Origin of the sequence: Sphingomonas sp. A2-49 (assembly GCF_025548555.1) — a bacterium.
In the GTDB taxonomy this organism is placed as follows: domain Bacteria; phylum Pseudomonadota; class Alphaproteobacteria; order Sphingomonadales; family Sphingomonadaceae; genus Sphingomonas.
This window is the reverse complement of sequence record NZ_JAJLPA010000005.1, coordinates 57304-167880: the sequence shown is the minus strand read 5'-3', so window position 1 is coordinate 167880 and position 110577 is coordinate 57304. Positions and strand designations below refer to the sequence as shown.

114 protein-coding genes, 1 tRNA gene, 1 other RNA gene, 1 pseudogene and 1 other annotated feature (2 of these 118 cut by a window edge) are annotated in these 110577 nt (G+C 68.0%); of the genes and pseudogenes, 46 read left to right on the top strand and 71 right to left on the bottom strand.

Annotated elements, in window-relative coordinates:
* The 5 genes from LPN01_RS07585 to LPN01_RS07565 form a co-directional block, all read left to right on the top strand.
* Positions 1-678: the final stretch of an AAA family ATPase gene (locus tag LPN01_RS07585; RefSeq protein ID WP_262827760.1), read on the top strand. Its footprint begins 810 nt before the window's first position; only the last 678 of its 1488 coding nucleotides appear in the window; its start codon lies beyond the left edge, outside the window; it ends in the stop codon at positions 676-678.
* A gap of 236 nt (positions 679-914) precedes the next feature.
* Positions 915-2069, top strand: a complete 1155-nt coding sequence (locus tag LPN01_RS07580) for a site-specific integrase (protein WP_262827759.1) — start codon at positions 915-917, stop codon at positions 2067-2069.
* A gap of 104 nt (positions 2070-2173) precedes the next feature.
* Positions 2174-2479, top strand: coding sequence for a hypothetical protein (locus tag LPN01_RS07575; protein ID WP_262827758.1), 306 nt, complete (start codon positions 2174-2176; stop codon positions 2477-2479).
* Positions 2480-2677: 198 nt separating this feature from the next.
* Positions 2678-2845, top strand: coding sequence for a hypothetical protein (locus LPN01_RS07570; RefSeq protein ID WP_262827777.1), 168 nt, complete (start codon positions 2678-2680; stop codon positions 2843-2845).
* Positions 2787-3152, top strand: a complete 366-nt coding sequence (locus LPN01_RS07565; RefSeq protein ID WP_316747117.1) for an excalibur calcium-binding domain-containing protein — start codon at positions 2787-2789, stop codon at positions 3150-3152. The genes LPN01_RS07570 and LPN01_RS07565 overlap by 59 nt, the downstream gene beginning before the upstream one ends.
* A 294-nt stretch (positions 3153-3446) precedes the next feature.
* Here the strand turns inward: LPN01_RS07565 and LPN01_RS07560 are convergent, their stop codons facing one another.
* Positions 3447-4121: a PEPxxWA-CTERM sorting domain-containing protein gene (locus tag LPN01_RS07560; protein ID WP_262827757.1), complete on the bottom strand. Its 675-nt coding sequence runs from the start codon at positions 4119-4121 to the stop codon at positions 3447-3449.
* Positions 4122-4612: 491 nt separating this feature from the next.
* Here LPN01_RS07560 and LPN01_RS07555 point away from each other — a divergent pair, with 491 nt between their 5' ends.
* Positions 4613-5008 (top strand): hypothetical protein, encoded by a 396-nt coding sequence (locus tag LPN01_RS07555; protein WP_262827756.1) that lies wholly within the window; start codon positions 4613-4615, stop codon positions 5006-5008.
* 35 nt (positions 5009-5043) lie between these two features.
* On the opposite strand, the gene LPN01_RS07550 is transcribed toward LPN01_RS07555, so the two are convergent.
* The 5 genes from LPN01_RS07550 to LPN01_RS07530 form a co-directional block, all read right to left on the bottom strand.
* Entirely contained in the window at positions 5044-5670 is a 627-nt protein-coding gene (locus LPN01_RS07550) for an SOS response-associated peptidase family protein (protein ID WP_262827755.1), read from the bottom strand.
* Positions 5670-5855, bottom strand: a complete 186-nt coding sequence (locus tag LPN01_RS07545; RefSeq protein WP_262827754.1) for a hypothetical protein — start codon at positions 5853-5855, stop codon at positions 5670-5672. Before LPN01_RS07545 ends, LPN01_RS07550 begins: the two co-directional genes overlap by 1 nt.
* On the bottom strand, positions 5842-6057 hold the full coding sequence (locus LPN01_RS07540; protein WP_262827753.1) for a hypothetical protein: 216 nt from the start codon (positions 6055-6057) through the stop codon (positions 5842-5844). Before LPN01_RS07540 ends, LPN01_RS07545 begins: the two co-directional genes overlap by 14 nt.
* A gap of 412 nt (positions 6058-6469) precedes the next feature.
* Positions 6470-7738, bottom strand: a complete 1269-nt coding sequence (locus LPN01_RS07535; RefSeq protein ID WP_262827752.1) for a Y-family DNA polymerase — start codon at positions 7736-7738, stop codon at positions 6470-6472.
* Complete coding sequence (locus LPN01_RS07530; protein ID WP_262827751.1) at positions 7735-8160, bottom strand: LexA family protein; 426 nt, start codon at positions 8158-8160, stop codon at positions 7735-7737. The genes LPN01_RS07535 and LPN01_RS07530 overlap by 4 nt, the downstream gene beginning before the upstream one ends.
* A 294-nt stretch (positions 8161-8454) precedes the next feature.
* Between LPN01_RS07530 and LPN01_RS07525 the strand changes: the two genes are divergently transcribed.
* Positions 8455-8649 (top strand): hypothetical protein, encoded by a 195-nt coding sequence (locus LPN01_RS07525; protein ID WP_262827750.1) that lies wholly within the window; start codon positions 8455-8457, stop codon positions 8647-8649.
* A gap of 645 nt (positions 8650-9294) precedes the next feature.
* Here LPN01_RS07525 and LPN01_RS07520 read toward each other — a convergent pair.
* The 3 genes from LPN01_RS07520 to LPN01_RS07510 all read right to left on the bottom strand — a co-directional run bounded on the left by LPN01_RS07520 (position 9295) and on the right by LPN01_RS07510 (position 12931).
* Complete coding sequence (locus LPN01_RS07520; protein ID WP_262827749.1) at positions 9295-10014, bottom strand: hypothetical protein; 720 nt, start codon at positions 10012-10014, stop codon at positions 9295-9297.
* Between the two features lie 428 nt (positions 10015-10442).
* The gene (locus LPN01_RS07515; RefSeq protein ID WP_262827748.1) at positions 10443-11270 is read right to left on the bottom strand and encodes a hypothetical protein; all 828 of its coding nucleotides are present in this window, start codon (positions 11268-11270) and stop codon (positions 10443-10445) included.
* Positions 11271-12481: 1211 nt separating this feature from the next.
* The gene (locus LPN01_RS07510; protein ID WP_262827747.1) at positions 12482-12931 is read right to left on the bottom strand and encodes a hypothetical protein; all 450 of its coding nucleotides are present in this window, start codon (positions 12929-12931) and stop codon (positions 12482-12484) included.
* Between the two features lie 475 nt (positions 12932-13406).
* Between LPN01_RS07510 and LPN01_RS07505 the strand changes: the two genes are divergently transcribed.
* Complete coding sequence (locus LPN01_RS07505; protein WP_262827746.1) at positions 13407-13883, top strand: lyase; 477 nt, start codon at positions 13407-13409, stop codon at positions 13881-13883.
* Between the two features lie 694 nt (positions 13884-14577).
* On the opposite strand, the gene LPN01_RS07500 is transcribed toward LPN01_RS07505, so the two are convergent.
* Entirely contained in the window at positions 14578-15477 is a 900-nt protein-coding gene (locus LPN01_RS07500) for a LysR family transcriptional regulator (RefSeq protein WP_262827745.1), read from the bottom strand.
* Positions 15478-15624: 147 nt separating this feature from the next.
* On the opposite strand from LPN01_RS07500, the gene LPN01_RS07495 reads away from it, so the two are divergent.
* On the top strand, positions 15625-16608 hold the full coding sequence (locus LPN01_RS07495; protein WP_262827744.1) for an aldo/keto reductase: 984 nt from the start codon (positions 15625-15627) through the stop codon (positions 16606-16608).
* Positions 16609-16954: 346 nt separating this feature from the next.
* On the top strand, positions 16955-17146 hold the full coding sequence (locus LPN01_RS07490; RefSeq protein WP_262827743.1) for a hypothetical protein: 192 nt from the start codon (positions 16955-16957) through the stop codon (positions 17144-17146).
* Between the two features lie 275 nt (positions 17147-17421).
* On the opposite strand, the pseudogene LPN01_RS19140 reads toward LPN01_RS07490, so the two are convergent.
* From LPN01_RS19140 to LPN01_RS07470, 5 genes and pseudogenes are all read right to left on the bottom strand, one after another.
* Positions 17422-17934: pseudogene (locus tag LPN01_RS19140) on the bottom strand (MFS transporter); the annotation flags it as partial.
* Positions 17935-18131: 197 nt separating this feature from the next.
* Complete coding sequence (locus LPN01_RS07485) at positions 18132-18548, bottom strand: nuclear transport factor 2 family protein (RefSeq protein WP_262827742.1); 417 nt, start codon at positions 18546-18548, stop codon at positions 18132-18134.
* Positions 18549-18607: 59 nt separating this feature from the next.
* On the bottom strand, positions 18608-18997 hold the full coding sequence (locus LPN01_RS07480; protein WP_262827741.1) for a hypothetical protein: 390 nt from the start codon (positions 18995-18997) through the stop codon (positions 18608-18610).
* Positions 18994-19878 (bottom strand): MBL fold metallo-hydrolase, encoded by an 885-nt coding sequence (locus tag LPN01_RS07475; RefSeq protein WP_262827740.1) that lies wholly within the window; start codon positions 19876-19878, stop codon positions 18994-18996. The genes LPN01_RS07480 and LPN01_RS07475 overlap by 4 nt, the downstream gene beginning before the upstream one ends.
* A complete protein-coding gene (locus tag LPN01_RS07470; RefSeq protein ID WP_262827739.1) occupies positions 19875-20417 on the bottom strand; it encodes a DUF2867 domain-containing protein in 543 nt (180 codons plus the stop codon). Before LPN01_RS07470 ends, LPN01_RS07475 begins: the two co-directional genes overlap by 4 nt.
* A gap of 77 nt (positions 20418-20494) precedes the next feature.
* Here LPN01_RS07470 and LPN01_RS07465 point away from each other — a divergent pair, with 77 nt between their 5' ends.
* Positions 20495-21154 carry a TetR/AcrR family transcriptional regulator gene (locus tag LPN01_RS07465; protein WP_262827738.1) on the top strand — a complete coding sequence of 220 codons (660 nt, stop codon included), beginning with the start codon at positions 20495-20497 and terminating at the stop codon, positions 21152-21154.
* On the opposite strand, the gene LPN01_RS07460 is transcribed toward LPN01_RS07465, so the two are convergent.
* From LPN01_RS07460 to LPN01_RS07445, 4 genes are all read right to left on the bottom strand, one after another.
* Positions 21138-23072 carry a TonB-dependent receptor domain-containing protein gene (locus LPN01_RS07460; RefSeq protein WP_262827737.1) on the bottom strand — a complete coding sequence of 645 codons (1935 nt, stop codon included), beginning with the start codon at positions 23070-23072 and terminating at the stop codon, positions 21138-21140. The genes LPN01_RS07465 and LPN01_RS07460 overlap by 17 nt on opposite strands.
* Positions 23073-23266: 194 nt before the next feature.
* On the bottom strand, positions 23267-24757 hold the full coding sequence (locus LPN01_RS07455; RefSeq protein ID WP_262827736.1) for a M56 family metallopeptidase: 1491 nt from the start codon (positions 24755-24757) through the stop codon (positions 23267-23269).
* On the bottom strand, positions 24754-25128 hold the full coding sequence (locus LPN01_RS07450; RefSeq protein ID WP_262827735.1) for a BlaI/MecI/CopY family transcriptional regulator: 375 nt from the start codon (positions 25126-25128) through the stop codon (positions 24754-24756). Before LPN01_RS07450 ends, LPN01_RS07455 begins: the two co-directional genes overlap by 4 nt.
* Before the next feature lie 167 nt (positions 25129-25295).
* The gene (locus tag LPN01_RS07445) at positions 25296-26801 is read right to left on the bottom strand and encodes a tetratricopeptide repeat-containing sulfotransferase family protein (protein ID WP_262827733.1); all 1506 of its coding nucleotides are present in this window, start codon (positions 26799-26801) and stop codon (positions 25296-25298) included.
* Between the two features lie 187 nt (positions 26802-26988).
* On the opposite strand from LPN01_RS07445, the gene LPN01_RS07440 reads away from it, so the two are divergent.
* Positions 26989-30036 (top strand): TonB-dependent receptor domain-containing protein, encoded by a 3048-nt coding sequence (locus LPN01_RS07440; RefSeq protein ID WP_262827732.1) that lies wholly within the window; start codon positions 26989-26991, stop codon positions 30034-30036.
* Between the two features lie 77 nt (positions 30037-30113).
* Positions 30114-30899: an alpha-L-fucosidase gene (locus tag LPN01_RS19135; RefSeq protein WP_410482810.1), complete on the top strand. Its 786-nt coding sequence runs from the start codon at positions 30114-30116 to the stop codon at positions 30897-30899.
* Positions 30900-31669: 770 nt separating this feature from the next.
* Here the strand turns inward: LPN01_RS19135 and LPN01_RS07435 are convergent.
* From LPN01_RS07435 to LPN01_RS07395, 9 genes are all read right to left on the bottom strand, one after another.
* A complete protein-coding gene (locus LPN01_RS07435) occupies positions 31670-33034 on the bottom strand; it encodes an HlyD family type I secretion periplasmic adaptor subunit (protein WP_262827731.1) in 1365 nt (454 codons plus the stop codon).
* Positions 33031-34761 (bottom strand): type I secretion system permease/ATPase, encoded by a 1731-nt coding sequence (locus LPN01_RS07430; protein ID WP_262827730.1) that lies wholly within the window; start codon positions 34759-34761, stop codon positions 33031-33033. The genes LPN01_RS07435 and LPN01_RS07430 overlap by 4 nt, the downstream gene beginning before the upstream one ends.
* A gap of 73 nt (positions 34762-34834) precedes the next feature.
* Positions 34835-35347, bottom strand: a complete 513-nt coding sequence (locus tag LPN01_RS07425) for a PEPxxWA-CTERM sorting domain-containing protein (RefSeq protein WP_262827729.1) — start codon at positions 35345-35347, stop codon at positions 34835-34837.
* Positions 35344-36900, bottom strand: coding sequence for a TolC family outer membrane protein (locus LPN01_RS07420; RefSeq protein ID WP_262827728.1), 1557 nt, complete (start codon positions 36898-36900; stop codon positions 35344-35346). Before LPN01_RS07420 ends, LPN01_RS07425 begins: the two co-directional genes overlap by 4 nt.
* 132 nt (positions 36901-37032) lie before the next feature.
* Positions 37033-37830, bottom strand: a complete 798-nt coding sequence (locus LPN01_RS07415) for a calcium-binding protein (RefSeq protein WP_262827775.1) — start codon at positions 37828-37830, stop codon at positions 37033-37035.
* A 94-nt stretch (positions 37831-37924) separates the two neighbouring features.
* Entirely contained in the window at positions 37925-39709 is a 1785-nt protein-coding gene (locus LPN01_RS07410; RefSeq protein ID WP_262827727.1) for a S8 family serine peptidase, read from the bottom strand.
* Between the two features lie 214 nt (positions 39710-39923).
* Positions 39924-42239, bottom strand: coding sequence for a TonB-dependent receptor (locus tag LPN01_RS07405; RefSeq protein WP_262827725.1), 2316 nt, complete (start codon positions 42237-42239; stop codon positions 39924-39926).
* Positions 42236-43198: a FecR family protein gene (locus LPN01_RS07400; protein ID WP_262827724.1), complete on the bottom strand. Its 963-nt coding sequence runs from the start codon at positions 43196-43198 to the stop codon at positions 42236-42238. Before LPN01_RS07400 ends, LPN01_RS07405 begins: the two co-directional genes overlap by 4 nt.
* 31 nt (positions 43199-43229) lie before the next feature.
* A complete protein-coding gene (locus tag LPN01_RS07395; protein WP_262827723.1) occupies positions 43230-43751 on the bottom strand; it encodes an RNA polymerase sigma factor in 522 nt (173 codons plus the stop codon).
* Between the two features lie 921 nt (positions 43752-44672).
* Here LPN01_RS07395 and LPN01_RS07390 point away from each other — a divergent pair.
* From LPN01_RS07390 to LPN01_RS07380, 3 genes are all read left to right on the top strand, one after another.
* Positions 44673-45341 (top strand): PEPxxWA-CTERM sorting domain-containing protein, encoded by a 669-nt coding sequence (locus tag LPN01_RS07390; RefSeq protein WP_262827722.1) that lies wholly within the window; start codon positions 44673-44675, stop codon positions 45339-45341.
* 50 nt (positions 45342-45391) lie between these two features.
* Positions 45392-46606 (top strand): NF038122 family metalloprotease, encoded by a 1215-nt coding sequence (locus LPN01_RS07385; protein WP_262827721.1) that lies wholly within the window; start codon positions 45392-45394, stop codon positions 46604-46606.
* Positions 46607-46858: 252 nt separating this feature from the next.
* The gene (locus LPN01_RS07380) at positions 46859-47143 is read left to right on the top strand and encodes a hypothetical protein (RefSeq protein ID WP_262827720.1); all 285 of its coding nucleotides are present in this window, start codon (positions 46859-46861) and stop codon (positions 47141-47143) included.
* 76 nt (positions 47144-47219) lie between these two features.
* Here the strand turns inward: LPN01_RS07380 and LPN01_RS07375 are convergent.
* The 3 genes from LPN01_RS07375 to LPN01_RS07365 all read right to left on the bottom strand — a co-directional run bounded on the left by LPN01_RS07375 (position 47220) and on the right by LPN01_RS07365 (position 49526).
* A tRNA-Glu gene (locus LPN01_RS07375) sits at positions 47220-47294 on the bottom strand.
* 50 nt (positions 47295-47344) lie between these two features.
* On the bottom strand, positions 47345-49102 hold the full coding sequence (gene recJ, locus LPN01_RS07370; protein WP_262827719.1) for a single-stranded-DNA-specific exonuclease RecJ: 1758 nt from the start codon (positions 49100-49102) through the stop codon (positions 47345-47347).
* Positions 49103-49199: 97 nt separating this feature from the next.
* The gene (locus tag LPN01_RS07365) at positions 49200-49526 is read right to left on the bottom strand and encodes a hypothetical protein (RefSeq protein WP_262827718.1); all 327 of its coding nucleotides are present in this window, start codon (positions 49524-49526) and stop codon (positions 49200-49202) included.
* 30 nt (positions 49527-49556) lie between these two features.
* Here LPN01_RS07365 and LPN01_RS07360 point away from each other — a divergent pair, with 30 nt between their 5' ends.
* Together LPN01_RS07360 and LPN01_RS07355 are read left to right on the top strand one after the other, a co-directional pair.
* Complete coding sequence (locus LPN01_RS07360) at positions 49557-51212, top strand: DNA polymerase III subunit gamma/tau (protein WP_262827717.1); 1656 nt, start codon at positions 49557-49559, stop codon at positions 51210-51212.
* The gene (locus tag LPN01_RS07355) at positions 51209-51532 is read left to right on the top strand and encodes a YbaB/EbfC family nucleoid-associated protein (protein WP_262827716.1); all 324 of its coding nucleotides are present in this window, start codon (positions 51209-51211) and stop codon (positions 51530-51532) included. Before LPN01_RS07360 ends, LPN01_RS07355 begins: the two co-directional genes overlap by 4 nt.
* Positions 51533-51573: 41 nt before the next feature.
* Here LPN01_RS07355 and mtgA read toward each other — a convergent pair whose 3' ends face one another.
* The 4 genes from mtgA to LPN01_RS07335 form a co-directional block, all read right to left on the bottom strand.
* Positions 51574-52248, bottom strand: a complete 675-nt coding sequence (gene mtgA, locus LPN01_RS07350) for a monofunctional biosynthetic peptidoglycan transglycosylase (RefSeq protein WP_262827715.1) — start codon at positions 52246-52248, stop codon at positions 51574-51576.
* A gap of 9 nt (positions 52249-52257) precedes the next feature.
* Entirely contained in the window at positions 52258-53610 is a 1353-nt protein-coding gene (locus tag LPN01_RS07345) for a flavin monoamine oxidase family protein (protein ID WP_262827714.1), read from the bottom strand.
* Between the two features lies 1 nt (position 53611).
* Positions 53612-54514, bottom strand: a complete 903-nt coding sequence (gene rpoH, locus LPN01_RS07340) for an RNA polymerase sigma factor RpoH (protein WP_262827713.1) — start codon at positions 54512-54514, stop codon at positions 53612-53614.
* Positions 54515-54591: 77 nt separating this feature from the next.
* The gene (locus LPN01_RS07335; protein WP_262827712.1) at positions 54592-55539 is read right to left on the bottom strand and encodes an RluA family pseudouridine synthase; all 948 of its coding nucleotides are present in this window, start codon (positions 55537-55539) and stop codon (positions 54592-54594) included.
* Positions 55540-55559: 20 nt separating this feature from the next.
* Between LPN01_RS07335 and LPN01_RS07330 the strand changes: the two genes are divergently transcribed.
* From LPN01_RS07330 to LPN01_RS07280, 11 genes are all read left to right on the top strand, one after another.
* The gene (locus LPN01_RS07330; protein ID WP_410482809.1) at positions 55560-55964 is read left to right on the top strand and encodes a M67 family metallopeptidase; all 405 of its coding nucleotides are present in this window, start codon (positions 55560-55562) and stop codon (positions 55962-55964) included.
* A 91-nt stretch (positions 55965-56055) separates the two neighbouring features.
* Entirely contained in the window at positions 56056-56700 is a 645-nt protein-coding gene (locus tag LPN01_RS07325; protein WP_262827711.1) for a histidine phosphotransferase family protein, read from the top strand.
* Between the two features lie 89 nt (positions 56701-56789).
* On the top strand, positions 56790-59093 hold the full coding sequence (locus LPN01_RS07320; protein ID WP_262827710.1) for a chemotaxis protein CheA: 2304 nt from the start codon (positions 56790-56792) through the stop codon (positions 59091-59093).
* A complete protein-coding gene (locus tag LPN01_RS07315) occupies positions 59093-59518 on the top strand; it encodes a chemotaxis protein CheW (protein ID WP_262827709.1) in 426 nt (141 codons plus the stop codon). Before LPN01_RS07320 ends, LPN01_RS07315 begins: the two co-directional genes overlap by 1 nt.
* A 63-nt stretch (positions 59519-59581) precedes the next feature.
* Positions 59582-59947, top strand: coding sequence for a response regulator (locus LPN01_RS07310; protein WP_262827708.1), 366 nt, complete (start codon positions 59582-59584; stop codon positions 59945-59947).
* A 16-nt stretch (positions 59948-59963) separates the two neighbouring features.
* Complete coding sequence (locus tag LPN01_RS07305) at positions 59964-61079, top strand: chemotaxis protein CheB (protein WP_410482808.1); 1116 nt, start codon at positions 59964-59966, stop codon at positions 61077-61079.
* Positions 61076-61924 carry a CheR family methyltransferase gene (locus tag LPN01_RS07300; protein ID WP_262827707.1) on the top strand — a complete coding sequence of 283 codons (849 nt, stop codon included), beginning with the start codon at positions 61076-61078 and terminating at the stop codon, positions 61922-61924. The genes LPN01_RS07305 and LPN01_RS07300 overlap by 4 nt, the downstream gene beginning before the upstream one ends.
* 57 nt (positions 61925-61981) lie before the next feature.
* Complete coding sequence (locus LPN01_RS07295) at positions 61982-62671, top strand: N-acetylmuramoyl-L-alanine amidase (protein WP_262827706.1); 690 nt, start codon at positions 61982-61984, stop codon at positions 62669-62671.
* Between the two features lie 70 nt (positions 62672-62741).
* Positions 62742-63130: RNase P RNA component class A (rnpB, locus tag LPN01_RS07290), an RNA gene on the top strand.
* Positions 63131-63313: 183 nt separating this feature from the next.
* The gene (locus tag LPN01_RS07285) at positions 63314-63853 is read left to right on the top strand and encodes a J domain-containing protein (RefSeq protein ID WP_262827705.1); all 540 of its coding nucleotides are present in this window, start codon (positions 63314-63316) and stop codon (positions 63851-63853) included.
* A complete protein-coding gene (locus tag LPN01_RS07280; protein ID WP_262827704.1) occupies positions 63838-64173 on the top strand; it encodes a (2Fe-2S) ferredoxin domain-containing protein in 336 nt (111 codons plus the stop codon). Before LPN01_RS07285 ends, LPN01_RS07280 begins: the two co-directional genes overlap by 16 nt.
* A 52-nt stretch (positions 64174-64225) precedes the next feature.
* On the opposite strand, the gene LPN01_RS07275 is transcribed toward LPN01_RS07280, so the two are convergent.
* From LPN01_RS07275 to LPN01_RS07230, 10 genes are all read right to left on the bottom strand, one after another.
* Positions 64226-64630, bottom strand: coding sequence for a SufE family protein (locus LPN01_RS07275; protein WP_262827703.1), 405 nt, complete (start codon positions 64628-64630; stop codon positions 64226-64228).
* A gap of 79 nt (positions 64631-64709) precedes the next feature.
* On the bottom strand, positions 64710-64946 hold the full coding sequence (locus LPN01_RS07270; RefSeq protein WP_262827702.1) for a hypothetical protein: 237 nt from the start codon (positions 64944-64946) through the stop codon (positions 64710-64712).
* A 13-nt stretch (positions 64947-64959) separates the two neighbouring features.
* The gene (locus LPN01_RS07265; RefSeq protein WP_262827701.1) at positions 64960-65202 is read right to left on the bottom strand and encodes a hypothetical protein; all 243 of its coding nucleotides are present in this window, start codon (positions 65200-65202) and stop codon (positions 64960-64962) included.
* Between the two features lie 25 nt (positions 65203-65227).
* Positions 65228-65521, bottom strand: coding sequence for a phage shock protein B (locus LPN01_RS07260; RefSeq protein ID WP_262827700.1), 294 nt, complete (start codon positions 65519-65521; stop codon positions 65228-65230).
* A gap of 11 nt (positions 65522-65532) precedes the next feature.
* Complete coding sequence (locus LPN01_RS07255) at positions 65533-65796, bottom strand: hypothetical protein (RefSeq protein ID WP_262827698.1); 264 nt, start codon at positions 65794-65796, stop codon at positions 65533-65535.
* A gap of 14 nt (positions 65797-65810) precedes the next feature.
* Positions 65811-66122, bottom strand: a complete 312-nt coding sequence (locus LPN01_RS07250) for a hypothetical protein (protein WP_262827697.1) — start codon at positions 66120-66122, stop codon at positions 65811-65813.
* A gap of 28 nt (positions 66123-66150) precedes the next feature.
* A complete protein-coding gene (pspC, locus tag LPN01_RS07245) occupies positions 66151-66534 on the bottom strand; it encodes an envelope stress response membrane protein PspC (RefSeq protein ID WP_262827696.1) in 384 nt (127 codons plus the stop codon).
* A 1-nt stretch (position 66535) separates the two neighbouring features.
* Positions 66536-66808: an envelope stress response membrane protein PspB gene (gene pspB / locus LPN01_RS07240; RefSeq protein WP_262827695.1), complete on the bottom strand. Its 273-nt coding sequence runs from the start codon at positions 66806-66808 to the stop codon at positions 66536-66538.
* 1 nt (position 66809) lies between these two features.
* Positions 66810-67487, bottom strand: a complete 678-nt coding sequence (gene pspA / locus LPN01_RS07235; protein ID WP_262827694.1) for a phage shock protein PspA — start codon at positions 67485-67487, stop codon at positions 66810-66812.
* A gap of 69 nt (positions 67488-67556) precedes the next feature.
* Positions 67557-67700, bottom strand: coding sequence for a hypothetical protein (locus tag LPN01_RS07230; RefSeq protein WP_262827693.1), 144 nt, complete (start codon positions 67698-67700; stop codon positions 67557-67559).
* Positions 67701-67874: 174 nt separating this feature from the next.
* Between LPN01_RS07230 and pspF the strand changes: the two genes are divergently transcribed.
* The 4 genes from pspF to LPN01_RS07210 all read left to right on the top strand — a co-directional run bounded on the left by pspF (position 67875) and on the right by LPN01_RS07210 (position 74479).
* Complete coding sequence (pspF, locus tag LPN01_RS07225) at positions 67875-68957, top strand: phage shock protein operon transcriptional activator (protein WP_262827772.1); 1083 nt, start codon at positions 67875-67877, stop codon at positions 68955-68957.
* 85 nt (positions 68958-69042) lie between these two features.
* Positions 69043-69648 (top strand): superoxide dismutase, encoded by a 606-nt coding sequence (locus LPN01_RS07220; protein WP_262827692.1) that lies wholly within the window; start codon positions 69043-69045, stop codon positions 69646-69648.
* Between the two features lie 238 nt (positions 69649-69886).
* A complete protein-coding gene (locus tag LPN01_RS07215) occupies positions 69887-71527 on the top strand; it encodes a hypothetical protein (protein ID WP_262827691.1) in 1641 nt (546 codons plus the stop codon).
* Between the two features lie 105 nt (positions 71528-71632).
* Positions 71633-74479, top strand: a complete 2847-nt coding sequence (locus LPN01_RS07210; RefSeq protein ID WP_262827690.1) for a TonB-dependent receptor domain-containing protein — start codon at positions 71633-71635, stop codon at positions 74477-74479.
* A 37-nt stretch (positions 74480-74516) separates the two neighbouring features.
* Here LPN01_RS07210 and LPN01_RS07205 read toward each other — a convergent pair whose 3' ends face one another.
* The gene (locus tag LPN01_RS07205; protein WP_262827689.1) at positions 74517-75875 is read right to left on the bottom strand and encodes a protein adenylyltransferase SelO family protein; all 1359 of its coding nucleotides are present in this window, start codon (positions 75873-75875) and stop codon (positions 74517-74519) included.
* A 53-nt stretch (positions 75876-75928) separates the two neighbouring features.
* On the opposite strand from LPN01_RS07205, the gene LPN01_RS07200 reads away from it, so the two are divergent.
* Positions 75929-76786, top strand: coding sequence for an alpha/beta fold hydrolase (locus tag LPN01_RS07200; protein WP_262827688.1), 858 nt, complete (start codon positions 75929-75931; stop codon positions 76784-76786).
* Positions 76783-78087 (top strand): DUF418 domain-containing protein, encoded by a 1305-nt coding sequence (locus tag LPN01_RS07195; protein ID WP_262827687.1) that lies wholly within the window; start codon positions 76783-76785, stop codon positions 78085-78087. The genes LPN01_RS07200 and LPN01_RS07195 overlap by 4 nt, the downstream gene beginning before the upstream one ends.
* A gap of 36 nt (positions 78088-78123) precedes the next feature.
* Here the strand turns inward: LPN01_RS07195 and LPN01_RS07190 are convergent, their stop codons facing one another.
* The 6 genes from LPN01_RS07190 to LPN01_RS07165 form a co-directional block, all read right to left on the bottom strand.
* Positions 78124-78732, bottom strand: a complete 609-nt coding sequence (locus tag LPN01_RS07190) for a nucleotidyltransferase family protein (protein ID WP_262827686.1) — start codon at positions 78730-78732, stop codon at positions 78124-78126.
* The gene (locus tag LPN01_RS07185; RefSeq protein ID WP_262827685.1) at positions 78719-79642 is read right to left on the bottom strand and encodes an XdhC family protein; all 924 of its coding nucleotides are present in this window, start codon (positions 79640-79642) and stop codon (positions 78719-78721) included. The genes LPN01_RS07190 and LPN01_RS07185 overlap by 14 nt, the downstream gene beginning before the upstream one ends.
* 42 nt (positions 79643-79684) lie before the next feature.
* Positions 79685-81889, bottom strand: a complete 2205-nt coding sequence (locus tag LPN01_RS07180; protein ID WP_262827684.1) for a xanthine dehydrogenase family protein molybdopterin-binding subunit — start codon at positions 81887-81889, stop codon at positions 79685-79687.
* Between the two features lie 75 nt (positions 81890-81964).
* On the bottom strand, positions 81965-84199 hold the full coding sequence (locus tag LPN01_RS07175; RefSeq protein ID WP_262827683.1) for a xanthine dehydrogenase family protein molybdopterin-binding subunit: 2235 nt from the start codon (positions 84197-84199) through the stop codon (positions 81965-81967).
* 3 nt (positions 84200-84202) lie between these two features.
* Positions 84203-85198, bottom strand: coding sequence for an FAD binding domain-containing protein (locus LPN01_RS07170; protein ID WP_262827682.1), 996 nt, complete (start codon positions 85196-85198; stop codon positions 84203-84205).
* Positions 85195-85734, bottom strand: a complete 540-nt coding sequence (locus LPN01_RS07165; protein WP_262827681.1) for a 2Fe-2S iron-sulfur cluster-binding protein — start codon at positions 85732-85734, stop codon at positions 85195-85197. The genes LPN01_RS07170 and LPN01_RS07165 overlap by 4 nt, the downstream gene beginning before the upstream one ends.
* A 141-nt stretch (positions 85735-85875) precedes the next feature.
* Here LPN01_RS07165 and LPN01_RS07160 point away from each other — a divergent pair, with 141 nt between their 5' ends.
* Positions 85876-86853, top strand: coding sequence for a glycerophosphodiester phosphodiesterase (locus LPN01_RS07160; protein WP_262827680.1), 978 nt, complete (start codon positions 85876-85878; stop codon positions 86851-86853).
* Positions 86854-87132 (top strand): hypothetical protein, encoded by a 279-nt coding sequence (locus LPN01_RS07155; RefSeq protein ID WP_262827679.1) that lies wholly within the window; start codon positions 86854-86856, stop codon positions 87130-87132. It abuts the gene before it with no gap.
* A 145-nt stretch (positions 87133-87277) separates the two neighbouring features.
* Here the strand turns inward: LPN01_RS07155 and LPN01_RS07150 are convergent, their stop codons facing one another.
* Positions 87278-88066 carry an alpha/beta hydrolase gene (locus tag LPN01_RS07150; protein WP_262827678.1) on the bottom strand — a complete coding sequence of 263 codons (789 nt, stop codon included), beginning with the start codon at positions 88064-88066 and terminating at the stop codon, positions 87278-87280.
* Positions 88057-88734 (bottom strand): TIGR02117 family protein, encoded by a 678-nt coding sequence (locus tag LPN01_RS07145; protein WP_262827677.1) that lies wholly within the window; start codon positions 88732-88734, stop codon positions 88057-88059. Before LPN01_RS07145 ends, LPN01_RS07150 begins: the two co-directional genes overlap by 10 nt.
* A gap of 26 nt (positions 88735-88760) precedes the next feature.
* Between LPN01_RS07145 and phhA the strand changes: the two genes are divergently transcribed.
* Complete coding sequence (gene phhA / locus LPN01_RS07140) at positions 88761-89633, top strand: phenylalanine 4-monooxygenase (protein WP_262827676.1); 873 nt, start codon at positions 88761-88763, stop codon at positions 89631-89633.
* A gap of 136 nt (positions 89634-89769) precedes the next feature.
* On the opposite strand, the gene sdhA is transcribed toward phhA, so the two are convergent.
* Genes sdhA through sdhC form a run of 3 tightly spaced genes read right to left on the bottom strand, consistent with a single transcriptional unit; the run spans position 89770 to position 92383 of the window.
* On the bottom strand, positions 89770-91572 hold the full coding sequence (gene sdhA / locus LPN01_RS07135) for a succinate dehydrogenase flavoprotein subunit (protein ID WP_262827675.1): 1803 nt from the start codon (positions 91570-91572) through the stop codon (positions 89770-89772).
* Entirely contained in the window at positions 91572-91955 is a 384-nt protein-coding gene (sdhD, locus tag LPN01_RS07130) for a succinate dehydrogenase, hydrophobic membrane anchor protein (RefSeq protein ID WP_262827674.1), read from the bottom strand. Before sdhD ends, sdhA begins: the two co-directional genes overlap by 1 nt.
* A complete protein-coding gene (gene sdhC, locus LPN01_RS07125) occupies positions 91955-92383 on the bottom strand; it encodes a succinate dehydrogenase, cytochrome b556 subunit (RefSeq protein ID WP_262827673.1) in 429 nt (142 codons plus the stop codon). Before sdhC ends, sdhD begins: the two co-directional genes overlap by 1 nt.
* A 156-nt stretch (positions 92384-92539) precedes the next feature.
* On the opposite strand from sdhC, the gene LPN01_RS07120 reads away from it, so the two are divergent.
* The 4 genes from LPN01_RS07120 to LPN01_RS07105 all read left to right on the top strand — a co-directional run bounded on the left by LPN01_RS07120 (position 92540) and on the right by LPN01_RS07105 (position 96975).
* Positions 92540-93886: a methyl-accepting chemotaxis protein gene (locus LPN01_RS07120; RefSeq protein WP_262827771.1), complete on the top strand. Its 1347-nt coding sequence runs from the start codon at positions 92540-92542 to the stop codon at positions 93884-93886.
* Positions 93887-93917: 31 nt separating this feature from the next.
* Positions 93918-95282 (top strand): methyl-accepting chemotaxis protein, encoded by a 1365-nt coding sequence (locus LPN01_RS07115; RefSeq protein ID WP_262827672.1) that lies wholly within the window; start codon positions 93918-93920, stop codon positions 95280-95282.
* A gap of 63 nt (positions 95283-95345) precedes the next feature.
* Positions 95346-96041 carry an SDR family NAD(P)-dependent oxidoreductase gene (locus LPN01_RS07110; RefSeq protein ID WP_262827671.1) on the top strand — a complete coding sequence of 232 codons (696 nt, stop codon included), beginning with the start codon at positions 95346-95348 and terminating at the stop codon, positions 96039-96041.
* A complete protein-coding gene (locus LPN01_RS07105) occupies positions 96031-96975 on the top strand; it encodes a 50S ribosomal protein L11 methyltransferase (protein WP_262827670.1) in 945 nt (314 codons plus the stop codon). The genes LPN01_RS07110 and LPN01_RS07105 overlap by 11 nt, the downstream gene beginning before the upstream one ends.
* 4 nt (positions 96976-96979) lie before the next feature.
* Here LPN01_RS07105 and LPN01_RS07100 read toward each other — a convergent pair whose 3' ends face one another.
* The gene (locus tag LPN01_RS07100) at positions 96980-98458 is read right to left on the bottom strand and encodes a SulP family inorganic anion transporter (RefSeq protein WP_262827669.1); all 1479 of its coding nucleotides are present in this window, start codon (positions 98456-98458) and stop codon (positions 96980-96982) included.
* A gap of 72 nt (positions 98459-98530) precedes the next feature.
* Positions 98531-98586 (bottom strand) — a sequence feature (sul1 is cis-regulatory element that is thought to sense ions involved in sulfur or methionine metabolism; They are found in Alphaproteobacteria).
* Positions 98587-99278: 692 nt separating this feature from the next.
* Here LPN01_RS07100 and LPN01_RS07095 point away from each other — a divergent pair.
* From LPN01_RS07095 to hslU, 4 genes are all read left to right on the top strand, one after another.
* A complete protein-coding gene (locus LPN01_RS07095) occupies positions 99279-99818 on the top strand; it encodes a glycoside hydrolase family 108 protein (RefSeq protein WP_262827668.1) in 540 nt (179 codons plus the stop codon).
* Positions 99815-100099: a holin family protein gene (locus LPN01_RS07090; RefSeq protein ID WP_262827667.1), complete on the top strand. Its 285-nt coding sequence runs from the start codon at positions 99815-99817 to the stop codon at positions 100097-100099. Before LPN01_RS07095 ends, LPN01_RS07090 begins: the two co-directional genes overlap by 4 nt.
* Positions 100100-100362: 263 nt before the next feature.
* Complete coding sequence (gene hslV / locus LPN01_RS07085; RefSeq protein ID WP_262827770.1) at positions 100363-100908, top strand: ATP-dependent protease subunit HslV; 546 nt, start codon at positions 100363-100365, stop codon at positions 100906-100908.
* A 68-nt stretch (positions 100909-100976) separates the two neighbouring features.
* Positions 100977-102269 (top strand): ATP-dependent protease ATPase subunit HslU, encoded by a 1293-nt coding sequence (gene hslU, locus LPN01_RS07080; protein WP_262827666.1) that lies wholly within the window; start codon positions 100977-100979, stop codon positions 102267-102269.
* A gap of 209 nt (positions 102270-102478) precedes the next feature.
* On the opposite strand, the gene LPN01_RS07075 is transcribed toward hslU, so the two are convergent.
* From LPN01_RS07075 to LPN01_RS07015, 13 genes are all read right to left on the bottom strand, one after another.
* Complete coding sequence (locus LPN01_RS07075) at positions 102479-102841, bottom strand: hypothetical protein (RefSeq protein WP_262827665.1); 363 nt, start codon at positions 102839-102841, stop codon at positions 102479-102481.
* A complete protein-coding gene (locus LPN01_RS07070; protein WP_262827664.1) occupies positions 102838-103260 on the bottom strand; it encodes a hypothetical protein in 423 nt (140 codons plus the stop codon). Before LPN01_RS07070 ends, LPN01_RS07075 begins: the two co-directional genes overlap by 4 nt.
* A gap of 46 nt (positions 103261-103306) precedes the next feature.
* Positions 103307-104035 carry a hydroxyacylglutathione hydrolase gene (gene gloB / locus LPN01_RS07065; RefSeq protein WP_262827663.1) on the bottom strand — a complete coding sequence of 243 codons (729 nt, stop codon included), beginning with the start codon at positions 104033-104035 and terminating at the stop codon, positions 103307-103309.
* A 4-nt stretch (positions 104036-104039) separates the two neighbouring features.
* Positions 104040-104477, bottom strand: a complete 438-nt coding sequence (locus LPN01_RS07060) for a VOC family protein (protein WP_262827661.1) — start codon at positions 104475-104477, stop codon at positions 104040-104042.
* An 88-nt stretch (positions 104478-104565) separates the two neighbouring features.
* Positions 104566-105336: a tetratricopeptide repeat protein gene (locus tag LPN01_RS07055; RefSeq protein WP_262827660.1), complete on the bottom strand. Its 771-nt coding sequence runs from the start codon at positions 105334-105336 to the stop codon at positions 104566-104568.
* Positions 105333-106052 carry an alpha/beta fold hydrolase gene (locus tag LPN01_RS07050; RefSeq protein ID WP_262827659.1) on the bottom strand — a complete coding sequence of 240 codons (720 nt, stop codon included), beginning with the start codon at positions 106050-106052 and terminating at the stop codon, positions 105333-105335. The genes LPN01_RS07055 and LPN01_RS07050 overlap by 4 nt, the downstream gene beginning before the upstream one ends.
* 58 nt (positions 106053-106110) lie before the next feature.
* Positions 106111-107178: a M48 family metallopeptidase gene (locus LPN01_RS07045; RefSeq protein ID WP_262827658.1), complete on the bottom strand. Its 1068-nt coding sequence runs from the start codon at positions 107176-107178 to the stop codon at positions 106111-106113.
* Complete coding sequence (locus LPN01_RS07040; protein WP_262827657.1) at positions 107162-108265, bottom strand: YjgN family protein; 1104 nt, start codon at positions 108263-108265, stop codon at positions 107162-107164. Before LPN01_RS07040 ends, LPN01_RS07045 begins: the two co-directional genes overlap by 17 nt.
* A 284-nt stretch (positions 108266-108549) precedes the next feature.
* The gene (locus LPN01_RS07035) at positions 108550-109467 is read right to left on the bottom strand and encodes an alpha/beta fold hydrolase (protein ID WP_262827656.1); all 918 of its coding nucleotides are present in this window, start codon (positions 109465-109467) and stop codon (positions 108550-108552) included.
* Between the two features lies 1 nt (position 109468).
* Positions 109469-109672 carry a helix-turn-helix transcriptional regulator gene (locus LPN01_RS07030; RefSeq protein WP_262827655.1) on the bottom strand — a complete coding sequence of 68 codons (204 nt, stop codon included), beginning with the start codon at positions 109670-109672 and terminating at the stop codon, positions 109469-109471.
* A complete protein-coding gene (locus LPN01_RS07025) occupies positions 109669-110073 on the bottom strand; it encodes a hypothetical protein (RefSeq protein WP_262827654.1) in 405 nt (134 codons plus the stop codon). The genes LPN01_RS07030 and LPN01_RS07025 overlap by 4 nt, the downstream gene beginning before the upstream one ends.
* A 71-nt stretch (positions 110074-110144) precedes the next feature.
* Complete coding sequence (locus tag LPN01_RS07020; RefSeq protein WP_262827653.1) at positions 110145-110381, bottom strand: DUF6356 family protein; 237 nt, start codon at positions 110379-110381, stop codon at positions 110145-110147.
* Between the two features lie 22 nt (positions 110382-110403).
* Positions 110404-110577, bottom strand: the 3' portion of a protein-coding gene (locus LPN01_RS07015; RefSeq protein ID WP_262827652.1) for a glutamate ligase domain-containing protein. Its footprint extends 1254 nt past the window's final position; only the last 174 of its 1428 coding nucleotides appear in the window; the start codon falls outside the window, past its right edge; its stop codon occupies positions 110404-110406.

Genomic DNA, 110577 nt, shown 5'->3' with positions numbered 1-110577 from the left:
AAGCTTGTCGCGTTGATGCGGCAGATGGTTGTGACCGACACCTGCCGCGGCGTCGTGATCGTGGTCGACACGCTCAAGAAGGTGGTCGACACCATGGACAAGAAGGACAGCACAGCCTTCGGTCAGGTCGTTCGGGAGTGCGTGGCCAAGGGTGCGACATTCATCGGCCTGGGTCACACCCGCAAGAACCCCAGCGCCAAGGGCAAGCTCGTGCACGCCGGCACCACCGACTTGCTGGAAGACGCCGACGCGGCGTGCATCCTCACACCGCTGGATGCGCGGCCGGGCTCCGGCGAAAAAGTCGTTCAATTCCAATTTATCAAACGGCGGGGCGGCAACGTCGACGAGGCCTTCGCGTACGCCGACGGCAACACCGCGTCGTACGACGAGCTCGTCGCTTCGGTTCGGCGGGTCGACCCCGAGAACGTGGAGCGCCTTGTCGGGGAGGCGGACGAGCGCACTGACGAGCCAATCATCGATGCGATCGTCGCCAGCATCGCGGACGGCGCGGTGCAGAAGATGCAGCTGGCGCAGGCCGCGGCGAAGCGGGCGAGGGTCAGCGCCAGGGCCGCGATTAAAGTCATAGAGCGCTATCAAGGCGACGACCCTGAGCGGCATCGTTGGTCGTATTCCGTGCGTGACCGTGGCGCCAAGGTCTACCGGCTGCTGACGACCTAAGCCCGGCGGACAGGGCGCAGGTTTTCAGTTTCGCAGATCGTCGCCGCGTCGAGGCGGTGGCAAACTGAAATCCTGGCCCGCCCCCCGCCGTGCGCCGCGGCGGCGTGCGCGCTGCCTCCGAGCAGCCATTCTCGCGAACCGCACAGCGCCGCCCGGCGCGCCCGTGAACCTCACCCAATCCGGCCAGCGGCGCGCCTCTGCGCTTCTCAGCCATCACCTCTTCGAAAGGATCCTCCATGCCAAGAGCCAAACTCTCCGCCTCATTCGTGCTCAGCGCGCAATGTATTGAGGGGAGAAAAAAGACTGACTATTACGACACTGAGACGAAAGGATTTGTCCTAGAAGTCCGCTCGACCGGCGGGCGAAGCTATTACCTTCGCTACCCAAACGCCGCCGGACAACAGAAGCAAAAGTGGATCGGTCGTGCAGAAGACATCACTTTCGCTGCCGCTCGAAAAAGGGCGCAGCGCCTGCGATCCGAGGTCACATTGGGCGGCGACCCCGTGGCCGAAAAGGCGCAGGCCAAAGCCGTGCCGAAGTACGCGGAGCTGGCCGCCATGCACCTCGCAGACGCCCAGCTTCATCAACGCTCGTACGACACCTTGGAGATGTACGTTCGCCGTCATATCTTGCCTCGCTGGGGCAAGGTACGCCTGACCGACATCGACGGCCGCGCGGTCGCGCAATGGCTGGCCGACAAGCGGGCCGAGGGCCTGGCGCCCGCGACGGTCGTGAAGATCAAGGCGATTTTCGGACGATCGTTCGAACTCGGCCTGCGTTGGGGGATCGCCGGATGTGAGCGCAACCCGGTCCGCGGCATCCAGATGAAGGCGGTCGACAACGCGCGGCAAAGGTACGTCACGGCGGAAGAAGCCGAACGTCTGATTGCGGCGGCTGATACGTCTCGCAATCCGCAACTTTCGGCGATCGTCAGCCTGCTACTGCTCACAGGTATGCGCGTGTCCGAACTGCTGTCGGCGCGTTGGGCGAACGTCGACCTCGAACGTCGCACGCTGTTCGTGCCAATGTCCAAAACAGGTCGGTCACGTTTCGTGCCGCTGGCGCAGGCGGCGGTGGATGAGATTCGGCAGATGCCGCGAGGCGAGTTTCTATTTCCCAACCCGCGCCATCCGGCGAAGCACCTCACGACGATCAAGCACGGGTGGCAGACAGCCCGGGACGCAGCGGGCTTGCCGGGGTTGCGGATTCACGACCTGCGGCATTCTGCGGCCTCGTTCATGGTCAACTCCGGGGTCGACCTATTCGCGGTCGGCAAGGTCCTGGGTCACGCCAATGTGGCCAGTTCAGCGCGCTATAGCCATCTGGCGCAGGACACGCTTCTCGCCGCCGTGGAGGCTGGCGCAGCCAAACAACAGGCTCGACCCGCCTGATCAACTTACCCCGCACGCGCGCTGGCTTCGGTCGGTGTGCGTGCGGGGCTCTTTCAGATTCCATTATTTTTTGCCGCTCGACGGCAACACAAGGAAAGCACGTCATGACACCTCACAAATCTATATCCGCCGCATCAATCGTCATTCGGCGCCCCACGGTCGCTCCGCGCGAAGGGTTGCGTCGGCTGATCGAAAACTGCGGCTCGAGCAAGCACGATTGCGCCATCGTCTTCATCACGGCGGCCATAGAGTCGGGCGTCAATACCGGGCCGGCGATCATCGCGCTGGGCGGCGAGCTTGGCCTCAACCGGAAGCATGTCGCCATCATTCTGCATGGGGAGGCCGGCGAGAACGCCGAACTACATCGCTGGCGTAGGGGGAATGACGGCACCTACGCGCTCTGGAGTTGAAGTCATGCGCCGCTCCCGCCTCGATCAATTGGAGGGGCAGCGGCGCTGACGATTGGCAGGACGGCGTTTCGCCCAAGCCCAGAGCGCCGACCCGCCCGGCAGTGGCCCTGGCCCCCACGCCCCCGCTCGCGGCGCTCTGAGCTTGCTCCCCGATCCGCCACAACGCACACTCCGAGTGCGAATGACAGGAGAATGCCGATGGCGACAGCGGCGGCGGTGAAAGCGATCTCCGCAACATGCAGCATCGATCCCCGCCTCTGGCATCACATTTACGACGAGTTCATCGTAAGGTTTTACGTTCCACGTCATGAGCTTCAAGAAGCCATTTCGTGCGGTCCCGATGAAGCAGGCGCGACGCTATCGTGAGGCTCAGAAACAGCGGTCCCGGCGGGCGGGCAACCGACAAATCGTTGCCGTGCTAAGCGGCGCCTTTGCGATCGGCATCTTGGCCGCGATCGTAAGCGTCGGCCTTGAACGGCCGTTCGTATCAACGTGGCGAGCCATCACGGAGGATAGGTCGGTACGCGAGTCGAGGGAACGCAGCGCCTACTATAGCGGCTGCAACGACGCGGAAGCCGCAGGGGCGGCACCAATTTATGCCGGTGAGCCAGGATACCGCTCAGCTATGGATGGTGATGGCGATGGCATCGCTTGCGAGCCATATCCGCGCTAGGCGCCCTCATTTGACTGGAAGCGCTAGTCGGCCGTTTCAGGGTTGCGGTAGGTACGACACCGGTATCGTTTCTTTGCGCCCCCGACGCCATGCTGAGCTGCTGCCGGTTCCGCGGGCGCGGAGTTGCCTTCCCAGACTGATGGGGACGTAAGTCCGTCATAATTTCGCCCGGAGAGCCGTAGGTTTGCCCGCCCGATCAACCGCGTAGTACCCCGTAGGCGCAGGAAAGCCGCCGCCCCGGGTCTGGGACGGCGGCTCCCTTCAAGCCCGCCAAGAGGAAGCGGACGAAGTCTGTCAGGCTGCGTAGGCAACCGTCGTGGTGACGTTCTTCTGCCGGCGACGCATCGCAAACCCGACCGCGCCCATGCCGAGGATCATCATCGCCCATGTGGCGGGTTCAGGTACGGGTGCGACGTCTGCCACCAAGTAGGTGATTGTTCCCGCAGCATAAGAATACGTTTCACGTCCCTGAAGGAGCACGCCACCATTTACCGCCACGTTGCCAGTAATGCCAAATAGCGCATAAATCTGGATGTAGCTCGTACCGGCAAATGCTGCGAGATCTCCCTGCGGAATTACATAGTCACCGCTTATGCTATTGGAGCCGCTGCAGATCCCTCGCACGCAAGGATTTGACCCGGAAAAAGCGACAGAGACAGAGGCAGGTACAGGCAAAATCGGCTGGAAGCTCTCAATTACAAATCCTGAGCTGCCGGAGAAATTGAAAGTACCTGCATCGTTCGGGTTCTGCGAAAAAATGCTCTGAGATATGCTCTGGCCAGCTTGGTAAGAAACGACGGCAGAGGTGATGACCTGATTGACTAGATTTAGGCCGCCGATCTGAATGGGGCCACGGCTACCATATCGGGTGAATGTAGAGTTAAAGCTCTGTGTGATGACTGTTGCCGCTTCTGCGGGTGCGCTGGCCAACAAGATCGCCGTCGCCGCGGTCATGATTCCGAATCGCATATCAAATCTCCCTGTTGTCGCGCCGTCAGATCCTCGATATTCCGTTAATTGTCTATTCATCAAATCAGTCCCCGTTTGGCACCGGTTCGCGAAAATCCGCCGTTGCGCTAGGGCGGTAAACAGCAAAGCGCTGCAGGCGACATTGCACCGGTGTTACGTTCCGGCTTCGGCATCTGAAACGCACCACTCGGCGGTCTTACAGTCATTCGGTAAGGTGCTGGATCCCGGCGTCGCCATAGTTGCTGGTGCAGAGTCGGCAGCGTTCAACCATCGCGTCGCACCTTGGTCGCTTTAGCTGTTCTCGCTTGAGTGGTGGTCTCTCGTGGCGTGCTAAGCTCTCAGCGCAGAATCGTAATGCCGTTCCAACTCAGCGGGGGGGGGGGGGCATCGGCTTCGACGACGCCTAATTGTACCGATCGCGGGAACTGCGCCAAGTCTTGTCTGCTTGAGCCTTTCCAGTGCGATCATGCGCGCCGGCAGGGAGCCAGGATATGTCACTGAAGGATCTCGTAGACGGTGCCGCCGGCGCCATCGGCTCGGCCGCCTCAGGCGCTGCTACCCCGGTTGAACCGAACGCCGAGCGATCGGCGTTGCTGGACAAACTCCGCGCCGCTCGGGCCGCTTTTGAAGGGGATCGGCCTACTGAGGCTGGCGGGCAGTGGCTGGCTGCTGACGACACCGGGTACGTGGCATTTACCCCGACCCGCCCCGACGGCCAGCAGATGGTCATCGGCGGGCAGGCGGTCACGTTCTGGCAGGCGGAAGATCTACCGGCCATGCTCGATGCGTTCGAAGCGGCGATCAGCGCTGGAGAGCTGGACCCGCAGCTGACAGGCTCAACCCCCGCGGGGCATTCGCTACCCCTGGAGCGTCTGGCGAAGCGATAAGCGGCGGCACTGTCCGGCGCTGATCACGCCTGGTGTCAGCTTGGCGATCGGGTTGGAAACACCGGACCCCGCACGGTCATCCGATCGGCGGGGTAAGGCCGCTGTAACGCCACCACGTCGTCGTAGTCGCCACGCAGCCAGCGATCCCAGTTCGCCTCGTGCAGGATGGTGATCATCGCCTTCGGATGGATGGGAGCAACGAGCTCGTTGGGATCGCAGGTCACCATCGTGAAACCTGCGCCTTTTGCCGTCTGCTGCCAGAACCCCGCGACCGCAAACACGGGCTGGTCCGGTAATGCGAACCACATCTCGCCTTTGATAGGCTTGCCCTCGCCGACCTGGTGCAGGTCCGGCGTCCATTCGCAGAACTCGGTGAGCGGGACGAGGCAGCGGTTCGCAGGCTCGGCCGCGAGCTTTCGCCATTGCGGCAGGCCAAGGTTGCGGACGTTCGTCATCGGCCACTTCGCGCCGCCCCCGAGGACGTCCCACAGCATCACATCGACCGCGCGCCGCTCCCGCTCCTCGCGCACGACGAACGCCTTCGCCTTTGGAAACAGCTCTTGCGAATCCTTGTTCGGCCGGACGACGTCCTGCGCCCAGGTGGCGCCGAAGCGTTCGAACAGGGTTTCGGGCTCGCCGGAGAATCGCGCGCGGTTGCACATCAGAGCTTCGGCGCAGCCTTCGCGATCGCATGGACCTTCTCGAGCGTGTCGAGGATGACGAACAGGTCCTCCGCGGTCAGCGCACTTTCCTCGTCGACGTAGTCCGCCGCGTCGAATGTCGCCGCGAAGGCGTGGAGGTGGTTGAGCGCTTCGCCTAGCCGATGTGTCGCATCATCCTCGGTCATGGGGAAAATCCTCCGACGTGGCGTGCCCATCCATCACCTTGTTGATGAAGGATTCAGTGCCGGCAGATTCGAGCTTTCGGCCGATAGCGATCGCAACTTCTGGCGACATGCGTACTGTCAGGCCATCTGGGCGGGCCACGAAGACGTGCCCATCTTCGACCCAGACTTCCGTAGCATCCCCATATTCGATTACCCGCGACATACCGTTCTCCTGGAAGCAACGCTTACCGAGGAGCGAAAGCCGGCCACCGGCATGTCACCTTGTCTTCGGTCATGGGCGGCAGGCTGCGCTCCGCGATCGATTCGCGCAAGCGATCGCCTATCGCCGCTCGGGCAGTTGGACGAAGAAGATACCGGCCACGAGGGCGATGAGCGACGTGTAGGTCATGATGGAGACAATCGGCATGCGGCCCAGCTATGTCAGAACCCCTTAACGATCACCGTCCACCACCTCTTGAGGCGCTGCCATAGGGAGCGGCGGCGTTGGGGTCGTCCCTGACGTTCCTGCGGAAGTGGGTGCCGCCCGCGGCGATTGGCGGGTCTTCGAGCCATGCCGGGTCGTAGCCTGTCGGCGTTGCACCCGCGGTGAACACCGCAAACGGGCTCCGTTCAGGCTATGCCTTCACTGTCGGCACCTCGGCGATGCTGGTGGTCCAGGCCGGTGATCGCATTTCGGACCGCAGCTTCCATTCGCGCTTGAAACCCTGCGACGCAGTGACAACGCTCCAGCGTCCGAACCGGCCGTTGATCTCATCGAGCGCGCTCATCAGACGGTCACGCTTGCCGGTGTCGTCCTCGAACAGTGTCCTCGGGCGCATGTCGGCAGCGACCAGATCGTCGAGCATGATGCCCGCTTTGGTGTAGGCGTATCCATCCCGCCATGCCCGTTCAGCGCCGCGACGTGCCGCGGCGATCAGCTCCAGGCTGTCGCTCGTCATCGGGTGCAGGGTCACGGTCCGCGAGCCGGCATATTGGGGACGATCGGGCTTGTGGCGATTGGTGTGGAAGAAAACCGTCAACCGGGCGGCGACCAGACCGTGCTGCCGCAGCTTCTCACCGGCACGCAGGGCGTATTGGCTGAGCGCCCCCATCAGCCCGTCGAAGGTAGTCACCGGTGTTCCGAAGGACCGGGTCACCGCCATGCCCTTGCGCTGTGGTTCAACCATCTCGACGGCCGACGACGGCACGCCACGTAGCTCTGCTACCAGGCGCTCCAGGACAACAGTGCCGACGGCGCGCGCCTGCTTCATCGGCATGTCTCGCAGCGTGCCAGCGGTCGTGATGCCGAGATCCGCGAGTTTGCGCGCGGTTGCCCCGCCGACCCCCCACACGTCTTCAACCGGGAAGGCATGCATGACGGCCTGTCGCACGTCTTCTTCCCTGAGGTCTGCGACACCGTTGAAGGCGGGCTGCTTCTTGGCGGCGGCATTGGCCAGCTTCGCCAGTGTCTTCGTTCCGGCGATCCCCACGCAGGTTGGTATCGTCGTCCAACGTCGTACCTGATCCCGCATCTGGTGGGCGTGAGCAACCAGATCACGATCCTCAAAGCCGGCGAGGTCAAGAAATGTCTCGTCGATCGAATAGATCTCGAAGTCGCGCGCGAAGGGCTCGCAGGCCGCAATCACGCGCCGCTGCATGTCGCCATAGAGGGTGTAGTTCGACGATAGCACCCGGATACGATGCGCCCGCACCGTGTCACGCAGGTGATGGATCGGATCGCCCATCTTGATGCCCAGCGCCTTCGCCTCGGCCGACCGAGCGATAGCGCAGCCGTCGTTGTTGGACAGGACGATCACCGGCACGCCAACGAGGCTGGCGTCGAACGCCCGCTCGCAGGACACGTAATAGTTGTTGCAGTCGATCAGCGCGATCGGTGTCGTCATGCCATCTTGCGGGCGACGCCGACCACGACGCCCCAAATCTCGACATGCTCGTCGACCAGGATGTGCGAATAGCCTTCCGCCTCGGGGACCAGCCAATGCCGGCCATCCATTTGGCGCAGGCGCTTCAATGTGCGGTCACCGTGCACCAGCGCAACGACAATAGCGCCCGACCGCGGCGTCTTTGCGCGGTTGACCACGATCAGGTCGCCGTCGTTGATGCCGACGCCGGACATGGACTGGCCATCGACCCGCATGATGTAGCTCGCGGCGGGATGCTCGACGAGCCAGGCGCCAAGGTCGATCGGATCTTCCATGTCGTCTTGGGCGGGCGACGGGAAGCCGGCAGGCGTCCGGCACAGGAAGAACGGCACCTCGCGCGGCACCAACTCGTAAGGTATTTCGTGCAGCCGCAACGCATTCATCTCGATTCCTTCGCCGCCGGCATTGTAGCGCTCGAGAGAACGAAAGCGGAACACGGAATCGCATGCGGTTCGTCGCAGAGGCCGCTGGCAGCGTGTGCCGAGGCACAACCGCCCCACAGCATGTGGTCAAGAGCATGCTGCGGGGCGCGGGTCACGGATGTGGCCGCGAAGTCGAATGCATCGCGTATCCAGGCCGCACAAGGCCAAGGTGCAGGATGCCGCGAATGTCATTTGACGCCGTGATCGGTCGGACGCAGCATTGCCCGGCCCGATCAACGGGCGGGAGAGTTTGGAATGCGCAAGCTTCTGTTCGCCGCGGCCAGCATGGGCCTGCTGGTCACCGCCAGTCCCTCGATCGCCGCGCCCTGCAAGGACGCAAAGGGCAGGTTCACGAAGTGCCCGTCGACGGCGCCGGTAAAGGCGACGCGCTGCAAGGCCGCCAACGGTAAGTTCGCCAAGTGCGGGACACCGGGCGCAAAGCCGATTTAGCCCGGATGCCAAAGCGGCGGCCTGAGAGCCGCCGCTACGGCTTCAAAGGCCTAGCCTGAGGCCTAGCGCATAGTAATGGGGACCAGCATTCCCCTTCAGGCTGATTTTTGGCAGCAAGGGAAGTGCAACTGTTCCATACGGCCGAACGTCGCTCCCGATGCGAACGCCGCCGCCGATCGTTGCGATCAGCGGGATAGTGTACGTTGCCTCTAGCCGACCATAGGGTCTCACGGCTGTATTATCGCATTTGGAACTCGAAGCGTACTGGCCATTGCTGCTGTCACGGCAGCGTGGATTGCCGCCGTTAGAATCTTCATAATAGCGGTCGTTTTCGCCTCTGTAGATGAGTAAGCCGACCGCGGGCGTCAAGCGGAAGCCGGCAGCCCCAACGCCATAACCAATCCCGAGTTCACCACCCCATCGAGCGTCTGCGCGCGCTCCATTCGCTTCGACAGATATTTGCGCATGCGCCGGCGCGCTAAATGAAAGCAAGACCGCTACCGTGCAGCCAATAAAATTCAACTTTTTCATGAGTCCTCAGGTAATAAACAATTTTAAAAAATTTGTTCGGCTCTCGGAATGCGAAAACAGGTGTCTGCTAAAAACGGAAAACTAATTAATAAATAAAAGTTTACTACGGTGGGATCAGACATCCTCTACACGGAATTTAAAAATATGCTGCTCGCCATTGACATCGATCGCGAGAGCAACAAGGCCGCCAATTTTCGCTTTTTTCAGCTTTGAACAAATTACACGCCCACCATATCCACTTTCCGGATCTAGGGTAGTGGTTTGAATGTATTCATCATTTAGCATTTCAAGGGTCTTGTTTAGCCCGATCTGGCTTAGCGCAACTGCACCGCCCCCGGCCGCTACAGCCGCGATTTGACCGTCACTCAGGCCCGGGCGCTCGATTACCGTTCGGTAAATTCTTCCGCTGGGCGCATAGGTCGTGACAGTTGTATTATTGTTCTGTGCCGCGGCCGCTGCGCCTGCTAACATAGCATATCCTATTTGCGACCACATCGCCCGCTTTTTTGCTTTAGATTCCACTTGCTCTTTTGTAAAAACCGCAAGCCTATCCGCGCCATAACTGAACGTCATATTTTCGACGCCGACGTTCATAGTCTTAAGCGACTTATTATAAACAGCGACTTTGAATGATAAACTGCCATGATCCAAGCCTGGCAACGGGATGACGCGGACGGCAGCTTGTTGGCCAACGAGGTCCTCCTCAATCTCGGGAATGCCTCGGTTAAAGCGAATAACTTGATTTGCGTCAGCAATTGGCTTGACGACCAATTTGGCGCTTACAGGTGAGGCCGATACGAACATAATGCCGGCTGTGATGATTAACCTTTTCATTATTCCCCCTGTAAGGTGATTCCCCAATCACGTGCTTGCGATGCCAAAGCGCGATCAGTGTCGCAACCCGTTTTTGCCTTTGACATGAAAAATCTTTCATGTTGGTTAGTGGTTTTACGCAAGGAGCGGGCGGCATGCTCTATCACGTTAGCCGAAACGTCTTGCCTAACTGCCGGCGGGGCGCGCCGAGAAACGGTCTATCGCTACTGTTCGGCGGCTCATTGGGCCCCTGGCCGTTCAGATGACGAAACGCACGCGAAGCAACCCGCTGGTTGAATCGATGCCTAGCCTCCTCAATGTCCGCTCTCCTCCCAGTAGCGGGCACCGGCACGGCCGAGATGCCCTCCGCCCGCCCCTCGGGCAGCATCGAGCAGATCGTGTTGAACACCGCTAGCCATACCCGAGCGATATCCCGAACCAGTACCTGCTCAGCGATCGCGGCGCCGCGCCTTATTACCTGTTGGATCTGTTTGTGAACGCGTCTGCTGATCCAATTGACGGATCAGTTTATCGCGCAGATCGTCCGGCAATTGACCTTGGAGGTGAGGGTCGCCCCGCTTCACCACGCCTTGCGAATCGGTGAGTAGGCTCCCTGCCGCGTCGAACGCGATCGAGATCGTGTTAGCGTCCGTTCTGCTTTCGCCAGCGTTGGCGCCGACTGAAAAGATGAGGAAAGATACGCCAAACTTAGTGGTGCCAGAGTTAACGACCTCAAATGCCGACTCGACTTGGTTCTTTTGCTCCTTCGGAAACGTGAAGCACGGTTTATCGCCGCTTGCCCGGAGCAACCCCTCGCGAAGCCCCCGTAGGGCTGCGTAAAACGTGCCCGGGCGCGGCACAGGGGTGGGCCCCGTCGACGGCGCCTGATCCGGACTTGGTTCAAGCATGAACGTTATCTTCTGCGAGGTTTTGCTTGCGCGTGACGTGCCGAGTGATGGTCCCAGCTCGAATGGGCCAAGCGGAACTTTCGCCGACACCTCGCCGCCGATCGAGACTTCGGTGACCACGTTCAAAGTGATAGTGACCGATCGAATGCTAAACGTAAGTGCGCCTTTGCAGGCATTTGGAAGCGGTTGGCTTTTCGCGCTGAACGCCTCGTAAGCGTTATATTCCGCCAAGTCCGCCTTTATTTGCAGGAGCACGGCCTCTGCAGAGGCGTAAGCTTCGGGTGGTCGAGGAATTGGCTTAACCGGGGTAAGGTTGCAGCCGGACACACTCAGGGCGAGTAGCGAATACAGCGGTAGGTTATAGCGCATGATTACCTCAATCGAAGAGAGGTACGCGCACAGGCCGAGCAAAGGGTCCGGCGTTCGAGAGAATGCGGGACGAGTGGTCGTTCCACAAGTACTTTGTTGACTGTCTCTGCAATTTACAGGGTCGAACGCTGGCCTTTCAACGACAGGCAAATGCATAAACGCCGTCAGGAACAGTCAGCGTTTAGCGCCATCGTCCGGCTAGAGCGATCGGCAACCGGCCCTTTTCGTTTTGCATGGTGGAGGAGCCCTCTGTCGGCCAATCGTGCCTTAGCCAGCAGGTCGCGTTGGAACCCGCCCCCTCATACCCGCACGATACTTACTCGGAATGTCGGCTATTGGGAGGTTAGCGGTCCGGCAGCTTTCGAGCAGTTGCGGCCAGTGGGTGAGGATGACATGATCCCCGTATGTCGAGGCAGTTCCGCTCACTAGTTGAGGAGACGCTCCCCTCGATTGTCCGCACCAAGCCTCGACGCCGATCCATATCGTCGAAGCAACCAAGGGCCAGGAGCTAGATATGAACCGCTATGCTTTGATGTTGGCGCTCATCGTGAACGCCATGTCTTCCCCGGGTTTGGCGCAAGTCCAACGCCAGAACATGCCATCATCATCGCAGGCAGTTCGACAAGCGGGTGACGCGTATCAGCTTCAAGCCCGTACGTATGATAATGGTCGAAGCACCCCATATGGGACGTCCCGCTACTGCCTGCAGCACCGAAAGACTGGGCGTGTGGTTTGTCTATCCCGCTCCGAATGGGAGGAGGTTGCGACCGGGCAGCGTGATTGGACGGGAAAACGACCGCCGGGCTAGGCCCGCTCGTTACCGCGGCGGAGATGCTCTCCGTCGCGCGGCCGTTCCCTAGGCACCGCTGTCGTCGACCTACTCAGAGGACCCGCCGAGTGCCCGGTTTGTGTCCGCTATTGGGCGTGAGCGGACTACGCCTTCCCAAGCCTCGTAGCTGCCGATCGCGATTAGGAAAATGCCGAAGCAGCACAACAACCAAAATCGAGCTGGCTCGTTGGCGCGGCGGATTGGGCGACCCAACCACTTATTTGGCCGCTTGTTCACGAGGGGGAGCAGCACAACAGTCCCCCAAATTAGGTGCAGCCAGGGGCGAAATGCGTCGAGCATAAGCCGACTTAACGACACTGTTGAACGTCTACAATTGGGCGAATACGGAATGGCCGCTCTCTGAGGAAAAGCGGACTTAGTCCTAAGCAAATCCGTCCCGCTTCTGCTTCGGTCGTAACCGCCGCACTTCGCCGGCGTCAGCGTGCCAGAGCCGCGTTTCGAACTGTCTGCGTTCCTGTCTTGCTTCACCGTCACCAGCTTTGGCACCCTGACCGAGCCAATGCCGATAACCAGCCATGTTGTTTTGATTGAAGCAGCTTAACGCCATGTGTTGAGCAGCGCGCATGTCGCCTCGTTTGTATGCGCGTCGATACAGCCCGGCCGCGCTGAAAGCGTTCGCAGGCGTGCCAAACGGATCGGCGCTTCCATCGTTCGAGAACCAATCGGCAAGCTCGATCATCGCACCTGGATGTCCGCGTAGAGCAAGGTGCCGCATGATCGGCAGCCACTTACCAATGTGCCGCTCGTATCGGATTGCCAAGCCCTTGAGGTAAAGCCGGTTCGCAGGCGTGTCGTCGTTTATGCGTTCCACGGCGCACCTTCGCACATGCTTTGAACGTCCGCTATTGGGCGTGAGCGGAATGTCCGGTTCCGAAGGGTTAGCGGACGTTCGTTTGGTTGAGTAGCCAACGTCGAAGAGCAATGCCGGCGCAAACAAAGAACAATCCGCCAGTTGCCAAGAGCGATGTTATAGCTATAATCTCACCCCCCGTTGCGGGGACACCAGTGTTTTCATCCTGAATTGGAACGCCATAGGCGAAGTGAGCGATAGCCACGGCACATCCGAATAATGCAGTTAGTGCGCCGATCACTATCCACCAGCGTGCGATACGAAGGCCGGTGCCGGGTCGATTAGCAAGTTCGCGAAAAACTCCGCTCGGTGTGGTCGGCGGCATCCTCATGTCCGGTATTAGAGCGAGAACAGGTGTAAGTCCGCAAGTGGGCGGTAGCGGCCGGTCCGCTTGCGGGGGTTCGCTGCCGATCGTCGTCCGTGCTACGCTAGTTCGATGACCGAGCACTACGAGCCTGCTTCTGACTTTCTCAAGGCAGTTGCCGCTGAGGAAGTTCCGCTTGCAGGTTCGTCCTTTGCTGACGCGAACTTGCGACGGCTTATCGCGATGACACGAGACGACGACGTCTCTAACCGCGACTGGGCGACGATGCTCCTTGCGTCCGAGGAATCGGATACGTCGGAAATCCGCGAGGCACTGCTATCCGCCGCCAATGATGAAAACGACGTCGTGCGAGAAGAGGCGCTCGTCGGTATTGCAAGGCGTGATCGTGCTCTGGCGCTACCGCTCGTCCTAGAAGCATTGTCTGGCGACTCGGCGGGTATGCCCTTGTTCGAGGCCGCCGCGCTGGTTGCCGATCCAGCCTTAGTGGGTGTGCTGAGGCCTTGGACTGAACGGTCCGATGACGAGTGGCTCGACCAGCTTGCGTTCGACGCCCTAGCAGCTTGCGAAAATAGTCAGCCCACTCCTTAAGTGATTGGCCATCGCCAGCGGTTCGGCCCGCACACCTAGGCGCCCTTCCTCAAGCCGTGTGCGACTGTAAACGGCTTTCATTCAGGTGGGTTAGCGATGACGAAAAGCACTGAGAGCGAGATTTGGACGGCGGGCGAGTGGCGCGGCATCGCAATCGAGGCGGCGCTTGAAATGCCGCGCGGGGAGCTATTCCGTTGTCGGGAATGCCGCGGCGCAGTGCGTGCTCATAGGCAAGGCACCACAGGACAGCGGGCGCACTTCGAGCACAGACGCGCGCATCACGGCTGTTCGCTCGGCAGCACGTTCACCGGGGTCAGGAGTGCCCATCCCGAACAGGTGGCGTGAGCCCGCCGCAGGTCTGACGCAGGTCGCATTTTTCGCTTTTCCCATGCCAACGCGCTTTGGCAAGGAAGCGGTTGATCGAGGTCCTCGGACGAAACTGGGAAGTCGGTGGGTTATACCGCCGGCAGCCTCGTTTTCCGGCGAAAATCGTAGGAAAAGCTGAACTTCTCGCGTGGCGTCACTAGCCTTCGTAATGCGGGGGTCACAGGTTCGAGTCCTGTAAGCGGCACCATCGACTTTCCAGATCGGCGGCCCTCCACGAAAGGCGCTGCCCGTCCTGGCCTTTTCCCATTCAGATACCGTCACGTGCCAAGGGCTCTCCGCCCCGTCCGCTATGGCCAGCGGACGCCGCTCACGGCGCGCTTCGGTACCGGAGCGCGTCCAGCAGCAGGCTGAACGCCTGGGATGGCTGGCGGCGGCTGGGATAATAGAGATAATGGCCGTCGAAGGGCTCGCACCAGTCGGCAAGCACCCGAACGAGCCGTCCGTCCGCCAGCCCGGCCGATACATGGTCCTCGAGCATGAAGGCGATGCCGTGCCCGGCGATCGCAGCGTCGACCGCCAGCGCGACGTCGTTGAGGACGAGCTGTCCCTCGACCTTCACCTTCAGCTCGCGTCCGTCCTTTTCGAATTCCCAGACGTACAGGCCCCCCGAACTGACGAAGCGCAGGTTGATGCAGCGGTGGCGGGCAAGATCGCCGGGCGTCCGCGGCGTGCCGCGCCCGGCGAGATAGCCGGGTGACGCCACGGCCGCCATCCGCAGCTTCGGACCGATCGGCATCGCGATCATGTCCTTTTCCAGCCGTTCCCCCAGCCGCACGCCGGCGTCGAAGCGTTCGGCGACGATATCGGTCAATCCGGCCTCGATACTGAGCTCGACCGCGATGTCCGGATGGTCGGCCGCGAGCCGGTCTATGGCCGGCCACAGGATGGTCCGCGCCGCGTGGCTCGACGTGGTGATGCGGATCGTCCCGGCAGGGCGGTCGCGCAATTCCGTCAGCGACGTCAGCGTGGCATCGATCGCCTCGAGCGCGGGGCGCAGCGTGTCGAGCAACCGCTCGCCCGCGACGGTGGGCGAGACGCTGCGCGTCGTGCGGGTCAGCAGCCGCAGGCCCAGCTTCGCCTCCAGGCGCCGGATCGCGTGGCTGAGCGCCGACTGCGACACGCCGAGCCGCACGGCGGCCCGCGTAAAGTTCCGCTCGTCCGCGACGGCGAGGAACAGGGCGAGGCTGCCGAGGTCCTCACGCGGCATGCGACGGGGGCGTCGGTAATGGTTTCATGACGTGCGATCATAGGCCCATGCGATCGGGCCTGTCTAATCGGATCAATCGCCAGCCCCTATCTGTTCGCCAGGCGGCGCCTTGCGTGCGCCTCATCCGGACGGCGCAGGAGCGAGATCATGCAGACACGTATATTGGGCAAGAGCGGGCTGGAGGTATCGCCACTGGGGCTGGGCTGCATGGGGCTCAGCTACGGCTATGGCCCCGCGACCGATCGTCGGGAGGCGGTGACGCTGATCCGCGCCGCGTTCGAGCGGGGCGTGACCTTCTTCGACACGGCCGAAGCCTATGGCCCGGGCATCAACGAGGCGGTCGTCGGCGAGGCGCTGGCGCCGGTGCGCGACCAGGTCGTGATCGCGACCAAGTTCGGCTTTAAAAACGGCGTCCCCACGGACGGGGTGGACAGCCGGCCCGATCGCATCCGCCAGGTCGCCGACGCGGCGCTCGCGCGGCTCGGCACCGACCGGATCGACCTGTTCTACCAGCATCGCGTCGATCCCGCGGTGCCGATGGAGGATGTCGCCGGTACCGTGAAGGACCTGATCCAGGCGGGCAAGGTAAAGCATTTCGGCCTGTCGGAGGCGGGCGCATCATCGATCCGCGCGGCGCATGCGGTGACGCCCGTCGCCGCGGTGCAGAGCGAATATTCGATGTTCTGGCGCGAACCGGAGGCCGAGATCCTGCCGCTGCTGGAGGAACTGGGCATCGGTTTCGTGCCCTTTTCCCCGCTCGGCAAGGGGTTCCTGACCGGCAAGCTGGACGCGCAGACGACCTTCGCCGCGGACGATTTCCGCAGCACGGTGCCGCGGTTTGCGCCCGCGGCGCTGAAGGCGAACATGGCACTGGTCGACCTCGTCGGATCGATCGCCGCCGAGAAGGGGGCGACCCCGGCACAGGTCGCGCTGGCCTGGCTGCTGGCACAGCGCCCGTGGATCGTGCCGATCCCCGGCACGACCAGGCTCGATCGGCTGGAGGAAAACCTGGGGGGGCTGGACGTCGCGCTGACGGACGCCGATCTCGCGCGTATCGCGGTATCGCTTGGCGGCATCACGCTTCAGGGCGAGCGCTACGCCGCCTCGCACCAGCGCCTCATCAATCGCTGAACGGGCAGGCAAGGGGCGCCGGCGACCCACGCGTCCCGGGCCGCCTGGGCGGCTGGCCCCCCGTCGCGGCGCGGGGCGCGGCGACGCGGCCGACGGCGGCAGCGCCCGGCCGCGCACGGTCCGCGCCGCCGGTCCCGCATCGCGCGATGGCCGACCCGACCGGCGTTCGCCGATCGCGAGCAGCAGCCCGCCGCATGCGACCAGCAGCAGGCCGGCGACCAGCGTCAGCGCCCGCAAGCTGCCCGGGGTCGCCAGGTCGCTGCGATAGGGCACGGCATGAAGCGCATGGCCCAGCCACAGCATCGCGGCGCCCTGTGCGACCTTCGCGGTCGCGGTCAGGGCCGTGATGCGCCGGATATTGGCCAGCGGGTCGTCGCCGCGGATCGCGGCCGTCCACACCATCAGCCACACGCCGCCGCTGCCGATACCGAAGCCGAGCCCCCCGATCGCCCCGCCGATGCCGCCCGTGCCCGGCGGACCGGCGGTGGCGCATGCGGCGACGATGGTACAGCCGCCGGCCAGCACCGGCGGCAGGTGAGGGGGCAGCCGGCGGCCGACGGCGGCCCAGACCGGCTGGCACAGGATCGCGCCGAGCGAAGCCCAGATCATGATGCCGACGCCCGCCCCGCCATAGGCGGCGGCATAGGGCTCCATCGCGCGGAACAGCGTGCTGCCCGCCGCGGTCGCGCAGGCGATGGCGAGCACGAGCGCGCCGGGCAGGGCACGGCGACCCACGGGGTTGGCCGCGTCCCGTCGTGGCGGTGCCGCGATCCGGTGCCGGCGCGCGAGGTGTCGCGCACTGGCGACGGCCGCGCCGGCGACGATTGTCGCCCATATGACGTGCGGCAGTGCGCCGCCCGTCGCCGGGAGCAGCAGCGGCGCCGCGATCACCGCGACCAGCAGGCTGGCGGAGCCGGCGCAGACGTTGCGGGCTGCGATCAGCCGCATCCGCGATCCCGGATCCGGCGCTAGCCATGGCAGCAGCGCGTTCTGCGGCACGTCCATCCGCGCGAAGGCGAGCCGGAACCCGGTGAGCGTGACGAGCGCGGCCCCGAGGCGGATCGATGCGGGCAGCAGCGGCGTGACGCAGAACAGGACGAAGAACAGGCCCGCCGGACCGGCCGCGGCGCCCTGCCGGTGAAGGAGCAGCGTCGGCCGCCGCATGTCGGACGCCATCGTCCGGCCGATGCCGACATCGGCGAGCGCGTTGACGAACAGCGAGACGGCAATGACCTGCCCCATCGTCCACGGCGGCAGCCTGCACGTTTCGGTCAGAAAGAAGGCGAAGAGCAGGCCGCTGGCGTGCCACACCAGGCTCTTGCACATATGCGCGACGAGATAGGCCGTCCTCGCGCTCATCGACTGCCCCCCGCCATGTCGTCCCCCGTCGCTGCCCGTCCGTCCGGGTAAGCCGTGGACGTGACTCCGGCGTGACGCCGGACGGCGGCGGGATGCCGCTCGCAGCACATGCCGGCGGCGCGGCGCGCGATCGGACCGGCGGGCAATGGCCGGCCGCGGCGTCTTCAGGGTCCGATCGACGTGTGTCCCTCGGGAGTCCGGCGGCTTGCTTCGGCGAATGCGGTCCGTATGGGCGCGGTATCGTAGATGATCGTCAGGCTCTGGAACCGCCGGCCGTCGGATGTCAGGCGAAACACGTCGACGCATTCGAAACTGACCAGCGCGCCGGTATGCAGCGTCCAGTCATATTCGAAGTGCAGCGCCACCGCGTTACCGGCGGTCGCCGCGTCGAAGACGGCTAGCAGCCGCGTCTTCGATCGTGTCGTATCGGCGAACAGCGCGGCATAGAAGGACGCGGCATCCCGCGTCCCGTACAGCGGCGACGATACGACGGCATCCGGCGCGAACAGCGCCAGGACGGCCGACCGATCGCCCGCGTCGAGCGCGGCCAGATAGCGTTCGCAGAGCGTCATGCGATCCATCGGCAAGTCCGATCCTGTCGTGTCGGCCCGGATCCGGCGACCCGGGCGGGCGGGGCGTATCACAGGATCGGATCGCGGCCGAGCAACGATGCCAGCCTGCCATGCCCCGCCAGTCCGAGGCGCAACGGTCGCCAGAATATCGTGATCCGGTCGATCAGGCCCTCCGCATCGAACTGGATCAGTTCGACCCCGTTGCCGGTGACGCCGTCGATCGTGACCGTGCTGAACTGCACGATGCGATCGTCGCCCTGTGCGGTGCCGGTGCGCTCGGACGCGGTGACGACGGATTTGACGGCGCCCATCACCCGTCCGACGGCCGCCTTGCCGACGAAGGGCTCTTCGAAGATCGGGCTGTACAGGGCGATCCGGTCGCTGACGTGGGTGAAGGCCGTTTCGATGTCCCCGCGGGCCATGGCCTGGCCGAATGCGGCGAGATGCGACGTGGTCATGATGTCGTCTCCTGAAAACCGGCGGATGCCGGGGCGCGTCGAAAGGCGAAACCGGACCCTGCGCGCGTCAGGGTTCCGATCTGTGGAAAGGGCACGTGCATGCCGGTGAACGGCAGCGCGTCGGCGGCGATGCGATCGCACAGCGCACGCCGGGCGATGCGCGCGGCCGCCCCGTCCGTGTCGTAGGCGACGCCGATATCCGGGTCCGCGATCTGTTCGGCGAGCCGGTGGACGATGTCGCCCCAGATCAGCAGCTGATGCGATCCGCCGCCGTCGATGAGGAACCCGCAATGGCCCGGCGTGTGGCCGAACAGCGGGACGGGGACGATCCCGGGCAGCAGGTCGCCGCCCTCGAACGGCGCGACCCGCGCGCGATAGGGTGCCAGCGCGGCGCGCGCGGCGTGGAATGCCGGTCGCATCGGTGCCGGCGCGCGCCCGAGCTGTTCGTCGCTGTCCCAGAAGCCCAGCTCGCGCGCATGGACGCGGATCTCCGCCACGTCGAACACCGCGGCGCCCGCCGCATCGACGAGGCCGCCCGCATGGTCGGGGTGGAGGTGGGTCAGCAGCACCGTGTCGATCGCCGACGGCGTGACGCCCAGCCTGTGCAGCCCGCCTGCGAGCCGATTGAGCGTCGGGGCCATGAAATGGCCGGCGCCGGTATCCACCAGTACGGTGCGACCCCGGCCCTGGATCAGGAAGGCGTTGACCTCCACCCGCAGCGGACGGTCTGCGCCGGGCGGCGTCGCCCCGTCGGCGTCGACCAGCAGGGGGGGACCCAGGTCGTCATGGCCGTCGGAGAGTGCGGTGACGATATAGTCGCCGACCGCATGGCGAAGCGGCGCGTGGATGCCCGCGGCGGATGGAACGGGCGTGGCGGTCACGACGTCGTCCGTCCGGACGCCATGGCGGCCGCAAGACGCATCAGCGAGGTGCGGACGACCATATGATGGAAGGGTGCGATCAGGGTGATGTAGACCCGGCCGAAGGCGTTGTTGACGTGGACCGCGGTCGTCGCGACCACCTCCGTGCCATGCGGGCCGCTGCGTTTCAGGAACGACACCCGGAAGTCCAGATGCCGGTCGTCGTCACCCAGGACGATCTCGTCGGGCGTCTCGCTCCGGATGCGGAAGAAGTCGATGTGCCGATGCGGTCCGGCGGCGTCCCTCATCGCCGTCGTCGTCCTGACGCCGAACGGCCGGACGAGCGCGTCGCGGAGCCCGAGCAGGCCACGCAACCATGGCGGTGGCGATGCCAGCGTCGGTGCCACCAGCGCGTGCATCGTCGCGGCGACCGGCCGGTCGATGGTGACCGCATAGGCATCGAGGAGGTCCGCACCCGGATACCAGGAGGCGATCGCCGTCTCCCGCACCGGCATGCGCAGCTTGCGGACGGACGGCGTTGGATTGCGCTGGTCGATCACGTCGCGACTCCGTTGTTGACACTGCCAACTAACCTGCCTGCGTTGACAATGTCAACAGGTCGGGCGAGGAAGGGGTCATGTCAGCCACCGATCCCGCCCGGCCGCGCAGCGGCGGTTTACGCGCAACGCTGATCGACGCGGCGCTCGCCCTGATGGAGGAAACCGGCACATGGCGCTTTTCCCTCCGCGAGGTCGCGCGGCGCGCAGGGGTCAGCCACAACGCCCATGTCCGCCACTTCGCCGACAAGGCGGCGTTGCTCGCGGCGATCGGCGCGGCCGGGTATGACGCTCTCGGGCAGGATATCGCGCGGGCCGTCTCGCGGGAGGCGGGGGCCGTGGACGGCCTGCACGCCCTCGTCCGGACGTTCGTCGGGTTCGCCCTGCGCAACCGCCCGCAATACGGCCTGATGGTCGGCAAGGACGTGCGTGCCGCCGATGGCAGTATCGCGCCCGATCTCCGTCGCGCCGCCGATGGCGCGCGGCACGTGCTCAAGGACCTGCTCGACCGGGGCGCGCGTGCCGGCGTCTTCACCATCGATCCGGACGATGCCGACGACCTGTCGGCGGCCGTCGTCGCCGTCTGGTCGATGCTGCACGGCTACACCCTGCTCGAACTCGAACGCCTGCGTCAGCTCGAAACCCTGATCGGGACGGACGAGCTGACGGAGCGGGTATCGGCCCGGCTCGTCAACGGTCTCGTCGCCGCCCGGCCCGCGCAGGTCACAGGTCCGTCGTGAGATACAGGCCGACGTTGCGCTGCATGTTGGGAGAATAGACGTTGCTGCCGACCGGTCGCAGCCGATAGACGTTGGTCAAGTTCGAACCCGTGATGCGCAGCGTGACGGGCTTGCCCGCCAGCGCGAATTGATAGCGCGCGCCCAGCCGCAGCACGGTCTGCCCCGGCACCGACACGGTATTGGCGACGTTCGCGGCGACCGCGCTGTCGTTGCCGATGCTGCCGTCGACCGAGACCTTGCGCGCGAAGGGCAAGGTGTAGTTGGCGCTCAGCCGCAGGCTGCGCGCGGGCTGGTTCACCGGACGCGTACCGATCGCCTGCGCGGTCGTCGCGTCGGCCTCGACGCGGGGCCGCGAAAAGAAGCCGCCGAACACGACGCGCAGTCCCTGCCGGGGCGACGTGGTCACGCTGGCCTCGATCCCGCTATGCGTTTCGGCGCCGAGCACGCGATAGATGTCGGCGGCGTCCAGCGCGATATAGGGCTTGGCGATACGGTAATAGCCCAGGATGACGCTCGTGCGCAGCGGCAGCGTCAGCTTGAGGCCGGCGTCGGCCTGTTCGGTCGGGATCGCCGGCAGCAGCTGGTTCGCGTTCGCCGCATAGCTCGGCGCGACACCCGAATCCTCGAGGCCCCTGACGTAGCTGGCATAGGCCGACAGTCCGCGGGCGACCGGCACGGCGGTGCTGATCGACGGCAGCCAGCGGTAATCGGTTCCCCGGATCCGGCCGACATCGGGCAGGGTCACGTCCTTGGTATAGGCGGTCCGTTGCATGCCGATGGTCGTCTGGCCGACACCCGTCCAGTTGAGGCCATAGGACAGCCCGGCCGTGGCCTGGCGCGTCACGTCGCGGGTCGATGCCCCGAAGGCCAGCGCCGGTTTGGCCGCGGCGATGACGTCGCGCAGTCCCGCCGTACCCAGGTCGACGCTCACGCTGTCGCCGTAGACCGAAACGTTGTCGCGCCCGCGCATGGCGATGGTGACGAGATGCTGGCGCGGGCCATCCGCGAACAGGCGCGACACCCGCGCCTCGCCACTCCAGGAATCGCTGCGGGAGGGTGGCGAGACATCGACCTCGCGATTCGTCGTGACGGTGTCCGGATCGACGAGAACGAGGTTCGCATAGGACTCGCCGGCCGTGGCGGACGTGCGGAACGCGCCCGCGCGGACGGTCCAGGCGCCGAGCGCCGCGCGTCCCAGCAGTCCATATGCCTCGGTCGCGAAATCGGCCGCGGCAAAGCCCGGGCCGAGATACCGCTGCCGCTCGACCCGGCCGACCGGAACGTCGCCGAGCGGGATGTAGATCGGCTGCGCGCGCTGGTCGCCGGTCTGTTCGCGGGTGTAGAATGCCGTCAGCTCGACGGTGTCCGACACGTGCCAGCGCGGCACCAGGCCGACATTCCAGCGACGATCGGAGACACCGCCCTGAAAGGCGTCGCGGACCAGACCCGCGCCCGCCGCGACGCCGAGCGATGCGGACACGGGAAGCTGCACGTCGAGTTCGATCCCGCGGCTGCCGAGGCCGTCGATCGAGACGAAGGGCGAGGCGACGAAGCGCGTGCCGCCCGGCCGGAGCGTCAGGTCGGCGATGCCGGTCGGTGCGGGAAAGGCATAGCCTTGCGCCGCGGGACCGACGCGCACGGTTTCCCCGTCGCTGATGCGGCTGGTGATGGCGCCCTGCGCGTCGATATACAGGCCTTCCAGCCGGATGTTGCCCGCGACCGCGGGGGAAAAGCCCCGCACGCCATATTCGCTGTAGATCCCGATCGATTCCCGCCCGACCACGGTGCCGAACGCGTCCTCGGCCGACGTCACGGCATTCTCGCCGGTTCGTTGTGCGAGCGCCGGTGCCGGGGGCAGCGCCAGCGCTGCCACGCAGGCGGCGCTCCGCAGCGACAGGCGGAATAGGAGTGCGGGCATCGGGCATTTGCGCGCGTGGGCGCGATCGTGGGGGCGCATGGGTTCACCGTGTCTTTCGAGGTTGAGCGCGCCCGTGGCTGCACGGGGCAGCGAAGGCGCGGACGTGATGGATCGGTCAGGTCCCGCGGACGGGACGCAGCGGCCGCGATCGCGCGGCCCGGAAGTTTGCGGTCAGCGGTTGGTCGTCGTCGGGATCAGGTCGCATCCTGCCGGGCCTGGCGTTCGGACCGGTGCCGGTCCCGCAGCGCGTCGCGCTCGGCCAGCCGGCGATCGCGTTCCGTATCGCGCGCCGCCAGCAACCGGTCGCGTGCGACGTCCCGTGCGGCCAGTTCGGCATCCCGCTGCGCGTCGCGTGCCGCCTCGAGACGGCCTCGCGCCGCATCGCGAAGGGCATCGCGTTGCCGGTCGGTCATCGGGACGGAGGCGCGATCGTCCGGGACCGCGACGGGCGGCGGTCCGTCCTCCAGCGGCGCGCCGGCGTCGCTGGCATCGGGGCGGCCGGTCGCCGGGCCGGCAAGGACCGCCGATCGCTGTCCCGTCATGTCGACGGCAAGGCCGACGCTGCGCAGGGCTACGTCGCGCGGTGCCGACGCAGGGCGGAACATCGGGGTGCGTCGGGCGGGCGATGCCCGTTCTCTGCCGGCAGAAGTGCCGTCGCCGGCTCGCCCGGCCTCGCCGACCAGCGATCCGCCGGACCGGTTCGCGACCCGCCAGCCGGGCGGTGCGGCATCGGCGGGGGCGAAGTGGGCATTGGCGATCCAGCACAGTCCCACGCCACCCACCAGTGCCGCGACGATCGGGACGCAGCGGGTCGGCCGGGCGGGATCGGCCTCGTCGTGCAGGATCGCACGGACCCGGCGGACGAGCGCCGATGGCGACGCCAGTCCGCTGACCGGCAGAGCCGGCGCATGGACGCGCCGCGCGCTCCGCACCAGCAACTCCGCGTAGGGCACCCGATCGCCATGCCGCAGGACCGCCATGTCGGCGACGGTTTCGCACGCCTCCGACAGGCGCCGCGCGAAGTGCCAGGCCAGCGGATTGAACCAGAGGAGGATCACCAGCACGCGCGCGAGGATCAGAAACGCCCAGTCGGCGTGGCGGATGTGCGCCGCCTCGTGCGCGAGGACCATCTGCGCGGCTCCGGGCGACGCTGCGGTCGCGCGATCGATCAGGATGTCGGGACGCAGCACGCCCCAGGTGAGGGGACCGTCGATCCCGTCGCTGGTCCGCACCCTCGTCCGGCGCGGCAGGGCGACGCCGTGGGCGATGCGCGTCCAGATCGGGTCGGCCAGCGGCGCGGACGCCCGCGACACGCGGGACAGGTGCAGCAATCCCGTGACCAGCCGCACCGACAGGATCGCGACCCCGGCAAGATAGACCGTCACGATTCCGTCGAGGAGGTATTCCATGGCCGGACCGTGCTCGTCGCGCGGCACCCCGGATGCGGCGGCCGGCGCGACCCGCAGCGTCGATCCCACGTCCGCGGGCAGGCGCGGGATCGGGAGCGGCGGCAGCGTCAGCGGGGGCAGCAGCGCGAGCAGCGGCAACGCCATGCTCAGGATCAGGCCGATCTTGATGATGGCCGCGCGCTCGACCGCCGACCCCCGCGCCAGGAGCCGGCAGCCGCCGAGGGCGAGTGCCATGAGGATCGAGCTTTTGAGCGCGAGGACCAGTACGTCGGTCATGCCCCACCCCGCTTCTTCGCATCGGCGATCGCCGCTTCGAGCGCGTGGAGTTCGTCGGCGGACGGCCGCTCCGACAATCCCAGCAACGCGGTCGCGGCACTGATCGACGAGCCCTTGAAGAAGGTCTGCACCATTTCGCGCAGGGTCGCCGACTGGACATCCTGCGCCAGCGGCGTCGGTCGATAGACGTTGGCACCGTTGCGCAACTCGTGGCTGAGATAGCCGCGGTCTTCCAGCCGGGCGATGAGCGTGCGAACCGCGGAATAGCCCGGCGCGGACACCATCCGGTCCTTCACCTCCGCTGCCGTCAGTTCGCCACCATCGCACAGGATGGCGAGGATTTCCTTCTCGCGTCGCGGGATAGCGGTCATGCGGTGCCTCTTGATGCTACATTTGTAGCATGTGCCACAAATGTAGCAGGGTGTCCAGCATATATCGTATACGCGCGGGCCGACGCGACGGGAGGGCGCCTTTTCAGACCGGATCGGTACGGCTTGCTGCAAGAGCGGTATGCCGGCCAGTTGCCCGATAGGATCGATCAGCGCCAGTCGGTTAACGTCGCGCCGAGTGCGGCGCACATCGGTTCCAGATGGGCATCGACCGCGCGCCACGCCTCGCGCGCATCGGCGTACAGCGGACGGCGTACCTGCGCGGCACTGGGCGTCCAGACCGGTCGGACCGTCGCTTGGAAATCGAGACAGGCGTCGGCGAACGGCAGGTCGCACGCCTCGAGCAGGGCGCGAATGGTACCTTCCGGATCGTCGAGCAGATCTTCGTAGACGAGCCGGTGGACGCGCCCCGGCGCGACCGTGTCGACATGACGCATCAGTCGGACATAGTCGCGATAATAGCGACCAAGGTCGGCAAGGTCGTAGCTGAACGCTTGTCCGCGCGCGAAGAGCTGCTTAAACGCCGATACCCCCGTAGCCAAAGGCGCCCGGCGCACATCGACGATGCGGGCGTGGGGTAGCGCCGCCAGGATCAATCCGGCGTGGAACCAGTTATTCGGCATCTTGTCGACGAAGATGGTTCGCGCCGTCTTTCGATAGATCCGGGTCCGCTCGATATACTGTTCGCCAAGGCGGCGCAGTTGTGTGGTCGTCAGCAACGCGAGCCGTTCGGGATGGCAGTCGGGCGGCTCCAGGCCGATAGAACGGGCCAGCAACGGCAGCTCCACCAGTTCCATCGTTGCCTCGACGGCGGGGTGGGACGCCAATATCTGTTCTACGAGCGTGGAGCCGGCGCGGGGCAGGCCGACGACGAAGATCGGCGTGGCTTGCAACTGTGGTGCAGGAGGTCGCTGCGCGAACGTCATGCGGGACAATGCCTTCATGGTCGTCTCGACCCGATCCGTCGTGTCCTGCGCGCGATAGCGCGAGCGCCGGCGAAGCAGGTCCGCGCCGCTCCGAAAATGGTCGAAGGCCGCGTCGGGTTCTTCGCAGCAATCGAGCGCCTGGCCGAGTGCGTAATGCAGGTGGACCCTTGCGTCGCCGCGTGAGTCGGGTGAGGCCAGCAGGGCAGCGACGATCTGCCGATCCCCTGCCGTAAGTGCCCCGGTCTTGAGATCTGCCAGCGTCCACCAGGTCTCCGCACGCAGGGCGACGTCACCGGTGGAATCGGAAGCGATCATCGATCGCAAGAGCGACGTCGCGGCGGCGAACTGCCCCAAAGTCTTCAATTGCTGTGCCATGCCCAGCGATTGTCGCGCCGATATCCGGCCTGTGGCCGCCAGGGCGCGATAGAGGTCCAGGCTGGCGTGATGATCGCCGGTCGCCGCTCGTATCGCAGCTTCGAGGCCGATGAAATCGGATCGTGTCGAATCGCGCGTTCGAAGACGGATGATCTCTTGCAAGGCTTCCGATGCCCGCGCCTGCCGGTAGAGCGATATCGCCAGACCGTGACGGGCAAAAACGTCATCCGGCATCGTGACGAGTGCTTCACGATAGAGCCGCTCCGCCTCTTCGATCAGTCCACGTTTGGCGGCCGCCTGTGCGGCGGACGAGAGGCGGGCGTGGTCACCATCGTTCCGTCGCTTGCCGTTCATCGTCCACCCTCCGCAACGCCGTGTGCGATCGCGCTCGTCGGAGATCCCCGAGGTGCGATCAAATATTCTTCAAGCAAAACAATGACAACGAATTTTGCTCTACGCGAGGTATGCTAGTGGTACGCAATGGGTATTTACAACACAATTATTCCTGTCAGTCTGATGCGGGAACAAAAAGGGGAGCATCATGAAGAGGGCGTTGTTGTGGTCGGGATCTGTTTGCGTATTGGCGGCGATGACGCCGATGACTGCCGGTGCGCAAGCTTCAGGAACTGAAGAAAGGCCAATAAGGCAAGGAAATTCCTTAAAAAATACGAACGGCGAACAACGGGCTGAGGCGGACGTTGACGCCAAAACTGTCAGCGCGGACGGTTCCGTCGGGCGATCGGACGATATCCTGGTCACGGGGTCCCGAATCAGGGACCCGAACGGAACGTCGAGCGCGCCGATCCTTGCCGTTTCCTCGCAGGAACTGACGCTTCAGTCTGCGTTCAACGTGCAAGACGCGCTGAACCGTCTGCCGCAGGTCAAGAGCGACAACACCAACACGTATAACAACGGCGAGGGGCGGCAGCGCCTGGACCTTCGGGCGCTGGGGTTCAACCGGACATTGACACTCGTCGATGGCCAACGGCTGGGCGAATCGGAAGGCAACGATGTCAATCTGATACCTGTCGCCCTGGTCGACAGGATCGACGTGCTCACCGGCGGCGCATCGGCTGTCTACGGTTCGGATGCGATCGCTGGCGTCGTCAATTTCATTCTGAAAAAGGATTTCGAGGGGGTCGTTGCGAACGTCAATTACGGATTTTACAACCACCGCAACACCGACAACATCGCGGCTACGGCGGCACGCAACTTCAGCTATCGGGTCCCTAACGGATGGACCAATGATGGAGGACGGTTCGACGGTAACATCGCGATCGGCAAGAATCTCGATGGCGGGCGCGGCAATATCAGCATCTACGGCGGTTACAGCGATCGTCGCGCCGTTCTGGCCGGGGACCGGTCCTTTTCGGTCTGCCCGATCACGTTGAACGGAAGCACGGTGGTCTGCCAGCCCCCATCGTCGATCAGCGCGCAGGGCTATTTCCGCGCATTGAACGGGCCCGCCGCCAATGGCCCCATCTACACGCTGGCTGCGGACGGCAGCCGCGCATTCGCGCTACGCGATGCCGCAACGGCAGGCTTCAATCGCAACGACAGCTATTACTTCCAGCGTGGCGGCCGCCGATACAACGGCGGCGGCTTCATGAACTACACCTTCGACCGCGCGGCGCAATTGTTCGCCACGGTGTTGTTCCAACGTGACGAATCCGCCAACCAATATGCGCCCGGAGGTGTGCTGGCACTCACCGCCAACGGTCAGGGCGACACGCTGGTGAATTGCAACAATCCCTTCCTGTCCGCATCGCAGGCTCAGGCTCTGTGCGGTGCGGCGGCAGGCAGCAACACCGATGTGCGGACGGATTTGCGGATCCGCTTCGGCGCTCCGCAGCAGCAGCGCCTCATCAACGAAGCCTATCGCTTCACGGGCGGGCTGCGAGGTGAATTCGGAAAGTCCTGGCACTACGACATCGGCGGGGTCTTCGCGAGCAACCGCTATGCGAACACGCAGACGAGCCTTCAGGATCCCGCAAAGGTCGTTCGCGCGCTCCAGGTGGTCAACGTCAACGGTACGCCGACCTGCCGTTCGGTCGTTGACGGCAAAGATCCGACGTGTGTGCCACTGGACGTGTTCAGCCTGGCGGGTCCCAGCGCCGCCGCAATCAATTATGTCGGCTATACCGGTGGCACGGGCGTGCAGCGGCGGAACTACGACTATTACGTCGGCAATGCGAACGTTGCCGGTAATCTTGGCGACTATGGGATCAAAAGTCCGTGGGCGAGCACCGGTGTCGGCGTCGCTGCCGGTTACGAGCATCGCTACAGCACGGTCAAGTTCCGCCCGGATGCCGTCTACCAGGACCTGTTCGACGATAAGGTTCGGGATATCAACACTTTCGCCGACGATATCTACGCAGAAGTCCGGCTGCCGATCGCGTCGGACAGGGCGGGTTTCCGCGAACTGAGTGTCGGGGCTGCTGTGCGGGGGTCGCGATATTCGCTCGTTCCCAAGATGCAGTCGACCTATAAATTCGATGCGACCTATCGGCCGGTCGAGGACCTGATGTTTCGCGCAAGTTACAACAAGGCGACGCGCGCGCCGACCATTTTCGAACTGTCCAGCGATTCCGTTCTGCGCGGCAGCACCCAGCGACTGTCGGTGGGCGATCCATGCGCAGGTACCAATCCCGCGGCGAGTTTGGCGATCTGCCGCCTGACCGGTGTCACCGATGCCCAATATGGCAAGATCGCGCAGTGCGCCGATCTTACGTGCGGAACCCGCGAAGGCGGCGCGGGATCGGTCCTGCCGGAAACCGCCCGTACCGCAACCTATGGAGCAGTCTTTACGCCACGTGTGGTGCCGGGCTTGGCATTATCCGTCGATTATTTCACGATCAACGTCGACCAAGGTATCGGATACTTTTACGCAAGCGATTTCGTGGATACGTGCGTCAATACGCAGGTAGATTTTTACTGCCGCCAGATCGTCCGTAATCCGGATGGAACGTTGTTTGGATCGCCGACATCGTCGACCGGTTTCGTGTACGCGGGGACCCGCAATACTGTCGGGAAGACGTGGACGCGTGGCTTCGACCTTCAGGGGAGCTATACCCGAAGGTTTGGCTTCGGTCGCGCCGACGTCAGCTACAACGGTACCATCCTGACCAAGAAGGGGGGCGACCTCGGGGTACCCAATACCGACTTCGATCTCGTCGGCCTGTTCGGTCCGTTCGCCGGTGCCGGCGTACGCAAGTATCAGCACAACCTGCGCTTCACGCTGTCCCCGGATATGGAGGAGGGACACGCCAGCAGCATCTCGCTCAACTGGCGATACATCGGCAAGGAGCGATATTCGCGCCTTTCAGGTCAGAAGGTATTCGGAACGGACGGAACGCCGATACCGGATCGGTTCAAGTATTTGCCGGCTTTCAGCTACATCGATCTCTCGACGAGTGTTACGATCCAGAAGACACTGACGTTGCGGCTCACCGTCAACAACCTGTTCGACGTCACGCCCCCGATCCGGCCGCAGCCACCGCTTCAGCCACTGGAGCAGGTCAACACGATCGCATCGCTCTATGATCCGCTCGGGCGGTCGATTAACCTTGGGGCAACCCTCGCGTTCTGACAAACGATCGGAGCCGTGCCTGCGGCGCGGCTCCGACGGCACGGGCGCCGTCAGTTCTTCGGTACGGTCGGTTGGACATGCGTTTCAACCGCCGACCTTTCTCGCTGGTGGAGCCGATGTCTCGGCGGAAAGGCGGCGGGCTGAGAGCCAGATGCAGCTATCGGCGAGCCGTCGCCATGGGAGGCGACACCGTCGCCGGGACAGCTCGTCTGGCACGGGCGCGAGCGATTGCGTTGGTGCATTTCTCGAACCACACCTTCGCAGGCAAGGAGCGGGATAGGGCGACGAGAGCCGTTGGTGTTCGATCAAACCCACTTTTGCCACCGACCAGATTACTGCGGCGGCGCATTCGGGCGGGATGTAGGGGGATCATCCTGACGGCAAAGCATCACGATGGCTTTTGTCTGTGGCAGACGTGCCTGACCGACCTCTGCATCCGCAACGCTCCCTACAAGGGTGGAAAGGGCGATATCGTCCGTGAGACGGCGGATGCCGCGCGGCGGGCCGGTTTCGCGTCGGCATCTATCCGTCTCCTTGGGATCGCCATAACCCAGATTATGAGGGGCGATTATATCACGTATTGTCGCCGCAAGATCATCGAAGTCTGCACGCGCCAGGCCCGCGGTTCAGATTCCGGTTTAACGATGCAACAGGCGGTGATTGATATCACGGTGGTGCCCCCGAGAGACGACGGATCAATGCGAAGGCCTATGATGATTGGCCTGCGACGGTTACGCTCGTGCACCGCCACCAGCCGGCCCGCACTTTCGAGCCCAGTGCATAGAGCTTCGCTTGGGTCGGAGATGAAGACGGCGGTGCCGGCGATCTCTGCTGGCCGACCGTGTCCGGTGCGTCCTATATAGACGCACGCTGCTGCGAATTCGGGCATCCGTGAAGAGCACTTGGAGTGATCTGCGTAGGCGAATTCGTCGATCCGCCCCGATTGGTTGTATCATTCCAACGAGGGGGACCGCGTTCGCAGTCATGCAGACCTCACCCGATACTGGGACATGTCGGTCGGGCGCGGAGCATGCCTGAATCTCAATCTGCCGCCAGATCGCCGGCTCCGCATCCCGGGTCATGACGTGGCTGTCCTTCGGAGCTTCGGAAGCGCGGTGCGCCTCCCTCGCGGCAAATCTTGCACGTCACGGGGTAGCGACAGCCAGCCAAGAGCGCGGCGCAGGCTTCGAGGCGTCGCGCGTAACCGACGGCAGGGAGGGCTCGTATCGGTCAACGCCGGTTGCCGTTAACGCGAAAGTGGACACAGGAACGGCTGCCGGCTCACGCCTTCGTTAGCCCCTTTGGCGAGATTCTGCCGTTGGGCGTCCGCGTCACGCGCTTGGCGATCGAGACGGACGGGGAGGGGGGGGGGCGGGATTGCCAAACATGCCTGGATCGGTCCGCGTCGTTATCCGCCGCGAACGGTGGGTATAGGCTCGCCGGGTCAGGTTGGTGATCCTGTAAGCGGCTGCTTGTCCCGCCATGGTCGAGTTCGTCCTGTTCCGTTCCCTAGCGCAGCCGCGGTGGCCACGCCGCAGGGGCACCCGACGACGCGGTGCCGCGGGTCGCGACGGCGTCTCCCGAGCGATGTCCCAAGATAGCTAGCCTGGCCGACGCCGTGACGCTGGTAGCATCAGCGCTCGTGCAGGGAGGTTTGAGCGGCCTCGAGCAACGGATCGAGGAGATAGGCGAGGGCCGTCCGCGGCTTGAGCTTGACCGTCACCTGTACCGGCACGCCGGGGCGGATGCCGGTATCGGGTCCGCGCGCGTCGCGGAGCAGCGCCACCTGTGACGGCGGAACGATGATCTCCGCTGTGAAAAAGGTCGCGCCAGACGCTTCGTCGTGGAGGCTATCGGCGGACACGGTGCGGATCACGCCGAGCAGGAGCGGCAGGTTGCGATCGTGCAGCGACAGGAACCGTACCTCGGCCTGGTGTCCGACCGTCACGCCGTCGATATCCTCCGGCAGGAAACGCGCATTGATGACGAGCGGCGCAGCGTCGGGCACGATCTCCAGCAGCGGTTGTCCGGGTTGCACGACGCTGCCGGCGGAAAAGATCCGCAGGTTGACGATCCGCCCGGTCACGGGCGCGCGAACGATGGTGCGGTCCAGCTGGTCGCGTGCCGCGACAAGGCGCGGCAACGCCTCGTTCAGGCGGAACTCGGTGTCGCGAAGCAACGCTGCGGCATCGTCCGCCGACCGGCGCCGGGATTCGGCGACCTGTTGCCGCACACCGGCGATCTGCTGCCCGGTTGCGGCGCTGCGGGCGGCGAAGTCGGCATTCCCCCCTTCCATCTCGGCAACCGAGCGTTCCAGGGCGCGGACGCTGTTGCGCGAGACGACGCCCTGATCGGCCAGCCGGCGCGTGCCGTCGAGTTGCGCGCGCAGCGACGCGCGCTGCGCGTCCGTCGCGTCGATCTGGGCGTCCATGCCGCGTCGCTGCTCTGCCAGCTGCTCCTCCTGCTGGCGCAACACGCCGCGGGAGGCGCCCGTCAGGGCATGGCGCACGCGCAGCTGCGCCAGTTGCAGCCGCTTGGCGCGATCGATGAGGATCCGGTCGGCCGCGTCCGCCGTCGCGAACTCGGCAGGCCAGCGGATGGGCGCGTCCTCGATCTCGGCCTGCAACCGGGCACGTTGCGCGCGAAGGTCGATGATCGTGGCGGCGAGCGCCCGCTCCGCGGCGACCGCTTCGGCCGCCGACAATCGCAGCAGGACCTGGCCCGCCCGGACGTGCTGCCCTTCGCGAACCGCGATCGTCTCGACATTGCCGCCTGCCCGGTTCTGGACGAGCTGCCGGTTGCCGGCGACCGCCACCTGACCGCGACCGAAGGCGGCGGCGTCGAGGTGGGTCAGCGCGGCCCAGCCGAGCAGGACGACGAAGAACAATACGGCCGTGATACCGCCCAGCAGCAGGGATCGCCGCGGTGAATCGTTGAGCGCCGCAGTCGCGGGCGGCAGCGTCGCGGGCGGCGCGGCGATGAATGCAGCGGCGGTCATGCACCTGTCTCCGCTTGGGCGGGTTGTGCGATCGGGGCGCGGCCCGGCGCGGTAATCGCGTCGAGCCGGCCATCGCGAACGATCATCACGCGGTCCGCGATCTGAAGCAGTTCGGGCCGATGCGTCGACACCACGATTGCCGCCCCCTCCGCCCGCAAGGCCGCGAGCACGCGCATCAGCGCGGCCTGACCGTTGAGGTCGAGATGCGCGTTCGGCTCGTCGAGCACCAGGAGCGCGGGCCGTCCAAACAAGGCGCGCGCGAATGCGACCAGCTGGCGTTGGCCGGCGGAGAGGCCCCCCGCCTCGCGGACCGTCAGCATGGTGTCATAGCCGTTGGCGAAGCGCTGGATGGCTTCGTGCGCGCCGGCGCGTGTGGCGGCGTCGACGACCATGGCGTCGAGCGCGGCCGCATCGGGCACGTCGCCTGCGCGGGCGAAGACGAAGCGCGCGATATTCGCGGTGACGGTGGCCGGGAACAGCGTCGGCGTCTGCGGCATGTATCCCATGTGCAGGCCCAGCGCCTCGCGATCCCAGTCGGCGAGGCTGGTGCCGTCGATCCGGACCTCGCCGCGGTCGTGCGCGAGCGCGCCGGCGAGGACGCGCAGCAGCGTCGATTTGCCCGCGCCGCTGGGGCCGATCAGCGCGACGATTTCCCCCGGCGAAACGGAAATGTCCACGGCGTCGAGCAACACCCGGTCGGTGCCGGGTGCGAGCACGGTGACCCCGGTCGCGACGAGCTGTCCCCGGGGCCGCGGCAGGGCGGTCCGCGGTGCCGCGTCGTCGGGGAGGGTCAGGAACGCGCGCAGCCCGCCATAGGCGGCCCGGGCGGCCAGCACGTTCTTCCACGATCCCAGGATCTGCTCGACCGGCGCCAGCGCCCGACCGACCAGCAGCGAGGCCGCGAAGATCGACCCCATCGAGATCGACTGATGGATCGCGAGCCAGGCGCCGAGCGCGAGCGCGAGCGACTGGAACAATTGCCGCAGGAACTTGGTCACCGCCAGGAACGTGCCCGACGTCTGCGCCAGGCGTCCCTGTCGCGCCACCACGTCCGCCCGCGCGGTGAGTTGCAGGCGCACGAGCGCCTCGCGCATGCCCAGCGCGCGCGCGGTTTCCGCCGATTGCACCGTATAGTCGGCGATCCGGCCCTTCGCGGTGGCGCGCGACTGCGTTTCCATCGCGGCGCGACCGGTCGCGCGCTCGCCGGCGAGGGCGATGCCGACGAGCAGGATCGCGGCGAACAGTGCGAAGCCGCCGATCCAGGGATGCAGCAGGAAGCAGACGCCGATGTAGATCGGTGCCCATGGCAGGTCGAACAGCGCGAGGATCGCGGGACCGGTGAGCACGCCGCGCAAGGTATCGAGGTCGCGGATCGCTGTGGTCCGCATCGCCGGCGACGCCGCCGTCGCCGCCAGGATCCGTTGCAGCACCTGCGGCGCGGCGCGCTTTTCGAGCCGCACGCTGGCGCGCAGCAACAAGCGCATGCGCGACAGGTCGAGGATCGACAGCGCCGCCAGCGCAATCGCGAGGATCACGATGAGGAACACGAGCGTCGTGCCGCCACGGGTGGGCACGACGCGGTCGTACACCTGAAGCATGAAGATCGACGGGACGAGGTAGAGCAGGTTCACGAGCCCGCTGAACAGCGCCGCAAACAGGAAATGGCGCCGCGCGTCGCGCAGCGCGGTATCCACGGGACTGGGCAGCGAACCCTCGTCGAGCATCATCGGGTGCAGGTCCTCGGAAGGGGCACGGACGCACGATCGGCGGGGTGCAGCCACCGCCGATCGTGCACCGCGATCAGGCGAAGCGAACCGTCGTGCGGCGCGTCCGCAACGCCCCGCCGACGACGGCGAAGCCGAGGATCATCGTCAGCCAGACGGCGGGCTCGGGCACGGGGGCGACGGTCAGGGTGTAACCGGCCAGCCCCTTGCCATCGGTCAGGGCGAACACCCCGCGTCGCAGCGTCGGGGCCGCTTCGGGGCCGGTATAGAGCTGATCGCCACGCAGGGTGACGAGCAGCGCCGGGCTGTCCGCGTCCGCCAGCGACAGGCCGCCGTCGTTCGAGAGCGCGAAGAACCCAATATAGGCCTCATTCGCGGTCGAACCGGGGAAGCTGCCGGCCACGCGTTCCAGCTCGAAGCCCTGACCATCGGTCCATTGATCCGGCGTGATCGCATCGTCGAGCGACCAGCTGGCGCTGTAGCCGGTCGTCGGCCCGCTCAGCGTGAATTGCAGCATCTCCGCCGATACGGCGGCAGGGCTTGCGGCTGCGACGATCGCGGCGGCGTACAGCGGCATTGCGTATTTCATGGTCTTCTCCCTTTGATATCAGTCGATACGGTCGCGCCGGACCCGGCGTGGGTGCCCAAGGGCAGACCGCGGGCCAGATCGGATGCGGAGGCGCCGGACTGTGACGGCGCAAGGCTGGCATGCCCGCCCGGCGCCGCGATGGCGGGCGCGGGGCGCGCGTGGTCGGACGGCATTTGCGGCCGGTCGAGCACTTCGAGCAGGGGTTCGAACGGGCCGAACTGCCACGCGCGATGCGTGCGCAACCCGGCGGTCGGATCGTATCGCGGCGCATCGGGCAACAGGCTCGCCAGATCGAGGCGGCCGAGCAGCGCGAGCAGCGACGCCTCGCCGGTATAGCCGCCGTATCGGGCGTTCGCGACGATCACCTGCGCGTTGAGCAGGCGCTGTTCGGAATCGATCAGTTCGAAACTGGAGCGGAAGCCTTCGGCGAAGGCGCGGCGCACCCCGTCGAGCGCGGTGCGTGCCGCTGCCACCGCGGCCTCGCCGGCATCGATCTGCCGGTGCGCCGTGACGGACTGGTTCCACGCGTTGAGGACGCCGGCATCGACGGTCCGCCGGGCATCCTCGACCTGGAAGGCCGCGGACTGCTGGTCCGCGATCGCCGCCCGGACGCGGGAGCCGACCACGCCCCGCGTCAGGATGGGGACGGTGACCGTGATGCCGCCCGACACCGTGCGGCCGAGATCGCGGACCTGATAGCCCAGTGGGTTCACATAGCCGAAATTGCCCTGCGCGCTGATCGACGGATTGCGTTCGGCACGTTCGGCGGCGATGCGGTGGCGGCTCGACCGCTCGATCATGATCGCCTGCCACAGGATCGGGCTTTCCCGACCGGCCCGCAGATAGGCCGCGTCGACCGAGGGGGGCAGGCCCGCGAGCGTGGGCGGCATCTCCAGATGGCCCGGATTGCGCCCGACCGCCGCGGCGAACCGGGACCGGCTCTGTTCGAGGCTGGCCTGCGTCTGTGCCAAAGCGGCGCGGATGATGAGCAGTTGCGCCTCGGCCTGGGCGATGTCGGTGCGGGTCAGGTCGCCTTCGCGTTCGCGCGCGCGGGTCTGCGCGACCTGGCGATCGTAGGAGGCGACGGCGCGTCCCTGGATATCGACGAGCTCCTCGTCCCGCCGCACGGCCATATACGCCTCGACGACGGTGTAGAGAATCTGGTTTTCGGCATTGCGCAGCCGTTCGCGGCCGGCGAGGACGTCCGCCTCGGCGGCGGACACCTGGGCCGCGGTACGGCCGCCGCTGCTGAGCAGCTGCGTCAGCGAAACCGACGCGCCCATCGAACGCTGCTCGAAGCGGGCGAACCCGTCCGCGATCGCGCTGCGCTGGAGGCGGTCGCTGTACCCCAGCGTCGCGCTGACGTCCGCGCCCAGACGGTACGGCGCGCCGGCCTGGATGACGCTTTCGTCGAGGGCGCGCAGCTCCGCGCGTTGCGCCTGAAGCTGCGGGTTGGTGCGATAGGCGTCGACGATCGCATCCACGAGCGTTTCCGCCCGCGCGGGAACCGCAGCGAGGACGCAGAGCGCAAGAAGGCTGGCGGAACGCAACACGGCTGACGTCGCTCCAAGTGCAACAGGGTTGGGGAAGGGCGAACGGATGCCGCATCCGGGCAACCGCACGGCCGGAAGGATCCGGGTTCGAACGAAAGGGGGGGCGGCCTGCGACCGCTCCCCCCGATGGCATCAGGCGTAGAGCTGAACGCCGCCCGCCATCGATCCCGCCATCGCGTCGTAGAGGAAGAACGCCATGTTCTGATCGGCATGCCCCGCCGACCCGGCCGTCGCGGTCAGCGCCGACACGCCATCGTGCGCGTCGCCCGTGAACTGGGCCGTCAGCGCGCCTGCCCCTGCGGCCGTCGACGCCGGCGAACCGGACGCTTCGTGGATGACGGACGAGGTCGTCGCGTCGGTACCCGAGACATAGGCGTACCAATAATAGCCGTTCTTGGCGCCCATCGCCTGCAACACCGCACCGGCGTCGTCCTTGAGCAACACGGTGTCGCCCGCGCTGGTGCCGTCCAGCAGCAGCGTGGCATTCGCCGCGACCGTCACCTTGCCGTCGGCGCCGGCGCCCCGCAACGCCTTGGTCGAGGCGATGAGATCGCCTGCCGACCAGTCGAGGATCGTGTCCTTGCCGCTGACCCCCGCCGTGTCGAAGCGGAACTGGTCGTTGCCCGCCCCGCCGAACAGGATGTCGTTGCCTGCACCGCCGTTCAGAACGTCGTTGCCGCGCATGCCGTAAAGCCTGTTGTCGAAGCGGTTGCCGATCAGCGTGTCGTTGCCGTCGCCGGTGACCGCATTCTCGATCGTGCTCTCGCGCGAGATCGTGAAGGCCGTCTGGCCGCCGAACGTGGTGCGTTGTCCGGACACCAGCGACAGCGACACGTCCGAAGACACCGCGGCGGCGTTGATCCAGTCCTGGCCGCCATTGGTGTCGGTCAGGACGGACCGCCCCGCAGCCTCGCCATCGATCGCCGTCATCTTGAAGAATTCGTTGGTGTAGGTGTGGACGTCGTCGTTCGACGGCGCGGCGCCGTACATCTGCACCCGGATCTTTTCCATGGTGAAGAAGGAATCAATGCCGAGCGTGCCGAAAAAGAACGTGTCGAAGTAGGATGCGAGTGCACTGAAATCGAGCGTCCAGGTGCCCTTCGTCTCGACGCCGCGAAATCCGGAGAAACCCAGGACGAAGCTGTCGTTCGGTTTGCCCAGATTGGTGTACGCGCCCATCTGGCCCGCCGACGCCGCAGCCCAGAACCCTTCGGTGCCATCGGGGGCGATCAGTTTGATCTGCGCGTTGTAAAGGGGTTGGTGAGCTGTGCCGGCGGAGCTTCGGTCCGCAAGAATATCCTTCGACCAGCCTGTTGAAGACCATCGACAGATCGATATGCTCGACGTCGATGCTCTGATCGACGCTGAACTGGAATTGCGAGGGCGTTTTCACGAAATCGCCGTAGAGCTCGAAACCCGAATAGCCGCGCGGGGCGTCGGTATCGACGTTGGTGATCCCGACCGTCAGGTCGCCGGTGTCGACCATCTGTTCGTTCGCCGAGGTCTTCGCGGCGCCGAACAGCGACCAGACCTCTGCCATCCGGACCGCCGAATAGGCGTCGACCGCGCCATATCCATAATCGTTGCTGTGGTGCATCGCGCCGCCGTTCCAGTCGGCGTTCTGGCCGGCGAGCTGGAACCGGCTTTCGTTCATGCGCGCGTTCACCATCTTGCCGTCTTGCTCGAGATCGAACGCGACCTGCCCCGTGTCGAATGCGACCGGCATCTTCGCCGACGCGGCGAGGATGTTCTTGACGTCGCGCCACCCCAGGCCTTCGTTCGCATCGAGCATCAGCGCGACGACCCCGCTGACGATCGGCGTGGCGCCGGAGGTTCCGCCGAACCGGTCCGTATAGTCGGAGGGTGCGGAGGGATCGATCGACATGTTATAGCCATCCGTACCCTTCAGGTCGGTGGCAACGAGGCCGCGCCCGTTCAATATCGGATAGTCGTCCGACGGACCCGCGACGAGCACGTGCGCGCCCGAAGAACTGTAGTTGGACGCGACGCCATCCTCCGCGCGATAGGCCGAGACGGCGATGACGTGGCGGTCGGACTTCACGCTGTCGACCTGGCCATCCAGGCCGCTATTTCCCGCCGCACCGAGCGTGATCGTGCCCAGCCCGCCGCGTCCCGTTGCGGCCGTGTAGCTGAAGGCGTCGGTCAGCCCCCAGTTGAACGAGCCGACCGTCTTGCGCGACACGGCCGATATCGCCGAATCCCCGGCGCCCCAGCTGTTGTTGACCACGTCGAAGCGATTGCCGAGTTTCAGCGCATCGAAAAATGCCTGCTGGCCGCCATTGACGTAAATCGCGGTGCTGCCGTCGAAGATATTGACGCCCGTCAGCTTCGCGTCATACGCGACGCCCACGCCGCCAAGCCCGTTGCGGGCGGCGCCGATCAGGCCGGCGACCGAGGTTCCGTGCGGCGACGACGCGTCGAGGACCGCCGCCGGTTCGCCGCTATATTGTACGCCGTCGAGCGAGATTTCCTTCGACCGGTCGTAATTGGCGGACAGGTCCCAGTGCGCCGATTGCACGCCGGAATCATAGACGCCGACGCTGACGCCCTTGCCGGTGAAATCCTGCCAGACCCTGCCCAGATCGCCCAGCCGGGTGAGGTGCCACTGACGATTGAGCTCCGCAGCCGACCCTGGATTGTAATAGTCGAAGTCCGCCTGGACGAGCTTGCCCGTCTGCAGATCGTAGGATCGACCGAAGGGAAGGGGTGTCGACACCGCCGTCCCGGTCGGGGCGGCAACGCCCGCCGCGCCGGCCGATGCCGCGTAATCAGCGCTAATCTTCGTCATCTGTGCCATCCCTCTTTCTCCCATCGGGCAGATCGGCGCGGGGTTCGGGTGACGAGATGCGGCGATGAAGCCGCGTGACGTCCATGCCGGGGGCTGTTCCTCCCCCTGCAGCCTGGATCGCCGCCCGTGCCGAAGTCGCCCCCGTCCTCGCGTCGTTGCAGCGATAAGACGGAGCCGAGGGCGGTTCCCCTAAACGATCCGTTAAATTTTTTGGTTACCAGTGCCGGCGCACGCCGATCCGGATGGTCCGGGGGCGCAAGGTCGTCGATGCGCCGATCGGCAGGACGTTCGATCCCGCCAGGAACCGCACGGCGCGGCTGTCCGTCACATTGTCGATCGCGAGCGTGACCTCGTTGTCGTCCCGGCGCAGCGCGGCGACCAGTTGGCCACTGGCGAAGCCGCCGAGCCGGGGCGGCGCCGCCAGCGGGCTGGGCGCAGGCCGCTCCCCGTCGTAGCGCGCCGCGCCGTCGAGGACGAGCGTCAGCGTCCGGCCGACGCGGCGGCTCCAACGGGCGCCCACCCGCGCCATCAGCGGGGCGACGTCGTCCGATGCCCCGGTGGCGGCGCGGGTCGCCTGCGCCGGCGCGAACGTGCGGGCGGCGGACGCGCGCACGTCCAGACCGGGTGCCGGCCGCCAGTCGACCGACAGATAGGCGGTCGATACCGTCGCGGCCGCGACCGTGCGACTGCTGATGCCGTTCAGCCCCTCGACGCGTTCGATTTGCAGCGACGTCCATCGCGTGGCGTCGAAGGTCGCCTGTACGTGCAGGCGATCGCCGTCATCCCATCGCAGGCCACCCTCGATCGAGCGGGTCGCCTCGCTGCCACGCCCCGCCGGCAGCGGCTCCGCGATGGTGCCGGTGCGCGTCACCGGGATGCGCGCGCGCCGCGCCACCCGATAGCGGGCGAAGAGCGACAGCGCCGGCAGCGGGCGATAGGTCACCGACAGGGATGGCAGCAGCCACCAGTCCCGGCGCCGCAGCGGATCGGATGCGATCGCGGTGCCGCCCGGCTCCGCCCGCTGCCGGAACGTGGCGTCGCTGCGCGCGAGCCTCGCGCCGCCACCGATCAGCAGCTGCCGGGTGGCCCACACGCCGGCCTCGCCGAACACCGCCACTTCGGTCGCACGCGTGCGCAGGTCGAGGGGGACGATGGGCGTGACGAGCGCCAGGCGCCCCTCGCTCCCGACATAGGTCCAGCCCAGCAGCCAGCCGCGCCCATCCGGCCCGCGGCGGTTCACCCGCACCTCCTGCGTGACCAGGTCTTCGCGGCGGTCGAGCCGGACGACCGGGGTGTCGCCGAACACCGTCCGGTCGAACGATCGCTGCCGCGATACCCCGGTCGCGGATACGAACGCGAGGTCGCCGATCGGTCCGCTCGCCACGATCTGTCCCCCCAGATAATCGCTTCCGGCCGGTTCGCGGAACGGGCTGGCGCTGGTCGGCGGGGCTGTGCCGTCGGTGACGTAGAAGGCGTCGTCCGACCGGATGCGCTGCGCCACACCCGCGACGTCCACGGCGACCGAGCCGGCCGGGAACCAGCGCACCGTCGCGCGCGCGCCGTCGATGCGGGTGCGGTTCGCATCGTCGCGGCCATCCGCAAGCCGGTCGATATAGCCCGCATCGTCCCGGGAATATCCGACGGCCCGCAGCGCGAGCCTGTCGCCGACGGGGACGTTGACCATCGCGTCCACGTCCCGCCCGACATCCCCCTGCGCCACCGCCGAGACGCCGCCCCCGATCGCGCCGGTGGCGACGCCCCGCTCGGGTGGATTGGGGTTGATCCGCACCACGCCGCCGAGCGTTCCCGCCCCGTACAGCGTGCCCTGCGGCCCCGGCAGGATCTCGACCGACCGGACGTCGTAGAGCTGGAGGTCGGGATCGGTGCCGGCATAGGTCAGCCGCACGTCGCCCAGATACTGGCCGGTCGGCGATTGCAGTTGTCCGGCGAAACTGGAATCCGCAATCCCGCGCAGGAACAGCTTGTCGCGGCCGGGACCGCGATAGGTCGACGACAGCAGCGTGGTCGCCCGGACCAGGGCATCGGATCCGACTTCGACCGCACCGGGGGCGAGGGACACGACGTCCACCGCCTGCGCCAGCGACCGGGCGGCGGTGCCGCGCTTGCTGGCGATCACGATCAGGTCCTCCGCCGCCGTCGCCGGAGGGGGCGGGGTGATGGACCTCGCGCGGCCTTCACGCGCGCCGCGGGCGGCGGCTGCGGGTCGATCGAGGCGCCATGCCAGCCGGCTGATCCGCCGCGGCGCCGCACCGGCCATCGTTGCCAGCCGCACGATCGCAGCGCCGACGTCGAGCCGCCCCCGTATCGCCGCGACGCGTCGTCTTGCGAGGGACGGATCCCCGATCGTCACGCTGACGCCGGTCTGGCGGCCGAGCTGGTCGACGGCATGCGCCAGCGTCCCCGCCGGCAGATCGATGGCGACGCGGTCCTGCGCGCGCGGCGGTCCGGCGAGGATCGGCGACGGCGCCTGGACGACGAGGGCGGCGGCGGCGACGGTCCGCCGGATCATTCCGCCCGCAAGCGCCAGCCGGCCTCCTCCCGGATCACCCTGACGTCCAGCAACGCCCCCAGATCCTGCGGCCGGGCGCGGAGCGCCGACGGAACCAGCGTGCCCGTAAACCGGCGGTCCGCGATCGACGGATCGATCGCGACCGGCATGCCGAGTGCCGCGGACAGGTCTGCGGTCACCCGCTCCAGCCGCGCGCCGGCGAACGTCAGCCGGTCGCGCCGCCATTGCCCGACGCTATCGGGCAATATGCGGCGGCGCAGCATCGGTCCGCGATCCGCCATCTCCGCCTGATAGCCGGCGTCCAGGGTCAGCGCGTCGTGACGTGGATCGACGATCACGCGTCCTTCCGCCACGCTCACGGTCGTGCCGCCGCGCGCGCGCTCGACCTCGAAGATCGTCCCGACGTCGACGACGTCGCGGCCTCCGACGCTCACCCGGAACGGCGCGGCATCGTCGTGGCGTACCGTGAACACCGCACGGCCGCGGAGCAGGTCGGCCCGGCGTCGCGATCCGTAGACCCGGATCGCGGCCCCGCAGGCGAGATCGACGCGGGTTCCATCGGCCAGCCGCACGCTGCGCGCGCGCGCGTCCGCTGCGGCGACTACCTGTGATTGCGCCACGTCGGTCGGCCTGTGCGAGACGGCGAGGGCGGTCGCGAGCACGCCGACCCCGGCGGCGGCGGCGATGACGATGCCCGGGCGCAGCCGGATCCCGTACCGCGCGCGGGCCACCGGTCGCGGCGTCGCGGGCGGCTCCTCCAATGTCCCGGCGCCCATCGAATCCGCGACCGCCGCATCGAAGCGGGCGATCGCGGCCATCGCGCGTTCGAACGCGGCGTTGCGACCCGGATCCCCGTCGAGCCACGCGGCCAGTCCCGCCCAGTCGTCGAACGCAAGCTCGGACGCCCGGCCGGCCCAGGTCGACGCGAGGTCGCCATCGATCGGTGCTGTCGCTCTCATGCCGCTAAGACCGTCTCCATCGCGATGTCCCTCAATGCTCCTCCAACGCGACCAGCGCGCGATAGGCCTTGCGAAGGTCGCCCTCCACGGTTCCGATACTGAGCCCGAACTCGCTCGCGACCTCGCGCTGGGTCAAGCCGTCGATGCGATGGCGTCGAAAGATGGCCAGCACCCGTTCCCCCTCCCGGGACACCGCCTCCAGCGCACGGCTCACCGTCTGCCGTGCCTCCATGACGCGCTCCGCCGTCGGTTGCGCGCAGCCCGCCTCCCCGATCGATCCATGGGCGTCGAACCAGGCGGTGTCCCGGACCAGCCTTGCCGATCGGCTCTGGTTCCGATCGAACACCAAATATGTCGCCATTCTATAGAGATACGACAATGGAGAGGCAATATCCGTCCGCTGGCGGGGCATTCTGATCCACAAATCCTGCAAGATATCGTCCGCCAGATCGGCGGCGCCCCGGCTGCATATGAACGCACGCAATTGGGCACGATGGACGAGAAAGACCGATTCGAGGTCGACCCCGCTTTCGATCCGATCCTGATGGGTCATGCCGGTATTCGCTCCACGGCGCGACTGTCACAGACGATCGCGGCATGCGCAATACTTGCCGAACCGCCTTTATGGGCACGGGTGGTATGCGCCATATCGGTGCGGTATCGAACCGAGCCAGCGTCGTGTCGGAGCATCGGCGCCGTTGCAGAGGAGGGGCGTGCCGCCAATACTTGCCGGTCGTGCGATGGCCGGGTCGCCGCCTGCGCGTCTTACACCGATGTGAGCGGCGCCATTTGTGCCGGGGCGAGGGCGCCGGCGCCGGCGACACGGGCAGCAGGTACGGCGCATCGCGCGCTTGGGCTTGCCGCGACGCGTCAGTTCCGGACTCCGAAGTAACGAGCGCCGCTCCGAAAGACGCCGATACGATCATCCGGGTGCAGCAAGCACATTGCGTACGGCGCGGCAATTCGATGCAAGTTTCCGACGGTGCGGTCTGTTTCATGAGGCGGCCGTAACATGCTCCATCGGCAACGATATCCTGTCATTTAGGTGGGTAACCCAGATATGTCGGGAGCGAGCGGACATTGGGTTAATATCGCGAAATGTATATGGAAAATAACGGCAAAAGCCGCAGTATCACTTTTTTTAGTCGGATCGCCGTGCCGTTGGGTGCGGCCTGCCTCCAAATCAGATCTGGCTTGGCTGACTTGGGTCGTACAGCATTTGTGAGTGATCGAAGCAAAGCGAGTTTAAAAGGTTGTCAATCAAAGAAAAAAGGCGATTCGACAGCCACGTAATCTGAAAGAAACGACATAATGTGACATTATAAAACGCGGAGTTGTAACTAAACTAATTATAGAAAGCGCATAAGCAAATATAATTATTATTGTAACTGTTAACCACGTTGTTACTCTCCCGTTAAGCTTTCATCGGGGTCGTAGGCATGATCCGGCGGGGAGCGATACAGGGGGGTAATCCATGACATTCAGAACCGTGCTTGCGATCGCGGCCGCGATCGTGCCGCTGTCGGCGGCGCATGCCGACATAGTGACGATCGATTTCTCGGGAACCAAGACGTCGCCCTTCGCCACCAACGTGGTAACCGGACGGATCAGGTACGACGACCGCGCTGTCCTGACGGACAAGGAAACGCTGAATTCCGAATTTGGCAACCAGACCGTTGCATCCTACGATGATCCATCCGGCATCATCGAATTCGACATCAACGGCGAGCAGTTCAGCAGTAAGGTTCAGCTCGGTCTTGCCCTGATCGATTACGCTGGCACGATCAATGACGACAATGCGTCGCAAGGCTACATGACGTTCTCGGCGCCGATGCCGTCGGAAAACCTGGTGGCAAACGTGGTATTGGGTTGGTATCCGTCGCCGCTCGCGCCCATCACGCAGGACCGTACACTGGGTGAGACAGCGTCGCCGTTTTCGCGGCCCGCCAACATCAAGTACATATGGTTCAGGACGAAAGCCGGGAATTCGGCCTTCAATACGAACATCGACTATACCGTCAGTAGTGTCCCGTCCGTACCGGAACCGGCATCGTGGGCGCTGATGATCCTCGGCGTCGGGATGGCGGGCGCCGCGCTGCGTCAGCGTCGCGCGTCCGGGCGCATCATTGCACCGGTCGCCTGATCCCGGCCGGCCACGCCCACTTCCTATTCCATGCAAGTTCAGGAAATCCCATGTCCAGACTCTCGAAATCCCTTCTCCTCGGCGCGATCGGGATGGCGACCGCCGTCGCATCGCCGGCATCGGCGCTGACCTTCAACCTCATCGATCTCGGCGGCGCCGGCGCCGGTTCCCAGGCCCGCATGGGCTTCGATATCGCGACAGCCTATTGGTCGAGCGTGCTGAAAAGCGATGCGGTCGTCAATCTTCAGATCGGCTTCACGTCGCTGGGTGGTAACATCCTCGCTCAGGCCGGGTCGAATGCATCGGCCGCCTTCAACTCGCAGGTCTATGCCGGACTGCGCAGCACGGCGACGTCGAGCGTCGACGCGCTCGCACTCGCACATCTGCAGCCGCTGGGCGATACGCTGTTCAACGGCAATCAGGCGCTGACGGTGACGACCAATGCGTTCAACGCGGCCGGCGATGGCTATGTCGACACCGCGACCCGGCTCGACGACAATCGTTCGCTCAACAACCAGGCCCTCTACGTCAACAACTCGCTCGTAAAGGCGCTCGGCATCACCAGCGATGCCAACGGAAATGCCGTCGATTTCACGGCCCCCGACGCAGTCGTGTCGTTCAGCACCGACTATAAATTCGATTTCGACCCGACCGATGGCATCGCCAGTGACGCGATCGACTTCATCGGTGTCGCAATCCATGAAATCGGCCACTCATTGGGTTTCATCAGCGGCGTCGACACCTACGATCAATATACGGGACCAGGCTCCGGCGAGACGTTTCCCGGGGGTGTGGAAGACTTTGGGATCGGAACCGTGCTCGACCTGTTCCGCTACAGCGCGCCGGGCAAGCTCGACTGGTCGACGCAGGATACGCCATACTTCTCGATCGACGGGGGGCAGACCCAGGTCTTCGGCGATTCCCGCTTTTCCACCGGCATCCTGAACGGCGACGGTCGACAGGCGTCGCACTGGAAGGATCTGAAGGATCCGCTCGGCCTCATGGACCCGACCGTGGCCTACGGACAATCCACGTCGGTCACCGCCCTCGATCTGGTGGCGTTCGACGCGATCGGCTGGAAGCTGGCGTTCGACCCGCTGCTCAACCCCGGTTACAAGGCGACGACGGCGTCGATCTACCGCGACTATCAGGCGGGTGCGGTGCCCGAACCCGCCGCCTGGGGGATGATGATCGTCGGCTTCGCGCTGGTGGGCGGTGCGTTGCGCCGCAGGCGCCCGGTCCGGACCGTCGTCCGGTTCACCTGACGCGCGCACCCGGCAGTCCGCATCGCGCCCCTCCTTGTGAGGGCGCGCGGTCGGGCCGCCGGTATCCGCCCGGCGCGCCGGGAAGCGCCGGTCGCGATCACATGGCGGGCGGATCGTCGACAGGCGGTCCGCTCGCCCCGTTTCGCAGCATCGGCGCCGCACGCCGAGCCCGGGACTGACCGATCGACGCCCGCTGCGGACAACCGGGCATCCTCCCCGGAACGGTGGCCAGGCCGATCCGCGACACCCGGCATGAACGCGTTCGAAATCAATGCATGGGGCCGATCGTGCAGGGTTCCGGGGTTCGGCAACACGGTGCGCCAGTGGTCCGATCGGGCCGGCTCCCGGCTCTGCGGGCGCACGGGCGGCGCCAACCGATCACCCGACGCATCGCCGGAACCGCAGCGACACGGCAGTGGCGGATGGAAGGGCGACGCCGAGGTCGCGATCTGCGTCGCCTGCGCTAAGCAGGAGCAGCTGGCAGACTATACCATGGCTCGGATCGTCGACTGTTATTCCGACAAAAGCGAGACATGAAATTGGCCAACCGACGCACCCCCGATTGGTATACCCTTCTAACGATTGGAAGATGTTTGCGCTTCCCAAAAAGCGCTGGTGACCCCTACGGGAATCGAACCCGTGCTTCAGCCGTGAAAGGGCCGCGTCCTAACCGCTAGACGAAGGGGCCAGCGGGGGTGCTGCTAGAAGAGGGGCGGCGATCGGTCAAGGGCCGATATGTCAATTCGCCCAGGCGGCGTCGTCCAGATGCAGTTCCGCGGCGGGGCGGCTGCCCCAGTCGTCGATCCTGGCACGGCCGGCGAGCCACAGGCGACGGTGCGGGGCGGCGCCGAGCAGCGCCTGGCCGAGCGCGGTGTCGGCGGCGCGGAACGCCATCGCCTTGAAGCTGCGGCCGTCGTCGCCCGCCACGACGGCGCGGACGTGGCCGTTGCCGACGACGTCGGCCTTGACGATCCGCACCGGCCCGGCGGCGACGCGGGGGGCGGGCCATCCCATCCCATACGGGCCGCCGACCTCGAGCGAGTCGACCAGCGCCGGGCTGATCCCGCCGGGGGCGAGCACCGCGTCGACCAGCAGCGCGCGGGCGCCGATCGCGCGCTCGACGCCGGCGGACAGGCGCTCCTCGAGGAAATCGGCGAATGCCGCGACCCGGTCGGCGGCGATCGTCAGCCCCGCCGCCATCGCATGGCCGCCGCCCGCGACGAGCAGCCCGTGCTCCCTGGCGGCGAGCACGGCCGCGCCGAGATCGACGCCGGCGATCGAGCGGCCGGAGCCCTTGCCGATCCCGTCCTCACCGATCGCGATGACGATCGCGGGGCGGCCGAGACGTTCCTTCAGCCGGCCGGCGACGATGCCGATCACGCCGGGATGCCAGCCGGCGCCGGCGACGACCGCGATGCGGCGGTCGGTGCCGGTCATCGCGTCGGCGGCCTGCTGCACCTCCGTCTCGATCGCGCGGCGTTCCTCGTTGAGCCGGTCGAGTTCCCCGGCGATCGCGCGCGCCTCGTCGGGATCGGTAGTGGTCAGCAGCCGCACACCGAGGTCGGCGCGCCCCACGCGGCCACCGGCGTTGATGCGCGGCCCGAGCGCGAAGCCGAGGTCGCTGCACGTCGGCGCGCGGGTCAGCCGCGACGCCTCGATCAGCGCGGCAAGGCCGATGTTGCGGCGCTGCGCCATCACCTTCAGCCCCTGCGCGACGAAGGCGCGGTTGAGGCCGCGCAGCTGCGCGACATCGGCGACGGTGCCGAGCGCAACGATGTCGAGCTGGTCGATCAGCCGGGGTTCGGGGCGGTCGGCGAAGAAGCCGCGCGCGCGCAGCGTCCGGATCAGCGCGGCGGCGAGCAGGAAGCAGACGCCGACCGCGGCGAGGTGACCGTGCGCGGCGGCGCCCTCGGCCTCGTCGAGGCGGTTGGGATTCACCAGCGCATGCGCGACCGGCAGCGCGGCGGCGCATTTGTGGTGGTCGACGACGACGACATCGACGGGATGCGCGTGGGCGACGGCGAGCGCGTCGAACGCCTGCGCGCCGCAGTCGACGGTGACGATCAGCGACGCACCCTCGCTCGCCAGCCGCACCAGCGCCGCGCCCGTCGGGCCATAGCCCTCACGCAGCCGGTCGGGGATATAGGCGCGCGCCGCGAGGCCGAGGTCGCGCAGCACGCGGATCAGCAGCGCCGCAGAGGTCGCGCCGTCGACGTCATAGTCGCCGAACACCGCGACGCTTTCCTGCGCCTGGACGGCATCGGCGAGGCGTTCGGCGGCGCGATCCATGTCGCGGAACACCGACGGATCGGGCATGAACGCGCGGATCGAGGGCGCGCGATGCTGGTCCAGCGCCTCGCGCGGAGCGCCGCGGGCGAGCAGCAGCTGCGTGACGAGGTCGTCGGTGCCGAAGCCGTCACGCGCGTCGGCGGCGAGCGCGCGCCAGTGCCAGGGCTGGCCAAGGATCGAATCGGTGATGCCGAGAACGGGTGTCATGGGAAGCGGGATGTCCGTGAAGCGTCGGGCCGCCGGTCGCGGCGGCAATATGCGGGGGCGGGGCGTCCGGGCCGGCGAACCGGGCCGGATGCACCCGTCACCGGTCGGCGGCGATACGCCGCCCGAACCAACAGTACCAGAGCAGTGCGAGCGCCGACACCGTCCCCGCGGCACGCAGCAGCAGCGCGCCCGCCATCCACGGCGGCGCGGAACCGCTGTAGCGCGCGATGGCATAGCCGACCGCCAGCATGAACGCGCCGAACCGGGCCGGCGCCAGCGGCGCGAGCGCGCGGATCGCCCAATGGCCCGCGCCGGCGACGAGCATGGTGGACAGGAACGCGTTGAGCAGGTGCGACGACGGTGCCATGCTGCCGGGATATCCGCTTGCCGCGGCGAGCGCCAGCGCACGCTCGCCCTTCGACACGGCCGCCGGCGGGTCCTATAGGATCGTGCGATGGCCGATTCCTTCGATCTGGGCGAACCGCCGCAGCCTGCGGCAAAGGCGAACCCGTACCGCGTGCTCGCGCGCAAATACCGTCCGCAGACGTTCCGCGAGCTGATCGGGCAGGATGCGATGGTCACCACGCTGGGCAATGCGATCAAGCGCGACCGGCTGGCGCATGCCTTCCTGATGACCGGCGTGCGCGGGGTGGGGAAGACATCGACCGCGCGGCTGATCGCCAAGGCGCTCAACTGCATCGGGCCGGACGGGCAGGGCGGGCCGACGATCGATCCCTGCGGCGTCTGCGAACCGTGCCGGGCGATCGCGGAGGGGCGCCACATCGACGTGATCGAGATGGACGCGGCGAGCCACACCGGCGTCGACGACGTGCGCGAGATCATCGATGCGGCCCGCTATGCGGCGGTATCGGCGCGCTACAAGATCTATATCGTGGACGAGGTCCACATGCTGTCCAAGAACGCCTTCAACGCGTTGCTGAAGACGCTGGAGGAGCCGCCCGCGCACGTAAAGTTCCTGTTCGCCACGACCGAGGTGAACAAGGTGCCGATCACCGTCCTGTCGCGCTGCCAGCGCTTCGACCTGCGGCGGATTTCCGCCGAGCAACTGGCGGCGCATTTCGCCTTCGTCTGCCGCGAGGAGGGCGTCGAGGCGGAGCCGGAGGCGCTGATGCTGATCGCGCGCGCCGCCGAAGGATCGGCACGCGACGGCCTGTCGATCCTCGATCAGGGGATCGCGCATGCCGGGCTGGAGGGCGGCGGCGTCACTGCGGATGCGGTGCGGCAGATGCTGGGCCTGTCGGATCGTGGCGCGGTCCGCGACCTGCTCGGGCTGGTGCTGGCCGGCGATGCGGCGGGGGCGCTCGCCAGCCTGCGGCGGCAATATGACTATGGCGTCGATCCGCAGGCGGTGATGCGGTCGATGCTGGAGACGGTGCACGGCATCACGCTCGCCAAGGTCGGCACCGCCGAGGATCCCGGCCAGCCCGCCGAAGAGCGCGCCGCGCGGGCCGAATGGGCGGGCAAGCTGTCCTTCCCGGCGCTGCACCGGCTGTGGCAATTGTTCCTGAAGGGGCATGACGAGGTCGCGAAGGCGGCGCTGCCGATCGAGGCCGCGGAGATGGCGCTGCTGCGCGCGATCCACGCCTCGACGCTGCCCGATCCGGGCGAGCTGGCGAAGGCGATCGCCAGCGGCAAGATACCCGCGCCCGCCGCCGCCGCCGCCGCCGCCGCCGCCGCCGCGCCGGTGCCGGCGCCGCCCGCCGCGCCCGAGCGGCCGGGTGCGCCCGACGATTTCGCCGGCCTCGTGACGCTGCTGGAGGATAAGGGCCATCACGCCGTCGCCGCGCAGCTGAGCAACGGCGCGCGGGTGGTCCGCTACGGCCCGCAGGAGCTGATCCTCAGCGGATCGCGGCCGATGTCCGCCGATACGCTGCGCGACGTCGCCGACGCGGTAAAGAAGGCGACCGGACAGGTTTGGAAGATCGCCTTGGAGGATGCGCCCGGCGCGCCTACCTTGCGCGAGAAGGCCAGGGCGGACGAAGAGGCGGCGCGTCAGGCGATCCTCGACACCCCGCTGGTGAAGGCGGCGCTGGCGGCCTTTCCCGACGCCGAACTGGAAGCCTGGCCGGGCAAACGGAGTATCGCATGAAGAATCTCGATGAAATCCTCGCGATGGCGCAGAACGTCCAGAGCGAATTGCAGAAGGCGCAGGACCAGCTCGACACGATCGAGGTCGAGGGCGTCTCGGGTGGTGGCCTCGTCAAGGTGAAGGCGAGCGCCAAGGGCCGGATCATCAACATCGCGATCGACGATTCGCTGATCGAGGTGTCGGAAAAGCAGATGCTCGAGGATCTGCTGGCGGCCGCGTTCAACGACGCGCGCACCAAGGCGGATGCGGTGTCGGGCGCGGAGATGTCGAAGATGACGAGCGGCATGTCGCTGCCGCCGGGGTTCAAGCTGCCGTTCTGACGCGGTCGGCGGCGTCGCGCCGGTCCGGGGTGACGCCGCCGCTATTTCAGACAGCTGTCCAGCCCGCTGCGTCGCACCGTGCCGACGTAGCGGGCGAGCGTGTTGCCGTGGCGGCGGACGAACCCGCGCGGATCGATCGCGGCGCGCTTCTTGGGCAGCGGCAGCACCGCGGCGATGCGGCCCGCCTCGGTCGGCGACAGGCGCGTCGCGTCGTGGTGGAAATAGCGCAGCGCCGCGGCATCCGCGCCATAGGTGCCGATTCCGGTTTCCGCGACGTTGAGATAGACCTCCATGATCCGCCGCTTGCCCCACAGCGCTTCGATCAGGACGGTGAAATACGCCTCGAGCGCCTTGCGGGCATAGCCGCCGCCCTGGAACAGGAAGGCGTTCTTCGCGGTCTGCTGGCTGATCGTCGATCCGCCGCGGATCCGCCCGCCCTGCGCGTTGCGATAGGCGGCGCCCGCGATCGCGCGGAAATCGAAGCCGTGATGCGTGCAGAAGCGCGAATCCTCGCCCGCGATGGCGGCGCGCGCCATGTCGGGGTCCATCTTCGACAGCGGCATCCACTGCTTGGTGACGCTGCGGCCGGCGAACAGATCGCCCGCCATCGTCCAGGTGAACGGCACGGGCACGAAGCGGTAGAGGCCGACCCACAGCACCGACACCGCGACGAAGATCAGCCCGGCCTTGAACAGGATGCGGAGGAAAACGGCCATCGCCGCCTCTTACGGGCGCGGCGGCGTCGCCAGCAAGCCCAGGATCGCGTCGGCGGCGGCGATCCCGGTCGCATAGGCACCGTGCGCGGTCGAAAAGTCGTGCGGCGAACACGCCTCGCCCGCGAAGAACAGGCGCTGGTCGACCGGGGCGGCCAGCGCCGTGCGCGCCGGGGCGTGGCCGACGCGGGCATGGCTGTAGCTGCCGTGGATGAACGGCGCGGCGCGCCAGTGCGTCGCGCCGAGCGGGGTGAGGCGCGCGGCCCAGGACGACCCCAGCAGCGCGACGAGTTCGCCCAGCGCGAAGTCCGTCGCCGCGCGCGCGTCGGGCATCGCTTCCGCACACGCGCCGCCGAAAAAACTCTCGACGATCGGCAGGCCGAAGGGGGACAGGCGGTGGCTGGCGGTACAGGCGCTGTCGGGCTTGCCGGTCAGATGCGCATGCGCCGGCCATTCGGGTCGGTCGACCGCCAGGAACACCTTGTCGGCGATGCCGAGCGGCAGCGCGGCGGCGGCGGCCTGCTTGTCGGGCAGCGGCGGGTCGAAGGTCAGCGCGGCATAGGCGGTGGTCGGCAGCGCAAGAACGATGCGATCCGCCTCGATCGTGCCGGCCGCGGTAGTCAGGCGCAGCACGCGGCCGCGATGGTCGACATGGGTGACCGCGGTGTTCAAGCGGACGGCGACGCCCGCGGCATGATGCGCCACCAGCGTGCCGTAACCGGCGGGCAGCGCCCAATTGTCGTCGGTCGCGGCATGCTCATAGGCCGCCCAGTCGTGCAGCGACACGCGGTCGAGCGGCGCGCCGTTGGCATAGCCGGAGATAGCATCGATCATCGGCCGCCACGGATCGTCCGCGGGCACGAAATCGGACAGCGGCCGGTCCGGGCCGTCGAGCGCGGCATGTGCGGCGCACTCGAACCGCGCATAGGCATCGGCGAGCGCGGCCTTGCGGTCCGGCGGAAAGCCGAGGTCGCGCCATTGCACACCCCAGTTGGGCGAGGACCGGTCGATCGCGAAGCCGTCGCGCTCCGCGATCGCGGTCCACGGGTTGCGCCCCGCGGAATGGAGCCAGCCGCACCCGGCGTCGACCACCGCTGGGGCGGGAAAACGCTGGGCCACCGATCGCAGGGCGTCGCCGTCGGCGCGTTGAAAGCCCGGCCCCGCGGCGCCGGCACCCCTCGCTGCGCCGGGAAGCGCCGGTGCCTCCACCCGGCCGGCAGCCAGCGCCGGCAGCGACAGGCTGAACGCGCGTCCACCGAGCCGGTCGCCTGCCTCGACCAGCAGGGCGTCGGCACCGGCATCGTGCAGCCGCCGCGCGGCGGCTACGCCGGCCGCACCGCCGCCGATGACGACGGTGCCGGCCACGTCAGGCCGCGAGCAGCCGCTTTTCGCCGGCGATGCGCATCATCGCCTTTTGCAGCTTCTCGAACGCGCGCACCTCGATCTGGCGAACGCGTTCGCGGCTGACGCCATAGACCTGGCTCAGTTCCTCGAGCGTCTTGGGATCGTCGGTCAGCCGCCGTTCGGTCAGGATATGCTTCTCGCGGTCGTTGAGGTCGTCCATCGCCGACACCAGCATGCCGTGGCGGACGTCGGCTTCCTGCGCCTCGGCGACGACGCTGTCCTGCAACGGTGCGTCGTCCTGCAGCCAGTCCTGCCACTGCCCCTCGCCATCCTCGCGCATCGAGACGTTGAGCGAGGTGTCGCCGCCCATCGCCATGCGCCGGTTCATGCTGACCACGTCGCTTTCGGCGACGCCCAGGTCGGTGGCGATCTTGGTGATGTGCTCTGGGCGCAGGTCGCCGTCCTCGAACGCGTCGAGCTTCGACTTCATCCGCCGCAGGTTGAAGAACAGCTTCTTCTGCGCCGCGGTGGTGCCCATCTTCACGAGGCTCCACGACCGCAGGATATATTCCTGGATCGATGCGCGGATCCACCACATCGCATAGGTGGCAAGGCGGAAGCCGCGATCGGGCTCGAACTTCTTGACGCCCTGCATCAGGCCGATGTTGCCCTCCGAGATCAGCTCGGACGTCGGCAGGCCGTAGCCGCGATAACCCATCGCGATCTTGGCGACGAGGCGCAGGTGGCTGGTGACGAGCTGCGCCGCCGCGTCGGTATCGCCATGCTCCTGGAAGCGCTTGGCGAGCATATATTCCTGCTCGGGTTGCAGGATCGGGAATTTCTTGATCTCGGACAGGTAGCGGTTGAGGCTCTGCTCCCCGCCGAGGGCAGGAATCGTCGCGGGGACGTTGCTGCGGGCTGCCATGATCTGATCTCCCTTGTCTTGCGGAGGCATTCGTCCCGCCCCGGAATGGCGAACGGGCGGTGACGAACGGCTCGAACCTATACGTGAAGCTCGGTGAACAGTTCCTGCATGTCGGCAGGCATATCGCTTTCGAACGCCAAAGCGGTGCTTTTCACCGGATGGATGAACCCCAGATGCGCGGCGTGCAAGGCCTGCCGCCGGAAACCCAGGGTTTCGAGCAATGCTTTCTGAGCACCTTTTGTTCTACCATAGACCGGGTCGCCCAGCAAGGCGTGGCCGATCGACGCCATGTGCACGCGCACCTGATGCGTCCGGCCGGTTTCCAGCCGGCATTCGACCAGCGCGGCGTCGCGCAGCCGCTCCATCGTCCGGAAATGCGTCACCGCGCGCTTGCCGCCGGGCACGATCGCGATCTTCTTGCGATTGGCGGGGGAGCGGGCGAGCGGCGCATCGACCTTGCCTTCCGCCGGGCGCGGGACGCCGCCGACGATCGCGCGGTAGCGGCGATCGATGCTGTGGTCGTGGAACTGCCGGGCGAGCCCTTCGTGCGCGCGGTCGGTCTTGGCCGCGACCATCAGCCCCGACGTGTCCTTGTCGATGCGGTGGACGATGCCCGGCCGCGCCACGCCGCCGATGCCCGACAGGCTGCCCCGGCAATGGTGCAGCAACGCGTTGACGAGCGTGCCGTCGAGGTTGCCCGCGGCGGGATGGACGACGAGGCCCGCGGGCTTGTCGATGACGATCAGATGTTCGTCCTCATAGGCGATGACGAGCGGGATATCCTGCGCCACGTTGTGCGGCAGCGTCGGGATCGGCACCGTCACCGCGAACCGGTCGCCCGCCGCCGCCTTCTTCGCCGCATCGCGCACCATCTGGCCATCGCGCGTCACCGCTCCGCTGGCGATCAGCACCTTCAACCGCTCGCGCGACAGCGTCGGCACGGCATCGGCCAGCGCACGATCCAGCCGCCAGCCGTCCGCACTGGCCGCGATCGTCGCGTCGATGATGGAAACCCCCCGGTCCATGGCCTAGGGATGTGGGCATCATGGTGACGATTGCAAGCGACCTGATCGCCCGTATCCTCCGCGAGGCGGCGGCGTCGCCACGGGCGGAGGTGTGCGGCCTGCTGTTCGGATCGGCGGACGCGATCCTCGCGATACGCCCGTGCCGCAACGTCGCGGCCGATCCGGCGCGACGGTTCGAACTCGATCCGGCGGCGCTGTTCGCCGCGCATCGCGGCGCCCGGGCGGGCGGGCCGGCGATGGTCGGCCATTATCATTCCCATCCCACCGGACGGGCGACGCCGTCGCCGCGCGATGCGGCGGCGGCGGTCGCCGACGGCAGCCTGTGGCTGATCGCGGCGGCGGGCACGGTGCGCGGCTGGCGCGCGGTCGCGCACGGCACGGTCGAAGGGCGGTTCGACCCGGTCCCGCTCGACACCGCAACTTGAGCCCGGCGGAGACCGCCGGCCTTGCAACCGCGATTCGGCTCGGCCACAGCAGGGCCGGCAAGCACGTTGCTTACGAATTCAGGGGATTTGCATGTCCGTCAGCCCGGTCGATTTCGCCAGCCTGCTCTGTTCGCGGCTGTGCCATGACCTGTTGTCGCCGGTCGGCGCGCTCAACAACGGGCTGGAACTGCTCGGTGACGAAACCGACCCGGAGATGCGGGCGCGCGTCTTCCAGCTGCTCAGCGAAAGCGCGCGCGCGTCGGCGAACAAGCTGAAGTTCTTTCGCCTGGCGTTCGGCGCGGCGGGCGGCTTCGGCGAACGCGTCGACAGTCGCGAGGCGAAATCGGCGATCGACGGGCTGCTCGTCGACAACAAGCGCACGACCTTCAACTGGTGGGTCGAGGCGGAGACGCTGCCGAAGACGGCGCTGAAGGTCATGCTCAACCTCGCGATGATCGCGAGCGAGGCGCTGGTGCGCGGCGGCACGCTCGACGTCGGCGGCGAGGAAAACGGCGGCCAGCTCGAGATCGTCGTGAAGATCGAGGGGCCGCGGATCATCCTCGACCCCGAATTGCGCCGGACGCTGACCGAGGGCGAGGGCGAGGGCGGGGTGACGCCGCGCGCGGCCGCGGCCTATCTGGTCCACACGCTCGCGGCGCAGGCGGGCGGCGCGGTGCAGATCAGCGAACCGGCCGCGGACGTGATGATCTTCGGCGCGGTGTTCAACGCGGGCTGACGCGCCGACCCTTCGCGTTCGGCCGCTGGCCAGTAAACGGCCCCTTAACCCCTGCTGCCGCATGACCCCGCCGTAACATCCGGGGGCCCATGGACGACCTGCTGCAGGAATTCATCGCCGAGACCCGCGAAACGCTGGAAGCGCTTTCGGGGGAGATCGTCGCGTGGGAAGCCGATCCCACCGAACGCACGCGGCTGGATGCGATCTTCCGCTTCGTGCACACGGTGAAGGGCAGCTGCGGTTTCCTCGACCTGCCGCGGCTCGCGCGGCTCAGCCACGCTGCCGAGGACGTGCTGGCCGCGGTCCGCGACGGCAAGCGCGTGCCCGATACCGCCCTGGTCAATGCCGTGCTGGCGATCGTCGACCGCATCGGCGAGATCGTCGAGGCGATCGATTCGGGCGCGGCGCTCGACGATTCGAGCGAGGACCTGCTGGTCGCCGCGCTCGCCGAGGACGCGCAGCCCGCGGCACCCGTGCAGTCGACCGCGATCGCGCGCGCGGCGAGCCGGTCGGTCCGCCTCAACGTCGACCTGCTCGACCGCATGATGAGCGGCATGTCGGAAATGGTGCTGGCGCGCAACGAGCTCGCCCGCCGGCTGCGCGACGAACAGGTCGATCCGCTGGTCGAGGCGGCGCTGGAGCGCCTGTCGCTGACCGTCGCCGAGATGCGCGACACCGTCACCCGCACGCGGATGCAAAAGATCGACGCGCTGTTTTCCGCCCTGCCGCGGATGGTCCGCGATACCGCGGGCGAGCTAGGCAAGCAGGTCGCGCTGAGCATCGACGGGTCCGACGTGGAGCTGGACCGCGAGATGATCGAGCTGATGCGCGATCCGCTGGTCCACATCATCCGCAACGCGGTCGACCACGGCATCGAACTGCCGGCGGACCGCAAGGCGGCCGGCAAGCGCGAGGCGGGGCGCCTGATCGTGTCCGCGCGGCAATCGGGCAACCAGATCCTGATCGAGGTCGCCGACGACGGTCGCGGCATCGACGTCGAGCGGCTGGTCGCCAAGGCCCGGACGCAGCAGCTGTATACCCCGGCCGAACTCGCCGCGATGGATCATGCGGCGCAGCTGGATCTGATCTTCCACGCCGGCCTGTCGAGCCGCGACACCGTGACCGCGATCTCGGGGCGGGGCGTCGGCATGGACGTGGTGCGCGCCAACATCGAGCACATCGGCGGCCGCGTCCACCTCATCAACCAGCCCGGCAAGGGGCTGACGATCGTCATCCATGTGCCGCTGACGCTGTCGATCATGTCGACGATCGTCGTCGGTGTCGGCCGCCAGCGTTTCGCGATCGCGCGTCAGTCGGTCGACGAGATCCTGCGCGTCCGCGGCGAATCGGTACGGATCGACATGGTCGGCGATGCCGAGGTCGCGACCGTCCGCGGTCGCCGCCTGCCGCTCGTCTCGCTCGGCCGCCTGCTGGGCGTGGAGGCGGGCGGGGAAGACACGCTCGCCATCGTATCGACCCGCGACGGCGAATATGCGCTGGCGATCGACCGGGTGATCGATACCGAGGAACTGGTGGTCAAGCCGGCCGCTCCGGCGGTGATGGCGACCGGCGTCTATGCGGGGCAGACGCTGCCCGATTCGGGGCTGCCGATGCTGCTGCTCGATGCGTCGGGGATCGCGGCGATGGCGGGGCTGCGCTTCCACCGCGCCGCCGCTGCGGACGAGCAGGCCGCCGCCGACCCGCATGCAGCCGGCATCCCCGCATTGCTGTTCGAAGACCTCGACGGCCAGCGCCGCGCGATGCCGCTTGCCGCGATCGACCGCGTCGAGCCCGTGGCGACCGATGCGATCCGCCTGACCGGCGGACAGATGCGCATGGCGATCGGCGGCGTCCTGGTGCCGCTCTATTCCGCTGCGCCGATCGGCGACCGGGACGAGGTTCCGGTGCTGCGCCTGACCGACGGCGCGACCGAGATCGCCTATGCGATCCACGAACCGATCGAGATCGTCCACCTGCCGACCGAGATCGCGCCGGCGCGCGGCGCGGGACCGATCGCCGGTGTCGTCGTCATCGCCGGCGAACAGGTCGAACTGCTCGACGCGCATTCCCTGTTCGCGGGCGAGGAACGGCCCGCCGCGGGCATGCGCTCGTGCTGGCTGCACGCCGACGCCAGCGGCTGGATGGAAACCTTTTTGCGACCGATGCTGGAAGCGTCGGGCTATCGCTGCGTGACCCGGCCGCCGCAGGGCGCGCCGGTCGACGTCGCGCTCGTCATGGACGATGCCGCGGTCGCGCCCGATGCGGCGCGCACCGTGGTGCGGCTGCGTCGCGAGCGCGCCGATCCGGCGGCGGCCGGCGATCCCGCCAGCGTCTATCGCTACGACCGGCCTGCGCTGCTCGACGCGCTGGCCCATGCGGTGGGAGGCCGCTGATGGAATTGTTCCTGATCGCCCATATCGCGGGGCGCGGCGTTGCGATCGAAACCGGACAGGTCGATTCGGTGGTCGACATCGCCGACGTCGTCGCGGTGCCGCGGACGGAATGCGCGATCCGCGGGCTCGTCGCATTGCGCAGCCGGGTGGTGACGGTGATCGACACCGGCACCGCGCTGGGCCTCGCCCCGACGCCCGACACCGCGCGGCGGGCGGTCATCACCCGCATCGACGGCCATCATTACGCCATCCTGGTCGATTCGCTCGAGGACGTGGCGCTGTTCGAACGCCAGCCGCTGTCGCCCGGACTGGCGCTGGATCGCGGCTGGGCGACGGTCGGCGTCGGGCTGGTCGAGCGTGACGGCGAACCGATGCTGATCGTCGACCTCGCCGCGCTCGTGCCCCAACCCGCGCTCGCCGCTTAACGCGACGCTTACGCTTCCCTGCCATGACGGTGGAGCGATTACCGCTCGTACAAAGGTTCATCCATGAAGACCTGCCTCGTCGTCGACGACTCGAAAGTGATCCGCAAGGTCGCTCGCCATATCCTCGAAACGCTCGATTTCACCGTGACCGAGGCGTGCGATGGCCGCGAGGCGCTGGATGCCTGCATGGCATCCGCACCCGACGTCGTGCTGCTCGACTGGAACATGCCGGTGATGAGCGGGATGGATTTCCTGCGCGCGCTGCGCGAATCGACGATCGCGTCCCGGCCCAAGGTCGTGTTCTGCACGACCGAAAACGGCATGGCGTACATCCGCGCCGCGATCGAGGCAGGCGCCGACGAATATGTGATGAAGCCGTTCGACCGCGACACGCTGGAATCGAAACTCCAGATCGTCGGCATGGCCTGAGACGGGAGTGCCCCCGGTGGCGCGGCCGCTTCCATCCCCCAGATCCGACGATCCGTCCCCGGTCGACGATCCGTCGCCGGCCGCCGGGCCGTCGCGGATCCTGATCGTCGACGATTCGGCGGTCGCGCGCGCCGTCATGGAACGGATCATCGCCGCCACCGGCCGCTTCACGGTCGCCGCGAGCGTCAGCACGGCGGCTGCCGCGCTCGCCTTTCTGGCGCGCGAACGCGTCGCCTTCGTTCTGCTCGACGTGCAGATGCCGGGGGTCGACGGCCTGACCGCGCTGCCGGACCTGATCGTCGCGGGGCAGGGCGCGCGCGTCCTGATCGTGTCGGGCCAGGCAAGCGATGGCGCCGCCACCACGGTCCAGGCGCTGGCGCTCGGCGCCGCCGATACCCTGTTCAAGCCGTCCAGCGGCGAACGCATGAATCCGTTCGGCACCGCGTTGATCGACAAGCTCGACCGGCTGAACGATCCCGCCGCGATGCCGCCGCCGCCGCCGGTGGCGGAGGACCCGGCCGGCCTGCCGCCGCCGCGTCCGCTGGCGGCGGGCGATGCCTATGACGTGGTGGCGATCGGCGCATCGACGGGCGGCATCCACGCCCTCAGCCAGCTGCTGCGCGCCATTCCCGCCGAATTCCGGCTGCCGATCCTCGTCACCCAGCACCTGCCGGCGTCGTTCATGCCCTATTTCGCGGCCCAGCTGGCGGTGATCGCCGGGCGCCCGTGCGAGGTCGCGATCGACCGGCTGCGGCTGCGGCCGGGCAGGATCGTCGTCGCGCCCGGCGATGCGCACATGCGCTGCGTCGCATTGGGCGACGGGTCGGCGGCGATCCGGCTCGGCACCGAGCCCGCGCAGAGCGGCTGCATGCCCTCGGTCGACCCGATGTTCGCATCGATGGCGACGGTGTTCGGGCCGCGCATGCTCGCGGTGGTGTTGAGCGGCATGGGCCGCGACGGCGCGGAAGGCGCGCGACAGGTGCATCAGGCGGGAGGATGCGTGATCGTCCAGGATCAGGCGAGTTCGGTGATATGGGGCATGCCCGGCGCGGTGGCCGCGGGCGGCAGCGCGCATGCGGTGCTGCCACCCGACGCGATCGGCCGGCTGGCCGGCGCGAGGCAGCGGCCGTGACCGCCGCCGCCGCCCCGGTGTCGCAGGTCGCGCTCAACGTGTTCAGCGCGCTGCTCGAAGCGCGCACCGGGCAACAGATCGCCAGCTATCGCTCGTGGCGGATCGACACCGCGCTGAAGCCGATGCTGCGCGAGCGCGGGCTCGACACCCTCGACCAGCTCGTCACTCTGCTCCTCGATGGCAACGACGCCGGCGTCGGCGACCAGGTCGTCGATGCGCTGGTCAATCAGGAAACGTCCTTCTTCCGCGACGCCCCCGTTTTCGACATGGTGGTCGAGGCGGTCGCCGCGGTCGAGGCCGAGGGCCGGCGCCCGCGCATCTGGTGTGCGGGCTGTTCGACCGGGCAGGAACCGCTGTCGCTCGCGATGCTGTTCGCCGAGCGCGCCGACGCCGGCAGCCCGATGCCGGAGATCGTCGCGACCGACGTGTCCGAGGCCGCGGTCGCGCGCGCGCGCGCCGGCAAATATACCCAGTTCGAGATCCAGCGCGGATTGCCGATCCGCCGGATGATGCGCTGGTTCGACGCCGACGGCGCGGACTGGGTCGCGCGGCCGGAGCTCGGCAAGCTCGTCTCGGTGCGGCGCCACAACCTCGTCGCCGAGCGGCCGCCGGCCGGGCAGTTCGACGTGGTTCTGTGCCGCAACGTGCTGTTGTACCTGTCGACGCCGACCAAGGCGGCGGTGTTCGACCGCTTCGCCGCGGCGCTGCGCCCCGGCGGCACGCTGGTGCTGGGCGCGGGCGAAACGGTGATCGGCCAGACCCGCCTGTTCGAGCCGAGCCGCCGGCTGCGCGGCTTCTACGAACGGATCGCGGCGCCCCCGGCACGGCGCACCGCGGCGGCCTGACCGGGGCGTTTCCGACGCCTCTTACGTACGGGCGCCGGGTCGGCTAAGACTCGGCTCATGGCCATCCTCGACACGCCCTCGCCGAACTTCGACGAGCGGACGCTGCCGATCAGCATGATCGTGCTCCATTACACCGGCATGGAGGATGGACCCTCCGCGCTCGCGCGGCTGCGCGATCCCGCGGCGAAGGTCTCGTCGCATTACCTGGTCGAGGAGGACGGCACCGTCTGCCGGCTCGTCGCGGAGGACAAGCGCGCCTGGCACGCCGGCCGGTCGCACTGGCGCGGCATCACCGACGTCAACGCCGCGAGCATCGGGATCGAGATCGTCAATCCCGGCCACGAATTCGGCTATCGCCCCTTCACCGACGAACAGATCGACGCGCTGGTGCCGCTCGTCGCCGCGATCAAGACGCGCCACGCCATCACCCGCGGCAACGTCGTCGGCCATTCGGACATCGCGCCGACCCGCAAGCGCGATCCGGGCGAGCTGTTCCCCTGGTTCCGCCTCGCCAAGCTGCGCCTCGCGCTGCCGCGCCCGACCCGCAACCTGATGGACCCGATGTGGACGCAGGGCGGCTTCCTCCTCGCGCTCGAGCGGTTCGGCTACGACGTCGAGAACCCGATGGCGGCGATCATGGCGTTCCAGCGCCGTTTCCGGCCAGAGCTGATCGATGGCGAGATCGACGCCGAATGCCGCATGATCCTGCTCGCGCTGCTGCTGCCCAAGCCGCAGGGCGACGAGTGACGCCGGCGCGCGACGCGGCGGCGCAGCGAGCGCTTTGCGAATCCGTCGTTCCCGGCTAGGGGCATGCGCGTCAGAGGGTCGGGCGGCCGCGGCCCCGGGTAACCGGGGGCGAGGAAAGTCCGGGCTCCGCGAAACGACGGTGCCGGGTAACGCCCGGCGGGGGCGACCCCAGGGATAGTGCCACAGAGAGCAGACCGCCCAGTCCCTTCGGGGACGAAGCCTTCGGGCGGGTAAGGGTGAAAGGGTGCGGCAAGAGCGCACCGCGCTGCCGGTAACGGCGAGCGGCATGGTAAACCCCACCGGGAGCAAGACCGAATAGGGACGGCACATGGGCTTCGTTTCAGCTCGTCGTCCGGGTTGGTTGCTGGAGGCGGCGCGCAAGCGTCGTCCTAGAGGAATGGTCGCCCATCTTTCCGCAAGGGGAGTGGACAGAACCCGGCTTACAGACCCTCTGGCATTTCCCCCGAACGCGCGCCACACCGGGGTGGCGTTCGGGGGGCGAATTCGGGAATGAAGACGGTAAAGACGGCGCTCGCGCCGGCGGGCGGCGCCGCGATGGCACAGCCGCCACGGTGACGTTCCGGCTGCCCTGACGCCTGCGTCACGGTTGCGCGTTGCCGTCCAGGTCTTATGTGAGCGGCCATGGCGCGCACCACGTCCCGTTCGAACGATTGGGGATTTCCCCGCTGGCGGGGCTATGGCTCGGGCCGCGACGCGACGACCGTCCGGTTATGCGACCGCCACGGCTGCGACGCGCCCGGCGACTGTCCGGCGCCCAAATCGCCCAACAGCCCGGATCGCTGGTATTTCTGCGCGACGCACGCCGGCGAATACAATCGCGGCTGGAATTATTTCGAGGGATTGTCCGCCGAGGAAGCGGCGCAGCGCGAGGCGTCGGAGACGCGGACCGCATCGGGCTATGCCAATGCCGGCCATTATGCGTGGGGCGGGTCGGGCGACGGCACCCGCTCGCGCGACGAGATGCGCGCGCTGGAGGCGCTCGGCCTCGACAGCGACGCCGATTTCGATGCGGTGAAGACGGCCTGGCGGCGGCTCGCCAAGGAAAATCACCCCGACGTCGCGCCCGGCGATGCGGACGCTGCGGTGCGCTTCCAGACGGTGCAGGCGGCCTATGAGGTCTTGCGCGCGGCGGAGGAGCGGCGCGAGTGGCGGCCGCGCTGAAGCGGGTCCGCAGCGACTGGGGCGCGACCGTCCTCGTCTGCGGCAAATGCTCGAAGAAGCTCGACGGCGGCTTCGGCCGCAAGGGCCGGTCGCCGCTCGCCAAGGTGCTGCGCGGTATCCTGGGTCTCAAGAAGGGCCGCAAGGCGGCGATCGGCATCGTCGAGACGCGCTGCCTGGGCGTGTGTCCGCGCGGTGGGGTGGTGCTGGTCGACGGCCGCACGCCCGGCGAATGGCTGGTCGTGCCGCGCGATGCCGATGTCGCAGAACTCGCGGCGCGGCTGGAGCGGGGCGTCCCGGCCGGTGCGACCGCGCGCTCCTGACGGTCGATGGCATCGCCGCGCACCGGGCACCGACGATGCCGTCCGGCACCGGTTAGCCGTAGCGGGCGGCCGTCTCGCGGATCAGCGCGATCATGTTCGGAATACCCTGCGTCCGGTTCGAGCTGAGCTGGTTCTTCAGGTCGAACGGCGCGAGTTCGTCGGCGATGTCGGTCGCGGCGATCGTCGCGGGCGGGCGATCCTGGACCGCCAGCAGGACGAGCGCGATGATGCCCTTGGTGATCGCGGCGTTGCTGTCGGCCAGGAAATGCAGGACGCCGTCGTCGCGCCGCGTCGGATAGACCCACACCGACGCCGAACAGCCCCGCACCAGCGTCGCATCGGTCTTCAGCGCGTCGGGCATGGGCTCGAGCGCCCGGCCCAGGTCGATCAGCATCCGATACCGGTCATCGGCATCGAGGAATTCATACTCGTCGCGGACGTCGGCAAGGTCGGTCATGCCCGCGCGGTACAGGCGGGGAAGGGCGGGAGCAACCGGCGCGGCGTCGTGGACGGCGCGGCGACGGCGACCGCCGGCGTCACAGGTCGACGCCGGCCGCGATCGCCTCCAGCTTCCTGATGCGTTCCTTCAGGTCGGCGATCTCGATCCGCGATCCGGCGGACGGCATCGGCGGCATCGCCTCCTGCGCATGGTCGAGCTGCTGCTGCTTGAGCGCCAGCCAGCCGCGCCAGCCGGACAGGCCGGCGGTAGTGACCATCGCCAGCCCGGCGAGCGACGAGAGCGAAACGGTGACGTAGAGATTGGGGTCGATCATGGTCCGCCTCCTTCTAGCGGTCGCGCAGCCGTTCGATCTCGCGGTCGAGATCGGCGGGCCCGCGGGTGTCGGTGATGACGCGCTCCAGCACCTGGATGCGTTCCTTGAGTTGCTGGACCTCGAGCGCCAGGCGCCAGGTGTCCTCCGCGGTCGCGGGCGGCGGTGCGTCGCGCCCGGCGCGCACATGGCGGAGCGAGAGCACCACGCCGATCACGATCAGGGCGACGACGATGATGATCATCTCGGCGGGGTTCACGGTCGCTGGTCCTCGTATGCGGTTGTCAGTTGACGGGCAGGCGGCGGGCGGCAGGACGGTCGTCGCGCAGGCTTTCGATCTCCTGCGCCAGGTCGACGCCGCGGTCGGTGACGATCCGCTCCAGCACCCGCACGCGCTCTTCCAGCCGTTCGGTCTGCGCAGCATATTGCGCCGCCTTTTCCGCCGTCTGGGCATTGAGCGCCTCGCCCATGCGTTCCTTGTGGCGCAGCCAGCTCTTGAACATCTCGCTGGCGATGCCGAGCCCGACCGGCAGGCCGATGACGACCACGGCGAGCATGAAGATGGTGAATCCGTTCATGTCGGCCTCCCTCAGCGGACGCGAAGTTGTTCGATTTCGTGGTCGAGCCGGTGCGACCGGTCCGTCACGATGCTCTCGACCGTGGCCAGCCGCTCCTGCAGCCGGTCGATCTGGCCGACGCGCCGGGCGTTCTCGGCGTCGAGCAACTGGATGTCGTGCCGGGCGGCGAGATCGGGGGCGGTGGTCGCCTGTCGCACCTTGCGGCGGCCGTACCATTGGATCGCCAGCGTGATCGCCGCGCCGACGACCATGAAGAAGACGTGATCGGGTCCCATCGTCCGTGTTCCTTCTAGCGGTCGCGCAGCGCTTCGATCTCGCGGGCGGTACGCTCGGCGGGATCGGTGGCGATGCGTTCGAGGACGGCGATCCGTTCCTCCAGGCGGCTGACCTGCCCGGTCAGCTTGTCGTTCTCGTTGGTGAGCAGCATGATCTTGCGCTCGGCGTCGATATCGCCCCCGTCCTGCGCCATCCCGCGGCGCCGGCGGCTGCGATAGTCGAGCGGCGGGTAGCCATGCTTGGCACGCAGCCAGTTGTTGGCGATCCAGGTTACCGGGCCGATGGCGATGGCCGTAATCGGGATCATCAAGGCAAGGTCGGACATTGTTCTGTTCCCCTCTTGTCGGCCCGGCTCAGCGCAGGCTGTCGATTTCCTCGGCCAGGCGACTGTTGCGGCTGGTATAGTGCAGCTCGATGTCGGCGAGGCGGCGGTCGATGTCGCGGAACTTGCTGCGCACCTCGGCGGTCGAGCGCTTGGGGTTGGAGCGTACGCCCTGCCAGAACTTGGCATCCTCGGCGGTGTCGTACAGGTCGTGCGGCCGGGTCGGCGCCATCCAGGCGATCAGCATGTAGGCGATCGGCAGCCAGGGGAAGCCGACCCCGGTGAGCGTCAGCAGGACCACGGCGATGCGGACCCACATGACCTCGACGCCCGTATAGTCGGCGATCCCGGCGCAGACGCCCTTGAACTTGGCGTCCTGCTTGTCGAGGTAGAATTGCGTGCGGCTGGCAGACATGTCAGTTCCTCCCACGGAGCTGATAATTGGGTTGTTCGTACGACGGCGCCGGTGCGGTCAGGCTCGGCTTGAAGTCCGGATTGTCCGCGGCGACGATGCGCTCGACGGTATTCAGCCGGTCTTCGAGACGGCGGGCGAGATTGAACATCTCGTCGAGCAGCTTCTCGTCCTCGTCGGTGATCTTGGGCGCCTGCTTCCACTTGGTGATATAGTGGAAGATGATCCACGGCATCCCAAGGAAGATCGCGGGGATGACGATGATTTCCGATCCCATCTCACCCCTCCCGGTTCGCGTTGCCGGCCATCCGCGCCTTCAGCGCGGCGAGTTCTGCATCGACCTTGTCGCTCTGACGCAGCTCGGCGATCTCTTCCTCCAGCGTCTTCGGCACGCCCAGGCCCAGCGCCTCGGCGCGGCCCTCGGCATCGTCGACGCGGCGCTCCAGGATGTCGAAGCGGCTGAACGCCTCGTTCGTCTTGGGGCCGGCGTACATCTCGCGCAGGCGGTAGCGGTTGTTGGCGCTTTCCAGCCGCGTCTGCACGTTGGACTGCTTGGCGCGCGCCTCGGACAGCTTCTTCTGGAGCTTGGCGATGTCCTCTTCCGACGCGCGCAGCGCATCGTCGAGCACCTTCACCTCGATGGTCAGCTGGTCGGCCATGTCGGCGGCCTTCTGTTTCTCGACCAGCGCCGCCTTGGCCAGATCCTCGCGGTCCTTCGACAGCGCCAGTTCGGCCTTTTCGTGCCAATTGGCCTGAAGCTGGTCCAGCTTGTTGATGTGGCGGCGCATTTCCTTCTGGTCCGCGATCGTGCGGGCGGCGGAGGCGCGCACCTCGACCAGCGTTTCCTCCATCTCGAGGATAATCATGCGGATCATCTTCGCCGGATCCTCCGCCTTTTCGAGCAGGTCGGCGAAGTTGGCGGCGACGATGTCGCGGGTGCGGGAGAATATGCCCATCGGTATCAATGCTCCTGAAACATGGCCGGGACGGGCGAGGGAAATCGGCCCGCCCCGGTTTGGGGCCGCTTACGCCGTCAGGCGGGCGGCCGTCACGACGGCCGTCTGGCCGCCGCCCGTCGCCGGACCCACCGCGCCAGCGACACAGGTGGCGCTGAAGAGGATGGTGCAGACGATGGCGGCGAGCTTGCGACCGATCTCGGAATTGAACATGGAAACCTCCTGAACCTCGAACCTTTTCACCACCGTGCGGCGGTATGCAGCAGGCATTGCAGGGGTCGTGCCAATTGCGGAAACGGCGGAAAAGCGACGTTTCCGAGTGTATTATTCGCATGAACCACGGATGAATGCTTGCGCAACGTTGGTGGAATGCGCCAGATGTTGGCGATGGAACGGACGTCGCAGGTCATCGGCCAATCGGGGGCCTTTCTGGATGCGCTGGAACGCGCCAGCCGCGCCGCCGCGCTCGACCGGCCGGTGCTCGTGATCGGCGAGCGCGGCACGGGCAAGGAACTGGTCGCCGAGCGGCTGCACCGGCTCAGCCCGCGCTGGGACCAGCCGCTGGTGGTGATGAATTGCGCCGCGCTGCCCGAATCGCTGATCGAGGCGGAATTGTTCGGGCATGAGGCGGGGGCGTTCACCGGGGCGACCAAATCGCGCGCGGGCCGGTTCGAGGAGGCCGACCGCGGCACCCTGTTTCTCGACGAGCTGGGGACGCTGTCGATGGCGGCGCAGGACCGGCTGCTGCGCGCGGTCGAATATGGCGAGATCACGCGGATCGGGTCGTCGCGGCCGCTGCGCGTCGACGTCCGCATCGTCGCGGCGACCAACGAGCATCTGCCCGACAAGGTCGATGCGCACGAATTCCGCGCCGACCTGCTCGACCGGCTGTCGTTCGAGGTCGTGACGCTGCCGCCGCTGCGCGCGCGATCGGGCGACATCGTCGTGCTCGCCGATCATTTCGGACGACGCATGGCGTCGGAGATCGGGTGGGAGCGCTGGCCCGGCTTCGGCCCGCGGGCGCTCGACCAGCTGCTGACGCATCGCTGGCCGGGGAACGTGCGCGAATTGCGCAACGTCGTCGAACGCGCGGTCTATCGCTGGGACGGGGACGGCGCGGTCGATGCGATCGAGATCGATCCCTTCGCCTCGCCGTTCCGGCCGCAGGGCGGATCGGGCGGCGGCACCATGTCGGGCGGCCCCAAGGCGGCGCCGACCGCGACCGGTCCGGGCGATGCCGCGCCGCCCCCCGACCGGGCGCAGCCGGAGGACGATCCGGTCGTCGCCTGCGATGCGGGGCCGTCCGACTTCAAGTCGCGCGTCGCGCGGTTCGAGCGCGAGCTGCTGGCCCGCGCGCTCGCCGAGCATCGCTTCAACCAGCGCTCGACCGCCGAGGCGCTGGGGCTCAGCTACGACCAGCTGCGCCATGCGCTGCGCCGGCACGACCTCATCCACGCATCGGGTTCATGACGCTTGCGTAACGGGGCGGGAGCGTTAGGCCGCGTCTCGCGTTAACGCCGGGACGCATCGTCCCATCTGAAGAGGAGCCCATCCCATGGCATTCGAACTCCCGCCGCTGCCCTATGCCTATGACGCGCTGGAACCGGTCATCTCGAAGGAGACGATGACCTTCCACCACGACAAGCATCACGCCGCCTATACCGCCAAGCTCAACGAGGGCGTCGCCGCCGACCCCAAGCTGGAGGGTAAGACGATCGAGGAGATCCTCGGCATGATCTCGACGCTGCCGCCACTGGTGCGCAACAACGGCGGCGGTTTCTGGAACCACGACTTCTTCTGGAAGATCATGGGGCCCAAGGGGTCGAGCCAGCCGTCGGGCGCGCTGAAGGACGCGATCGACGCCTATGGCGGGCTCGACAAGCTGAAGGAGGACTTCAACACCAAGGGTGCGGGCCAGTTCGGTTCGGGCTGGGCGTGGGTCATCAAGGATGCCGGCGGCGCGCTGAAGGTCACCTCTACGCCCAACCAGGACAATCCGCTGATGGACGACGCCAAGGAGCCGGGCACGCCGATCCTCGGCAACGACGTGTGGGAACACGCTTATTACCTCACCTACATGAACGACCGTCCCGGCTATCTGAAGGCATGGTGGGACGTGGTGAACTGGGACGAGGCGGGCAAGCGGTTCGACGCCGCCTGATCGCCCTACCCCGACCAAGTGCGGCGGGCCTCCTTCCCCGGACGGGAAGGGGGCCCGTTTCGCATCCGGGCCGCACGATCCCGGATCGCGTCACAAATCTGTCGCCGATGCGTCACGATATCGTCGCCAAACCCTCATGCAGGAGTCACGGGACGCTCCTAACCGCCGGGTCACGGATCGGCAGAGGGGGAGCCTTGGCCGATCGCAGCAACGATTCTGAGACCGGGAGCTATCGATCATGGCGAGCAACATGCGCATCGGCACATTCCTCATGGCGTCGACCGCCTGTCTGACGCTGGCCGCCTGCGGCGGTGCCGACAACGTCGCCTCGCCGGGCGCGGGCAGCGTGACCATCGTCCAGCCGGCCCCCACCCCGACGCCGACCGCACCGACGCCGACGCCGACCGCGATCACCGCGGCGCAGTTCGCCGCCGTTACCGCGGTCAACGGCATCTCGGTCACCGCCGACGAACAGCTCGCGATCGTCAACGCCGGCACGAACAACAATGTCAGCGGCACCGGCGCGACGCTGAACGGCGTCTATCCGGTCGGGGCCGCGTCGCTCACCACGGCGGCCGATCCCTCCGCCATCAACGGCTTCTTCACCAGCACCAACTACGTCGGCGCGCTCAACGGCCCGACCGACACCAGCTTCCAGGGCTGGACGTGCAATTCGACGGCGGCCGAATTCGGCGGTTCGGGCGCGCGCTGCACCGCGGTGCCCGCGATCGGCACGCTGGCCGGCGGCACCTGTCCGACCGGCACCACCACCCCGACCGGCGCGGCCGGCACCGGGACCGCCGCGACGATCGGCGGCTTCAAGGTCTGCGACATCCCGCAGGCGATCACCACCAGCCTGACGCTGCCGCGCATCCCCGGCATCGCCTATCGCTTCACCGGCCAGACGGAGGTCGGCACCGATCTCGGCACGACCGGCGCGAGCGGCGTGACCCTCACGGTCGAGGCCGGCGTCACCGTCTTCGCCAACGCCAATGAATCGACCAACGACCTGCTGCTCGTCAACCGAGGGTCGAAGCTCGTCGCGATCGGCACCCGCGATGCGCCGATCGTCTTCACCTCGCAGCAGAACGTGACCTCCGCGACCGGGGAATCGGAAACCAGCCAGGGCCATTGGGGCGGCATCATCCTGCTCGGCCGCGCGCCGACCGGCGTGTGCGCGGGCAGCACCGGTCCCAACAATGCCGCCGGCTCGTCGACGACCTGCCAGCAGGCGATCGAGGGCGTCACCGGCCGCTTCTACGGCGGGCCGACCGCGGCCGATTCGTCCGGCCAGATGTCCTATGTCCAGATCCGCTATTCGGGCATCGCGATCAGCGACGGCAACGAGTTGCAGGGCCTGACGCTGGGCGGTACCGGGTCGGGCACGATCATCGACCATATCCAAAGCCACAATTCGGCGGACGACGGCATCGAGATCTTCGGCGGTAACACCAACATCAAATATATCGCGGTGACCGGCGCGGACGACGACGGCTTCGACATCGACAACGGCTATCGCGGCTTCATGCAGTTCATGATCGCGGCGCAGCGCGTCGGCGGCGCCACGGTCGACAGCTTCTCGACCGAGATCGACTCGAACAACGCCGAGGACCTGCTGCCGCGCACCTTCTCGACCTACGCCAACTTCACCTTCATCCAGACCGCGCTGGCGCCCGCCGCGATCCGCCAGCGTGGCGGCTCCGACATGCGCTTCGTCAACGGCGTGGTGAAGACGGTGAGCAACGTCGCCTGCGTCAACATCATCGCCGGCGAACAGACCAGCGGCGGACGCAGCACGGTCCGCCCGGCCGACGCGGCGCTTCAGGACTTCGGCCCGCCGTCGTTCAACTCGGTCTACTTCGCCTGCCAGGGCCGCTGACCGTGCGGGGGCCGATGCGCTCCCGCCCACAGCATCGCGTCCGGGGTGGCGGCAACGCCGCCCCGGATACGCTTGTAAAAGCCTTCTGATCCGGGATTGACGGTCATGCCGCAACGGCTCGCTTTCGCCACCCTTCTTCTTCTGTCGACCACGCTCGTGGCGCCGGCCGCGCTCGCCCAGACGGCGGGCGGCACCGCATCGCCCGCCGCGGCGACGCCCCCGCCGGCGCAGACCGCCACCCCCGAGGCCGCGCCCCAAGCCGCGCCTGCCCCCGGCACCGCCTCCGATCCGCAGGCGGCCCCCGCCGACGCGCCGGTCGAGGTGTCCGCGCCCGGCATGAACGGCGACGTCGAGGACATCGTCGTCGTCGGCCGCAACATTCCCAACGTCGTCCGCTCGACGCCGCAGATCGTGTCGGTCCTGTCGGCCGCCGACATCGCGCGCACCGGCGAGGGCGACATCGCCGGCGCCCTGACGCGCGTCACCGGCCTGTCGGTGGTCGGCGGCGGCTTCGTCTACGTCCGCGGCCTCGGCGACCGCTATTCCTCGTCGCTGCTCAACGGATCGCCGCTGCCCAGCCCCGAGCCGCTGCGCCGGTCGGTCCCGCTCGACATCTTCCCGACCACGATCGTCGGATCGGCGCTGGTCCAGAAGACCTATTCGGTGAACTATCCCGGCGAATTCGGCGGCGGCGTCATCAACCTCACGACCAAGGCGATCCCCGACAGGAATTTCATCTCGGCCGGCGCGACCATCTCCGCCGACGATGCGACGACGAGCGAGCTGGGCTATACCTATTACGGCGGCGGCGCCGACTGGATCGGCTATGACGACGGCACGCGCAAGGTGCCCGCGTTCATCCGCAACGCCCCCAACGGCAGCGGCATCATCCCGGCGGCGCAGGTCGCGCAGCTGTCCAACGCCTCGACGACGCTGCTCCAGCGCAACAACCAGCTGCCGGCGAACTGGTCGGCGGAGATCAGCGGCGGTTCGGTCTACGACATCGGGTCGTCGCGGCTGGGCGTGATCGCCTCGCTGAGCGCCAGCAACACCTTCCGCACGCGCTTCGCCACGCAGCAGGATACGGTGTCCGCCGACGGCACGCTGCGCAACGATTTCAGCACGCTGCTGACCGACAACCGCATCGTCGCCAACGCGCTGATCGGCCTCGGCCTCGAATTCGGCGAAAACACGATCCGCTGGACCAACGTCTACATCCACGACACGCTGAAGCAGGCGCGCGGATCGGCGGCGACGCTGTACAACAACGCCAGCGGCCTGCGCTTCCAGCAGAACACCAACTGGTTCGAACGCCAGCTGATCGAGACGCAGCTGGTCGGCGAGTTCAAGCTGTCCGATGCGCTGAAGATCGACGCGCGCGGCGCCTATGCCAATTCGAAGCGCAACGCGCCCTACGAGCGCCAGTTCGACTATCTGTGCTCGACGACGACCACCAACGGCTATCCGATCACCAGCGACGGCGTGCAGCAGGCGGGCGGCTTCCAGTGCAACGGCGCCTATCAGGTGACGCAGCGCTTCACCCCCTTCGCCTCGATCATCTTCAGCGAGCTGAACGAGGATCTGTGGACCGGCCAGGCGGATGCGTCGTACAAGATCGACGGCGACCGTCCGGTCACCTTGTCGGCGGGCTATTTCTACCAGGGCACCGACCGCACCTCGTCGCGGCTGGTGTTCAACTACCAGACGTCGCGCGGCGGCGGCACCGCGCCGGGCTATCCGTACAACCTGCTGCGGCCCGATTACCTGCTGAGCCCGGACGTGCTCAACAACGCCTGTCCGCTCGACGGCACCGGCGCGTGCACGATCCAGCTGCAGTTCAACACCGCCGCGGGCGCCTATCGCTACGACGCGAAGCTCGACGTCCATGCCGGCTACGTCCAGGCCGAGGGGGAGGCGTTCGACGGCCTGCGCGCGGTGATCGGCGTGCGCTATGAAAAGGGCGACGAGCGGGTGACGCCGTTCGGCACGACCACCGGCGGCACGCGGCTGAGGAACGATTATTTCCTGCCCGCCTCGACCCTGACCTGGAATTTCGCGGCGGACATGCAGCTGCGCGCGAGCGCCGCCAAGACGATCTCGCGCCCGCAATTCCGCGAACTGGCGCCGCAGCAGTTCCGCGATCCCGATTCGGACCGGCTGTTCTTCGGCAACCCGTTGCTGCGCGATTCCGAACTGTACAATCTCGAAGCGCGCTACGAATGGTTCTTCAAGCGCGACCAGCGCTTCACGCTCGCGGGCTTCTACAAGCGGATCGATCGCCCGATCGAACAGGTCGGCTTCTACACCGGCGCCGACGACCGGTTGCAGACCGGCTTCACCTATCTGCCCAAGGCGACGCTCTACGGGGGCGAGGTCGAATTGCAGAAATACGTGCCGCTCGGCGGGCTGTTCGGCGGGGACGTCTTCGCGACCCGGCGCGCGCTGTTCGTCGCCAACTACACCTACACCAAGTCGAGCATCACCGCCGACGGCAGCTGCGTGCCGTCGATCGCGGCGCCCAACCAGGCATCGGGCGGTTGCGGCGTCGGCTTCGCGCCCGCCGCCAGCCTGTTCCGCAACGGCGCGCCGCTGACCGGCCAGTCGGACCATCTGGTCAATTTGCAGGTCGGGATCGAGGACACCGCCTCGCTGTCGCAGGTCACGCTGTTGTTCAACTATGCCAGCGACCGCGTCACCAACCGCGGCCCGTCGCTGCTCAGCGGCAATGCGTTCCAGCCCGACATCGTCGAGCATCCGGGCATCCGCCTCGACCTCGTCGCGCGTCAGGGGGTCGAACTGCTCGGCGGCAAGATCGAGATCAAGGCGGAAGCGCGCAACCTCACCCGCACCAAATATCGCGAAAGCCAGAGCTTCGCGAGCGGCAAGGAGGTGTTCATCAACCGCTACAACCTCGGCCGGGTGTTCAGCCTGGGCGTCAGCGCGACGTTCTGATCCGCGTAGGGTCGGACCGGGGCTGCCCGGTCCGACCCTACGCCAGCGCGTCTCCCATCGCGCGCACCGCGGCGACCTTGGCGTGCAGCGCCGACCAGTCGTCGCGCTCGGCGATCGGTGCCCAGATCGCCTCGACCTCCTCGATCCCCATGCCGCAGGGTTCGCCCTGCCAATAGGGATGGCTGCGCTCCTTGCGCGGTGCATAGGGGCCGAGCGCATCGCGCAGCGCGGCCCATTCTTCGCCATAGCTCTCGGGCAACCGCCCGCCGAACGCATCGAAGAAGAACCGGTCCAGCCCCACGCCGGTGGCGCGCAGCGCGCGCTCCAGCGTCTGGACCAGCGCGCGATCCGGGGCGGTCCCGCGCGGGACTACGCCCAGCCGCCACAGCAGCGCGTCGGCGATCCGCGGGGCATAGCGGCCCCCGAACTGTTCGATCAGCGCGATCAGCGGGTCGCTCTCGGCGATCAGCCGCAGCGACGCGGCGAGCTGCATCACGTCCCAGTGGATCGCCTCCGGCTGGCGACCGAAGGCATAGAGGCCGGCATGGTCGAAATAGGCCGCGACGAATGCCGGGTCCCATGTCGGCGCGAACCGCCACGGGCCGTAATCGAAGCTTTCGCCGGTGACGTTGATGTTGTCGCTGTTGAGCACGCCATGGACGAACCCCGCCGCCATGTAGCGTGCCGCGAGCGTCGCGGTGCGATCGACCACGCGATCGAGCAGCTGGACGGGATCGTCCGATTCCTCGCCGTACAGGTTGCGGAGCACATAGCCGACGAGCGCGCGCATGCCGTCCTCGTCCTGGTGATAGGCGAGCCGCTGGAACGTGCCGATGCGGATATGGCCATGGCTCATCCGCACCATCACCGCCGCGCGGGTGGGGGAGGGTTCGTCGCCGCGGACCAGCTCCTCGCCGGTTTCGATCAGCGACAGCGTGCGGCTGGTCGGCACGTTCAGCGCCTCCAGCATCTCGGTCGCCAGGATCTCGCGCACGCCGCCCTTCAGGGTCAGGCGGCCGTCGCCGAAGCGGCTGTAGGGCGTCTGCCCCGACCCCTTGGTGCCGAGGTCGAGCAGCCGCCCCTGCGCGTCGCGCACCTGCGCGAAGGTGAAGCCGCGGCCGTCGCCGATATCGGGATTGTACTGGCGGAACTGGTGCCCGTGATAGCGCAGCGCCAGCGGCTGCGGCAGCGTGCCGGCTAGGGGAGCGAAACGGCCGAAATGCGCCACCCATTCGGCCTCGGTCAACCCGTCCAGCCCTACCTGTGACGCGGCGCGATCGTTGCGGAAGCGCAGCCGCGTGTCCGGAAAATCGGCGGCCGCGACCGGATCCCAGAGCGTGGGCCCGAGATCGAGCAGCGTGGCGGCGGGGCGGTAAGCTTGCGGGGTGGTGGGCATGTGTGGATATGGAGGTTGCCGCCCCGGCCGCGCAACCCCGAGGATCCCAAGCCATGGCTGCCTTCGAAGACTGCTACTGGATGTCGGCCGACGGGCTGAAGCTGCATTACCGGCTGTATCCGGGCGACACCGCGTTGCCGCCGGTGCTGTGCCTGCCCGGCCTGACCCGCAACGCGCGCGACTATGACGCGTTCGCCGCGCGGCTGGCGGGGCGGCGACAGGTGATCGCGGTCGACTTCCGCGGTCGCGGCAAGAGCGAGCATGCGAAGGATCCGATGACCTACGTGCCCGCGACCTATGTCGCCGACGTGCAGGCGCTGCTGGCGGAACGGGGCATCGCGCGGGTCGTCGCGATCGGCACGTCGCTGGGCGGGATCGTCACGATGCTGCTGGCGCAGGCGGGGGCGGGGATCGCAGGCGCCCTGCTCAACGACGTCGGGCCCGAGATCGAGCCCGCAGGGATCAGCCGCATCCGCGGCTATGTCGGCAAGGGCAGCAGCTGCCCGACCTGGATGCATGCCGCGCGGACGCTGGCGGACGCCAACGGCGACGTCTATCCCGACTGGCAGATCGAGGACTGGCTGGCGATGGCCAAGCGCGTCTACCGCCTCAACAGCGGCGGGCGCATCGTGCTCGACTACGACCTCAAGATCGCCGAACCGTTCCGTACGCCCGGCAACGAGACCGGGCCCGACATGTGGGCGGCGCTGTCCGCGCTTCGCGACGTGCCGGTGCTGATCGTGCGCGGCGGCCGGTCGGACGTGCTGGCGCAGGCGGTAGCGGAGCGGATGCTGGCCGCGCTCGATCGCGGCGAGCTCGTCACCGTGCCAGGCGTCGGCCACGCGCCGATGCTGACCGAGGAGGCGCTGCACGACCCGATCGACCGGCTGCTGGAACGCGCGACGGCGTGATCGCGGCGCGCGACGAACCCGACGGCGCGCCGCGGCTCGCGACGCTCGACATCCTGCGCGGGCTGGCGATCCTCGGCATCCTGTTCATGAACGTCAGCGAGATGGGCGCGTCGATGACCGCCAACTGGTCGGACATCCGGCATCTGGGCTGGAACGAGGCGGATCGGATCGCCTGGTGGCTGCGGACCCTGCTGGTCGAGGGCACCGCGCGCGGGCTGCTGGAGATGTTGTTCGGTGCGGGGATGCTGATCCTGACCGACCGGATCGCCACCGCATCCGCCGGCGCGCTCGCGCTGCCGTTGCGCTACGGGTGGCGCAACATCGTGCTCTGGGCGTTCGGGATGGCGCATATGGCGCTGTTGCTGTGGCCGGGCGACATCCTCCACACCTATGCCGTCGCCGCGCTGTTCGCCTGTACGGCACGGGCGCTGCCGCCACGCGCGATGCTTGCGATCGGCCTGTCCTATGCCGCGTTCACGATGGCGACCGGCGTCGGCGCGATCGGGCACGAGGCGGGCGTCCGCGCCGCGGCGGGGTCGGGCGACCGCACCGCCGTCGCCACGCTGCGGACGATGACGGCGGAGCGGGCGCGCTTTCGCGTCGCGGATGCCGCCGCCGTCCGGCGCGAAGATGCGGCGGGGCGCGGCGACGCCCGCGCCTGGGCCGTCGGCCAGTGGCGGGTCGCGGTGTCCCGGCTGGGCGGCGACGAACTGGTCTTCATCTGGGAAGCGGCGGCGACGATGCTGATCGGCGCGGCCCTGTTCCGCTGGGGGGCATTGGGTGGGGGCTGGTCGCGGCGCCGCTACGGGTGGTTGCTGGCGGCGGGATATGGCGTCGGCTTGCCGCTGCGGACCTACGCCGCGTGGGAGGCGACGCGGTTCGACGCGCGGGTCGAGATCGCCTGGGTGTGGGAGGATGCGGCGCGGCTGGCGATGACCGCCGGCCATCTGGCGATCGTCATGCTGCTGGCGTCATCGCCGCGCGCGATGGCGTGGCTGCGCCCGTTCGCGGCGACGGGGCGCACCGCGCTGACGCTGTATGTCGCGCAGACGATGATCGTGTCGTGGCTGGTCTTTTCGCCGATGGGGCTGGGGCTGTACGGGCGATTGGGCTGGGCGTCGATGATGCTGCTCGCGCTGGCCGTCGACGCACTGCTGGTTTGGGCCGCGATCCTGTACCTGCGCCGCTATCGCATCGCGCCAGTCGAATGGGCCTGGCGCTCGCTGGTCGAGGGGCGGCGGCTGCCGATCCGCCGCCAGGACCGGTCCGGTCCCGGGGCGCGAACGGCCCCGTCGTCGTAACCCCGGACCGGTTCGGGCTGCATCGCCGACAGGGCGTCAGCGCGGGTGGCGGCGCGCCTCGGGCGCATGGACCAGCGCGCGCAGCCGCTGAAGGTCCTCCGCCGTGTCGACGTCGATCAGTTCGGCGGGCGCGGTGACGACATGGCGGCCCGCGCGCACCAGGTCCCGCGCGCCGGCATCGCCCTCCAGCCGTTCGAGCGCATCGAACCGGGCGCGTCCGAACACCGCGGGCGGGCCGGGCGAGCGGCCGTCGCTCGATGCGACCACCGCATCGTCGCCCTCGGCGGCGTCGAGCAGCCGCAGGATGTGCGTCGCGGTCACCCGCGGCATGTCGGCGAGCGCGACGACGATCCCCCGCACCCCATGCGCCCGCGCGCAGGCGACGCCGAGCGCGAGCGAGCGGCCCATGCCCAGCTGCGGATCGTCGTTGCGGACCAGCGTGAAGCCGTGCGCGGCATAGTCGCAGTCCGCCCGTCCGACGACGGCGACGCGTTCCCGGAACGGCATGTCCTCCAGCGCCACCGCGACGTGCAGGCCGAGCGGACGGCCGAGAAACGGTTCGTCGAGCTTGCTGCCGACGTCGCCCATCCGCCGCGACCGCCCCGCGGCGAGCAGGACGAGGACGCTGTCCTCAACCGTGATCATGGAACGCGCCGACCATGGCGGCGGCGATCGACAGCGCGATCTCCGACGGGCCGATCGCGCCGATGTCGATCCCGACGGGGGCGTCGATGCGGTCGATCTGCTCCGCGCCCAGCCCTGCCGCCGCCAGCCGCTCGCGACGCGCGGCATGGCTGCGCCGACTGCCGAGCGCCCCGACATAGGGCGCGTTCGTTGCCAGCGCCGCGATCAGCGCGGGGTCGTCGATCTTGATGTCGTGGCTGAGCGTCACGATCGCGGTCGACGGGCCGGGCCGCCGGGCCGCGATCGCCTCGTCGGGCCAGCGATCGTCGAGCGTCACGCCGGGGAAGCGCTCCTCGGTCAGGAAGCGCGCCCTGGGATCGATCACGGTCGTGTCGATGCCCAGCGTCGTCGCCAGCGCGGCGAGCGCCTGCGCGATCTGCACCGCGCCGACGATCAGCAGCCGGCGCGGCGGATCGTAGCGGTTGACGAACACCTCGCCCGTTTCGGCCGGGCGAAGGTCGCTGTGCCCGGTCGACAGGTCGGTCGTCACGGTCAGCGCCTGGCCATGGTCGCGCGCCTCGGCGATCCGGTCGAACAGCTCGGGGTCGAACCCCGCCGCCGACACCGGCTGCACCATCACCGCGATCTCGCCGCCGCAGGGCAGGCCGACCTCCCACGCCGCGGCATCGGCGACGCCATAGTTGCGCAGCTGGAACGGCGCCCCGGCGATGACGTCGGCGGCGGTCTGCAGGATGTCGCTCTCGACGCATCCGCCCGAGACGGATCCCTCGAACCGGCCGTCCGCATGGACCAGCATGTGGCTGCCGCGCGGGCGCGGCGCGCTGCCCCAGGTCGACACGACGGTCGCGAGCGCGAGCGGTTCGCCCTGCCAGCTGCGCGCCGCGGCGATGACGGAATCGTTTTCGGCCATTCTCTTCGTCTTTCTCATCTGCCGGCTCGCGCCGGGCCGGCTCTATACGGCGGGCAAACCCGCCAGCAATTTGTCGAGCGTCACGGGGAAGTCGCGCACCCGCACGCCGCATGCATTGTAGATCGCATTCGCCACCGCCGCGCCGGCGCCCGATATCCCCAGCTCGCCGACACCCTTCGCGCCGACCGGATTGGCGCTGTCGTCGATCTCCTCGATGAAATGCACCTCGATCCGCGGGACGTCGGCGTGGACCGCGACGTGATACTCGCCGAAGTCGGGATTGACGAAATGTCCGTTGCGCGTGTCGACGACCGCTTCCTCGCCCAGCGCGTAGGACAGGCCCCAGACCATGCCGCCGATCAGCTGGTTGCGCGCGGTGGCGGCGTTGAGCACCCGCCCGACGTCGAATACGCCGAGCATCCGCCGCACGCGCACCTCGCCGCTGACGGCGTTCACCGCGACCTCGACGAAATGCGCGCCGTGGCTCGCCTGGCTGGTGCGTTGCGATTCTTTGCCGGGGGCCGTCTTGCCGGTGGCGACGATCGCCTGCCCGCGCATCAGGTCGGCGAGCGCGACGCTGCGTCCGCCGGCGGTGACGCAGCCATCCGCGAGCGACAGCTCGTCGGGCGCGGCGTTCATCCTTCGCGCCAGCTCGGTGATGATGTCCTCGCACGCCAGCACGATCGCCGAACAGGCGCTGCCCGCACCGAAGGACCCGCCCGACCCGGCGCTGGGTGGCAGATCGGTGTCGCCGATCCGCACATCGATATCGGCGATCGGCAGCCCGAGCATCTCGCCCGCGGTCTGCGCCAGGATCGTATAGGTGCCGGTGCCGATGTCGGTCATGTCGGTTTCGACGACCGCGCGGCCGTCCGCCTCCAGCCGCACCCGCGCCTCCGCCTTGACGGTGAAGTTGCCGCGCAACGCCGCCGCCATGCCGTGGCCGATCAGCCATTCGCCCTCGCGGGTCGATCCCGGCGCGGCCTTGCGCGCGTCCCAGCCGAAACGCCGCGCGCCCTCGTCGTAGCAGTCGATCAGGCGCCGCGTGGAGAAGGGCTTGCCGCTGACCGGATCGACCTGCGGCTCGTTGATCCGGCGCAGCGCGACCGGATCGAGGCCCAGCGTCTCCGCCAGCTCGTCCATCGCGCATTCGACCGCGAAGGTGCCGATCGCCTCGCCCGGCGCGCGGACCGCGCCGGTTGCGGGCAGGTCGAGCCGGATCAGGTCGGTGCGGAACCGCCGCGCCTCGCCGGCATAGAGCGGCAGCGACCCGAACGGGATCGGCTCCAGAAAGCTGGCATCGTCGTTCTGCGCCGCGATGCCTTCGTGCGCGAACGCGGTGATCCGCCCGTCGCGCCCGGCACCGATGCGGACGCGCTGCGTCGTCGCGCTGCGGTGGTGGACCAGATAGGCGGTCTGCGCGCGGGGCAACGCCACCTTCACCGGCCGGCCGATCCGCTCTGCGGCGATCGCGGCCAGGATCACCTCCGGCCCGACCCCGGTCTTGCCGCCGAAGCCGCCGCCGACGAACGGCGCCAGCACGCGCACGTCATCCTTCGCGATTCCCAGCGCGGTCGCGATCGTGCCGCGCGCGCCGCCGATCACCTGGTTGCTCGTCCGCACGGTCAGTTTTCCCGCGTCCCACGACACCGTGCTGGCATGCGGTTCGAGCGCGGCGGGATAATGCACCGGCGTCGTATAGCTGCGATCGAGCGTAACCGGCGCCGCCGCCAGCGCGGCGTCGAGGTCGCCGATGTCGATCGCGGGCAGGAAGCCGAGGCCGTGATCCGTGTCGACCGGGGCGGCATCGCGGTCGAAGCGGTGTTCGCCGGGTTCGGCATGCACGACGACCAGCCGCGCGGCCTCCCGCGCGATCGCCTGATCCTCCGCCACCACGATCGCAACCGGCTGGCCATAGTGGAAGATCGCGTCGGTGCCGCTGTGCGGCTGGCCCTGCGAATTGCCGCCGCCGGTCACCATCCGGGGGTCGTCGTGGATCACCGCGATCACGCCGGGCAGGGCTTCGGCAGCGGCGACGTCGATCCCGGTCACGCGTCCGCTACCGATCGGCGCGCCGACGATCGCCGCGCAGGCGGTGCCGTCGGGTGCGCCTTCGAACGCATAGGTCGCGACGCCCGCGACCTTGGCCGGCCCTTCGATCCGCGGCAGCGGCCGGCCCAGCACCCCTTGTTGGGCACGCGTCAGCGCGGCGGGGCGATAGGCCCGGTCCATCGTCATCTCGTTCATCGCGTCGGTCCTCGCTGCCCGGTCGGCCGGGCCAATGTAGGGTGGCGCCGGCCCATGGGTAAGGCCGGCGGCCACTTACATCGCGGGCAGGCCCCCCAGCAGCTTGTCCAGCGTCAGCGGATAGTCGCGGACGCGGACGCCGGTCGCATTGTAGACCGCGTTGCCGATCGCCGCGGCAGCACCGCAGATACCCAGTTCGCCCAGCCCCTTGGCGTGAAGCGGATTGGCCTGGATGTCGCGTTCGTGCAGGAATTCCACCTCCAGCTGCGGCACGTCGGCGTTCACGGGTACGTGATATTCGCCGAGATCGCGGTTCACCACCTTGCCGTTGCGGTGATCGTTGACCAGATCCTCGGTCAGCGCGCAGCCGATGCCGAACGTCATGCCGCCAAGGCACTGCGAGCGCGCGGTCTTTTCATTGAGGATGCGTCCCGCGGTGAACACGCCGAGCATCCGCTTGACGCGCACCTCGCCGGTGACCGCATGGACCGCCACCTCGGCGAAATGCGCGCCGTAGCTTGCCTGGTTGAACGCCTTTTCCTGCTGGCCGGCGTTGATCTCGCCGGTGGCGGAGAGTCCCTTGCCGACGAGCGCGCGCAACGGCACGCTGCGGTTGTCGGCGATCGCCAGCCCGTCCTTCAGCGTCATGGCCGCGGCGTCCACGTCCATCGCCTTCGCGATCTGGTCGCGCAGCGCCTCGCAGGCGAGATAGACCGACGATCCCGACGAGGCCGCGCCCCACGATCCGCCGGAGCCTGCGCCCGGAGGCGCATCGGTGTCGCCGAGGTGCACGGTGACGTCCGCGATCGGCAGCCCGAGCAGCTCGGCGGCGATCTGTCCCAGGATCGTATAGGTGCCGGTACCGATGTCGGTCATGTCGGTCTCGACGATCGCCTTGCCCTGTCCGTCGATCGATACCTTGGCGGACGATTTCTGGAGCATGTTCGAGCGCGCGGCGGAGGCGACGCCGATGCCATGCAGCCAGTCGCCGCGCCGGTCGGTGCCGGCGGGCTTGCGGTTGCGCCAGCCGAACCTGGCCGCGCCCGCCTCGAGGCACGGGATCAGCGCGCGCGACGAATAGGGGACGTTCTTTTCCGGATCGACCTTCGGCTCGTTGCGCTTGCGCAGCTCGATCGGGTCGATGCCCATCTGCTCGGCCAGCTCGTCCATCGCGCCTTCCAGCGCGATCAGGCCGACCGCCTCGCCCGGCGCGCGCATCGATCCCGCCAGCATCCAGTCGAGCCGGACGATGTCGTGGGTGATGAGGCGGTTCTCGCCGTCGTACATGAAGTGCGTGGAGGCACCGCAGGGTTCGAAGAAGTCCTCGCCGGGCAGGTTGGAGACGATCGTCTCGTGCCCGATCGCGGTCAGCCTGCCATCCGTGCCGGCGCCCAGCCGCATCCGCTGTTCGGTGTTCGAACGGCGCACGGTCGCGTCGAACACCTGCTGGCGCGCCATCACCGCCTTGACCGGCCGGCCGAGCCGCTTGGCCGCGATCGCCGCAGCGACGCTTTCGGGTGCGATGCCCAGCTTCGATCCGAAGCCGCCGCCCACGAACGCCGCGACGATCCGCACCTTGCTCGCCGACACGCCCAGCGCCTTGGCAAGTTGCAGCTTGTCGGATGCGGGCATCTGATAGGCGCCGTACAGCGTCAGCGCGCCGTCCTCCCATACAGCCAGGCTGGCATGCGGCTCCATCGCCGCCGAATTCTGGCTGGGCGTCGTATAGGTGACGTCGATCGTATGCGCCGCCGCGGCCATCGCCGCGTCGACGTCGCCCTGCTTGTGGTGCGGCGGGATCTGCTGCGGCTTGGGCTTCTCCGCCTCGTCGCGGTGCAGGGCGAAATCGTAGCGTCCTTCGCCCGGGGCATAGTCGACGCGGACCTGCATCGCGGCGTCGCGCGCGACCTCATAGCTTTCGGCGATGACGATCGCGATGATCTCGCCGTGATAGGCGACGTCCTCGACCCCCTGCGCGGGCGCGGTCGTCTCGCCGCCCTGCTGCGGATTGCGGATGAAGCTCGCATAATCGGTGATGACGTCGATCACCCCGGGCATCGCCTTTGCCCGCGACGCGTCGAGCGTCCGGATCTTGCCTGCACCGACCGTCGCCCGCACCAGATATCCGTAGGCGACGTTGTCGAGCGCATATTCCGCGGCATAGGTGGCCGTGCCCGATACCTTGCGCGGCCCGTCGATCCGGTCGATCGGCTTGCCGATCACGTCCTGCACGCTCGTGTCGAGCAGGCTGTCGGGATGCGCCGCATTCATCGTCAGCGAATGGGTATCGCCCTTGCCGAAACCGAACATCGCTTATTCTCCCGCCGGGGCGGACCCGGTCAATTCACGCAAGGTGGCGATCAGGACCCGCCGCGCGAGCGGAATCTTGAAGTCGTTCGAGCCATGGCCCCTGGCATCGGCGAGCAAGGCGTCGGCCGCCGCCGCGAAGGCCGCATCCGACGGCGCCTTGCCGACCAGTGCCGCCTCCACCGCGGCATCGCGCCACGGCATCGGACCGAGGCCGCCGAACGCCAGCGCGGCGCTGGCGATGCGGTCGTCCTGCACGTCGACGACGCCCGCCACCGACACCAGGGCGAAGGCATATGAGGCGCGGTCGCGGACCTTGCGGTACGTCTGGCGTCCCTTGGGAGGCGCGGGCAACTCGATATGGGTGATGAGTTCACCGGGCTCCAGCGCCGTTTCCACATCGGGCGTGGTGCCGGGCAGGCGATAGAAGTCGTCGATCGGGATGCGGCGCTTGTCGCCGTCCGCCTTCAACGTGATGATCGTCGCGCCGAGCGCGCGCATCGCCACCGCCATGTCGCTGGGGTGCGTCGCGATACACTGGTCGGACGTACCGAGCACGGCGAGGATGCGGTTGTAGCCGCCGATCGCCGAACAGCCGCTGCCGGGCTCGCGCTTGTTGCACGGCGTCGCCGTGTCGTAGAAATAATAGCAACGCGTCCGCTGGAGCAGGTTGCCCCCGGTCGACGCCTTGTTGCGCAGCTGGCCCGACGCGCCGGCCAGCAAGGCGCGGCTCAGCACCTCGTAACCCGCTATGACGCGCGGATCGGCGGCGAGGTCGCTGTTGGGCACCAGCGCGCCGATCGTCAGGCCGCCGTCGTCGCGTTCGTCGATCGTGTCGAGCGGCAGGCGGCTGATGTCGACGAGCTTGTCCGGCGTCTCGATCTGCAGCTTCATCAGGTCGAGCAGGTTGGTGCCGCCGGCGATATATTTGACCCCGGCGGCGTCCGACCCGGAGACCGCCGCGGCTGCGCTGTCCGCTTTCGCATAGGTGAAGGTCTTCATGCGCCCACCTCCGCCTTGTGGCGTAACGCGATGTCGACGACGCCCTCCGCCTCCGCGACCTCGCGGATCGCATCGACGATGTTGGGATAAGCGGCACAGCGGCACAGGTTGCCGCTCATCCGCTCCGAAATCTCCTCGTCGTCGAATTTCGGCTTGTCGAGGTCGCCGCTGACGTGGCTGGCCCAGCCCTTGCGCACCTCGTCGAGCATGCCCGCCGCGGAGCAGATCTGCCCCGGCGTGCAATAGCCGCATTGATACCCGTCGTGGCGGACGAAGGCCGATTGCAGCGGATGGAGGTCGTCGGGCGTGCCCAGCCCCTCGATCGTCACGATCTCGTCGTCCTGATGCATGACCGCAAGGCTGAGGCAGCTGTTGATCCGGCGGCCGTTGACCAGCATCGTGCAGGCGCCGCACTGGCCGTGGTCGCACCCCTTCTTGCTGCCGGTCAGGCCCAGATGCTCGCGGCACAGGTCGAGCAGCGAGGTGCGGATATCCGGTTCGGCCTCGAACGATTGGCCGTTGATCGTGAAGTTCATGCGCTGCCTCGCAAAGATCGGGTGTCGCACCCGTGTAGGATTGTCGTCCTAACGCCCGTATCCATGATGGTTTCCGGATTGCGAATCGCTCTCACTGCCGCGCTGCTGGCGTCGGCGCCCACGACCGGGCAGGATCGGGCGATGACCGCCGCTCCGCTATCGCCGCCGATCGTCATCGCCCATCGCGGCGCCAGCGGATCGCGCCCCGAGCACACGCTCGCCGCCTATGAACTGGCGATCGACCAGGGCGCCGATGTCATCGAGCCCGATCTGGTGCCGACGAAGGACGACGTCCTCGTCGCGCGGCATGAAAATGCGATCGGCGACACCACCGATGTCGCCACGCACCCGGAATTCGCGGCGCGCCGGACGACGAAGACGATCGACGGCCGCACGCTGACCGACTGGTTCGTCGAGGATTTCACGCTCGCCGAGCTGAAGACGCTGCGCGCCAAGGAGCGGCTGCCGGCACTGCGCCCCGCCAATGCGCGCTTCGACGGCCGGTTCGCGATCCCGACGCTGGGGGACATCATCGCGCTGGCGAAGCGTCGCCACGTCGGCATCTATCCCGAAACCAAGCACCCCACCTATTTCGCCGCGATCGGCCACCCGACCGACGCGTTGCTCGTCGCGGAACTGCACCGCGCCGGCTGGGACGATGCCGACGCACCGGTGTTCATCCAGTCGTTCGAGGTGGAAAACCTGCGCCATATCCGTACGCTGACCCGTATCCGCCTGATCCAGCTGGTGGCGGGGCAGGGCGGGCCGGCCGACGGCGCGGCGCCCGACTATGCCGCGATGCTGACGCCGGCGGGGCTGCGCGCGATCGCGGGCTATGCCTGGGGCATCGGGCCCGACAAGGCGCAGCTGTGGGCCGGCGTGACGCCGACCGGTCTGGTCGCGGATGCGCATGCCGCGGGCCTTCGCGTCCATCCCTGGACCTATCGTGCGGAGAACGCCTTCCTGCCCGCCGCCTTGCGCCGGGGCGAGGATCCCGCGGGCCATGGCGATCTCATGCGCGAGATGCGCGACGCACTGGCGCTTGGCATCGACGGATTCTTCACCGATTATCCGCTAACCGGCGTCGAAGCCCGCCGCGCGGCCAAGGATCATCGGTAAATGCGTATCGCCCCGTTCCTCTCCATTCCGCTCGCACTCGCGACCAGCGGCTGCATCAGCACCGCCGCGACGATCGTGAAGGCGCCGTTCCAGGTCGCCGGCAAGGCGATCGACTGGACGACGACCAGCCAGGACGAGGCCGACCGCAACTATGGCCGCAAGATGCGCAAGCAGGAGGCGAAGGAAGGCCGCGAGCGCAAGCAGGCCGCCGAACGCTGCCGCAAGCATCCCGACGACACGGACGCCTGTCGCTATTCGGGGTATCGCGCCGGATACTGAATCATCCGTCGCCCCGGGCTTGGCCAAGTCAGCGGCGAAGGGAAGGAGCCCTCGTTTCTCCCCCGGCCTTCGCCGGGGAAGTGCTGAAGGGACCTCGCCCCCCGCCGGGGGCGTGAGGGCATGGTGCAGGCCGCGTGGATCATCCCTACCGGTCCTGTGCCACCGCGTCGCGCGCCAGCGCCGCAGCGACCGCGATCAGCACTTCGGGATGGACGTGGACGCCCAGGTGGCCGCTGGTCACCTCCACCGCCTCGGCGCTCGGATCGCGACAGATGAAGCCGTTGACGAAGCCGTCGCGCGGGCTCCAGATCGCGGTGCACGGCACCGGCAGCGGCGCGGCGATCGCCTCGCTGCGCGCGATCACCGCGGGATCGTCGACGCGCTCGCCGGTCGCCCATTCGAACGCGCGCCACACGTTGGTCGCCCGGCCGCCGCCCGCATAGGGCGAGCTGACCGTCACCACCCGCGCCAACAGGTCGGGGCGCCGATGCGCGACGAGGCGCGCCATGATCCCGCCGAGGCTTACCCCGACCAGCGTCACCGGGCCGGCCTGCGCATGCAGGGCCGCGACCCGCGCGATCAGCCGCTCCGCCTCCGCGCCGACACTTTTGATGCCCAGGTTGCGGCCGAGGCCCCAGCCTTCGGCGCGATAGCCGATCCGCGTCAGGAAGCGGCGCAGCACCACGCTCGATCCGTCCGCGTCGAACAGGCCGGGCAGGATCATCACCGCGCCGCCGCGCCCCTGCGGCACCGCCGCCAGTGCCGCCGCATACCGCCACCGCGTCGCCAGCATCCAGGCGACGCGCGGCACCTCGCTCGCCGCAAGCGCCTTGGGCGGGGGCGGGGGCGCAAGGAACCCGTCGCCGAACCGCGCATGCGGCGGAGGTTCGGCGCGCCGCCGCGCCAGCCCGGCCTGCCATCGCGTCAGAACCATGCCATCACCGTGATCGGAAAGGGCGTCCAGCGCCCGATCCGCACGCCTGCGCGGCGCAGCATGTCGCCGGTCCAGGCGTTGCAGGTGTGCACCGCGCTGTAATGGCCGCGGCCGGCATAGAAGGCGTCGTTGTCGGCATAGCCGCGGTGCGCGATCCGCCCGGGCGCGAAGCTGGCGCGGATCAGCGCGGCCAGCCGGCGATATTCCTCCGGGCGCAGCACGATGGCGCGGACGTCGCCGCCGGTGCGCGGCGCGGGGACGTGCTCGACATGCATCAGCGTCGCGTCGCTGCCGCGCGCGGCATGCAGCACGGTGCGTGGCTTGAGGTCGGCCCAGGTCGCCGTATCGAGGAAGAAGGCGCGTTCGCCCCAGCCGATCGCCAGATGGTCATAACGGGCATAACGCGGGTCGCGCAGGTCCGCTCCCGGCGCCCACCCGCGCCAGTCGACGCCCGCCGCAACCTTGGGCACAACGATACCGACATGGATGCCGTTCGATTCGACGAAGATGCGCACCCCCTCGGCCGGCGGCGTCCAGCCGGCGTTGGCGGGCAGCGCGCCGCCCACCAGACCGGCTGTCGCATAGCCCCCGATCAGCAGCGCGAGGACGACGATCGCGCGGCGCGCGATACGGAGCGCGGTGGCCAGTGGGGCGCTGTGTCGTATCATCCGAAACCTTATGCTAGGCTGGCGTCATGGCAGATGAATCGCACGCTTCCGACACGCCGCCGGCCGGTGTCGCACCCGACTGGACGATCGATCAGGACTGGCATCATTATACCGCCGAGGAGCATGCGACCTGGGATAGACTGTTCGCGCGCCAATCCCAACTGCTGCCCGGCCGCGCCTCCGACGCCTATCTGCGCGGGCTCGACGTGCTGAAGCTGTCGAAGCCCGGCATCCCCGATTTCGCCGAATTGTCCGACCGGCTGATGACGCTGACCGGGTGGCAGGTGGTGGCGGTGCCCGGGCTGGTGCCGGACGACGTGTTCTTCGACCATATGGCCAATCGCCGCTTCGTCGCGGGCAATTTCATCCGTCGGCCGGACCAGCTCGACTACATTCAGGAACCCGATGTCTTTCACGACGTGTTCGGGCACGTACCGATGCTCGCCGACCCGGTCTTCGCGGACTATCTGGAGGCCTATGGCCGCGGCGGGCAGCGCGCGCTGGGACTGGATGCGCTGAAGTATCTCGGCCGGCTCTACTGGTATACGGTGGAGTTCGGGCTGATCCGCGAGGCGGGCGACCTCAGGATCTACGGATCGGGGATCGTATCCAGCTTTGCCGAAAGCCGCTTCGCGCTCGACGATCCCAGTCCGAACCGCATCGGCTTCGATATCGCGCGGGTGATGCGCACCGAATACCGGATCGACGATTTCCAGCAGAACTATTTCGTCATTCCCAGCTTCGACGAACTGCTGCGCATCACCGTCGAAACCGATTTCGCGCCGCTGTACGAGCGATTGAAGGCGCAGGACGATATTCCGGTCGCCGCGATCGTCCCCGGCGACGAGGTCCTGACACGGGGCACGCAGGCCTATGCGAGGCGGAAGGCGGGGGAGTAACTCTCGCCCGCGTCCAAGTCGTCATCCCCGCGCAGGCGGGGATCCATCCGCCCGGACCTTGCGCTTCCGGCATTGCCCTTCGCCAGTATGGATCCCGCCTGCGCGGGGATGACGGAATGTATCGAGGCAGTTCCGCTCAATAGACGCGCTTCTTCGGCTTGATGTACGCGACGTCGTCGGTCAGCGTGTAATCGTGGACCGGGCGATAATCGATCGCCGTCGCCCCGCCGACGCCGCCCCAGCCGGTGAAGGTCGTGATCGTGTGCTTCATCCAGCCGGCGTCGTCGCGATCGGGATGATCCTCGTTGACGTGCGCGCCGCGCGATTCCTTGCGGTTCGCCGCCGAATCGATCGTCACCACCGCCTGCGCGACGAGGTTGTCGAGCTCCAGCGTCTCGATCAGGTCGGTGTTCCAGATGAGGCTGCGGTCGTTGACCGAGACATCCGCCAGCTGGCCATAGATGCCCTTCATCAGCGACTGGCCCTCGCTCAGCAGGGCGTTGTCGCGGAACACCGCGCAATGCTTCTGCATCGTCCGCTGCATCTGGCCACGGATCTCCGCCGTCGGGATCGTGCCGGTCGCGTTGCGGAACGTGTCGAGGCGGGTCAGCGACAGCTCTTCCGACCCCTTGGGCAGCGGATTGTGCGTGCCGTTTGGCTTGCAGATCTCGGCGATCCGCTTGCCCGTCGCGCGCCCGAACACGACGAGGTCGATCAGCGAGTTGGAGCCGAGTCGGTTGGCGCCATGGACGCTGACGCACGCCGCCTCGCCGACCGCGAACAGGCCGGGGACGACCGTGTCGGGGTTGCCGTCCTTGAGGTTGACGACCTCGCCGTGGAAGTTGGTCGGAATGCCGCCCATGTTGTAATGGACGGTCGGCGTCACCGGCAGCGGCTGGCGGGTCAGGTCGACGCCGGCGAAGATCTTGCCGGTTTCGGTGATGCCCGGCAGACGCTCGTGCAGCACCTTGGGATCGATATGGTCGAGGTGCAGGAAGATGTGGTCGCCGTTCTTGCCGACGCCGCGCCCTTCGCGCATCTCCATCGCCATCGAGCGGCTGACGACGTCGCGGCTGGCGAGGTCCTTCGCCGAGGGGGCATAGCGCTCCATGAAGCGCTCGCCCTCGGAATTGGTCAGGTAGCCGCCTTCGCCGCGCGCGCCCTCGGTGATGAGCACGCCCGCGCCGTAGATGCCGGTCGGGTGGAACTGGACGAATTCCATGTCCTGCAACGGCAGGCCGGCACGCAGCACCATGCCGCCGCCGTCGCCGGTGCAGGTGTGCGCCGAGGTCGCGGAGAAATAGCAGCGTCCGTAGCCGCCGGTCGCCAGCACGGTGTTGTGGCTGCGGAACCGGTGGATCGAGCCGTCTTCCATGCACAGCGCGATCACGCCGCGGCACTGCCCGTTCTCCATGATGAGATCGAGCGCGAAATATTCGACGTAGAAATCGGCGTCGTAGCGCAGCGACTGCTGGTACAGCGTGTGCAGCATCGCATGGCCGGTGCGGTCGGCGGCGGCGCAGGTGCGCTGCGCCGGCGGGCCTTCGCCCATGTTCTGCATCATGCCACCGAACGGGCGCTGGTAGATGCGCCCTTCGTCCGTGCGGCTGAACGGCATGCCGGCATGTTCCAGCTCGTAGACCGCGGCTGGCGCCTCGCGCACCATATATTCGATCGCGTCCTGGTCGCCGAGCCAGTCGGAGCCCTTGACGGTATCGTACATGTGCCAGGTCCAATGGTCCGGACCCATGTTGCCGAGGCTCGCGGCGATCCCGCCCTGCGCCGCGACCGTATGGCTGCGGGTCGGGAACACCTTGGTGATGCAGGCGGTCTTGAGGCCGTTCTGCGCGCATTCCATGACCGCGCGGAGGCCCGAGCCGCCCGCGCCGACGACGACGGCGTCGTAACTGTGGTCGATGATCTTGTAGGCGTCCGACATTATGCGGCAGCTCCGAAGGCGACCTTGAGGATCGCGAAGATGGCGGTCGCGGCGGTCGCGACGGTGAAGAAGTTCAGCAGCAGCATGTAGGCCACGCGTTTCTCGCCATGCTGGTAATCCTCGATCACGACCTGCAACCCCAGCCGGAAGTGATAGAAGACCGAGACGATCAGCAGGACCATCGGCACCGCCGCCCAGCTGTTGCGCAGCCAGCCGTGCACGGCCTCATAGTCATAGGACGGCATGCGCAGGATCGCGAACACGAACCACAAGGTCAGGAACAGGTTGGATGCGGCGGTGACGCGCTGGCGCCACCAGTGATGCGCGCCTTCCTTGGCGCTGCCGAGGCCGCGGACGCGGCCGATGCTGGTGCCCGATCCCATCACTTCATCCCCAGGTAGAGCCAGAAGGCCGCGGTCAGGACGAACCCGCCCGCGATCACGACAAGGCTGAACGTCTTGTTGCGTTTCAATTCGAAGGCGGCGCCCGCGTCCATCACCAGGTGGCGGATGCCGTTGAGCATGTGCGTGAAGAACGCATAGGTCATGCCGATGCCGACGACCCAGCCGATCGCGTTGAGCGCGCCGCTGTCGGTGGTGAAGACGTCGCGGAACGTCGCATAGGCTTCCGCACCCGATGCGATCGCGGTCAGCCACCAGACCAGGAGCACCGTGCCGACCGTCGCCATGCCGGAGCCGGTCGCACGGTGGAGGATGGAGACCAGCATGTGCGGTCCCCAGCTGTAGTGGAGCTTCAGGAAGCCCGAAAAGAGATGCGGGCTGCGCGGACGCGCCGGATTGCGGGATGCCATGAACGGTCCTCGGGCAAAGTCGATTGCAGTGCCTATTAGGCCTGCCGTGCTGCGATGCAACCCGTGCACCCCACTCTAACCCCCCATTAACCACCGAAGGGTAGAGATGCTGACACACACGCAGTTGAGCCGGAGACCACCTTGTCCGACATCGCCATGCCGCCCCCGGCCAGCATCGCCGCCGCGATCGACCTCAAGAGCCGGATCAAGGCGTTCGACGGTGGCGAGAACACCCTGGTGGAACGCGCCGCCGAACTGTGGACGATCATCGAACCCGACGCCGGCGACATCGTCGAGGCCTATTGGGCGCACTGGCGGCACGCCAATCCTGGCGCCGCGGAATGGACGCCGCTGGAAAACGAACGCCGCATCGCCGCAGGGATCGCCTATCTGCGCAACCGCTGCTGCCACCTCGACGGACGGTTGTGGGTCGAATCGCTCGAGCGGGCGGTCGCATCCGCCTATGCCGCGGGCGTGTCGACGATGGAGGTGCTGGCGATGTCCTGCGCCAGCGATCGCGCCGCGCTGAAGGCGCTGCATGGCCGACTCGCCGCCGACGACCCCCGCCACCACACGCTGATCGATGCGTTGATGCGCCTGTTCGGCATGGAAACCGAGCTGACGGTGGAGCTGTTCGCCGGCTTCGCCGACCATAGCGAGCGCGTCGCCCGCGACCGGCTCGCGATGGAATTCCGCGACGGCATCGCCAGCGCGGTCGAAACCGCCACCGACGAAGGCCATGCGCTGCGCGAACAGGCGATGCGCAGCTCGGGATCGGCGCGCGGCATGCTCGGCAAGACCAGCGAGGTGGCGGCGGCCGCCGAACAGTCCGCGGTGGCGATGCGCGAGGCGGCGCAGACCGCGGCGGGCCTGATCCGCGCGATCGAGGACGCCCGCACCGAGGTCGAGGCCGCGGCCGAGATCGCCGCGCGCGCCAGCACGCAGGCGACCAACGCGGTCGGCATGTCCGAGGCGCTGTCGGATCATGCGAAATCGATCGAATCGATCCTCGGCCTGATCCGCGACATCGCCGGCCAGACCAATTTGCTGGCCCTGAACGCGACGATCGAGGCGGCGCGCGCGGGCGATGCCGGGCGCGGCTTCGCGGTGGTCGCGCAGGAGGTGAAGAGCCTCGCCAACCAGACCGCGCGCGCGACCGACGACATCGCCGCCAAGATCGCCTCGATCCAGTCGGCGACGCGATCGACGGTCGAAACCAACGCCAGCATCAAGACCACGGTGACCGAGGTGCAGGAATCCGCCGACCGCATCCGCTATGCGATGGAGGCCCAGGCCCAGACGGTGACCGCGATCACCGCGGCGGTCGACGAGACCGCGCTCGCCGCCGATTCGATGTCGAGCACGATCGCGGCCATCCGCGAGGATACCGAGGCGGTGGCCGCCGAGATCGACGGCGTAGGCCGCGGTTTCGACCGGCTCGACGGCCGGCTGAACACCCTCAAGAACAGCGCCGGCGACTTCGTCGCAAAGGTCGCTGCGTGAGGCAGGAGAGGATCGCTGGAAACATGACGCCATGGCCAAATCCGCAGCGCTGAACGACCGGGTTTTCGCCCGTCGCAGCATCGTCGAGCATCTGGGTGAATACGACTGGGACGGTTCGATCGCCGATTCGTGCGGCGATATCTGTTCGCTGCTCGGGCCGGACGACTATCGCCAGATCGCCACCCGCTTCTGGGACCATTACCTGTCGCTGCCCGGCACGCAGGCGATCCGCCACCTGTTCGATGCCGGCCGGCTCGGCCGCCGCATCGCCGACAGCGCGGATTATGCCTATCTGAAATACAGCGCGCCGTTCGACGAGGGGTGGGTCCGGGTCGCGACCCGGCACGCCGAGCAGTCGACGCGATCGGGCGTGCCGCTGCCGACGTTGCAGGCCGCGCTGGCGCAGTCGCACAGTTTCACCATCCAGACGCTGGAGCGCCGCTGCGCCGGCGACACCGCGCGCCTCGTGCGGCTGTGCGACGCGGTGCAGCGGACCGCGCTGGTCGAATCCGACATGATGACCGGGCACCTCGCCGTGTTGCAGGCGACCGCCGCGCGCGAGGAGCGCCAGGCGCGATCGGCGGCGTTCCGCGAAAGCATCGCGGTGTCGATCGAGGGCACGGCGACGCTGGGCTCGCGCATCCGCGTCCAGGCCAGCGCCGCTTCCGCCTCGACCCGCGAGGTGCTGGGCAAGGCGAGCGTGGTCGCCGCGGCCGCCGGGCAATCCGCGGTGGCGATGCGCGAGGCGGCGCAGACCGCGGCCGGCCTGATCCGCGCGATCGAGGGCGCGCGAGGCGAGGTGGACGCCGCGGCCGAGATCGCGCACCGGGCGAGCGACCATGCCGGCGATGCGGTCCGCGCGAGCGAGCTGTTGAGCGACCATGCGCAATCGATCGAATCGATCCTGGGCCTGATCCGTGACATCGCCGGCCAGACCAATTTGCTGGCGCTCAACGCGACGATCGAGGCGGCCCGCGCCGGCGACGCCGGCCGCGGCTTCGCGGTGGTGGCGCAGGAGGTGAAGAGCCTCGCCAACCAGACCGCGCGGGCGACCGACGATATCGCCGCCAAGATCGCCGCGATCCAGCATGCGACGCGGACGACGGTCGCGACCAACGCCAGCATCAAGTCGACCGTCGCCGAAGTGCAGGATTCCGCCGACCGCATCCGCCGGGCGATGGAGGCCCAGGCGCAGACGGTGACCGCGATCACCGCCGCGGTCGACGAGACCGCGCTCGCCGCCGATTCGATGTCCACCACGATCGACGCGATCCGCGCGGATACGCAGGCGGTCGCGAGCCAGATCGATTCGCTGGGCGCGGGGGTCGGCGAGGTCGGCGACCGGCTCGGCGCACTGCGCGCCTCGGCCGACGGCTTCTCGGCGAGCGTGGGCTAGCGCGTCGGGCGGCGGCCGGAATGGGGTTGGCGGTCCCTCCGCCGCTCCGTAAAGCCGTGCGCCATGGCAATACTCCTCACCGGATCGAGCCGCGGCATCGGCGCGGCGACCTTCGACGCGCTGACCGCGGCGGGCGCGACCGTCATCGGCCACGGCACGCGCAGCGGCATCGCCGCCGACTTCGCCGATCCCGCCGCGCCGCAGGCGTTGTGGGGCGCCGCGCTCGCGCAGGCCGGCGGCACGATCGATGTCCTCGTCAACAACGCCGGCGTGTTCGAGGCGAACCCGCTCGACCGCGATCACGACCACTGGGTCGGCGACTGGGACCGCACCATGCGGATCAACCTCACCGCGTCGGCCGAACTCTGCCGCCTCGCGGTGCGCCACTGGCAGGCGCAGGGGCGCGGCGGCCGCATCGTCAACGTCGCCAGCCGCGCCGCCTATCGCGGCGACAGCCCGGCGCACTGGCATTATGCCGCCGCCAAGGCCGGCATGGTCGCGATGACCAAGACGATCGCGCGCGGTTACGCGGCGCAGGGCATCCTGGCCTTCGCGATCTGTCCGGGGTTCACGATGACGGGCATGGCGGACGACTATCTGGCCAGCCGCGGCGGCGACAGGCTGCTCGCCGACATCCCGCTCGGCAAGGTCGCCGACCCGGCCGAGGTCGCCGCGGTCGCGCGCTTCTGTGCGCTGGAGGCGCCGGCGTCGATGACCGGCGCGGTGCTCGACGTGAACGGGGCGAGCTATGTCCGCTGATTCGTGGAAGGTCACGCTGCCGTGCACCCGTACCGAGGCGGAGGCGATCGACAGCGCGTCCGACCTCGCGATCGATGCCGTGCTGATGACGACCGAGGAGGTGGAGGACGACGTCGAGCGCTGGCGGCTCGACGCCTATCTCGAGCATGAGCCCGACGCGGCGTTGCTCGCGACGATCCATGCGCTGGTGCCGAGCGCCTCCGCGCACGACCCCGTCGTCGAGCGGCTGCACGCCGAGGATTGGGTGACGATGAGCCAGGCCGGGCTCGAGCCGATCCGCGAAGGCCGCTTCGTCGTCCACACCAGCGCGCACCCCGTCGAGGCCGACGCGGGACAGCGGACGTTCCTGATCGAGGCGGGGCAGGCGTTCGGAACCGGCCATCACGGCACCACCAGCGGCTGCCTCGCCATGCTCGACGGGCTGGAGACGGAGGGCAGGCGGTTCGACAGCGTGATCGACGTCGGCACCGGCACCGGGTTGCTCGCCTTCGCCGCGGTCGAACTCTGGCCGGCGGCGCGCGTCGTCGCCACCGACATCGATCCGATCGCGGTCGACGTCACGCGCGACAATGCGGCGCGCAACGGGGTGGAGGGCGTGGCGCTGTTCGTCGCGGATGGCGCGCGCCATCCCGACATCGACCGCCAAGCGCCCTACGACCTCGTCATCGCCAACATCCTTGCCGGGCCGTTGGTATCGATGGCACCCGAACTCGCCGCGATCGCGGCGCCGGACGCGACGATCGTGCTCGCGGGGCTGCTGGAAACGCAGCGCGAGGCGGTGGTCGCGTCCTATGCCGCGTGCGGCTGCGCGCTCGATGCGATCGACCGCCGCGGCGACTGGACCGTGCTGCGCCTCACCGCCGGCGCGGCCCGCTACATGCCCACCGCGCCGTTCGACCCGAAGGGCCGCGACGGCTGGGCGCTCGACCTGTAGGGCCTCAGCCGGGCGCGCCGACCAGCGGCGCATGCCGGTCGACCAGGATCGCGCTGGCGTCGTTCAGTCCCACGACCTCGACCGCGACGCCGTGGCCACGCAGCCGGGCGACCACCTCCTCCAGTGCAGCGACCGCGGTCACGTCCCACAGATGTGCCGCGGTCAGGTCGATCCGAACCCGCGCCGCGCCGTCGCGCAGGTCGAACCGGTCGGCGAACGCCTCGGCGCTCGCGAAGAAGATCTGGCCCGACACCGTATAGACCCGCGTGTCGGCGGCCGCGTCATAGTCGATCACGACCTGCATCAGCCGCGTCACCTTGAACGCGAAGAACACCCCGCTCAGCAGCACGCCGACCGCGACGCCCGCCGACAGGTCGTGCGTCGCCACCGTCACCGCCACGGTCGCCAGCATCACCGCGCCCGACACCTTGGGATGCCGGCCGAGGTCGCGCAGCGATCCCCAGGAAAAGGTGCTGATCGATACCATCACCATGATCGCGACCAGCGCCGCGACCGGCACCTGCGCCACCCACGGCCGCAGCGGCACCATCACCACGAGCAGGAACACGCCCGCGACCAGCGTCGACAGGCGCCCGCGCCCGCCATAGCGGACGTTGCCGACCGTCTGGCCGATCATGCCGCACCCGGCGATTCCGCCGAACAGCCCCGCCGCGACGTTGGCCAGCCCCAGCCCGGTGCATTCGCGCGCCTTGTCGCTGTTGCTTTCGGTCAGGTCGTCGACGACGCGCGCGGTCATCAGCGATTCGAGCAGGCCGACCGCCGCCATCGCCAGCGCATAGGGGGCGATGATGCTGAGCGTCCGCCACGCGACGGGCAGGCCCGGCCAGGCGAACGCCGGCAGCGCGGCGGGCAGCCGCCCCAGGTCGGCGACGGTGCGCAGCGGCATCGGCACGGCAATGGCGATCGCGGTCAGCACGACGATGCAGATCAGCGGCGACGGGATCGCCCGCGTCAGCCGCGGCATCAGGTAGATGATCGCCAACCCCAGCGCGATCATCGCATAGGTGTGCCAGGTCACGCCCAGCATCTGCGGCACCTGCGCCGAGAAGATCAGGATCGCCAGCGCGTTGACGAAGCCGGTGCGGACCGATCGCGACACGAACCGCATCAGCACGTCGAGCTTGAGCAGCCCGAACAGGATCTGGAACAGGCCGGCGATGATCGTCGCGCCGAGCAGGTAGGACAGGCCGTGGCTGTGGACGAGCGCCGCCGCGACCAGCGCGACCGATCCCGCCGCGCCCGAGATCATCGCCGGTCGGCCGCCGCAGATCGCGATGACGATGCCGATGACGAACGAGGCGAACAGGCCGACCTCGGGAGCGATGCCGGCGACGAACGAAAAGGCGATGACTTCGGGGATCAGCGCGAAGGTGCCGACCATGCCGGCGAGCACGTCGCGCCGCGCCGCGGCCGCACCGCAATACCATTCCGCACGATAGCGGGAGAGGGGGGAAGGATTCATTGGATGGTCCGCATTGACCGCGCGCGACGGGCACCGCGTCGGGCGGTGGGAAGATGTCGGACGGGCGGTTTACGTTGTCCGGCGGATCGGCGGCCGGAATAGCCACCCGGAATTGCACCGGGTCCATGCGAATGCGCGGGCCGATACCGTGCTTCGCTGGTCGGCGCAATGGCGCGACCTGCCGTCCGTCGCGGGATGGGAGGCCCATCGCATGTGGGCGACGAGCGGAGATGTGGTCGCGCGGAGGACGCGGAGGGGTGGTAAGCTGGGCTTTTGGCGCGGCCCGATCCGGCGTTTGCCCGGCGTCGATCGCACTGGTGCCTTGCGCACTGCGATCGCCGAATCCACCGCAGAGCCGGAACGCAACGAGGCACCTGTCGGGTAGTCATGATCCTTCCTGTCCCCCGGCGAAGGCCGGGGTCCAGCTTATGGATAGCGTACGGACCTCGTAACACGCGGCCCGACCTCCGCCGGGCACGCGTGGCGACGTTCGGCGATGCCTCGAGCCGGCCCGGGCGACTGAAAGACGAGGCATCCGGACCCGGAACCCTCGATGGCCCGCAGCCACCGCACCGAACGCGTTGCCTCCGCGTCCTCCGCGCCTCCGCGTGACCCCCGATTTCGTCTTCGCGTCCGAGCGGCTTCGCGTGAACCCCTGCCGGACCCGGCGCTTGGCCGACCTCGCACGCTGTAGGACGACACCCCGCCAAACCACCCCGCATCTCCAGCAAAACCAGCACATTCCGCCCGCCCGGAAAAACCGCTGTCCTACGCGGGCATGGCGTGATCCACCCCGCGCCCAGTCCGGGGAGACCATGCCATGACCATCGACACGCTGATCGACGCGCTCATCGTTCGCGAGGGCGATTATGTCGATCATCCCGCCGACCGCGGCGGCGCGACGCGCTGGGGGATCACGGTCGCGGTGGCGCGCGCCAACGGCTACCAAGGTTCGATCCGCGACCTCCCCCGCGCCGCGGCCGCCGCCATCTATCGCGCGGCATACTGGCGCGCCCCCGGGTTCGACCGGATCGCCACGCGCGCGCCGCGCCTCGCCGCCGAACTGTTCGACACCGGCGTCAACATGGGCACGGGCGTCGCGGCGGGTTTCCTCCAGCGCGCGCTCAACGCGCTCAACCGCGGCGCGAGCGACTATCCCGACCTTGCCGTCGACCAGACGATCGGCCCGCGCACGCTCGCCGCGCTCGACGCTTTCCTCGCCCGCCGCGGCGCGCCCGGCGAGGGCGTGCTCGTCAAGGCGGTCGATGCGTTGCAGGGCGAACGCTATCTGGCGCTCGCCGAGCGGCGCCCGGCCAACGAGGCGTTCGTGTACGGCTGGCTGGCGGAGCGGATCGCGTGATCCCGGCCCGCCGCCGCCCGCCCCGCCGACCGCCCGTCCGCGACGCCTTCGCCGGCCGTGCCCGGCCGGCGTTCCTCTATGTCATGTACACGCTGCTGCTCTGGGCCATCCCGATGAGCCTCGTCGCCGCGGTCCGCCCCGATGTCGCGCGGGCGATGGCGCAGGCGATGGGCGCCTATTTCGCCGCGATCCCCGAACCGCTCTACGCGCTCTTCGGCACCGGCTACCTGGGGTACACCGCCGCGCGCGCGTGGGGGAAGTCGCGGGGCGTCGAGCGGTGAGGCGTGTGTCGCGCAAAGGCGTTACGAAGGCTGCTTCACGCGGAGGCGCGGAGGCGCGGAGAAGAAGGGAGGGCCGCCGCGCCAGCCGCGAACATCACCGCCCCCGTCCATGACGGAGCAAAGCACTTCGCGCCATGCACGACCCCTCCGCGCCTCCGCGCCTCCGCGTGAACTATCTATTTTCTCTTCCTGCCTTCGCGCGCGCCCCCTTTGCGCCCACCCCCGACCGACCCTACATCGCGTCCATGAACGATCCCCACGCAATGCCCGTCTGGCATGGCACCACCATCCTGTCCGTCCGTCGCAACGGCAAGGCCGTCGTCATCGGCGACGGCCAGGTATCCATGGGCCAGACCGTGATGAAGCCCAATGCCAGGAAGGTCCGCCGTCTGGGTGCGGACGGTCATGTCGTCGGCGGCTTCGCCGGCGCCACCGCCGATGCCTTCACCCTGTTCGAGCGGCTGGAGGCGAAGCTGGAGCGTCATCAGGGCAAGCTGATGCGCGCCGCGGTCGAGCTCGCCAAGGACTGGCGCACCGACAAATATCTCCGCAACCTCGAAGCGATGATGATCGTCGCCGACCGCGACGTGACGCTGATCCTGACCGGCAACGGCGACGTGCTCGAACCCGAGAACGGCATCGCCGCGATCGGTTCGGGCGGCAATTACGCGCTCGCCGCCGCCCGCGCGCTGGTCGATTACGAGGCGGATGCCGAGACCGTGTGCCGCAAGGCGATGGCGATCGCCGCGGACGTGTGCGTCTACACCAACGATCGCACGACGATCGAGGTCATCGACAGCGCGACCTGACGCGCACCCGCTGCGGTGCGACTTTTGTGACCTTCCAGTCTCCCCGCGAAGGGGAGGGCGAGCAGACCATGAACCAGAACCTGACCCCCAAGGCGATCGTCGCCGCGCTCGACGCCCACATCATCGGCCAGGCCGATGCCAAGCGCGCGGTCGCGGTCGCGATGCGCAACCGCTGGCGCCGCCAGCAGCTGTCCGCCGACCTGCGCGACGAGGTGACGCCCAAGAACATCCTGATGATCGGGCCCACCGGCTGCGGCAAGACCGAGATCAGCCGGCGCCTCGCCAAGCTTGCCGACGCACCGTTCGTGAAGGTGGAGGCGACCAAGTTCACCGAGGTCGGCTATGTCGGCCGCGACGTCGAACAGATCGCGCGCGACCTGGTCGAGGAGGCGATCCGGCTGGAAAAGGAGCGCCGCCGCGTCGCCGTGAAGGACAAGGCGGAGGAAGCGGCGATGAAGCGCCTGCTCGACGCGCTGGTCGGCAAGGACAGCAGCCAGGCGACGCGTGAGAGCTTCAAGCAGCGCTTCGCCGATGGTCACCTCGACGCGACGGAGATCGAGATCGAGCTGGAACAGGCGCCCGCGATGCCGTTCGAGGTGCCCGGTGCCGGGCCGCAGATGATAAACCTCGGCGAGATGATGAAGTCGTTCGGCGGGGGCCAGCAGCTCAAGCGCCGCAAGCTGACGGTCCGCGCCGCCTGGGACAAGCTGGTCGAGGAAGAGGCCGACAAGCGGCTCGACCAGGACGAGGTCAGCCGCATCGCACTGGCGGATGCCGAGGCGAACGGCATCGTCTTCCTCGACGAAATCGACAAGATCGCGGTCAGCGACGTGCGCGGCGGCTCGGTCAGCCGCGAGGGCGTGCAGCGCGACCTGCTGCCGCTGATCGAGGGCACGACCGTCTCGACCAAATACGGGCCGATGAAGACCGATCACATCCTCTTCATCGCCAGCGGCGCGTTCCATGTCGCCAAACCATCCGACCTGCTGCCCGAACTGCAGGGGCGCCTGCCGATCCGGGTCGAGCTGAAAGGGCTGACCGAGGCGGATTTCATCGCGATCCTGTCGGACACCAAGGCCTCGCTGCCCGTGCAATACAAGGCGCTGCTGGCGACGGAGGGTGCGGAGGTGCGCTTTACCGAGGACGGCATCGCCGCCATCGCCCGCATCGCCGCGGAAGTGAACGGGCAGGTCGAGAACATCGGCGCGCGCCGGTTGCAGACGGTGATGGAGAAGCTGCTCGAGGAAGTCAGCTTCGATGCCGAGGACCGGACCGAGGCGGTGACGGTCGATCGCGCCTATGTCGACCGGCAACTCGCCGGCATCGCGCGCAACACCGATCTCAGCCGGTTCGTGCTGTAGCGAGAGCGGGGTACCGGGGAAACATCGCCTATTGCTTTGCCACCCCGGCCCGGTTCCCAAGTCCACCGTGCTGGCAGGGGCGGGGCTGGGCGCCGCTGTGCTATTCCCTCATCGCTCCGCGCACTCCCGAAGGGTCTGGAGTAACGGAGGGATCCCGATCGGCCCTGGCATCGGTCCTGAGCAACCCGAGGGGTGACCGCCCGTTCGTCCTATCGCGTCGCCCGCGTATAGGGCGTGAACTCGGTGAAGCGGCAATAGGCCGACGGGATGCTCGTCCCCGGGGTCAGGATGCGGAAGCGGTCGTTCCGGCACAGCTGGCCGCCATACACATCGACGATCATCGTGCTCAGCGGTTCCAGCGACGGGCAGGCGCCGACCGGCCCGGTCTTCCACACCCGCCGTCCGGCGCCTTCCGTGTACAGGATCGTGTGGGCATCGATGATCGACGGCCCGTTGGTCTGCGACAGGGGAATGCAGTTGACGGGCGCACCGGCGACCCGGCCTGCGAGCGGGTCGGACCTGGCGGCGAGCAGCGGCAGCGCGAGCGCGACCAGCGTGAGGGCGCGGATCACTTGCCGGCCTTGCTGTAGCGGACGAAGGGGCCGAACGAGCAGCTGCCGCTGAACATGCGCGATCCCGTATCGACCGTCGTCGCGATGTCGCCCTGACACAGCTGGCCCTGGTTGGACCGGGTGACGAGGATGTCGCCGCGGCCGATGCGCTCGCAGCCGCCCGCGGTATCGGAGCGGAACTTGAGGCCGCGGCTGACGGTGTAGACAATCGTCGGACCATAGGCCTTGACCTGCGTCGTCGGATAGCGGGGCATGCAGCTGCTCGACCGGTCCGGCGTCAGCCCGGCGAGGTCTTTCGCCAGCGCGGTCGCCGCGGCGGCGTTCGCCTCCTGCGTCGCCAGTTGCTGTTGCGGCGTCTGCGCACAGCCGGCGAGGCCCGGCGCAAGCGCCAGGGCGGTAACGGCGGCAACCCACGTCATCGATCGCATCTTCCTGGCTCCTGTCGTCCGCAGCGGCCGAAACGGTTCAGCCGCGAAATTCATCCTTGCCCGTCCGCAACCGCGCCAGTTCGCCGGCATCGGCGGCGCGCAGGAACGGGTTCGTCGCGCGTTCCAGCCCGATCGTCGTCGGCACCGTCGCCTCGCCCGCGGCGCGCATCCGGTCGACCGCCTCCATCCGCGCCGCGATCGCCGCATTGTCCGGCTCGACGACGCGCGCGTAGCGCCCGTTGCTCTGGGTATATTCGTGACCGCAATAGACCTGCGTCGCGTCGGGCAGCGCGGCATAGCGCTGCATGTTGGCGAACATGTCCGCCGCGCTGCCTTCGAACAAACGGCCGCAGCCCATCGCGAACAGCGTGTCGCCGGTGAAGACCGCCTGTGCCCCCGCGAAGTGGAAGGCGATGTGGCCCGCGGTATGGCCGGGCACGTGCATGACCGTCGCCGCCTCCGCGCCGATCCGCACGGTATCGCCCTCGCCGACCAGCACGTCGAGGCCGGCGATCTTCGCGGCCTCCGCCGCGGGACCGGTGATCCGCGCGCCGCCGGCCTGCAACGCCGCATTGCCGCCGGTGTGGTCGGGGTGCCAGTGCGTCGTCCAGACCTGGTCGATCGTCCAGCCCCGCGCCGCTGCCGCGGCCTGTACCGGCTCCGCCTCGCCGGGATCGATCGCGACGGTGCCGCCGCTCGCCGGATCGTGGATCAGCCAGGCGTAATTGTCGCTCAGCACGGGAACGCGGACGATCTCCAGCGGCATCACATCACCAGCTTCCGGTGTTGGGCATCGATGCCCAGGGTTCCGCCGGCGCCAGCGCCTCGCCCGCCTGGAGCAGCTCGATCGAAATGCCGTCGGGCGTCCTGACGAACGCCATGTTGCCGTCGCGCGGCGGGCGGTTGATCGTCACGCCGCCGTCCATCAGCCGCTGGCACGTCGCGTAGATATCCTCGACCCGATAGGCGAGGTGGCCGAAGTTGCGGCCGCCGGAATAGCTCTCGGGGTCCCAATTGTAGGTCAGTTCGACCTCCGCCTTGGCGCGTTCGCCGGGCGCGTTCATGTCCTCGTCCGCGGCGAGGAAGATCAGCGTGAAGCGGCCCTTCTCGTTTTCGAGCCGGCGCACCTCCTTCAGCCCGAGCAGGTCGAAGAAGGCGATCGTCGCGTCGGGATCGGTGACGCGGATCATGGTGTGGAGGTACTGCATGCGCGGGTCCTGCGGCTCGGTGGAGGGAAACTATGCGGTCAACGCACGACGGGCCAGAGGGTGTCCGCCCGCGGCGGCGGCGGCAACCTTATCGACCGGCGGCGGCGGGGGCGAATTGCGCCAGAGCCGCGGTGGCGCTGCGGCCGGCCGGCGCGTCCGGTGCCAGCCGCGCCGCGGCCGCCCAGGCGGTGCGCGCGCCCGCCTCGTCCCCCGCCGATGCGGCGATGTTGCCCGCCTCGAGCTGGACCGAGGCATCGTCCGCCGAACGCTTCAGCGCCTCGCCGATGTCGGTCTTCGCACGCGTGATGTCGCCCTGGCGCCGCGCGAGCGTCGCCGACAGCAGCCAGGCGAGCGGATCGTCGGCGGCATTGGTCAGCGCAAGGTCGATGTCGCGCCGCGCCCCGGCGGGATCGCCGGCTGCGACGAGGACGCGCGCATGGTCGAGCTGCGCCTCGCCCAGCGCCAGCCCCTCCAGCGTCCCCGCGACGAGCGCGGTGTCGAGTGCGGAGCGCGCCGCGGGAACGTCCCCTGCCGCCAGCCGCGCGTTGCCCGCCTGCGCCCAGTAATTCGCGGCGCGTCGGTCGCGCGCCGCCGCCGCGGCCTTTGCCGCCGCCTCGAACTCGGCCGCGGCGGCGGCGAAATCGCCCTGCTGCGTATAGGCGAGGCCGGCGCATTGCCGCGCGAACCATGTGCCCCCGTCGACGCCCCAGCGCAGCGCCTCGGCCCGTGCCGCCGCCGGATCGCTCGCCGCCAGCACGACGCAGCGGTCGTAGCGCGCCTCGCGCGGGTCGGCGGCCTTGACGGTGGTGACGGCGGGGGCGGGGGATGCGGCCTGCAACGCGGCGAGGATCAGGATCATAGGCGGCTCAGCACGTCCCCGGTCGCCCGGACGATCGCCGCGATATCGGTATCGCGGGACAGGCGATGATCGCCGTCCTTGACCAACAGCGTCTGCACGTCGGCTGAACGGATCATCTCCCCCAGCCGCACGGTCCGGTGCCACGGCACGTCGGGATCCGCCTGTCCCTGCACCAGCCGGACCGGGCCGTCGAAGGGAATCGTGCCGAACATCAGCCGGTTGGCCTCGCCCGACTGGAAGAAGGCGCGGGTGTAGACGGTCGGCGCCGGCCCGTAGGGATTGGCGCGCTCCAGCCGCCCGTCGCGCAGGATCGTCATCTTGTCCTCGATCGAAAAGCCCCAGTCGGTGAAGTCGGGTGCCGGCGCGATGCCGACCAGTCCCACGACCTGCGCCGGCCGCGCCTTGGCGGCGAGCAGCATCAACCACCCGCCCATCGACGATCCGACCAGCACCGCCGGACCGGGCGCGACCTGGTCCAGCATCGCCAGCACGTCGTCGCGCCAGCCCGCCAGCGTCTGATCCTCGAACGCGCCCTCGCTCTGCCCGCAGCCGCCATAGTCGAAGCGCAGGAACGCGCGCCCGGCGTCGCGCGCCCAGCCTTCGAGCGCGGTCGCCTTGGCGCCCGTCATGTCCGATGCATAGCCGGGCAGGAAGACGATCGTCGGCCCCTTGCCGGGGCTGTGGTGATAGGCGAGGCGGGGGCGGGGCTGGCTCATGCGCAGCCCCTACCGCGTCCCGCCCGCGATGGGGAGCGCCCGCGCAACGATGCGTCGATCAGAACCGCCATTCGATCGTGTCGGTCTCGCCGCGACAGATGCCGCGCAGCGCCGCCCAGGCCGGCGCGTCGAGCGCGGGCGTATAGCGTTCGCCCGCCACCCGGCTGCGGCGGAAGCGCGCCGCGCGGTCCGCCGACACCGGATGGCTCGCCAGATACGCGAACATCCGCTCCGCGCCGTCCGCCCCCCGGCCGAGGCGGGTGAAGAAGCGCGCGGTCGGGATCGGCGACAGCCGCTGGTCCGACAGCAGGCGGATCGCATGGCCGTCCGCCCGCGCCTCCGCCTCGCGCGAATAGGCGGTGGCGAGCAGCGCGTTGGTATAGCCGCCGACATGCCCCTCCAGCCCGCCGAGCAGGACCGACAGCCCGACTTGGCGCAACAGCGACTCCATGACGTCGCGGTTGCGGACATGGCCGATCTCGTGCGCGATCACGCCGGCCACCGCGTCGGGCGAGTCCGCTGCCTTGAGCAGCCCGTCGAACACCACGATCCGGCCGCCGGGCAAGGTCACCGCATTGACCATCGGCAGCTTGACGACCTGGATCTCCAGCGTCGGATCGTCGGGATCGATCCGCTGCTTCAAGGTGGCGAGCGCGGCGCGGCCCGCCGCGTCCTGACACCCCTTGCGGCCGAAATCGCCGACCATCACCTCGCCGAGCCGCTGCTCGACCGAGGCGGGCACCATCCGCGCGACGATCGCGGGGGTGCGCAGCACGACCACGACGACCACCGTCGCCACCACCGCGAACCCCGCCGCCGCGCGCCACAGGCCGAGCCGATCGACCCAGCGGCCGTAGCGCTGCGGCCGCGGCAGGCGGGCGGCGAGGTCCGGCGGGATCGCGTCGGTGAAGCCGATCCGCCAGCCCGGCCGGCCGGCAAGGCCGAAGGTCGCGGCCTGCGCGTCGCGGTCGCCCGGCGTCAGGTCGGCGAAGGCGTGGCGTTCGCCGGTCAGGTCGCCGTGGCGCAGCGTGAAGCCGTCGCCGTCTGCGACGAGCATCGCCTGTCGTCGTACCGCGGATATGCCGTCGTAGTGCCAGACCGGCGCCAAGTCAGAAGGCGCCGACATCGAACGCGTCCAGCAGCCCTTCGCCCTGACCCGGCTCGCGCGTGGCCGACTGGCGCAGCCCGTCGAGATCGACTTCGCCATACGCCGCCATGTGCCGGACGAAGAACGCCCAGTTGCGATAGGGGACGAAGATCGTGCCGATCCCCAGCGTGACGATCACCAGCCCCAGGTTGCCGAGGTAGAGCAGGATCCAGTCCTTCGTCGTCGCGCCGAAGCCGAATTCCAGCCGCCCGAGCGATGTCGCGCCCACCGCCTCGCGAAAGAAGGCGGCATAATAGATCATCGCCACCAGCCCGAGCGCCCCGAAGAAAAAGGCGTAGAAGGCGATGCCGACCGCCGCGAAGAGGATCAGCATGGCCGCGGTCGGCTGCGCGCCGGGCCTGAACGCGCCGCCCATCTGCGCGCCCATCATGGTGACGAACAGCAGACCGAGGGCGATCGTGAGCACGAACGGCAGCGCATAGAACAGCAGGAACCGGCCGAACACCGGCTGCCAGCGGGCGTCGCTGCGGAAGGGGATCGAGCCGAAGCTCATCGCGTTCCACCGTTCGTTCCACAGCCGCGCCATCGCCCATGGCGTCATCAGGTAGACGGTCAGGAACGACGCCGCCGTCTTCCAGAAATAGCTCCAGCCGTAGCGCACCCCTTGCGCGTCGCTGCCGCCGCGGATGCCGTGCCAGAACGTCCGGCTGAGGCGGTAGCGCAGCGCGCGGAAGCGCGCGACGCCGAGCAGGTAGAGGATGGCGAGGTAGAGCACGAACACCATCAGCCCCGCCGCGCCCTGATGCCCGCGCATCATCACGCCCTGCAGCACCAGGTTGATGACCCCGAACGGCAGGATGAAGAGGACGAAGGCGATCAGATAGCCGACGAACAGTTCGAGCCCGGTGCCGGTCCATTCCAGCCGGTCGTCGATGAAGCGTGTCCGGCTCCACAGATACCGCCGCGTCCGCGCCCGCGCCCAGAAGGTATAGACGCCGAGCGTGACGATCGTCAGCAACAGGTTCGTGAAGGCGATCGGGGCGAATTCCTGCCACGTCCCCGTAAACCGGAACGCCTTCGCGTCCGCCGCCCGATCGTCGTCCATGCAAGTCCCCCTGCGTCGCAATGGAGCCGAGGCGCCGGGCAGGGTCAACGAAATTTTCGGGCTATGTCCAGTGTATCGAATGGTCGCATCGGGGCGGGTGTGGAGGCACCGGTGCGAAGTCGTGGAGAAAAAGCAGTTCACGTGAAGACGCGGAGACGCGGAAGTGTCACGCTCGGTGCGGAGCACGGCATCAACCTGCCTGCGGAAATTGCCCGGCCTCCGGCGGGGGACACATCCGTCTCACCGTCTTCGCTCCGCGTCTCCGCGTGAACGAGCCTTCTGCTTCATCCACCCACGAACGTGTTCACCGCGTCGGCAAATGCGGCCGGCTGGTCGAGCATGACGAAATGCGCCGCGTCGCCGATGTCGACGAACGTCACGCGCGGCGCGTCGGCATAGGCCGCCCTGTAGAGCGCGTCCGCCTGCGCCCTGGTCGGTCCGCCGGCCGACCAGGGGTAGACGAGCGTGATCGGCGTCGCGATGTCCTTCATCGCCGGGCGCAGGTCGGTCGTCATGTCCTCGTACATCGCCGCCCCGGACACGCGGGCGTCGGCGGCTTTGAACCACGTCGCCACCTTCGCGCGGGCATCGGGTTTCAGCGCCAGCCGGTTCGCGGTGGCGGTCGCCATCGCCTCGCTGGCGGGCTTGCCGTAGCTCGCGACCTGCATGTCGCGCATCGCCTTCGCCTGCGGCTCGACCATCGCCACCGTGGCGGCGGGCGACAGGATCGTGCCGAGGAACGGCAGCGAATCGACGATCATCAGCCTGCCGGCATCGCCCGGATGCGCCTTTGCCAGCATCAGCGCGACCAGCCCGCCCATCGAATGGCCGATCACCGCGGCGCCCGCGATCCGTTCCCGGCCGATCAGCGCATGCAGGTCGGCGACGATGCCGCCCAGGATGTCGGGCCCCAGATTGTCGCCGGGCGCATCGCCGCCGAAGCCGTTGACCTGCACCACATAGACGCGGTGGTGCTTCGCGAGGCCGGGCACGACCCCATCCCATACCGCGCGGGGCGACGACAGGCCCGGGATCAGGATCACGGGCGATCCCCTGCCGGTCGCGACGACCGACACGTGCGGCATCCGCATCGCCGCTGCCGCTGTCGCGGCATGGCCGGGCGTCGGGGACAGCACGATGCCGAGCGTGAGCGCCGAGGCGGCGAGGCGCAGGCCCCAGAAACGGGGAGCGAAACGGATCATGTCACTTCTCCTTCGATGGACTGTTGAAGACGTCTTCGATCGCGAGATCGAACAGTTCGGCGATCCTGAACGCCAGGGGCAGCGACGGATCGTAGCGGCCCGTCTCGATCGCGTTGACGCTCTGCCGGCTGACGTCGAGCCGCTCGGCGAGATGCTGCTGCGACCAGCCGCGCTCGCCCCGCAAGTCACGCAGGCGGTTGTTCATGCCGCCCTCCGCTCGATCACGTAATTGACGAACGCGCCGAACCCCAGTCCCGCAAAATAGACGATCGGCCAGACATAGCCCACGACATGCCGCACGAGGTCGAACCCTTCGAGAAAGCCCCAGATCGTGGCGGCAGTCAGCGCGATGCCGGTGGCGACGAGCAGCTGGCGGATCTGCAACATCCGCAGATATTCGTCCGTCTCTTCGACCAGGTAGCGGCCCATCAGGAGGAAGAAGCCGGATACCGCAAGCGCCGGCAGGATGCCGACGACATAGGCCGCCGGCCCGGCGACCAGATGCCGGCTGAGCAGATAGACGGCGAGGAACAGCAGCGCGGCGTACACGACGCTGAGCACGAGCACGCGCCGGTTGTAGCGGCGTTGTGCGGGAGAGAAACGCATCGGAACCTCCTTCAATCGTTGTGAAGGAGGCTTTACATGGAAAGCGTGCTTTACGTCAAGTCAGCTTTCCATCAGATGACGAATTCGACCGATCGCCGTTCCGCCTCGTGTGCGCGCTTGGCGACGATCTCGGCGTGGAGCGCCTCGATCGTGCGGCTGCCGGTGGTGGTGAAGAGGAAGGGGAAGACGCCGTGCAGCATCGCTGCGACGCCGCCGCCGATCATCCGCAACCCGAAGCGGGTCGCGACACCGAAATGCTGGCCATAGCTCTCGCCGACCGAGGCGGGGTGCGTGGTGAAGGGTTTCATGGCGGGGCCTCCTGCCCGGAAACTACCCGCGCGCGGCGAGCTGCGCCAGCATGTCGGCGGCGAGCAGGCTCAGGCTGTCGTCGCGCGCGCCCATGACGACGATACGGTCGCCAGGCCGCGCCATCGCCACCAGCCGCGCCGCCGCCGCGCCGCGATCGGGAACGTGCAGCGCGCTGCGGCCGGCGGCGGTCACGTC

Excerpts from the sequence above, each read along its gene's own strand:
- mtgA (WP_262827715.1), bottom strand. The coding sequence starts at position 52,248 with ATGGCCGTTTTCCTCCGCATCCTGTTCAAGGCCGGGCTGATCTTCGTC.
- LPN01_RS07200 (WP_262827688.1), top strand. The coding sequence starts at position 75,929 with ATGGCTGCCTTCGAAGACTGCTACTGGATGTCGGCCGACGGGCTGAAG.
- LPN01_RS07570 (WP_262827777.1), top strand. The coding sequence starts at position 2,678 with ATGGCGACAGCGGCGGCGGTGAAAGCGATCTCCGCAACATGCAGCATC.
- LPN01_RS07540 (WP_262827753.1), bottom strand. The coding sequence starts at position 6,057 with ATGTCGCGGGTAATCGAATATGGGGATGCTACGGAAGTCTGGGTCGAA.
- pspF (WP_262827772.1), top strand. The coding sequence starts at position 67,875 with ATGGAACGGACGTCGCAGGTCATCGGCCAATCGGGGGCCTTTCTGGAT.
- hslV (WP_262827770.1), top strand. The coding sequence starts at position 100,363 with ATGCCCGTCTGGCATGGCACCACCATCCTGTCCGTCCGTCGCAACGGC.
- LPN01_RS07355 (WP_262827716.1), top strand. The coding sequence starts at position 51,209 with ATGAAGAATCTCGATGAAATCCTCGCGATGGCGCAGAACGTCCAGAGC.
- LPN01_RS07320 (WP_262827710.1), top strand. The coding sequence starts at position 56,790 with ATGGACGACCTGCTGCAGGAATTCATCGCCGAGACCCGCGAAACGCTG.
- LPN01_RS07215 (WP_262827691.1), top strand. The coding sequence starts at position 69,887 with ATGGCGAGCAACATGCGCATCGGCACATTCCTCATGGCGTCGACCGCC.
- LPN01_RS07020 (WP_262827653.1), bottom strand. The coding sequence starts at position 110,381 with ATGAAACCCTTCACCACGCACCCCGCCTCGGTCGGCGAGAGCTATGGC.
- LPN01_RS07410 (WP_262827727.1), bottom strand. The coding sequence starts at position 39,709 with ATGACGAAGATTAGCGCTGATTACGCGGCATCGGCCGGCGCGGCGGGC.
- LPN01_RS07380 (WP_262827720.1), top strand. The coding sequence starts at position 46,859 with ATGAACGCGTTCGAAATCAATGCATGGGGCCGATCGTGCAGGGTTCCG.
- LPN01_RS07460 (WP_262827737.1), bottom strand. The coding sequence starts at position 23,072 with ATGCCCGCACTCCTATTCCGCCTGTCGCTGCGGAGCGCCGCCTGCGTG.
- LPN01_RS07210 (WP_262827690.1), top strand. The coding sequence starts at position 71,633 with ATGCCGCAACGGCTCGCTTTCGCCACCCTTCTTCTTCTGTCGACCACG.
- LPN01_RS07485 (WP_262827742.1), bottom strand. The coding sequence starts at position 18,548 with ATGGATCGCATGACGCTCTGCGAACGCTATCTGGCCGCGCTCGACGCG.
- LPN01_RS07400 (WP_262827724.1), bottom strand. The coding sequence starts at position 43,198 with ATGAGAGCGACAGCACCGATCGATGGCGACCTCGCGTCGACCTGGGCC.
- LPN01_RS07445 (WP_262827733.1), bottom strand. The coding sequence starts at position 26,801 with ATGAACGGCAAGCGACGGAACGATGGTGACCACGCCCGCCTCTCGTCC.
- LPN01_RS07425 (WP_262827729.1), bottom strand. The coding sequence starts at position 35,347 with ATGAAATACGCAATGCCGCTGTACGCCGCCGCGATCGTCGCAGCCGCA.
- LPN01_RS07050 (WP_262827659.1), bottom strand. The coding sequence starts at position 106,052 with ATGAGCCAGCCCCGCCCCCGCCTCGCCTATCACCACAGCCCCGGCAAG.
- LPN01_RS07190 (WP_262827686.1), bottom strand. The coding sequence starts at position 78,732 with ATGATCACGGTTGAGGACAGCGTCCTCGTCCTGCTCGCCGCGGGGCGG.
- LPN01_RS07070 (WP_262827664.1), bottom strand. The coding sequence starts at position 103,260 with ATGACGTGGGTTGCCGCCGTTACCGCCCTGGCGCTTGCGCCGGGCCTC.
- LPN01_RS07260 (WP_262827700.1), bottom strand. The coding sequence starts at position 65,521 with ATGAACGGATTCACCATCTTCATGCTCGCCGTGGTCGTCATCGGCCTG.
- LPN01_RS07455 (WP_262827736.1), bottom strand. The coding sequence starts at position 24,757 with ATGACCGACGTACTGGTCCTCGCGCTCAAAAGCTCGATCCTCATGGCA.
- pspA (WP_262827694.1), bottom strand. The coding sequence starts at position 67,487 with ATGGGCATATTCTCCCGCACCCGCGACATCGTCGCCGCCAACTTCGCC.
- LPN01_RS07515 (WP_262827748.1), bottom strand. The coding sequence starts at position 11,270 with ATGCGCTATAACCTACCGCTGTATTCGCTACTCGCCCTGAGTGTGTCC.
- LPN01_RS19135 (WP_410482810.1), top strand. The coding sequence starts at position 30,114 with ATGCGTTTCAACCGCCGACCTTTCTCGCTGGTGGAGCCGATGTCTCGG.
- LPN01_RS07405 (WP_262827725.1), bottom strand. The coding sequence starts at position 42,239 with ATGATCCGGCGGACCGTCGCCGCCGCCGCCCTCGTCGTCCAGGCGCCG.
- LPN01_RS07030 (WP_262827655.1), bottom strand. The coding sequence starts at position 109,672 with ATGAACAACCGCCTGCGTGACTTGCGGGGCGAGCGCGGCTGGTCGCAG.
- LPN01_RS07575 (WP_262827758.1), top strand. The coding sequence starts at position 2,174 with ATGACACCTCACAAATCTATATCCGCCGCATCAATCGTCATTCGGCGC.
- LPN01_RS07045 (WP_262827658.1), bottom strand. The coding sequence starts at position 107,178 with ATGTCGGCGCCTTCTGACTTGGCGCCGGTCTGGCACTACGACGGCATA.
- LPN01_RS07525 (WP_262827750.1), top strand. The coding sequence starts at position 8,455 with ATGCGCAAGCTTCTGTTCGCCGCGGCCAGCATGGGCCTGCTGGTCACC.
- LPN01_RS07180 (WP_262827684.1), bottom strand. The coding sequence starts at position 81,889 with ATGAACGAGATGACGATGGACCGGGCCTATCGCCCCGCCGCGCTGACG.
- LPN01_RS07450 (WP_262827735.1), bottom strand. The coding sequence starts at position 25,128 with ATGACCGCTATCCCGCGACGCGAGAAGGAAATCCTCGCCATCCTGTGC.
- LPN01_RS07435 (WP_262827731.1), bottom strand. The coding sequence starts at position 33,034 with ATGACCGCCGCTGCATTCATCGCCGCGCCGCCCGCGACGCTGCCGCCC.
- LPN01_RS07040 (WP_262827657.1), bottom strand. The coding sequence starts at position 108,265 with ATGGACGACGATCGGGCGGCGGACGCGAAGGCGTTCCGGTTTACGGGG.
- LPN01_RS07105 (WP_262827670.1), top strand. The coding sequence starts at position 96,031 with ATGTCCGCTGATTCGTGGAAGGTCACGCTGCCGTGCACCCGTACCGAG.
- LPN01_RS07170 (WP_262827682.1), bottom strand. The coding sequence starts at position 85,198 with ATGAAGACCTTCACCTATGCGAAAGCGGACAGCGCAGCCGCGGCGGTC.
- gloB (WP_262827663.1), bottom strand. The coding sequence starts at position 104,035 with ATGCCGCTGGAGATCGTCCGCGTTCCCGTGCTGAGCGACAATTACGCC.
- LPN01_RS07520 (WP_262827749.1), bottom strand. The coding sequence starts at position 10,014 with ATGAAAAGGTTAATCATCACAGCCGGCATTATGTTCGTATCGGCCTCA.
- LPN01_RS07270 (WP_262827702.1), bottom strand. The coding sequence starts at position 64,946 with ATGATCGACCCCAATCTCTACGTCACCGTTTCGCTCTCGTCGCTCGCC.
- LPN01_RS07055 (WP_262827660.1), bottom strand. The coding sequence starts at position 105,336 with ATGATCCTGATCCTCGCCGCGTTGCAGGCCGCATCCCCCGCCCCCGCC.
- LPN01_RS07220 (WP_262827692.1), top strand. The coding sequence starts at position 69,043 with ATGGCATTCGAACTCCCGCCGCTGCCCTATGCCTATGACGCGCTGGAA.
- pspB (WP_262827695.1), bottom strand. The coding sequence starts at position 66,808 with ATGGGATCGGAAATCATCGTCATCCCCGCGATCTTCCTTGGGATGCCG.
- sdhA (WP_262827675.1), bottom strand. The coding sequence starts at position 91,572 with ATGTCGGACGCCTACAAGATCATCGACCACAGTTACGACGCCGTCGTC.
- LPN01_RS07465 (WP_262827738.1), top strand. The coding sequence starts at position 20,495 with ATGTCAGCCACCGATCCCGCCCGGCCGCGCAGCGGCGGTTTACGCGCA.
- LPN01_RS07175 (WP_262827683.1), bottom strand. The coding sequence starts at position 84,199 with ATGTTCGGTTTCGGCAAGGGCGATACCCATTCGCTGACGATGAATGCG.
- LPN01_RS07335 (WP_262827712.1), bottom strand. The coding sequence starts at position 55,539 with ATGGACCGGGGGGTTTCCATCATCGACGCGACGATCGCGGCCAGTGCG.
- recJ (WP_262827719.1), bottom strand. The coding sequence starts at position 49,102 with ATGACACCCGTTCTCGGCATCACCGATTCGATCCTTGGCCAGCCCTGG.
- LPN01_RS07025 (WP_262827654.1), bottom strand. The coding sequence starts at position 110,073 with ATGCGTTTCTCTCCCGCACAACGCCGCTACAACCGGCGCGTGCTCGTG.
- sdhC (WP_262827673.1), bottom strand. The coding sequence starts at position 92,383 with ATGGCATCCCGCAATCCGGCGCGTCCGCGCAGCCCGCATCTCTTTTCG.
- LPN01_RS07230 (WP_262827693.1), bottom strand. The coding sequence starts at position 67,700 with ATGTTCAATTCCGAGATCGGTCGCAAGCTCGCCGCCATCGTCTGCACC.
- LPN01_RS07315 (WP_262827709.1), top strand. The coding sequence starts at position 59,093 with ATGGAATTGTTCCTGATCGCCCATATCGCGGGGCGCGGCGTTGCGATC.
- LPN01_RS07385 (WP_262827721.1), top strand. The coding sequence starts at position 45,392 with ATGTCCAGACTCTCGAAATCCCTTCTCCTCGGCGCGATCGGGATGGCG.
- LPN01_RS07580 (WP_262827759.1), top strand. The coding sequence starts at position 915 with ATGCCAAGAGCCAAACTCTCCGCCTCATTCGTGCTCAGCGCGCAATGT.
- LPN01_RS07545 (WP_262827754.1), bottom strand. The coding sequence starts at position 5,855 with ATGACCGAGGATGATGCGACACATCGGCTAGGCGAAGCGCTCAACCAC.
- pspC (WP_262827696.1), bottom strand. The coding sequence starts at position 66,534 with ATGTCTGCCAGCCGCACGCAATTCTACCTCGACAAGCAGGACGCCAAG.
- rpoH (WP_262827713.1), bottom strand. The coding sequence starts at position 54,514 with ATGGCAGCCCGCAGCAACGTCCCCGCGACGATTCCTGCCCTCGGCGGG.
- LPN01_RS07275 (WP_262827703.1), bottom strand. The coding sequence starts at position 64,630 with ATGACCGACCTTGCCGACGTCCGCGACGAGTATGAATTCCTCGATGCC.
- LPN01_RS07250 (WP_262827697.1), bottom strand. The coding sequence starts at position 66,122 with ATGTCCGACCTTGCCTTGATGATCCCGATTACGGCCATCGCCATCGGC.
- sdhD (WP_262827674.1), bottom strand. The coding sequence starts at position 91,955 with ATGGGATCGGGCACCAGCATCGGCCGCGTCCGCGGCCTCGGCAGCGCC.
- LPN01_RS07100 (WP_262827669.1), bottom strand. The coding sequence starts at position 98,458 with ATGAATCCTTCCCCCCTCTCCCGCTATCGTGCGGAATGGTATTGCGGT.
- LPN01_RS07565 (WP_316747117.1), top strand. The coding sequence starts at position 2,787 with ATGAGCTTCAAGAAGCCATTTCGTGCGGTCCCGATGAAGCAGGCGCGA.
- LPN01_RS07035 (WP_262827656.1), bottom strand. The coding sequence starts at position 109,467 with ATGATCCGTTTCGCTCCCCGTTTCTGGGGCCTGCGCCTCGCCGCCTCG.
- LPN01_RS07560 (WP_262827757.1), bottom strand. The coding sequence starts at position 4,121 with ATGCGATTCGGAATCATGACCGCGGCGACGGCGATCTTGTTGGCCAGC.
- LPN01_RS07495 (WP_262827744.1), top strand. The coding sequence starts at position 15,625 with ATGCAGACACGTATATTGGGCAAGAGCGGGCTGGAGGTATCGCCACTG.
- LPN01_RS07500 (WP_262827745.1), bottom strand. The coding sequence starts at position 15,477 with ATGCCGCGTGAGGACCTCGGCAGCCTCGCCCTGTTCCTCGCCGTCGCG.
- LPN01_RS07110 (WP_262827671.1), top strand. The coding sequence starts at position 95,346 with ATGGCAATACTCCTCACCGGATCGAGCCGCGGCATCGGCGCGGCGACC.
- LPN01_RS07185 (WP_262827685.1), bottom strand. The coding sequence starts at position 79,642 with ATGGCCGAAAACGATTCCGTCATCGCCGCGGCGCGCAGCTGGCAGGGC.
- LPN01_RS07150 (WP_262827678.1), bottom strand. The coding sequence starts at position 88,066 with ATGGTTCTGACGCGATGGCAGGCCGGGCTGGCGCGGCGGCGCGCCGAA.
- LPN01_RS07115 (WP_262827672.1), top strand. The coding sequence starts at position 93,918 with ATGGCCAAATCCGCAGCGCTGAACGACCGGGTTTTCGCCCGTCGCAGC.
- LPN01_RS07330 (WP_410482809.1), top strand. The coding sequence starts at position 55,560 with ATGGTGACGATTGCAAGCGACCTGATCGCCCGTATCCTCCGCGAGGCG.
- LPN01_RS07555 (WP_262827756.1), top strand. The coding sequence starts at position 4,613 with ATGTCACTGAAGGATCTCGTAGACGGTGCCGCCGGCGCCATCGGCTCG.
- LPN01_RS07205 (WP_262827689.1), bottom strand. The coding sequence starts at position 75,875 with ATGCCCACCACCCCGCAAGCTTACCGCCCCGCCGCCACGCTGCTCGAT.
- LPN01_RS07325 (WP_262827711.1), top strand. The coding sequence starts at position 56,056 with ATGTCCGTCAGCCCGGTCGATTTCGCCAGCCTGCTCTGTTCGCGGCTG.
- LPN01_RS07060 (WP_262827661.1), bottom strand. The coding sequence starts at position 104,477 with ATGCAGTACCTCCACACCATGATCCGCGTCACCGATCCCGACGCGACG.
- LPN01_RS07415 (WP_262827775.1), bottom strand. The coding sequence starts at position 37,830 with ATGACGGCGATCGATGGCGAGGCTGCGGGGCGGTCCGTCCTGACCGAC.
- LPN01_RS07295 (WP_262827706.1), top strand. The coding sequence starts at position 61,982 with ATGGCCATCCTCGACACGCCCTCGCCGAACTTCGACGAGCGGACGCTG.
- LPN01_RS07255 (WP_262827698.1), bottom strand. The coding sequence starts at position 65,796 with ATGGGACCCGATCACGTCTTCTTCATGGTCGTCGGCGCGGCGATCACG.
- LPN01_RS07490 (WP_262827743.1), top strand. The coding sequence starts at position 16,955 with ATGCGCCGGATATTGGCCAGCGGGTCGTCGCCGCGGATCGCGGCCGTC.
- LPN01_RS07310 (WP_262827708.1), top strand. The coding sequence starts at position 59,582 with ATGAAGACCTGCCTCGTCGTCGACGACTCGAAAGTGATCCGCAAGGTC.
- LPN01_RS07530 (WP_262827751.1), bottom strand. The coding sequence starts at position 8,160 with ATGAATGCGTTGCGGCTGCACGAAATACCTTACGAGTTGGTGCCGCGC.
- LPN01_RS07095 (WP_262827668.1), top strand. The coding sequence starts at position 99,279 with ATGACCATCGACACGCTGATCGACGCGCTCATCGTTCGCGAGGGCGAT.
- LPN01_RS07360 (WP_262827717.1), top strand. The coding sequence starts at position 49,557 with ATGGCCGATTCCTTCGATCTGGGCGAACCGCCGCAGCCTGCGGCAAAG.
- LPN01_RS07480 (WP_262827741.1), bottom strand. The coding sequence starts at position 18,997 with ATGACCACGTCGCATCTCGCCGCATTCGGCCAGGCCATGGCCCGCGGG.
- LPN01_RS07145 (WP_262827677.1), bottom strand. The coding sequence starts at position 88,734 with ATGATACGACACAGCGCCCCACTGGCCACCGCGCTCCGTATCGCGCGC.
- LPN01_RS07550 (WP_262827755.1), bottom strand. The coding sequence starts at position 5,670 with ATGTGCAACCGCGCGCGATTCTCCGGCGAGCCCGAAACCCTGTTCGAA.
- hslU (WP_262827666.1), top strand. The coding sequence starts at position 100,977 with ATGAACCAGAACCTGACCCCCAAGGCGATCGTCGCCGCGCTCGACGCC.
- LPN01_RS07395 (WP_262827723.1), bottom strand. The coding sequence starts at position 43,751 with ATGACCCATCAGGATCGGATCGAAAGCGGGGTCGACCTCGAATCGGTC.
- LPN01_RS07165 (WP_262827681.1), bottom strand. The coding sequence starts at position 85,734 with ATGAACTTCACGATCAACGGCCAATCGTTCGAGGCCGAACCGGATATC.
- LPN01_RS07440 (WP_262827732.1), top strand. The coding sequence starts at position 26,989 with ATGAAGAGGGCGTTGTTGTGGTCGGGATCTGTTTGCGTATTGGCGGCG.
- LPN01_RS07155 (WP_262827679.1), top strand. The coding sequence starts at position 86,854 with ATGCGTATCGCCCCGTTCCTCTCCATTCCGCTCGCACTCGCGACCAGC.
- LPN01_RS07535 (WP_262827752.1), bottom strand. The coding sequence starts at position 7,738 with ATGACGACACCGATCGCGCTGATCGACTGCAACAACTATTACGTGTCC.
- LPN01_RS07430 (WP_262827730.1), bottom strand. The coding sequence starts at position 34,761 with ATGATGCTCGACGAGGGTTCGCTGCCCAGTCCCGTGGATACCGCGCTG.
- LPN01_RS07120 (WP_262827771.1), top strand. The coding sequence starts at position 92,540 with ATGCCGCCCCCGGCCAGCATCGCCGCCGCGATCGACCTCAAGAGCCGG.
- LPN01_RS07285 (WP_262827705.1), top strand. The coding sequence starts at position 63,314 with ATGGCGCGCACCACGTCCCGTTCGAACGATTGGGGATTTCCCCGCTGG.
- phhA (WP_262827676.1), top strand. The coding sequence starts at position 88,761 with ATGGCAGATGAATCGCACGCTTCCGACACGCCGCCGGCCGGTGTCGCA.
- LPN01_RS07160 (WP_262827680.1), top strand. The coding sequence starts at position 85,876 with ATGACCGCCGCTCCGCTATCGCCGCCGATCGTCATCGCCCATCGCGGC.
- LPN01_RS07390 (WP_262827722.1), top strand. The coding sequence starts at position 44,673 with ATGACATTCAGAACCGTGCTTGCGATCGCGGCCGCGATCGTGCCGCTG.
- LPN01_RS07505 (WP_262827746.1), top strand. The coding sequence starts at position 13,407 with ATGACCGAGCACTACGAGCCTGCTTCTGACTTTCTCAAGGCAGTTGCC.